101 protein-coding genes and 4 tRNA genes are annotated in these 100,235 nt (G+C 60.2%); 26 read left to right on the top strand and 79 right to left on the bottom strand.

Annotated features, from left to right (window positions below; genetic code table 11):
* The coding region (locus LCU97_RS24975) for a DUF6531 domain-containing protein (RefSeq protein ID WP_232778033.1) at nt 1-1,696 on the bottom strand (1,696 nt) is incomplete at its 3' end.
* 445 nt (nt 1,697-2,141) lie between these two features.
* Here LCU97_RS24975 and LCU97_RS24970 point away from each other — a divergent pair.
* From LCU97_RS24970 to LCU97_RS24945, 6 genes are read left to right on the top strand one after another with little or no spacing between them, the layout of a single operon-like run.
* Complete coding sequence (locus tag LCU97_RS24970) at nt 2,142-2,765, top strand: CDP-alcohol phosphatidyltransferase family protein (protein ID WP_053151855.1); 624 nt, start codon at nt 2,142-2,144, stop codon at nt 2,763-2,765.
* Between the two features lie 11 nt (nt 2,766-2,776).
* The gene (locus LCU97_RS24965) at nt 2,777-4,534 is read left to right on the top strand and encodes a bifunctional alpha/beta hydrolase/class I SAM-dependent methyltransferase (RefSeq protein ID WP_232778032.1); all 1,758 of its coding nucleotides are present in this window, start codon (nt 2,777-2,779) and stop codon (nt 4,532-4,534) included.
* Entirely contained in the window at nt 4,534-5,859 is a 1,326-nt protein-coding gene (locus tag LCU97_RS24960) for a phosphatase PAP2/dual specificity phosphatase family protein (protein WP_232778031.1), read from the top strand. The genes LCU97_RS24965 and LCU97_RS24960 overlap by 1 nt, the downstream gene beginning before the upstream one ends.
* Nucleotides 5,849-6,304, top strand: a complete 456-nt coding sequence (locus LCU97_RS24955; RefSeq protein WP_232778030.1) for a hypothetical protein — start codon at nt 5,849-5,851, stop codon at nt 6,302-6,304. Before LCU97_RS24960 ends, LCU97_RS24955 begins: the two co-directional genes overlap by 11 nt.
* A 9-nt stretch (nt 6,305-6,313) precedes the next feature.
* The gene (locus tag LCU97_RS24950; RefSeq protein WP_053151863.1) at nt 6,314-6,934 is read left to right on the top strand and encodes a lysophospholipid acyltransferase family protein; all 621 of its coding nucleotides are present in this window, start codon (nt 6,314-6,316) and stop codon (nt 6,932-6,934) included.
* Between the two features lies 1 nt (nt 6,935).
* On the top strand, nt 6,936-7,868 hold the full coding sequence (locus LCU97_RS24945; protein ID WP_053151865.1) for a phosphatidate cytidylyltransferase: 933 nt from the start codon (nt 6,936-6,938) through the stop codon (nt 7,866-7,868).
* 61 nt (nt 7,869-7,929) lie between these two features.
* Here the strand turns inward: LCU97_RS24945 and LCU97_RS24940 are convergent, their stop codons facing one another.
* The 7 genes from LCU97_RS24940 to LCU97_RS24910 all read right to left on the bottom strand — a co-directional run bounded on the left by LCU97_RS24940 (nt 7,930) and on the right by LCU97_RS24910 (nt 19,152).
* Nucleotides 7,930-8,820 carry an MBL fold metallo-hydrolase gene (locus tag LCU97_RS24940; RefSeq protein ID WP_053151867.1) on the bottom strand — a complete coding sequence of 297 codons (891 nt, stop codon included), beginning with the start codon at nt 8,818-8,820 and terminating at the stop codon, nt 7,930-7,932.
* A gap of 163 nt (nt 8,821-8,983) precedes the next feature.
* A complete protein-coding gene (locus LCU97_RS24935; RefSeq protein WP_232778029.1) occupies nt 8,984-9,814 on the bottom strand; it encodes a YfaP family protein in 831 nt (276 codons plus the stop codon).
* 3 nt (nt 9,815-9,817) lie between these two features.
* Nucleotides 9,818-11,437, bottom strand: coding sequence for a DUF2300 domain-containing protein (locus tag LCU97_RS24930; protein WP_232778028.1), 1,620 nt, complete (start codon nt 11,435-11,437; stop codon nt 9,818-9,820).
* A gap of 1 nt (nt 11,438) precedes the next feature.
* Nucleotides 11,439-16,007 (bottom strand): alpha-2-macroglobulin family protein, encoded by a 4,569-nt coding sequence (locus LCU97_RS24925; protein WP_232778036.1) that lies wholly within the window; start codon nt 16,005-16,007, stop codon nt 11,439-11,441.
* A complete protein-coding gene (locus tag LCU97_RS24920; protein WP_053151875.1) occupies nt 16,004-16,663 on the bottom strand; it encodes a DUF1175 domain-containing protein in 660 nt (219 codons plus the stop codon). The genes LCU97_RS24925 and LCU97_RS24920 overlap by 4 nt, the downstream gene beginning before the upstream one ends.
* Nucleotides 16,648-18,357, bottom strand: a complete 1,710-nt coding sequence (locus LCU97_RS24915) for a DUF2138 domain-containing protein (RefSeq protein WP_053151877.1) — start codon at nt 18,355-18,357, stop codon at nt 16,648-16,650. Before LCU97_RS24915 ends, LCU97_RS24920 begins: the two co-directional genes overlap by 16 nt.
* A gap of 36 nt (nt 18,358-18,393) precedes the next feature.
* The gene (locus LCU97_RS24910; protein WP_053151972.1) at nt 18,394-19,152 is read right to left on the bottom strand and encodes a YfaP family protein; all 759 of its coding nucleotides are present in this window, start codon (nt 19,150-19,152) and stop codon (nt 18,394-18,396) included.
* Nucleotides 19,153-19,451: 299 nt separating this feature from the next.
* Here LCU97_RS24910 and LCU97_RS24905 point away from each other — a divergent pair, with 299 nt between their 5' ends.
* The 5 genes from LCU97_RS24905 to LCU97_RS24885 all read left to right on the top strand — a co-directional run bounded on the left by LCU97_RS24905 (nt 19,452) and on the right by LCU97_RS24885 (nt 25,871).
* The gene (locus LCU97_RS24905; RefSeq protein WP_232778027.1) at nt 19,452-20,588 is read left to right on the top strand and encodes a Fic family protein; all 1,137 of its coding nucleotides are present in this window, start codon (nt 19,452-19,454) and stop codon (nt 20,586-20,588) included.
* A 113-nt stretch (nt 20,589-20,701) separates the two neighbouring features.
* Nucleotides 20,702-20,944 (top strand): exodeoxyribonuclease VII small subunit, encoded by a 243-nt coding sequence (locus tag LCU97_RS24900; RefSeq protein WP_003185917.1) that lies wholly within the window; start codon nt 20,702-20,704, stop codon nt 20,942-20,944.
* The gene (ispA, locus tag LCU97_RS24895; protein WP_053151879.1) at nt 20,941-21,828 is read left to right on the top strand and encodes a (2E,6E)-farnesyl diphosphate synthase; all 888 of its coding nucleotides are present in this window, start codon (nt 20,941-20,943) and stop codon (nt 21,826-21,828) included. Before LCU97_RS24900 ends, ispA begins: the two co-directional genes overlap by 4 nt.
* Before the next feature lie 114 nt (nt 21,829-21,942).
* Complete coding sequence (gene dxs / locus LCU97_RS24890; RefSeq protein ID WP_232778026.1) at nt 21,943-23,841, top strand: 1-deoxy-D-xylulose-5-phosphate synthase; 1,899 nt, start codon at nt 21,943-21,945, stop codon at nt 23,839-23,841.
* Nucleotides 23,842-23,990: 149 nt separating this feature from the next.
* The gene (locus LCU97_RS24885; protein WP_232778025.1) at nt 23,991-25,871 is read left to right on the top strand and encodes a TonB-dependent receptor domain-containing protein; all 1,881 of its coding nucleotides are present in this window, start codon (nt 23,991-23,993) and stop codon (nt 25,869-25,871) included.
* 124 nt (nt 25,872-25,995) lie between these two features.
* Here LCU97_RS24885 and LCU97_RS24880 read toward each other — a convergent pair whose 3' ends face one another.
* From LCU97_RS24880 to nrdR, 12 genes are all read right to left on the bottom strand, one after another.
* Complete coding sequence (locus LCU97_RS24880; RefSeq protein ID WP_232778024.1) at nt 25,996-26,781, bottom strand: helical backbone metal receptor; 786 nt, start codon at nt 26,779-26,781, stop codon at nt 25,996-25,998.
* Nucleotides 26,781-27,200 (bottom strand): hypothetical protein, encoded by a 420-nt coding sequence (locus tag LCU97_RS24875; protein WP_053151887.1) that lies wholly within the window; start codon nt 27,198-27,200, stop codon nt 26,781-26,783. The genes LCU97_RS24880 and LCU97_RS24875 overlap by 1 nt, the downstream gene beginning before the upstream one ends.
* Nucleotides 27,197-27,814 carry a GTP cyclohydrolase II gene (ribA, locus tag LCU97_RS24870; RefSeq protein WP_053151889.1) on the bottom strand — a complete coding sequence of 206 codons (618 nt, stop codon included), beginning with the start codon at nt 27,812-27,814 and terminating at the stop codon, nt 27,197-27,199. Before ribA ends, LCU97_RS24875 begins: the two co-directional genes overlap by 4 nt.
* Before the next feature lie 109 nt (nt 27,815-27,923).
* A complete protein-coding gene (locus LCU97_RS24865; protein WP_232778023.1) occupies nt 27,924-28,682 on the bottom strand; it encodes a substrate-binding periplasmic protein in 759 nt (252 codons plus the stop codon).
* An 11-nt stretch (nt 28,683-28,693) separates the two neighbouring features.
* On the bottom strand, nt 28,694-29,197 hold the full coding sequence (locus LCU97_RS24860) for a phosphatidylglycerophosphatase A family protein (RefSeq protein ID WP_053151893.1): 504 nt from the start codon (nt 29,195-29,197) through the stop codon (nt 28,694-28,696).
* A complete protein-coding gene (thiL, locus tag LCU97_RS24855; RefSeq protein WP_232778022.1) occupies nt 29,194-30,159 on the bottom strand; it encodes a thiamine-phosphate kinase in 966 nt (321 codons plus the stop codon). Before thiL ends, LCU97_RS24860 begins: the two co-directional genes overlap by 4 nt.
* Entirely contained in the window at nt 30,160-30,660 is a 501-nt protein-coding gene (gene nusB, locus LCU97_RS24850) for a transcription antitermination factor NusB (RefSeq protein WP_053151898.1), read from the bottom strand.
* Complete coding sequence (gene ribH / locus LCU97_RS24845; RefSeq protein ID WP_030140459.1) at nt 30,657-31,133, bottom strand: 6,7-dimethyl-8-ribityllumazine synthase; 477 nt, start codon at nt 31,131-31,133, stop codon at nt 30,657-30,659. The genes nusB and ribH overlap by 4 nt, the downstream gene beginning before the upstream one ends.
* Nucleotides 31,134-31,324: 191 nt before the next feature.
* Nucleotides 31,325-32,416 carry a bifunctional 3,4-dihydroxy-2-butanone-4-phosphate synthase/GTP cyclohydrolase II gene (gene ribBA, locus LCU97_RS24840; protein WP_053151899.1) on the bottom strand — a complete coding sequence of 364 codons (1,092 nt, stop codon included), beginning with the start codon at nt 32,414-32,416 and terminating at the stop codon, nt 31,325-31,327.
* Nucleotides 32,417-32,432: 16 nt separating this feature from the next.
* Entirely contained in the window at nt 32,433-33,098 is a 666-nt protein-coding gene (locus LCU97_RS24835) for a riboflavin synthase (protein ID WP_232778021.1), read from the bottom strand.
* 46 nt (nt 33,099-33,144) lie between these two features.
* Nucleotides 33,145-34,278 (bottom strand): bifunctional diaminohydroxyphosphoribosylaminopyrimidine deaminase/5-amino-6-(5-phosphoribosylamino)uracil reductase RibD, encoded by a 1,134-nt coding sequence (ribD, locus tag LCU97_RS24830; RefSeq protein WP_232778020.1) that lies wholly within the window; start codon nt 34,276-34,278, stop codon nt 33,145-33,147.
* Nucleotides 34,275-34,739, bottom strand: a complete 465-nt coding sequence (nrdR, locus tag LCU97_RS24825) for a transcriptional regulator NrdR (protein WP_024778359.1) — start codon at nt 34,737-34,739, stop codon at nt 34,275-34,277. Before nrdR ends, ribD begins: the two co-directional genes overlap by 4 nt.
* 127 nt (nt 34,740-34,866) lie before the next feature.
* Between nrdR and LCU97_RS24820 the strand changes: the two genes are divergently transcribed.
* From LCU97_RS24820 to trxA, 3 genes are all read left to right on the top strand, one after another.
* Nucleotides 34,867-35,331, top strand: coding sequence for a YbaY family lipoprotein (locus tag LCU97_RS24820; RefSeq protein WP_053151974.1), 465 nt, complete (start codon nt 34,867-34,869; stop codon nt 35,329-35,331).
* Nucleotides 35,328-35,981, top strand: coding sequence for a class I SAM-dependent methyltransferase (locus LCU97_RS24815; protein ID WP_053151904.1), 654 nt, complete (start codon nt 35,328-35,330; stop codon nt 35,979-35,981). The genes LCU97_RS24820 and LCU97_RS24815 overlap by 4 nt, the downstream gene beginning before the upstream one ends.
* Nucleotides 35,982-36,079: 98 nt before the next feature.
* Entirely contained in the window at nt 36,080-36,952 is an 873-nt protein-coding gene (gene trxA / locus LCU97_RS24810) for a thioredoxin (RefSeq protein WP_053151906.1), read from the top strand.
* Here trxA and LCU97_RS24805 read toward each other — a convergent pair.
* Nucleotides 36,949-37,293 carry a hypothetical protein gene (locus tag LCU97_RS24805; protein ID WP_053151908.1) on the bottom strand — a complete coding sequence of 115 codons (345 nt, stop codon included), beginning with the start codon at nt 37,291-37,293 and terminating at the stop codon, nt 36,949-36,951. The genes trxA and LCU97_RS24805 overlap by 4 nt on opposite strands.
* Nucleotides 37,294-37,425: 132 nt before the next feature.
* Here LCU97_RS24805 and LCU97_RS24800 point away from each other — a divergent pair, with 132 nt between their 5' ends.
* The 5 genes from LCU97_RS24800 (at nt 37,426) to LCU97_RS24780 (ending at nt 41,578) form a co-directional block, all read left to right on the top strand.
* On the top strand, nt 37,426-38,004 hold the full coding sequence (locus LCU97_RS24800) for a DUF2796 domain-containing protein (RefSeq protein ID WP_053151910.1): 579 nt from the start codon (nt 37,426-37,428) through the stop codon (nt 38,002-38,004).
* Nucleotides 38,005-38,165: 161 nt separating this feature from the next.
* Nucleotides 38,166-38,876 carry an ABC transporter ATP-binding protein gene (locus LCU97_RS24795; protein WP_053151976.1) on the top strand — a complete coding sequence of 237 codons (711 nt, stop codon included), beginning with the start codon at nt 38,166-38,168 and terminating at the stop codon, nt 38,874-38,876.
* A gap of 1 nt (nt 38,877) precedes the next feature.
* A complete protein-coding gene (locus LCU97_RS24790) occupies nt 38,878-40,143 on the top strand; it encodes an ABC transporter permease (protein ID WP_232778019.1) in 1,266 nt (421 codons plus the stop codon).
* An 11-nt stretch (nt 40,144-40,154) separates the two neighbouring features.
* Entirely contained in the window at nt 40,155-40,673 is a 519-nt protein-coding gene (locus tag LCU97_RS24785) for a DUF3299 domain-containing protein (RefSeq protein WP_232778018.1), read from the top strand.
* 206 nt (nt 40,674-40,879) lie between these two features.
* Entirely contained in the window at nt 40,880-41,578 is a 699-nt protein-coding gene (locus LCU97_RS24780) for an OmpW/AlkL family protein (RefSeq protein WP_232778017.1), read from the top strand.
* Nucleotides 41,579-41,715: 137 nt separating this feature from the next.
* Here LCU97_RS24780 and LCU97_RS24775 read toward each other — a convergent pair whose 3' ends face one another.
* Nucleotides 41,716-42,645: an NAD-dependent epimerase/dehydratase family protein gene (locus LCU97_RS24775; RefSeq protein WP_232778016.1), complete on the bottom strand. Its 930-nt coding sequence runs from the start codon at nt 42,643-42,645 to the stop codon at nt 41,716-41,718.
* On the bottom strand, nt 42,638-43,522 hold the full coding sequence (locus LCU97_RS24770; protein ID WP_053151978.1) for a sugar nucleotide-binding protein: 885 nt from the start codon (nt 43,520-43,522) through the stop codon (nt 42,638-42,640). Before LCU97_RS24770 ends, LCU97_RS24775 begins: the two co-directional genes overlap by 8 nt.
* Before the next feature lie 300 nt (nt 43,523-43,822).
* Between LCU97_RS24770 and LCU97_RS24765 the strand changes: the two genes are divergently transcribed.
* Entirely contained in the window at nt 43,823-48,133 is a 4,311-nt protein-coding gene (locus tag LCU97_RS24765) for a DEAD/DEAH box helicase (protein ID WP_232778015.1), read from the top strand.
* 40 nt (nt 48,134-48,173) lie between these two features.
* On the opposite strand, the gene LCU97_RS24760 is transcribed toward LCU97_RS24765, so the two are convergent.
* Nucleotides 48,174-50,249: a mechanosensitive ion channel family protein gene (locus tag LCU97_RS24760; RefSeq protein ID WP_232778014.1), complete on the bottom strand. Its 2,076-nt coding sequence runs from the start codon at nt 50,247-50,249 to the stop codon at nt 48,174-48,176.
* Between the two features lie 344 nt (nt 50,250-50,593).
* Between LCU97_RS24760 and LCU97_RS24755 the strand changes: the two genes are divergently transcribed.
* The 4 genes from LCU97_RS24755 to LCU97_RS24740 are packed head-to-tail and all read left to right on the top strand — an operon-like array spanning nt 50,594 to nt 54,639.
* Nucleotides 50,594-51,520, top strand: a complete 927-nt coding sequence (locus LCU97_RS24755; RefSeq protein WP_053151923.1) for a DUF72 domain-containing protein — start codon at nt 50,594-50,596, stop codon at nt 51,518-51,520.
* Entirely contained in the window at nt 51,517-52,326 is an 810-nt protein-coding gene (locus LCU97_RS24750) for an endonuclease/exonuclease/phosphatase family protein (RefSeq protein WP_232778013.1), read from the top strand. The genes LCU97_RS24755 and LCU97_RS24750 overlap by 4 nt, the downstream gene beginning before the upstream one ends.
* Nucleotides 52,323-53,621: a cardiolipin synthase ClsB gene (clsB, locus tag LCU97_RS24745; protein ID WP_232778012.1), complete on the top strand. Its 1,299-nt coding sequence runs from the start codon at nt 52,323-52,325 to the stop codon at nt 53,619-53,621. Before LCU97_RS24750 ends, clsB begins: the two co-directional genes overlap by 4 nt.
* On the top strand, nt 53,608-54,639 hold the full coding sequence (locus tag LCU97_RS24740) for a lysylphosphatidylglycerol synthase domain-containing protein (RefSeq protein ID WP_053151927.1): 1,032 nt from the start codon (nt 53,608-53,610) through the stop codon (nt 54,637-54,639). Before clsB ends, LCU97_RS24740 begins: the two co-directional genes overlap by 14 nt.
* A gap of 131 nt (nt 54,640-54,770) precedes the next feature.
* Here the strand turns inward: LCU97_RS24740 and LCU97_RS24735 are convergent, their stop codons facing one another.
* The 3 genes from LCU97_RS24735 to LCU97_RS24725 form a co-directional block, all read right to left on the bottom strand.
* Nucleotides 54,771-55,529 (bottom strand): alpha/beta hydrolase family protein, encoded by a 759-nt coding sequence (locus tag LCU97_RS24735; protein WP_053151929.1) that lies wholly within the window; start codon nt 55,527-55,529, stop codon nt 54,771-54,773.
* Nucleotides 55,519-56,628, bottom strand: coding sequence for a DUF3182 family protein (locus tag LCU97_RS24730; protein WP_232778011.1), 1,110 nt, complete (start codon nt 56,626-56,628; stop codon nt 55,519-55,521). The genes LCU97_RS24735 and LCU97_RS24730 overlap by 11 nt, the downstream gene beginning before the upstream one ends.
* Nucleotides 56,629-56,829: 201 nt before the next feature.
* Nucleotides 56,830-57,825, bottom strand: coding sequence for a GlxA family transcriptional regulator (locus LCU97_RS24725; RefSeq protein ID WP_232778010.1), 996 nt, complete (start codon nt 57,823-57,825; stop codon nt 56,830-56,832).
* A 97-nt stretch (nt 57,826-57,922) separates the two neighbouring features.
* On the opposite strand from LCU97_RS24725, the gene LCU97_RS24720 reads away from it, so the two are divergent.
* Complete coding sequence (locus LCU97_RS24720; protein ID WP_232778009.1) at nt 57,923-58,477, top strand: cysteine hydrolase family protein; 555 nt, start codon at nt 57,923-57,925, stop codon at nt 58,475-58,477.
* A 101-nt stretch (nt 58,478-58,578) separates the two neighbouring features.
* Here LCU97_RS24720 and LCU97_RS24715 read toward each other — a convergent pair whose 3' ends face one another.
* Both LCU97_RS24715 and LCU97_RS24710 read right to left on the bottom strand, forming a co-directional pair.
* Entirely contained in the window at nt 58,579-59,094 is a 516-nt protein-coding gene (locus tag LCU97_RS24715) for a single-stranded DNA-binding protein (RefSeq protein ID WP_053151937.1), read from the bottom strand.
* 9 nt (nt 59,095-59,103) lie between these two features.
* A complete protein-coding gene (locus LCU97_RS24710; protein WP_053151939.1) occupies nt 59,104-60,501 on the bottom strand; it encodes an MFS transporter in 1,398 nt (465 codons plus the stop codon).
* Between the two features lie 179 nt (nt 60,502-60,680).
* Here LCU97_RS24710 and uvrA point away from each other — a divergent pair, with 179 nt between their 5' ends.
* A complete protein-coding gene (gene uvrA / locus LCU97_RS24705) occupies nt 60,681-63,515 on the top strand; it encodes an excinuclease ABC subunit UvrA (RefSeq protein ID WP_232778008.1) in 2,835 nt (944 codons plus the stop codon).
* A 75-nt stretch (nt 63,516-63,590) separates the two neighbouring features.
* On the opposite strand, the gene bfr is transcribed toward uvrA, so the two are convergent.
* The 50 genes from bfr to birA form a co-directional block, all read right to left on the bottom strand.
* Nucleotides 63,591-64,055 carry a bacterioferritin gene (bfr, locus tag LCU97_RS24700; RefSeq protein WP_053151943.1) on the bottom strand — a complete coding sequence of 155 codons (465 nt, stop codon included), beginning with the start codon at nt 64,053-64,055 and terminating at the stop codon, nt 63,591-63,593.
* Nucleotides 64,056-64,213: 158 nt separating this feature from the next.
* The gene (locus LCU97_RS24695) at nt 64,214-65,662 is read right to left on the bottom strand and encodes a catalase (protein ID WP_053151945.1); all 1,449 of its coding nucleotides are present in this window, start codon (nt 65,660-65,662) and stop codon (nt 64,214-64,216) included.
* Between the two features lie 219 nt (nt 65,663-65,881).
* Nucleotides 65,882-66,268: a 50S ribosomal protein L17 gene (gene rplQ / locus LCU97_RS24690; RefSeq protein WP_024778333.1), complete on the bottom strand. Its 387-nt coding sequence runs from the start codon at nt 66,266-66,268 to the stop codon at nt 65,882-65,884.
* 42 nt (nt 66,269-66,310) lie between these two features.
* A complete protein-coding gene (locus LCU97_RS24685) occupies nt 66,311-67,312 on the bottom strand; it encodes a DNA-directed RNA polymerase subunit alpha (protein WP_053151947.1) in 1,002 nt (333 codons plus the stop codon).
* A gap of 22 nt (nt 67,313-67,334) precedes the next feature.
* Entirely contained in the window at nt 67,335-67,955 is a 621-nt protein-coding gene (rpsD, locus tag LCU97_RS24680; protein WP_003176404.1) for a 30S ribosomal protein S4, read from the bottom strand.
* Between the two features lie 18 nt (nt 67,956-67,973).
* Nucleotides 67,974-68,363 (bottom strand): 30S ribosomal protein S11, encoded by a 390-nt coding sequence (rpsK, locus tag LCU97_RS24675; protein ID WP_002555466.1) that lies wholly within the window; start codon nt 68,361-68,363, stop codon nt 67,974-67,976.
* Nucleotides 68,364-68,393: 30 nt separating this feature from the next.
* Nucleotides 68,394-68,750: a 30S ribosomal protein S13 gene (gene rpsM / locus LCU97_RS24670; RefSeq protein WP_053151949.1), complete on the bottom strand. Its 357-nt coding sequence runs from the start codon at nt 68,748-68,750 to the stop codon at nt 68,394-68,396.
* A 130-nt stretch (nt 68,751-68,880) separates the two neighbouring features.
* Nucleotides 68,881-68,997 (bottom strand): 50S ribosomal protein L36, encoded by a 117-nt coding sequence (gene rpmJ / locus LCU97_RS24665; RefSeq protein ID WP_002555468.1) that lies wholly within the window; start codon nt 68,995-68,997, stop codon nt 68,881-68,883.
* Nucleotides 68,998-69,027: 30 nt separating this feature from the next.
* Nucleotides 69,028-70,356, bottom strand: coding sequence for a preprotein translocase subunit SecY (gene secY, locus LCU97_RS24660; protein ID WP_053151951.1), 1,329 nt, complete (start codon nt 70,354-70,356; stop codon nt 69,028-69,030).
* Nucleotides 70,357-70,794, bottom strand: a complete 438-nt coding sequence (rplO, locus tag LCU97_RS24655) for a 50S ribosomal protein L15 (protein WP_003186032.1) — start codon at nt 70,792-70,794, stop codon at nt 70,357-70,359.
* A 3-nt stretch (nt 70,795-70,797) separates the two neighbouring features.
* The gene (gene rpmD, locus LCU97_RS24650) at nt 70,798-70,974 is read right to left on the bottom strand and encodes a 50S ribosomal protein L30 (protein ID WP_003176408.1); all 177 of its coding nucleotides are present in this window, start codon (nt 70,972-70,974) and stop codon (nt 70,798-70,800) included.
* A gap of 2 nt (nt 70,975-70,976) precedes the next feature.
* The gene (rpsE, locus tag LCU97_RS24645; protein ID WP_003186035.1) at nt 70,977-71,477 is read right to left on the bottom strand and encodes a 30S ribosomal protein S5; all 501 of its coding nucleotides are present in this window, start codon (nt 71,475-71,477) and stop codon (nt 70,977-70,979) included.
* Between the two features lie 3 nt (nt 71,478-71,480).
* Nucleotides 71,481-71,831, bottom strand: coding sequence for a 50S ribosomal protein L18 (gene rplR, locus LCU97_RS24640; protein ID WP_003186037.1), 351 nt, complete (start codon nt 71,829-71,831; stop codon nt 71,481-71,483).
* A gap of 10 nt (nt 71,832-71,841) precedes the next feature.
* Complete coding sequence (gene rplF, locus LCU97_RS24635; RefSeq protein WP_024077677.1) at nt 71,842-72,375, bottom strand: 50S ribosomal protein L6; 534 nt, start codon at nt 72,373-72,375, stop codon at nt 71,842-71,844.
* A gap of 12 nt (nt 72,376-72,387) precedes the next feature.
* Entirely contained in the window at nt 72,388-72,780 is a 393-nt protein-coding gene (gene rpsH, locus LCU97_RS24630) for a 30S ribosomal protein S8 (protein WP_011063773.1), read from the bottom strand.
* 209 nt (nt 72,781-72,989) lie between these two features.
* Nucleotides 72,990-73,295: a 30S ribosomal protein S14 gene (gene rpsN, locus LCU97_RS24625; RefSeq protein WP_003186042.1), complete on the bottom strand. Its 306-nt coding sequence runs from the start codon at nt 73,293-73,295 to the stop codon at nt 72,990-72,992.
* Between the two features lie 13 nt (nt 73,296-73,308).
* Nucleotides 73,309-73,848 carry a 50S ribosomal protein L5 gene (gene rplE / locus LCU97_RS24620; RefSeq protein WP_017123249.1) on the bottom strand — a complete coding sequence of 180 codons (540 nt, stop codon included), beginning with the start codon at nt 73,846-73,848 and terminating at the stop codon, nt 73,309-73,311.
* 20 nt (nt 73,849-73,868) lie between these two features.
* Nucleotides 73,869-74,183 carry a 50S ribosomal protein L24 gene (rplX, locus tag LCU97_RS24615; RefSeq protein ID WP_003186046.1) on the bottom strand — a complete coding sequence of 105 codons (315 nt, stop codon included), beginning with the start codon at nt 74,181-74,183 and terminating at the stop codon, nt 73,869-73,871.
* Between the two features lie 11 nt (nt 74,184-74,194).
* Entirely contained in the window at nt 74,195-74,563 is a 369-nt protein-coding gene (rplN, locus tag LCU97_RS24610; protein ID WP_024778329.1) for a 50S ribosomal protein L14, read from the bottom strand.
* 23 nt (nt 74,564-74,586) lie between these two features.
* Nucleotides 74,587-74,853: a 30S ribosomal protein S17 gene (gene rpsQ, locus LCU97_RS24605; protein WP_003194644.1), complete on the bottom strand. Its 267-nt coding sequence runs from the start codon at nt 74,851-74,853 to the stop codon at nt 74,587-74,589.
* A gap of 2 nt (nt 74,854-74,855) precedes the next feature.
* Nucleotides 74,856-75,047 (bottom strand): 50S ribosomal protein L29, encoded by a 192-nt coding sequence (gene rpmC, locus LCU97_RS24600; protein WP_002555481.1) that lies wholly within the window; start codon nt 75,045-75,047, stop codon nt 74,856-74,858.
* Nucleotides 75,047-75,460 (bottom strand): 50S ribosomal protein L16, encoded by a 414-nt coding sequence (gene rplP / locus LCU97_RS24595; RefSeq protein WP_003186052.1) that lies wholly within the window; start codon nt 75,458-75,460, stop codon nt 75,047-75,049. The genes rpmC and rplP overlap by 1 nt, the downstream gene beginning before the upstream one ends.
* A gap of 12 nt (nt 75,461-75,472) precedes the next feature.
* A complete protein-coding gene (rpsC, locus tag LCU97_RS24590) occupies nt 75,473-76,159 on the bottom strand; it encodes a 30S ribosomal protein S3 (protein ID WP_024778328.1) in 687 nt (228 codons plus the stop codon).
* 13 nt (nt 76,160-76,172) lie between these two features.
* Nucleotides 76,173-76,505 (bottom strand): 50S ribosomal protein L22, encoded by a 333-nt coding sequence (gene rplV, locus LCU97_RS24585; RefSeq protein WP_003103908.1) that lies wholly within the window; start codon nt 76,503-76,505, stop codon nt 76,173-76,175.
* An 11-nt stretch (nt 76,506-76,516) separates the two neighbouring features.
* Nucleotides 76,517-76,792 carry a 30S ribosomal protein S19 gene (gene rpsS / locus LCU97_RS24580; RefSeq protein WP_002555486.1) on the bottom strand — a complete coding sequence of 92 codons (276 nt, stop codon included), beginning with the start codon at nt 76,790-76,792 and terminating at the stop codon, nt 76,517-76,519.
* A gap of 16 nt (nt 76,793-76,808) precedes the next feature.
* A complete protein-coding gene (rplB, locus tag LCU97_RS24575) occupies nt 76,809-77,633 on the bottom strand; it encodes a 50S ribosomal protein L2 (RefSeq protein WP_053151953.1) in 825 nt (274 codons plus the stop codon).
* 14 nt (nt 77,634-77,647) lie between these two features.
* Nucleotides 77,648-77,947, bottom strand: a complete 300-nt coding sequence (gene rplW, locus LCU97_RS24570; RefSeq protein ID WP_002555488.1) for a 50S ribosomal protein L23 — start codon at nt 77,945-77,947, stop codon at nt 77,648-77,650.
* The gene (gene rplD / locus LCU97_RS24565) at nt 77,944-78,546 is read right to left on the bottom strand and encodes a 50S ribosomal protein L4 (RefSeq protein WP_007924200.1); all 603 of its coding nucleotides are present in this window, start codon (nt 78,544-78,546) and stop codon (nt 77,944-77,946) included. The genes rplW and rplD overlap by 4 nt, the downstream gene beginning before the upstream one ends.
* Nucleotides 78,547-78,558: 12 nt before the next feature.
* Nucleotides 78,559-79,194: a 50S ribosomal protein L3 gene (gene rplC / locus LCU97_RS24560; protein WP_053151955.1), complete on the bottom strand. Its 636-nt coding sequence runs from the start codon at nt 79,192-79,194 to the stop codon at nt 78,559-78,561.
* Between the two features lie 80 nt (nt 79,195-79,274).
* On the bottom strand, nt 79,275-79,586 hold the full coding sequence (gene rpsJ, locus LCU97_RS24555) for a 30S ribosomal protein S10 (protein ID WP_003186070.1): 312 nt from the start codon (nt 79,584-79,586) through the stop codon (nt 79,275-79,277).
* 156 nt (nt 79,587-79,742) lie between these two features.
* Nucleotides 79,743-80,936, bottom strand: a complete 1,194-nt coding sequence (gene tuf, locus LCU97_RS24550) for an elongation factor Tu (protein WP_053151959.1) — start codon at nt 80,934-80,936, stop codon at nt 79,743-79,745.
* 31 nt (nt 80,937-80,967) lie between these two features.
* Nucleotides 80,968-83,070: an elongation factor G gene (gene fusA / locus LCU97_RS24545; protein ID WP_053149723.1), complete on the bottom strand. Its 2,103-nt coding sequence runs from the start codon at nt 83,068-83,070 to the stop codon at nt 80,968-80,970.
* Between the two features lie 30 nt (nt 83,071-83,100).
* Nucleotides 83,101-83,571, bottom strand: a complete 471-nt coding sequence (gene rpsG / locus LCU97_RS24540; RefSeq protein WP_003186074.1) for a 30S ribosomal protein S7 — start codon at nt 83,569-83,571, stop codon at nt 83,101-83,103.
* A 102-nt stretch (nt 83,572-83,673) separates the two neighbouring features.
* A complete protein-coding gene (gene rpsL, locus LCU97_RS24535; protein ID WP_003186084.1) occupies nt 83,674-84,045 on the bottom strand; it encodes a 30S ribosomal protein S12 in 372 nt (123 codons plus the stop codon).
* Nucleotides 84,046-84,262: 217 nt separating this feature from the next.
* Nucleotides 84,263-88,462 (bottom strand): DNA-directed RNA polymerase subunit beta', encoded by a 4,200-nt coding sequence (gene rpoC, locus LCU97_RS24530; protein WP_053149726.1) that lies wholly within the window; start codon nt 88,460-88,462, stop codon nt 84,263-84,265.
* A 64-nt stretch (nt 88,463-88,526) separates the two neighbouring features.
* The gene (gene rpoB / locus LCU97_RS24525) at nt 88,527-92,600 is read right to left on the bottom strand and encodes a DNA-directed RNA polymerase subunit beta (protein ID WP_053149728.1); all 4,074 of its coding nucleotides are present in this window, start codon (nt 92,598-92,600) and stop codon (nt 88,527-88,529) included.
* Nucleotides 92,601-92,819: 219 nt separating this feature from the next.
* Nucleotides 92,820-93,185, bottom strand: coding sequence for a 50S ribosomal protein L7/L12 (rplL, locus tag LCU97_RS24520; protein WP_232778007.1), 366 nt, complete (start codon nt 93,183-93,185; stop codon nt 92,820-92,822).
* A gap of 79 nt (nt 93,186-93,264) precedes the next feature.
* Nucleotides 93,265-93,765, bottom strand: coding sequence for a 50S ribosomal protein L10 (gene rplJ / locus LCU97_RS24515; protein ID WP_024776458.1), 501 nt, complete (start codon nt 93,763-93,765; stop codon nt 93,265-93,267).
* A gap of 198 nt (nt 93,766-93,963) precedes the next feature.
* Nucleotides 93,964-94,659 (bottom strand): 50S ribosomal protein L1, encoded by a 696-nt coding sequence (rplA, locus tag LCU97_RS24510; protein WP_232778006.1) that lies wholly within the window; start codon nt 94,657-94,659, stop codon nt 93,964-93,966.
* Nucleotides 94,659-95,090, bottom strand: a complete 432-nt coding sequence (rplK, locus tag LCU97_RS24505; RefSeq protein WP_003176435.1) for a 50S ribosomal protein L11 — start codon at nt 95,088-95,090, stop codon at nt 94,659-94,661. Before rplK ends, rplA begins: the two co-directional genes overlap by 1 nt.
* Nucleotides 95,091-95,207: 117 nt before the next feature.
* Nucleotides 95,208-95,741 carry a transcription termination/antitermination protein NusG gene (gene nusG, locus LCU97_RS24500; RefSeq protein ID WP_010443972.1) on the bottom strand — a complete coding sequence of 178 codons (534 nt, stop codon included), beginning with the start codon at nt 95,739-95,741 and terminating at the stop codon, nt 95,208-95,210.
* Between the two features lie 9 nt (nt 95,742-95,750).
* Nucleotides 95,751-96,119 carry a preprotein translocase subunit SecE gene (gene secE, locus LCU97_RS24495; protein ID WP_039594676.1) on the bottom strand — a complete coding sequence of 123 codons (369 nt, stop codon included), beginning with the start codon at nt 96,117-96,119 and terminating at the stop codon, nt 95,751-95,753.
* Between the two features lie 44 nt (nt 96,120-96,163).
* Nucleotides 96,164-96,239 (bottom strand) — tRNA-Trp (locus LCU97_RS24490).
* A gap of 53 nt (nt 96,240-96,292) precedes the next feature.
* Nucleotides 96,293-97,486, bottom strand: a complete 1,194-nt coding sequence (tuf, locus tag LCU97_RS24485; RefSeq protein ID WP_053151959.1) for an elongation factor Tu — start codon at nt 97,484-97,486, stop codon at nt 96,293-96,295.
* 84 nt (nt 97,487-97,570) lie between these two features.
* Nucleotides 97,571-97,646 (bottom strand) — tRNA-Thr (locus tag LCU97_RS24480).
* Nucleotides 97,647-97,672: 26 nt separating this feature from the next.
* Nucleotides 97,673-97,746: transfer RNA gene (locus tag LCU97_RS24475), tRNA-Gly, on the bottom strand.
* A 24-nt stretch (nt 97,747-97,770) separates the two neighbouring features.
* Nucleotides 97,771-97,855: transfer RNA gene (locus LCU97_RS24470), tRNA-Tyr, on the bottom strand.
* A gap of 142 nt (nt 97,856-97,997) precedes the next feature.
* Entirely contained in the window at nt 97,998-98,447 is a 450-nt protein-coding gene (locus LCU97_RS24465) for a hypothetical protein (protein ID WP_232778005.1), read from the bottom strand.
* Nucleotides 98,448-98,454: 7 nt separating this feature from the next.
* The gene (locus LCU97_RS24460) at nt 98,455-99,204 is read right to left on the bottom strand and encodes a pantothenate kinase (RefSeq protein ID WP_053155976.1); all 750 of its coding nucleotides are present in this window, start codon (nt 99,202-99,204) and stop codon (nt 98,455-98,457) included.
* The gene (gene birA, locus LCU97_RS24455; protein WP_232778034.1) at nt 99,194-100,150 is read right to left on the bottom strand and encodes a bifunctional biotin--[acetyl-CoA-carboxylase] ligase/biotin operon repressor BirA; all 957 of its coding nucleotides are present in this window, start codon (nt 100,148-100,150) and stop codon (nt 99,194-99,196) included. Before birA ends, LCU97_RS24460 begins: the two co-directional genes overlap by 11 nt.
* Nucleotides 100,151-100,235 lie beyond the last annotated feature (85 nt).

Raw genomic sequence — 100,235 nt, 5'->3', positions numbered from 1 at the left:
AGCCGTCGCGAAAGTGCAGGAACGGTGCGTTCTCGCCGGGCTGGGCGATGATCAGTTCGTCCGGCTCGCCGCCCAGGTAGATCGCGGCGCGGGCCAGGCTGTTGTGGATTGCCGGGCGTTGGACGCTGGGCAGCGGAAAGGGTGTGCGCCGGTTTTCCTGGTCGATCCAGATGACCTGCCCGTCCTCAAGCTCCAGGCGATGGGCCAGGGCATGGCTCCAACCGCGTCCCAGGCCCACGTCCAGCTCCACTGCGCTGGTGCGGTACAAGCGGGTGAAGACAAACGGCAGCCGACCATCGAGGGTGCCGTCCTCCAGGGTCAGCAGCTCCTCGCCGGTGACCATGGACACCGGGCAGCCGTCGGTGCGGGTCAGAGCCGCGCTGTCAGCACTGTCGCCGTTGGGGTTCTTCGATTGGGCTGGGGCGTCGTCGTGGGGTTCGTGCTTGCTGAGCCGCGTGGAGGTTTGGGACTTTTCCCGCGCCACCGCGGCGGGATTACTGACCGACAGCGGCGGCAAGTGCTCAGGGGTGATTTCCAAAGGTCTGACAGGCGTAGGCCTTAAGGGCGCCCGCTGGGCACTGACCACCACTGGCTTCAACACATCGGCATGTTGTTCGAGCCGGTCGCTGGCGAGCTGGCCTAACCTTTGGCTCGACGCGTGTAACCAGTCCCGCGCACGCCAGGACCGGATCTGATCCAGCACTTTGCCACTCATGCGCACGCCCAGGCCGAGGGCGCCGGTCAAACGAATCAGCAGGAAATTGACCAGCACCGAAGCGCGTATTTCTCCCACGACTTCGGCCAGGTACTGGGGTGGCAACATCCGCAGCCAACTGGTGAAGGCTGCCATGTGGATGAAGAGCAACGGCTCGTCGCTCAATATCATCAGGCCTTTGGCTACTGCCTCGGATGAGGCTTGCAGTAGTTGCTCGAGCTCGGTTTGGGTCAGGTATTCCAGCAGCTTTTCGCTATTGGCCTGGAGGTCCGCCAGCAACTCGAAAACCTGTTTGACGTCATCCCAAAGTGCTTGCAGGGCACTTTCAAAGCCACGCCAGTCGGCTTGTTGCAACAGGTAGTAGCGTTCGCGAAACCCGGCGCCGGAAAATTCCGCCCACAGCGGTTGAAATTCGTTTTCCCACTCCGTTTTCAGCCAGCCTTCCAGCTCGTCGATCACGCTCTGGTAGGACGCGTACAGGGCTTTGACGTGATCTGCCGTCACATGAGGAAAAAAAGTGATGCGATATCGACGGCCCCGCCAGCATTCGGGAATTTCCAGGATGCCGCTGGGACCGATCACGTGATGGACCGGTCCGCCGAAGGTTTCCTGCCCCGGCTCGCCGTCGATGACCGGCTCGAGCATGACCGGCGTATCACCGATCGGCACGAAGCGCGCCGCCTGGAACATGTGCACCAGGGTCAACGGACCGCTCGCCGGACACGCCATCACCGTGGCGCTGACGGGCTCGTCCAGGTTCTTCGGCGCCGCGAGCGCGACCTCGTTGCCCACCTTGAAGACCTGTTCGAGATCCAATGCCCATCCGGTCCAGAACCTTTCAGCCCAACTGTCATAGTCGTTCAGGCATGCCCGGAAATCGGATAGCACCGCCTCGACATCTGGTCGTTCGGGGTCCATGGCGGCAACTACCAACGAGCCGATGGCGTTGTTCAGGGCCAGGAGTTTGTCTGGGGCAAACATTGCAGAAGTCTCGCGATGCGGGAACGGACGCGAGACTTTGCCGGGGATGGCTGGGGAAATAAGCCAGATAAGGAGGCGTTGGGTGTAAGGCGATTCGGTAAATTAAACGGATCAATGGTTCTCGGTATGGACTTACTCAACTCTGAGAGGCTGTGCCTCAGGCTTCCCTCCATCCAGATTGGTCGCTGAAAGAGTTTTCACCACAGATTCCTTGCGGGAGCGAGCCTGCTCGCGACAGCGGTAGCTCAGCGGCACAAGTATCGACTGACACTCCGCCATCGCGAGCAGGCTCGCTCCCACAGGGTCCGTGTCGCCCGGGTAAAACCGCCGCCAGATGCCTACCCGCGCTCATTCTCGAGAAATTCCCTCCAGCAACTCCCCAACCTGTCGTAATCTCGCATCTGCACACCGCTCATCCGAAAAACCGGCCCGAGATTCCGTTCCGATGCCCTCTATCTACCAGCTCAAACCCGCCTTTCAGAACCTGTTGCGGCCAACGGTCCAGCGGCTTTACGACAACGGCACCACCGCCAACCAGATCACCTTGCTGGCCGGTGTGGTTTCAGTATTGGTCGGGGCGGTGGTTGCCGGGTTCGCCAGTCATCCGTGGGTGTTCGTTCTGGTGCCCGTATGGATGTTCCTGCGCATGGCCCTGAACGCCGTGGATGGCATGCTCGCCCGGGAGTTCGGCCAGCAATCTCACCTGGGCGCGTACCTGAATGAGCTGTGCGATATCATCGCCGACGCGGCCCTGATCCTTCCTTTTGCCCTGATTCCCGATGCCAGCCTGTTGCTGGTGTTGTTGGTCACGCTGTTGGCGTTGTTCAGCGAATACGCCGGTGTGCTGGGGGCGATGGTAGGGGCTTCGCGGCGTTATGACGGGCCGATGGGCAAGAGTGACCGGGCCTTTGTGTTTGGCGTGTTGGCGGCCGGTATTGCCCTGGGCTGGCTCGGGGCGCTGTGGGTCGATGGTGTGATGGCGGTGGTGGCCGCCCTGCTGGTTTATACCTTGGTCAACCGGGTGCGTCAGGGCCTGGGCCAGGTGACGGATAACGCTCCCTCAGCATAAAGGAACTTGCAATGCGCGAAGCTCAAAACCGGACGTTCACCACCCATGATGGCGTGGAGTTGTTCTACCGGCACTGGCCTGCCGTGGCCGAAAACCCAGGCGAACCGCGCCAGGCCGTGCTGTTGTTTCACCGGGGTCACGAACACTCCGGGCGCATCGCGCATCTGGTGGATGAGCTGGACATGCCCGGCTTCGAGTTCTTTGCCTGGGACGCCCGCGGCCACGGCCAATCCCCCGGCGAGCGGGGCGACAGCCCGAGTTTCGCCACCAGTGCGCGGGACGTGCAGACCTTCTGCGATCATATCGGTGCGGCGCATCAGATCGACGAACAGAACATCGCCGTGGTGGCGCAAAGCGTTGGCGCGGTGATCGCGTCCACCTGGGTCCACGACTACGCACCGCGCATTCGCGCCCTGGTGCTGGCGTCGCCGGCGTTCAAGGTCAAGCTCTATGTGCCGTTTGCCCGTCCGGGGCTGGCGCTGATGCGCAAGTTTCGCGGTAACTTTTTCGTCAACAGCTACGTCAAGGCGAAATTCCTCAGCCATGATCCAGAGCGGGTGGCGTCCTACGACAGCGATCCGCTGATCACCAAGGCGATTTCGGTGAACGTGCTGCTGGGCCTGTACGAAGCCGCCGACCGGGTGGTGGCCGACGCGCAGGCGATCCAGGTGCCGACGCAGTTGTTGATTTCCGGCTCGGACTTCGTGGTGCATCGCAAACCCCAGGAGCAGTTCTTCGAGCGGCTGGGCAGCCTGCGCAAAGAAAAGCACATCCTGCCGGGGTTCTTCCACGACACCCTGGGCGAGAAGAACCGTGGGCCGGCGATTGCCAGTGCGCGGCGGTTCATCCTGCAGAATTTCGAGCGTCCGCTGGAGCGCCCTTCCTTGCTGGACGCCGATCGTATCGGCGCGACCTGCGCCGAAGCCGAGTCCCTGGCAACCCTGCTGCCGCACAACTCGTTGCGCGACCTGTACTGGCGCATGACCCGCGCCAGCATGCGCTTTGGCAGCACGATGTCGGACGGGGTCAAGCTGGGCTTCGACACCGGGTTCGACTCCGGCAGCACGCTGGATTACGTCTACCGCAACCGCCCCACCGGTACTTCGGCGGTGGGGCGGATGATCGACAAGAACTACCTGAACTCCATCGGCTGGCGCGGCATTCGCCAGCGCAAATTGCACGTCGAAGAACTGCTGCGCCTGGCGATGGGCAAGTTGCGCGAAGAGAACCGCGAGGTGCGCATCGTCGACATCGCCGCCGGTCATGGCCGCTACATTCTCGAAGCGTTGCAAGGCGTCAGCCCGTTGCCGGAATCGATCCTGTTGCGGGACTACAGCGACATCAACGTGCGGGACGGTAGTGCGCTGATCGTGGAAAAAGGCTTGGGCGAGATTGCGCGTTTCGTCAAAGGCGATGCCTTCGACCGTCAGGACCTGGCGGCCCTGGAACCAAAACCGACCCTCGCGGTGGTATCCGGTCTGTACGAGCTGTTTGCCGATAACCAGATGGTCGGCGGCTCGCTCGCCGGGCTGGCGGAAGCGGTGGAGCCCGGCGGTTTCCTGGTCTACACAGGCCAGCCGTGGCACCCGCAGCTGGAGCTGATCGCTCGCGCCCTGACCAGCCACCGCGCCGGTCAGGCCTGGGTGATGCGTCGGCGCAGCCAGGCAGAGATGGATCAGTTGGTCGAGGCGGCCGGTTTCCGCAAGATCACCTTGCGGGTCGATGAATGGGGCATCTTCAGCGTTTCGCTGGCTCAGCGCGTGCAGTGATGAGTGCCGTCATCGCACCGACCCGCGAGCCCGCCCTGCTGAAACCGGCGGTGCTGTGGCTGCTGTTGCTGGCGCCGCTGTTCTTCAGCACTTACGGCTTCGCCACCTGGGTCACCTCCCAGCGTGACGATGTCGGCACGCTGGTGTTCGGTTGGGAAAGTCACATGCCGTTCATGGCCTGGACCATCGTGCCCTATTGGTCGATCGATCTGCTGTACGGCCTGTCCCTGCTGTTGCCCACCAGCCGCGACGAACTCAAGCGCCACGCCTTGCGTTTGCTCACGGCCCAGGCGATTGCCGTCAGTTGCTTTCTGCTCTGGCCGTTGCGCTTTACCTTCCCCCGACCGGAAATGGATGGCGTGTTCGGTTGGTTGTTCGACGTGCTGGCGGGGTTCGACAAGCCGTTCAACCAGGCGCCGTCGCTGCATATTGCGTTGCTGGTGATCCTCTGGGTCTGTTACCAGCGACACCTGCAAGGTGTCTGGCGCTGGGTGATGCACGGCTGGTTCGCACTGATTGGCGTGTCGGTGCTGACGACTTATCAGCATCACTTCATTGACCTGCCCACCGGTGCGCTGGCCGGTTGGTTGTGTGTCTGGCTGTGGCCGCTGGACCGCCCTAGCCCATTGCATAGCGCTCGCCTCACGACCGATCCGAAACGCCTGCAACTGGCCCTGCGTTATGCCTTGAGCGCTGCGGTGTTGTTTATCCCGGCATTTGCCTTTGGCGGCGCGTGGTTGTGGTTGATCTGGCCGGCGGTGGCGGTGCTGTGGGTGGCGCTGAATTACCTGTTGTTCGATGCCAGCGGCTTCCAGAAGCGTGCCGATGGCCGATTGAACCCAGCCGTGCGCTGGATGCTGGCGCCGTATCTGGCGGCGGCATGGGTGAATTCTCGGTGGTGGACGCGCAAGCATCCGCAGCCGGATCACATGGTGGATAACGTCTGGCTGGGGCGGATTCCTACCTCGTCGGAATTAAAGGATGGCACCTTTGCCGGCGTGCTCGATCTGTGCGCCGAGTTATCCATGGACAGCACCGGGATTGCCTATCGCTCGCTGCCGGTGCTCGACCTCACCACGCCTACCGCCGAGCAGTGCCTGGAAGCTGCGCAAGCGATTGAAAGCCTGCGTCAGCATGGGCCGGTGTTGGTCTGCTGTGCGCTGGGCTATTCGCGCAGCGCTACCGCAATGGCCGCGTGGCTGCTGCACAGTGGACGGGCGCCGAGTGTCGATGATGCTATCGCACAGATCCAACGCGTTCGGCCGCGAGTCGTGCTGCATCAGGCGCACCGTCAGGCGCTGGAGCCGTTAGCTCATGAGCAGTGATATGGAGCTGCACAGCGTGGCGAGCCTGCTGCGCCGAGGTCGGTCGCTGGATCAGTTCTCTACCGGACTGACCTTGCTGGCGGCGCTGCTGGGATTGGGCCAGTGGCTGCTGGGCCGCATCGATCCGTGGTTGCTGTTGTTCAGCGCCGTACTGTTCACCTTGGGTGTGCTGCAAAAATACTGGGCGTTGCGCGTGGCCTTCGATGCCGATCTGTTTCAGCGCGTGGCCGACGGCACTCAGCCATTGGTCGAGCGTACCCAGGCATTGGACCAGGCCCTCGTCGCCCTCGGCTTGCAACCGGCAGGGCGTGGCGGTCGGCCTTGGAGCGAACGCCAGAACGGTGCATTGCGGCTGCTGCGTCGACAATCGCTGCTGCTGGCTGCTCAAGTTATCTTGACGCTGGGCTTCATCCTCACCAGCCCCTGGCTGGCATTTTCAGGATAAGGAATCCTCATGTTCGAACCCGTGGTCGCCAACCTCATCACCTCCGCCGCCCGCATGGTCACGGGCGCCCGCAGCCTGTGGCTCGGTTGCGCGCCGCGACCGGTGCAGCGGATCTACTTCGCCAACCACAGCAGCCATGGCGATTTCGTGCTGCTCTGGGCGTCTCTGCCGCCGTCCCTGCGCAAGCTCACCCGGCCGGTGGCCGGGGCTGACTACTGGCAGAAGAGTCCGCTGCGCCGCTACATCATCAACCGGGTATTCAACGGCGTGCTGGTGGACCGCGAGCGCAAGGATCCGGAGTACAACCCGCTGCAACCGATGCTCGAAGCCCTGGAAAACGGCGACTCGCTGATCATCTTCCCCGAGGGCACGCGCAACCCCGACGAAGGTCTGCTGCCCTTCAAGAGCGGGATCTATCACCTGATGAAAAGCCATCCCGAGGTTGAAGTGATTCCGGTGTGGATCGCCAACCTCAACCGTGTCATGCCCAAGGGCCGCGTATTGCCGTTGCCGTTGTTATGCACCACCAGTTTCGGTGCGCCGCTGTGCATCGAAGACGGTGAAAGCAAAGAGCAATTTCTTGAACGCAGCCGCGCCGCGCTGCTGGCATTGGCTCCGGAGCACGTCTGACATGGATCGATATACCGTGATGTTGTTCAGTGGCATCGGCGCCATTCTGGTGTTGGCTTCGCTGATCGGTTTCATTCTCAAGCTGAAAACAAAAGGCGCACCGAACTCGGTCATCGACAACCTCAACGCACGGATCAACGCCTGGTGGGTCATGGTGCTGGTGATCGGCATCGCGTTCTGGCTCGGCAATGCGGCGGTGATCCTGCTGTTCTACGCCGTGTCGTTCTACGCCCTGCGGGAATTCATGACCCTGACGCCGACCCGGCGCAGTGACTATCCAGCTTTGGTGGCGGCGTTCTATCTGGCGCTGCCGCTGCAATACCTGCTGATCTACTACGACTGGTACGGATTGTTCTCCATCTTCATCCCGGTGTATGTGTTCCTGCTGCTGCCGATCCTGGCGTCCCTGGGCGGCGACAGTACGCACTTCCTGGAGCGTGCTTCGAAGGTGCAGTGGGGACTGATGATCGCGGTGTTCTGCATCTCCTTCGTCCCGGCCCTGCTGACCCTGGACATCGCCGGTTTCGAAGGCCGCAACCTGTTGCTGATCGCGTACCTGGTGATCGTGGTGCAGCTGTCGGATGTGTTGCAGTACGTGTGCGGCAAGTTGTTCGGCAAACACAAGATCGCGCCGAACCTGTCGCCGTCGAAAACCGTCGAGGGCTTCGTCGGCGGTATCCTGCTGGCCTCGCTGATCGGCGGTGCGTTGTGGTGGATCACGCCGTTCAACCCGTGGCAGTCGTTCCTCATCGCCTTGCTGATCAACCTGCTGGGGTTTGCCGGCGGCATCGTGATGTCGGCCATCAAGCGCGACCGTGGCGTCAAGGATTGGGGGCACATGATCGAAGGCCATGGCGGCATGCTCGATCGACTGGACTCGGTGTGTTTCGCGGCGCCGATTTTCTTTCACCTGGTCCGGTATTGGTGGACCTGAAAAAAAGCCCACTGCAAGTGGGCGAAGGGAAAAGCAGCTGTTTGGCAACATCAGGCCAGTGTCAGGTTGACTGCTTACCCGTGGCCGACGGCATAGCACTGGAGTCGACCCGGAGCTTGCGCGCTCGGGCCACGGCTCGTTCCCACTCCCGGACGTCGTGGCTGCAAAAGATCTCGACAGGTTGATGATTCCGGGACAATGCCAGCTCCCGCAAACGACTCTGGTTATGCAGGCGTGCCGGACGGTCCGTGTCCATCATGTACTGATAAAACCGCATGCCCGGCGGACAACGGCGTTCGGATTGATGGACTTCATCGTGAAAGAAATACGCATCGCCGGCGTGAAGCATCCAGCCGCCGGGAGTGCGCAGGGCAATCCCGGCGTGACCGGCCGTATGGCCCTGCAACGGCACCAGAAAAATATCCTCTTCTTCCGCCCCGATCAGCGCCCGCACCGAATCGAAGCCAAACCAGGTGTCGCCTTCGGTGGTGTAGAACTCCCAACTGTCCACACCTTGCCACTGCCGGGCTTGAAACCGACGCCGACTGATCCAGGTGTTCGCGGAGCGGGCCACCGCCATCTCGTCGCGCATCACATGCACCCGCGCCTGCGGAAAATCCTGAAGCCCGCCGGCGTGGTCAAAATCCAGGTGAGTCAAAAGAATGTGCCGCACGTCGTGGGCGTCGAAACCCAGGCGTCGGATCTGCTCCAGCGCCGTGAACCGATGCTCGAACCGGATGTTGTTGAACATGCGAAAGAATCGGCTCAGCCGCTCGGGGGTCTGGATGTCCCGCTGGCCGAAGCCGGTGTCCACCAGAATCAGGCCGTTGGTGTCTGTTTCGACCAACAGGCAGTGACACACCAGGCACGCCGTTAGCCCACGACTGTAGCCATCGAACAACGCCCCGCCCAGCGGGCACATGCAGCCGCAGTTCAGGTGATGGATGCGCATGGATGGCCTCCTTTTTGCGGGGTGGGACGTTTGGTTCGGTTTTGTAGGGGCTCTCTGAAATCGACTGGAAGGGGGGCGGAGAATTCAGGAAAGGCGACAGGCGGTGACAGTCTCCTACCTGTCTACCACCCACGATTGTCCAATAGCTGTTGGCCAATTCTCCTCACGGATAACTAAAACTCTTCACCAGGGTCAACTCCCCCGGCGCCCGCATCGGGACCACGAACGTCTCCATTTTTTCACTCGGCGTGCCCTCTTCCGTGATCACGGTGATCTGCGCCGTGGTCAGGGCTTGTTTCGGTTGTTCGACCTGTTCTTCGCCGTCTTCGCCTTCCTCGCTGCGGTAGCCGCCGCCGTAATAGTTGACGTAGACCTGGTACTGCCCCTTGATCGGGCTGGGCATGGCGAAGATTTCCGGGCCGTAGCCGGTGGTCACGTCGACGTCGAGCACGGCGCCGTTGGGGGCGACGCGATCGCCGTACCAGATATGGGCGCCGTCGGGGGTGACGAGGTGCAGGTCCAGGTCGGTGCCGTCGCTGTCCCAGGTCAGCAGGACCCGTAGCTTGGCCGGGGTAGCGCCGCCGCTGGTGTTGAGGAACTGGGTGCGGTGCCGGTGCTGGCCGTCGGGGCTGCGGACTTCGACGCTGTTGGTGCCGTTGGGGAACGAGAACGGTCGGTCAAAGCCGCCCTGCTCGTCCAGCTTCAAAGGCAGGCTCACGCCGTTGACGATGAGCTTGCCCGGCTCCCTCGTGTCCTTGGGCAAGGCTTTGATCTGGCCAGTGATACGGGCGGTATTGGCCTGGCCCTGGGGTGTGTTGACCGACGAGGCCGGGTAGTTGACGGTCTGGATGAAGCTTTCGTCCTCGCCGCCCGGCGCCCCGCTGCGCCAGCCGCCAATCGGAGTGTCGAGTTTGATGCCGTCGGCAGCGACGGCCAGGGGCAACGCGGTCATGGCGCAGAGCAACAGCAAGACCTGTGGAGAGCGGAGTGTCATGGTCTATTCCAGCAAGAGGTGACGGGCGAGCCCTTCGATATAGTCTTCGTCCTGGCCGTTGGGATGAGCTTCGAAGGCCAGGTGCAAATATTCATGAGTCAGGTCGAGGCGGTCCTGGAGCGACAGCACGCCCCGGACGTAGATACGCTGGCGCTCGCGGTCGACATAAGGCCGGCCGAAGGCGACGCGGCACACCGCGAAAGCGCTGATTTCGTTGTAGCCCACTTCGCTTTCCAGGCGGGAGCGCCAGCCTCGGCGCTGTTTGAGCAGCCAGTCCTGGGCGGCCGGCAAGGCTTCGCAGGACGCCACCGGATTGTCCCACCGGCTAAGGCTGGCACGCGGATAGGCGTGCAGCAGGATGGCGTCGTAGCGCTGCCCGGCGTTGGCTTGTTCCACCGCTTGCAGCCAGGACAGTTTGTCCGGGCCGGGCTGGTCGGAATGGTAGGTAACATCGGTGCCGGCCAGGACCAGATCACTGGTCCACGCGGCGATGGCACGGGCTTCGGCCGCTGCCGGGCGCGGGGCGACGCGCTGGCGATGGCTGCTGTCGTCGATGCTCAGGCAATCGCCATTGCGCTGGGCGTTTTGCAGCAGATAGGTGCGGATCGCCACGGCCAGGGCCTTGGCTGCTTCGGCGGGCTCGGCCTTGGCTTCGCGTTGCAGGACACGGGCGACGTATTCTTCCCGGTCCAGACGCGCCACCAACTTGCCGGGCATCAGGAACAGTTCGCCGTCGCTGTGGATATCCAACTGATTGCCGTTGGTGAACTCGACACGGTAGTCGCCGCGCAGTTGACCCGGCGAGGCCGGCCGAGCGCCCGCCATGACCCGCTGCAACGGGTAACGGGCAAACAGGCCGACTTCCACGCAACGTCCCGTTTCCGCCGGCCATTGCACCGGCAGCGCAGCGGCCAACCCATCGCCGAAGACCTTCAGGACTTGCTGGCTGGTTCCGCGGCCACCGGCCCATACAGGTGTGCCATCGGCCAGCCAACCGGCGAATCCGCCCTGACGCGACGAAGGGCCCTGTTCACCCAGCCAGCTCCAGGTCTTGACCCGCAACCGACTGCCCAACTGACCGACGAGACGACCATCGGCGGCATTGAGCGCCACGTCCAGCAGCACCCGACGGGCCTGATCCTGGGCGGGCAGCGAACCCAATGCCTTGAGCAGTTCAGCGACGGAGACCTGCTTTTGCGGATGCAGCGAGGGCAAGTCCAGCAACCAAGTGGGTGCCTGCCGTGCCTGCCAATAGTCACGCCAGCTCGTGGCAGTCAGCCCGAGCCGCTGCGGTTCGAAATACAGGCCGCAGGATTTCACCAGCGCCTGATCGCGACCGATGCTCTTTCCGGCACTGCAGCAATAGACTTCTTCCTTCGACTCGCCGCGGCATTCATAGGCCGGCTCGCGGGCATCGGTGTCCACCAGCCAGGCGTAGACGAACAGTTTCCACAGGCTGCCCAGCGGTGTTTGCAACGTATCGGGCAATGGCTGGCGATCCAGCACCTGGATCGGGCTCACCCGCAGCAACTGGCCATCGAAGGCCAGGCGCAGCGGTTCCTCCTGCGCTGTCGCCAGCGCAGGAATCAGGCACAACAGCCACCCGAGCAGCCGCTTGCGCATGTCAGTTGACCGTAACCTGACCGAGCGCCGGTTTCTTTTCCCAAGCCTGATGCTGGGGTGCATAGACCTGGGTGAAGCGCACCGGCGGCAGGTTGAACTGGCCTTTCTGGGAGAAACGCACCAGATGTCGCAGGCGCAACTCGCCACTGAGGGCATCCACTGGCACTGCGTAAGCCATCTGGCCCGGCTCGAAGCGCGCCTTCTCCAGGGCGGTCAACTCGCCACCGTCCTTGCCCAGCAACTGGATACCCCAGGTGGTGCGCTCCACATCGGCGCCCGGCGGCAATGGCACCTCGAGCATGCCGTAGCGCAGCGGCGTACTGGCCTTGCTGTTGATGATCACCTCATCCAGATAGAGACCATCGCTGGACAACGGCTTGTTGCCCACGGCTTCGAGGGTAAAGGTGTAGGCATCGCCGCCCGGCACCAGCCGCGACAGGCGACGGGTGATGGACACGGCCATCGGGGCCAAGGGCGGTTGCTGGCTCTGGAAGCTCAGGGCCGCCTGCAACGGCCGTTCCTGGGCACCGCTGAGGGTCAGCATTGTCGGCACCTGCGCGCCTTGCCATTGCCAGAAGGTTTCTCCGGAAGCGCCCTGGCGGGCTTTCCAGCCTTCGCCCGGCGTCAGCGCCACCGCCGGCGATGCCTGTTCGATGCTGCGTTGCAGCCAGGTCAGGGCCAACGCCCGTTCCAGAGTGGACTGTTGCGGCAGCAGGCGTTCCAGCAGGGCTGTGGAGCGGGCCTGGTCGAAGGCTTGCAACGACAGCACCAGCGCCTCGGCGAACGGCTGGGCGCTGACGTCCAGTTTCTGCTGAGCAGCGGGCAGTTGACGGTTGAAGGCATCCGGCAACGGCACCTTCACCTGCTTGGCGAGGGAGGCGGCCAATACGCGGGCACTGGCCAACCCGAGGGCTGAATCCGGTGCGTACATGACCAGGCTCTCCTCGCCGTCATCCATCACGCTCTCGGCGCTGCCTTCACCGGCCTTCGCCAGATCTTCCATCAGGCCGCTGACCAGGGTATTCACCGGCAACTGCATCTGCCGGGCGAACGACAGGATCAGCGCACGCTGCAACAGCGGCGTGTCGCCGGCCTGCTTGGCGTAGACCTCCAGCACCCGTTGCCAGTGTTCCGGCGGCAGGTTCAGGTCCAGCACCTTGCTGGCGTGCCAGTCGGCGTAATAGGCGTAAGCGGTGAGGAAGGCATCCGGCTCGCCGTCCTGGCCCCACCAGGTAAAACTGGCCGACGGACCGGCCATCTGCACCAGCCGCAAGCGGCTGTTTTGCATGATCAGGCGCAGGCGGTCGCGGGTATGCGAGTCTGCGGCCAGGGTCGGGTAAGCGATGCTCAGCGGCAGCAGTTGGCTGGCGGTCTGCTCGACGCCACCGTACGGGTAGCTCAACAGGTCATCCAGGGCGGAACGGAACAGCGCTTGCGGACTGTCGTCCAGGCGCAGGCGGATATCACTGGCGTCCGCAGGCAGGGTCAGCGGGGTATCACCGGTCGCCACGTCGAGACGCTGGTTCTGGGTGACTTGCCAGCCATTACCGCTGGCGTTCAGGTGAACGGCCAGAGTGTCCTGGGTTTCACCGTTGAGCTGCAACTGCACGCTCAAATCGCCGCTGCTCAGTTCGAGCGCCGGCAACGCCACGTAGTTGATGCCTTTTTTCAGGTCCGCCACCACCCGTTGCTCGGTGCCGGCGTAACGGATCAACAGCTCGGCCTTCACAGGCTTGTCCGACTGGCTGAACGCGAACATCCCCAATTGCGGCTTGTCGCCGGTGCGGAACCGGGTCGGGCCGCTCCATTTCAGGTACAACGGTTTTTCCGAAGCGATGAATTGCTTTTTCTGGCCGACCTGACCGTCATCGGAAATGGCGCGGGCCGTGATGCGCCAGCGGGTCAGAGAGTCTGGCATTTTGAAGGTAAAGCGGGCCTTGCCGTTGGCATCGGTGACCAGTTCCGGCTGCCAGGCGGCAGTGTCCACGTCTTCGCGACGAGGTCGTTCCAGCACTTTGACGCCACGCTCGCTGCGGTTGGCCTTGCCCGGTGCACCGGGGCTGCCTGGCAGCGCCACGTCGTAGCTGATGAACGACAGGCTGGCACTGGTGCGCACGTTGTTGCGGCGCGGGTGATAGAAGAACTGGTCGATGGTCGGCGCCACTTCCGGTTGCAGGGCGTAGACCATTTCATCGACCACGCTGACGGTCAGGTGCGCTGGAATCGCCTTGCCGGCGAATTGGGTGCCCAGGTCCACGGTCACGGTGTCGCCGGGCCGGTAGGTGGCTTTGTCGGTGGTGATGGCCACGTCGATCTGCGGCGCTACCACCTTGATACCGGCGTTCTGGAAGCTGTACTGCCCCCCCTTGGTGTAGAGCACCGAGAAAGTCATGTTCGGTGCAAAGGCATCCTTCACCGGAATGCGGGCACGGTATTGGGTCGGGCTGAGGCTTTCCATTTTCAGCCAGTCACCGCCCTTGGACAGCAACGCCGTGGCCTCGACCTTGTCGCGCTCCAGGGACAGCAGCGCATCAGTGACCGGTTCCGGGAAGGTGATCAGCGCCAGGGCCTCATCGCCAGCCTTGTATTCAGGCTTGTCGAGAACGATCTCGACGGTGCCCGGCACGGCCTTGATGCCTTCACCGGTCACCGAGTGCCCCGTGGCGCCGATGACGCGGCCGTGGTCGTCCTTGAGGGTGAGGTTGTAGGTACCGGGACGCTCGAAGGCCACACTGAAGCCCTTGTCCTTGGCGGTCAGCTTGCCCTCGCCGGTGCTCTGGTCTTCCAGGCGCACCCAGGCGTAGCTACCCGGCGTCACGGCTTTGCTCTGCTCGTTGCCGCCTTCGTTGACGTAGCTGAACGCGACCTTCTCGCCCGCTGCACTGAAACGCTGGCGAGCGCTCAGGCGGAAATTCGCGGCGCCACGGTCGATGAGGATTTCCTTGGTGGTTTTGACCCGATACGCCGCGCCATCGCTGGCAAACACGGTGAGGGTGTAGCGACTCGGCTTGTCGGCGGCCGGCAGGTCGAGGACCGCGGTGCCTTTGTCGTCGGTGGTCACTTCACTGCTGGTCAGCTCCACCGGGAATTGCCCCAGGTATTGCAGTTCGTTATCCACCATCGACAGTTGCTGGGCCCGCAGGCTCAGGCTCACGGTGGCGTCGGCCACCGGCTTGCCGTCCGGGTAGAGCAGTACCAGCTTGCCCTTGACCGGTTCACCGGTGCGGTAATCCTGCTTGTCCAGGTTCAGGGCGATTTCGAAGTGCGGCTTGATGTACTCGGCCACACGGAAAGCGCTGCTGTAGAGCTGGTCTTTGTAGCTGAAGCGCAGTTCATAGCCACCGGCCACGGCGTTTTCAGGCAACTGGAAGCGGCCTTGGGTACCGGCTTTGGAGTCCAGCTTCAGGGCCAGGGTCTGCAGGGCGGTGCCAGTGGCATCCAGCACACTGACATTCACCTCGGCCGCTGCCGGCTGCACGGAGTCTCGGGCATTCTTGAATTCACGCCCGACGATTTTCAGCGACACCCAGTCGCCCGGGCGATACAGCGGCCGGTCGGTGAAGGCGTAGAGCTTGGTGTCGTAGATTTCGCTGTCGTAGTAGAAGTTCTCGGAGACGAATACACCGCCCTCCTCGTCTTCGCCAATGACGAACGAGCGCTCAGGGCTGACGTGCTTGAGGCGCAGCAGGCCATCTTCATCGGTGGCACCGCTGCTCATCACGCCCAGGCCATCGGTCCACAGCACGTTGACCTTGGGCACCGAGCGACCTTCATGCTTTCGTGCGGCCCAGACCAACAGTTCATCGCCGGCTATCTTGCTGACCGCTACGGTGTTGGAGACGAAGACCATGGTGGTGGCGCGGTATTTACCAATCAACGCTTCCACCAGGTAGAGGCCAGGTTTCAACTGACCCAGCGGGATGTAGACATTGCCCGGCGCAACGCTGACGAACTCACTGGACGAACCGGCCAGGTTGACGCCCGCCGGCGGCTGGATCGGCTTGGCCTGCCACAGCGGATAACGGAACTGGCTGACCACCGGCAAGCCCGGGATCAAAGCGAACTGTGCCGGTGCCTCGTAAGGTGTCGGCGCAACTATCGCGTCGCCCATCTTCAGTTCCGGCACTTGTTCGGTGACCTGTTGGCGGGACTCGTAGGAGAACGCCCGCTGCATGACCCGACGGGACTTGCGGTACCAGTTGTCCCACAGGTACGCGAGGGTGTTCGACAGGCCTTCGCCCTTGAACTGGCCATCGCTGACCACGCGGTGCAGGTTCTTCTGGCGCTTGAGGAAGTCCAGGGGCTTTTCGATGCGATAGACCCGGATGTCAGCGCCGCCGTAAGGCTCCATGCGGAACCGGCGATAGTCGCGACCCGGCGCTTCGAGGCGGACCATGGCCTGCTCATCGCTGGCAAAACTGCTGTCGGCCAGCAGGAAGAAGCTTTCGCCGGCCACCGGCGTGTAGCCGCTGGGCGCCACGGTGTCTTCGGCATTGACGACAGGCGCCAGCAACAGGGCAAAGAGCAGGGGCAGTTTCGAACACAAGCGCAGCATGCGGGCACCGGTCATTGGGAGAGAAAGTTGAGTCGATAGACGCCGATGAAGTTGGGGTTGGCTGCGTCGGGTATCCATCGGGTGTCCTTCCAGTTCATGAGTTGTTGCAGGCTTGCGGAACGCATGCCGTTGTCAGTTGGGGTAGTGGTGCCGGTGTGATAGGCGATATAGCGGCCCATCCAGATCATCAGGTGCTGGTCGTCGCCCTGGTCGAAGAAAATCAGGTCGCCAGGACGGGCCTGGGAGACGTCACGGCCCACCAGGCGACTGTTGAACTGGATCAGCTTGATGGCATTGACGTAAGGTCCGACCTTGCCACCGCCCTGCTGCCACTGCTGGGCCAGGCGCCGCTGGGCGTCGCTCAGCTCAAGTTCCGGCGGCAGGTAGCGATTGGACAGGCCGTTGCTGCGCAACCATTTTTCGTTGTGGACCTTCAGCGCTTCGTTGGCGGCGAAACGCACCAGCCCGGCACAGTCCTGCTGATACCAGCGTGGGCTCGGGCCCCGGCTCAGTTGTTCCTGGGCGATGCGCACGAACCAGGCGCGGAAGACCTGGGATTGCTGCACGTCTAGCGCCGGTGTCTCGACGGCGAGCGCAGGCCCGCCCAGCAACAACGCCAGCATCAGCATCCAGCCGCGATTGCGGATCAGTCCTGTCACAGCGCTTTCCATTCCAGCGGCAGCCATTGCCAGTGGCCATCCGGCTCACTGCCTTCCGGCAGCGTCAGGGCGTATTTGCCATAGCCGCCAAGGGTGCGCAGTTTCGGGATCAGGTAGGTTTGCGCGGCGTTATAGAACACCGGTTCCATGTCCTGGGGCAGGCTGTCCAGGGTTTCGCGCTGCATCAGTTGCGCCATGGCATCCGGGCCGAAGTACACCGGCATCAGCACGTCCTTGGGCAGCACGTCGGCCATGGGCGGGAAGCGCTTGTCGAGGGTGCCGAGGGCCTTCTCCACCAGCTTGTCGTCAAGGGAAAACAGCAGGGTCGAACCATGACGTGCCAGGCTGACCCGCATGAACGCCTTGCCGGTAATGGCGTCCGGTTGCAACGAGTCCTTCGCCAGGTAGGGGCCGAAGTTCGAGCTCACCTGACGTTGCCACTGATGCATCGAGCCTTCCTGCTTTTCCACGACCGGGAAAGCGTGCTCGGGAACATTGTTTTCATAGGCGCCCACCATTGAACCGAACAGGCTGCCCAGGTCAGCGTCGAGCTTGCCGTCGTCTTCGTTCAGGCTCGCCACCAGCAACGGCGTATACAGCCGCGAATCGGCGTACCAGCACAGGCCCGCCGCGCCGGCCATGTGTCCGATCATGGACTGGGCGGCTTTCTCGTCGGCGCCGAGTTTTACCAGCAGCGGTTTCTGCTGCTCGGCGGCCAGGGGTAGCGAGACGCAGGCGCTGGCGCCCATGGGCATGGCTTGCCAGACCGGTTTGAAATCGAAATCCGGTTGGTTTTCCAGTTCGTCCAGAGCCAGGAAGCTGTGCCAGCCCTTGTCGTCCATGTCGAAACGCACCCCGGCGAAATTCGGGATGAAACGCTGGTAACCCATGGCAAGCACGCTCGCGTTGACCGAGATACGTTGCTTGACCTCGGGCGCCTTGGGCTGCAGGCCGAAGGCTTCGGGGAAAAGTTTTTCGCCATTGAGCAAGGCTGCCAGGGCGGTGGTCGACACACTGCCCGGTGCCTCGGACGCACCGTTGGCCGGGTCATAGAGCTTGGTGGGGTTGGACAACACCACCAACTTGTCGCCATGGGAGGCGAACACCAGGGACTTGCTGGCGTTGTAGCTCAGTTGATAGAGCGCAACGTCATCGCCGCCCACCCGCAGGTCGCTGAGTTTGCTCAACTGGGTGTCGTCCAGGGCGACTTTCGCCAGCGGCTCCAGCACCTTGGCCAGCCCACCGCGATCCATCACCAACAGGAAATCCTTGAGACGACCGTCGGCACCGCGCCACAGCGCCACATCGGCCGGCTGGTCGAACAGCTCTTCGATCAGGCTGTCCTGCAGCTTGAGATCATGCTCATAGATGATCCGGCGCAGGCTGCCAATCAGCCCGAGACGGTCGGCATGGGCCTGGTAATAGAAGACGAAATCCTCGGTGAGCGTGGCCTTGAGGAACGGCACGGCCAGCAGATCCTTGGGCAACTGACTCAGGGAATGGGCTTCGAGCAGGCCATCGGGACGGCTCAGGCCAAGCTTTTCCAACGCCAGCGTCATGGGCGGCGCCTTGGGCTTGTTCATGAACCAGCCCAGCCCGGCGGCGACACCGGCGACCAGGCACAGCCCGATCAGCATCGCCGGCCAGCGGCGCGCAGGTTTAGCGACAGGTGTCGGCGTGGTCGGGGAAGCAGTGTTGTCGCTCATATTCACAAGGGCCTATTCATCCGTGGAGCGGAGTACTTAATAGTTGAAAGTCTTGACCAGCAGCAGGTCGCCAATGGCGCGCAGGGGCACGACAAAGGTCTCGCGTTTTTCATCGACGGTGTTTTCGTTGAGCACCAGGTTGATCTGCGAGGTGATCACCTCGTTCTGATTGCTGTTTTCGTCGAAGTTGTAGCCGCCGCTGCCGTAGTTGCCCCAATAGTTGACGTAGACCAGATACGTGCCGTGCATCGGCGCGGTCATGGTGAACATCTCGGGGCCGGGGCCATCGACGCCATCCGGGTCGAGGCCGCCGCCATTGGTCAGTGCCGGGCGGCCGAAGAAGGCATGCTGGCCGTCGGGTGTGACGATATGCAGGTCCAGCTCGGCCTTGGGATCGTCCCAGCCCAGCACTACGCGAATCTGCGCCGGGGTTCGCAGGTTGTTGGCTTCATAGAACTGCACGCGCTTGAGGGACTTGCCTTCCGAGCTACGCACTTCGACGCTGTTGGAGCCAGCACCGAACGCATAGGGTCGGCCGAAACGCCCCTCGTCGTCGGTGTAGAGATTCAGTGGATTACCGTTGACCGCCAGGCTGTGGGGCTGCCGGGCCGTGCCTATGTCCTTGAGTCGGCCTTCGATCATTGTGCGATTACGCTGCACGCCCCGGTCGATGGGCGGCGTGGGATAGGCCACCTGCGGGTTCTCGCTGCGATCGAGCAGGCCGTTGAAGCGCCATCCGCCCACCGGTTCAGACAGTTCGGCCGAAGGCCCGGCCCACACCTGGGGCGCGCTCATCAACACGATCAATAATGAAAGAAACCGCACGAATGCCTCCTGCCATGCACAACGCAACCCGGCGCCCTTCCTCGGCGCTGTTTATCATTGTTCGGGTTCGTCTGAAGGCCCCGTTACAAAGGGGCTATAGATGGCGCGAAGGTTAGCTATTCGGCGGACTATTCACAATCGGGAAACGCACGAATCTGTGTGGGAAATCACGTCCTGAAAAGAGGGTGAGCCGATTAGGAACGCTATTCGGCTCACAAAATGAGCCGAATAGCGTTATTATTCGGCTCATCCCCTTTTCGAACAGACACATGACTCCTCACTGGATCTGGCAACAGCCCGACTGGCCCGACTTTCACTGGCATGCCGAGACCCTGGCACCGCTACTGCGCGAATGCGTTCAGACCCAGGGCCAATTACTGGGAATGACCGGCGCGGTCACGGCTTCGCTCAGTGCACAGAACGAGCTGGATGCGCTGCTGCAGAACATCGTGACATCTTCGGCCATTGAAGGAGAGCGGTTGAATGTCGGCTCGGTGCGTTCGTCACTGGCCCGACGCCTGGGCCTTGAACAGCTGGACGACAGTCCTGTCAGTCCGCGCAGTGAAGGCTTGACCAACCTACTGATGGACGCAACCCGGCATGCGGACCAGCCACTGACCATCGATCGGTTGATGGAGTGGCATGAATGGTTATTTCCTGATCTGGCGAGCGACCTTGCCCAACGACGGATCCGCGTGGGTGCGTTGCGCGGTGAGGAACCGATGCAAGTGGTCTCGGGCAGACTGGATCGCCCGACCGTCCATTTTGAAGCGCCGCCACGCCCGGGCCTGGAACATCAGTTGCAAACGTTCATTGCCTGGTTCGAGGCCAGTCGCCGTCAAGGCGAGCTGGATCCCTTACTGCGGGCCGGAATCGCCCATCTCTGGTTCGTCACTCTGCACCCCTTCGACGATGGCAATGGTCGCCTGACCCGCACCCTCACCGACCTGGCACTGGCCCAAGGTGAAGCCCGGGCAATCCGTTTCTACGCCATGTCCGCGAGCATCCTGGAGGACCGTTCTGGTTATTATCGGATTCTGGAAAGCAGTCAGAAGGCCACCCTGGACGTTACTCCGTGGCTGACCTGGTTTCTGCAAACCCTGCTACGCAGTCTTCAACAGGCCATCGCTCGGATCGAAAGCGTACTGTTCAAGGCGAGATTCTGGCAGACCCATCGCGCCAGCTCGCTTTCACCCCATCAGATCAAAGTTCTCAATCGACTGCTCGATGGCGGTGAAAGAGGCTTCGAGGGAGGCATCAGCGCGGCCCAATACCAAGCAGTTGCCAAGATATCCAAGGCGACGGCGACCCGACACCTTGCGGAACTATTGGAGAAAGGCTGTCTGGAGCGAATGCCTGGTGGAGGGCGCAGTACGCGGTATCGGATCAGCCGCTCGGATACATGAGTCCCTTGGTGTCGCTCCATCCTGACCCGAAAGAGCCCACCCGCCCTGATTTGCCCCAATACCCCATGTCTGCTAGTGTCGCGCCGGTTTAACAGTCAACCGGAATAGCCGCCATGGCCCGTAAAAAAGCTGCATTGGACTTCGAACAATCCCTGGCCGACCTGCAAACGCTGGTTGAACGGCTGGAGAACGGCGAATTGTCGCTGGAAGACTCGCTGACTGCCTTCGAGCAGGGTATCGGCTTGACTCGCGATTGCCAGGCAGCGCTGGCCCAGGCCGAGCAGAAGGTGCAACTGTTGCTCGAACGCGACGGCGAGCTGACTGAGGAACCCTTCGACGCGGAACAGCCTGAATGATCGCCGCGTATCAGGCCAGCAGTCAGGCCCGGGTCAATGCTGCACTGGAAACCCTGTTCAGCGCCCCGAGCCCGGAACTGGCGCGACTCTACGAAGCCATGCGCTACAGCGTCATGAATGGCGGCAAGCGTGTCCGCCCCCTGCTGGCCTATGCCGCGTGCGAAGCCCTGGGCGGCGTGGCCGAACAGGCCAACGGTGCGGCCTGCGCGGTGGAGTTGATCCATGCCTATTCGCTGGTCCACGACGATTTGCCAGCCATGGACGACGACGATCTGCGTCGCGGCCAGCCCACCACCCATAAACAATTCGACGAAGCGTGCGCGATCCTGGCCGGCGACGGCTTGCAGAGCCTGGCCTTCAGCGCCCTGCTGGACCCGGCCCTGAGCGATTGCCCCACGCAGACGCGCCTGGACATGGTCAGCGTCCTGGCGCTGGCGGCAGGTCCCGCCGGGATGGTCGGCGGCCAGGCCATCGATCTCGGTTCGGTCGGCTTGAAGCTGGACCAGGACGCCCTTGAATACATGCATCGGCACAAGACCGGCGCGCTGATCGAAGCCAGCGTCCGCCTCGGCGCCCTGGCCAGTGGCCGGGCCACGCCTGAGCAGTTGCAAGCCCTGCAAACTTACGCCCGGGCGATTGGCCTGGCGTTCCAGGTCCAGGACGACATTCTCGACGTCGAAAGCGATACCCAGACCCTGGGCAAGCGTCAGGGCGCCGACATCGCCCGCGACAAGCCGACCTACCCGGCCCTGCTCGGCCTCGACGCCGCGAAGGCCTACGCCCTGGAACTGCGTGACCAGGCCCTGGCCGCGTTGCGACCGTTTGACGCGGCGGCCGAGCCACTGCGCGAACTGGCGCGCTATATCGTCGAACGACGCAGCTGACAAGGTGTCAACCCCTTAAGACTGCGTATCGGCCAAGTTCCGGCCAACGCGTGGGCAGCTTGCGATGCATAAGGTAAACTGCCGCCTCTTTCTATACCTATAACGATTCGCCTGATGCCCACGACGTTTCAAGAGATTCCCCGCAAACGCCCGACCACGCCCCTGCTGGACCGCGCCAACACGCCGGACGGCCTGCGCCGGTTAGGTGAAGCCGAGCTGGAAACCCTGGCCGATGAGCTGCGCCTGGAACTGCTCTACACGGTCGGCCAGACCGGTGGGCACTTCGGTGCCGGCCTGGGCGTCATCGAACTGACCATCGCGCTGCATTACGTATTCGACACTCCGGACGACCGGCTGGTATGGGACGTCGGCCATCAGGCCTACCCGCACAAGATTCTCACCGGTCGTCGCGAGCGCATGCACACCTTGCGCCAGAAAGGCGGCATCGCGGCATTCCCGCGACGCTCCGAGAGCGAATACGACACCTTCGGCGTTGGCCATTCCAGCACGTCCATCAGTGCCGCTCTGGGCATGGCGATTGCCGCCCGGTTGCAGAACAGCGAGCGCAAGGCGATTGCCGTGATCGGTGACGGCGCGCTGACGGCCGGCATGGCCTTCGAGGCGCTGAACCACGCGCCGGAAGTCGACGCCAACATGCTGGTGATCCTCAACGACAACGACATGTCGATCTCGCGCAACGTTGGTGGTTTGTCCAATTATCTGGCGAAAATACTCTCCAGCCGCACCTATGCGAGCATGCGCGAAGGCAGCAAGAAGGTCCTGTCGCGCCTGCCCGGCGCCTGGGAAATAGCCCGTCGCACCGAGGAGTATGCCAAGGGCATGCTGGTGCCCGGCACACTGTTCGAAGAGCTGGGCTGGAATTACATCGGCCCCATCGACGGCCACGACCTGCCCACGCTGATCGCCACCCTGCGCAACATGCGTGATCTCAAGGGACCGCAGTTCCTGCACGTGGTCACCAAGAAAGGCAAAGGCTTCGCCCCGGCGGAAGTCGACCCCATCGGCTACCACGCCATCACCAAGCTGGAACCGCTGGACGCCCCTGCCGCCGCGCCGAAAAAGGCCGGTGGCCCGAAATATTCCGGTGTGTTCGGCCAGTGGCTGTGCGACATGGCCGCCGCCGACGAGCGCCTGGTGGGCATCACCCCGGCGATGAAGGAAGGTTCGGACCTGGTGGCCTTCAGCGAACGCTACCCACAGCGCTACTTCGACGTGGCGATTGCCGAGCAGCACGCCGTGACCCTCGCCGCCGGCATGGCCTGCGAAGGCGCCAAGCCCGTGGTGGCGATCTATTCCACCTTCCTGCAGCGCGGCTACGATCAGTTGGTCCATGACGTGGCGGTGCAGAACCTCGACGTGCTGTTCGCCATCGACCGCGCCGGCCTGGTGGGCGAAGACGGCCCGACCCATGCCGGCAGCTTCGATCTTTCGTTCCTGCGCTGCATCCCGGGCATGCTGGTGATGACCCCGAGCGACGAAAACGAACTGCGCAAGATGCTCACCACGGGTCACTTGTTCAACGGCCCCGCTGCCGTGCGCTACCCACGCGGCAGCGGCCCGAACGCGACCATCGATCCTGGCCTGGAGCCGATCGAGATCGGCAAGGGTGTAATCCGCCGCCGAGGCAAGCAGACCGCCCTGCTGGTGTTCGGCGTGCAACTGGCCGAAGCCCTGAAAGTCGCCGAAACCCTGGATGCCACCGTGGTGGACATGCGTTTCGTCAAACCTCTGGATGAAGCCATGGTGCGCGAGATGGCCGGCAGCCATGAACTGCTGGTGACCATCGAGGAAAACGCCATCATGGGCGGCGCCGGCGCGGCGGTCAGCGAATACCTGGCCCGGGAGAACATCCTCAAGCCGGTGCTGCACCTGGGCCTGCCGGACATCTACGTCGAGCATGCCAAGCCTGCACAGATGCTGGCTGAATGCGGGCTGGATGAAGCCGGGATCGAAGCGTCGGTGCGCCAGCGGTTGCAGTTGCTGGGCCGGTAATTTTCAAAACGACGCGGGCCTCTTGTGGGAGCGGGCTTGCTCGCGAAAGCGGTGTATCAGTCAAATCCATGTCGACTGATATACCGCTTTCGCGAGCAAGCCCGCTCCCACACTGGTTATGTGTGCAGCCGATTTTTTGCGGAACACCTATGAAACTGCGAGCTATCCTCGCCCTTTCCCTACTGCCGACCACAGCACTGCTGGCCGACACCTTCGAGCGCGATCAGGCATTGAAGCTGCCGGACGTGGTGATCAGCGCCAACCGCCAGGTGGAGGCACGCAACGACAGCAGCGCGGCCAACACTGTGTTCACCCGCGATGACATTGATCGGCTGCAACCCAACAGCGTCACCGATCTGCTCAGCCGCGTACCGGGGGTACAGGTAGCCCCGCTGGGCGGGCGCGGCAGTTTGCCGGGGATTTATATTCGCGGCACCAAATCGGCCCAGAGCCTGGTGCTGGTGGACGGCCAGCGCATCGGCAACGCCACATCCGGCGACAGCAACCTGCAACGCCTGAACATCAACCAGATCGAACGGGTCGAAGTGCTGCGCGGTTCGCGCTCGGTGATCTACGGTGCCGACGCGGTGGGCGGTGTGATTCAGATCTTCACCCGGCGTGGCAATGCGTCCGGCCTGCAACCACGCCTGCACCTGGGGTTCGGCAGTCACCAGACCTGGGAGCGTAGCCTGGGCCTGTCCGGCGGCGACGAGCAAACCCGCTTCAACCTGGGTGCCAGCCTGGACGACAACGCCGGGACCAATCGCACCCACGAGTCCTACGCCAGCGACCGGGACGACGATGCCAATCGCAACCGATCCTTGAGTTTGAGCCTGAGCCACATCGTCAACGATGATCTGGAAATCGGCCTCAACCTGCTGGATAACCGCGGCAAAAGCGAATACGACAATCCGTTCGGCCGCTTCGACCCGAACACCTTCGAATCGCTGCCCCAGCAACCCTACAGTGATTTTGCGGTCAGCAGTTTCAGCACCTATATCGACGGACGGATCAACGACGCCTGGACATCGCGCCTCGAACTGGCCCACAGCGAAAATCGCGAGAAAACCTTCGACAAGCTCAGCGATGTCCGGGAAGTATTCAACACCTACCGCGATTCCGTCACCTGGCAGAACGACGTGACGCTGAATGCTCGCAACAGCCTGATCCTGGGAGGCGATGCATACCAGGACCGGGTCAACAGCAGCACACCGTTCGACGAGGACAGTCGCTGGAATCGCGCAGCGTTCATCCAGCATCGTTTCCAGGGGGACACTTTCTCCACCGAGTTGGGCCTGCGCCGCGACCAGAACCAGCAGTTCGGCGGCCAGAACAGCTGGAGCGGCACGCTTACCCTACCGATGAACCCGGACAACGATCTGTTGCTGACCTACAGCGAGAGCTTCCGCGCACCGACCTTCAACGACCTCTACTACCCGGACTTCAGCAACCCGAACCTGACGCCCGAAACCGCCAGGAGCTACGAGCTGCAATGGCGCAGCCAACTGAACGACAGTGCCCGCCTCGAAGCTTCGCTGTACCGCACCGACCTTGAAGACGCGATTATCTTCGGCAGTAATTCCCGCCCGCAGAACGTTGCGTCGGCGCGGATCAACGGTTTCGAGGCAGCCCTCAGGCAGGAGCTGTTCGGCTGGCAAGGCAACCTGGGCTTGGCCATTATCGACCCGAGGGACCGTGACAGCGGCCACACCCTCGCCCGCCGCGCCCGCCGGACGTTGAGCCTGGACCTGGACCGGCAGTTCGACCGATTGGGCCTGGGTGCCACCTGGCAAGCGGTGAGCGGCAGTTATGACGACGAGAACAACCGCAATGCCCTGGGCGGCTATGCCTTGCTCGGCTTGCGCGGCAGTTGGGCGCTGACATCGGTAGTGAAGCTGGAGATGAAGGTGGATAACCTGTTGGACAAGGGTTACAGCCGAGCGCTGTATAGCCATGACGGAGCGCAATATGGCTATCGTGAGGAGGGGCGAAGCTGGCTGTTCGGGGTGACCTGGACACCGGTTTTCTGATCCCGCTGCGATGGTGTCTGGACTGTCCTCTTCGCGAGCAAGCCCGCTCCCACATTCGCTCGGGTTGTTCGGCTGAACGCGGTCCCTGTGGGAGCGGGCTTGCTCGCGAAACAGGCGACGCGGTTTATCTGTCAGGCGCAATCAACCCGCACAACCGCCCCGTCGCCTCGATCATCTGCCCACTGGGCCGCTCCAGCCCTTTGTCACTCACTAGCAACAATCGCCCCTGCGCCACTGGCCAGGCTTTCCAGGCATCGAGCTGTGCCTGCTCAGTGGCCAGGATAATCCGTGGGTTGCGTTGCAGCACCGATTCCACGCTCACCTGCGGCGCCGGCAGGCTCAGGTCCGCAAAGACATTACGCGCACCGCATGTTGCCAGGGCATCGCTGATGATCTGCCCGCCGCCGACGGTGTACAGCGGCCGGTCCCAGACCTGATAGAACACCGGCAACGGCACGTCGCGGCGATAGCGTTGGCGCAACGCTTCGAGATGCCCGCGCAACTGCGCCGCCCTGCGCACGCCTCGCTCAGGGCGACCAAGCCGAATGGCGATGTCTTCGATTTGGTTGATGAGCTGGTCGAGGCTGTGGGGCTCGGCCACGTAGACCGGGACGCCCAGGCGCTTGAGTTGGTCGCGCTGGGCCTTGCCCACACTACCGGGCCAGAGCAGGAGCAGGTCAGGCTTCAGACTGAGCAAACGCTCCATGTCCAACTGCCCGTAGCGGCCTACGGAGGGCAGCTTCTCGAGCACCGAAGGACGGTCGCCGCCATCCAGCACACCCACCAGCAGGTCGGCGGAGTCCAGTTCAACGACGATTTCGGAAAGCGACGGGGCCAGGCTGACGACCCGCTGGGCCGCGGAGGTCGAGGCGCTGACGGCCAGCAGCAGAAGCACCAGCCATCGTTTCATCAACCGAGCTGGCGCGGCAGGCGATACAGGTAGAACAACACGGCGGAGGACAAGGCCAGCAACATCAGCGGCACGGCTTCCAGGCCCACGAACACCGCCAGGGCACCGATCCAGGCCGGTAACCCGGCAGCCAGAAAAGCGGCCCGACGACGCGCCGCCAGCTCGATCCAGGCCTGAGGTTCTTCGGGAGTGTCGAGGGCCTTCTGAGTGGCAATCAAGGCGAGTTTATAAGCGCCGAAGAATCGCAGGCTGACAAACATCGAGGCCATGCCGGCGATGAACAACGGCATCGCCAGCATTGGCAGAATCGCCTCGCCCTGGCCGAACACCGCGTTGATCACAAACAGCGGCAGCAACGCCAACGCCAGGTATTTCCACCAACTGATAGACAGCCGCCGCCGGACTTGACCCCGCGTCACGCCCGGTCGACCTCGCCCTGGTGCTCGTTGCCCATCATGTGGTCGAGCTTGCTGGCCTTGGTCGCCAGGTAGAGTTTGTTGTGAGGGTTATGGCCCGTGTGCAGCGGCACACGCTCGGCAACGACGATGCCCATGTCGGTCAACGCCTTGACCTTGCGCGGATTGTTGGTCATCAACCGCAAGGATTTGACACCCAGGTGCTGGAGCATGGGCAGGCAGATGCTGTAGTCCCGCAAGTCGGCGGCGAACCCGAGGCGTTCGTTGGCTTCCACGGTATCGGCGCCGCCATCCTGCAATTCGTAAGCGCGGATCTTGTTCAACAGGCCAATGCCGCGCCCTTCCTGGCGCAGATACAGCAGCACGCCACGGCCTTCGCGGGCGATGGCCTGCAGCGCGGCTTCAAGTTGCGAGCCGCAGTCGCAGCGCTGACTGAACAGGGCATCGCCCGTCAGGCATTCGGAGTGAAGGCGACCGAGCACCGGGGCGCCATCGGCAACGTCACCCAGGCTCAGCACGACATGCTCGCGGCCGGTGGCTTCGTCAAGAAAACCATGCATGGTGAATTGCGCAAAGGGCGTTGGCAGCTTGGAAGCGGCAACAAAAACGACAGGCACCGGTGTGCTCCTGATCTAGTACTGGAGTTTCGCAGAGGGGGGCATTGTAACAGCAGCTTCCGATGGACGCTTAGGCTGAATTATCGGCCATTACCATCGAAAAGTTTGATTACGGCTTCGGCGGCTTGCCATGTTCGTCGAAAGGATACGGTTGTTTCCAGCGCCCGAAAATCGGTTTCAGCTCGCCGCTCTTTACCAGGATCTCCATGCGCTTATCGAACAGCTCGAGCAATGCCCTTCCGTTGGCGGTGTTGGCGAAGCCCAGATAGAGCGGCAGATTGATCAGCGGCGTGAGCCTGTACTGTCGCGGATTGTCGGCCTTGGAAAGTACGTCCTGGATTTCCATCAACGCATCGATATAAAAATCGGCGCGATCATGGGCCAGCATTGGCAGAATACCTACAGCGCGATGAATTTCATTGAAGCGCCGGATATTGGGAAGGTAGTTGTTGTATTCGTAGCCGCGCATCCAGATCAGCCGATAATTACCCAGCGTCGCCAGGGTGGGGGCCGGTTTGGAAGCCAGACCCAGGGCATAGATGTGGTCGATGTCGTAGTGCCATTGAGGGTAGAGCACGCCTTCGGTTTCGTCGCGATAGGCACCGACCTGGACGTCGACCTCACCGCGCTGCACCAGCCCGGTCGAGCGGGTGTAGGGCACGCTGCGGATCTCGAGCCTGACGCCGGCAGGTTCGAACACCGCACGCAAGATGTCCCAGCCCATGCCCTGGCCATCGGCCTGGGTGTAATCGGCCCACTCTTCGCTGGCGGCGCGGACTTTGCCGGGAAGGGCTGTCGGCTCCGCCGCCAGAGCACCGAGGCAGGTCCCTAGACACAGCAACAGCAACAGCGCTCGGCTTACGCCCATGCCCGCATCCCTCAGGTAAAACACCACACCAGTCCTTGCATTGCCAGCCAGGCAAAGACCCCGGCCAGTATATCGTCGAGCATGATGCCGACACCCCCGTGCACATGTCGGTCGATCCAGCGGATCGGCCAGGGCTTGAGAATATCGAAGAAGCGGAACACCACAAAACCCGTCAGCAGCCAGTACCAGCCTTCCGGCACCAGCCACAGGGTGATCCACATCCCGACCATTTCGTCCCAGACGATACCTTCATGATCGTGCACCCGCAGGTCATCCGCCACTTTGCCACACAGCCAGAAGCCGAACAGCATGGTGATGCCCAGCGCGAGCCAATAGCCCCAGTCCGGCAACATCTGCCACAACGGTATGAAGGGTAGCGCAACCAGCGAGCCCCAGGTGCCCGGCGCCTTGGGTAAAGTACCCGAACCGAAGCCAAACGCCATGAAATGCCAGGGATTGCGCCAGACCGAGGGGGGTACGAATTCAGCCGGGACCTGGTTGGGATGATCTGTCACGGTGTCTCCCGAAAATGTTGATAACCCCGGATTTGCGGGGTGATGTCGCGCCCGTCGGCGTCGACCAGGCGCACGCCCTGCCCCGCTTCGGCACGGCCGATCACATGGATGGGCCAACCCTGGGCCTGTAATGCCGACAATCGGACAGACGGCACGGTAAAGAGCAATACGTAGTCGTCTCCACCACTCAGCGCAGCCTGCTCGGCGGCCGGCCGGCCAAGAAACGCCAGCAATGCGTTGGACAGCGGCAGCCGGTCCCGTTCAATCCGAAGTGCCACGCCGGACGCCACCGCAATATGCCCACAGTCGGCCAACAGGCCATCGGAAATATCCATGGCGGCACTGGCCATGCCCCTTAGCGCCAGGCCCAGGCCAATCTGCGGTTGCGGCGACCAGTAGTGGGCCAGCAGCGGCTCGGCGATCGAGGGTTCGGCTTCGCGTTGGCCAAGCACCAGCGGCAATGCCCCGGCCGCATTGCCCAGCTCGCCACCGACACACAGCCAGTCGCCGGGTTGCGCGCCACTTCGAGTCAGAGCCTGGCCGGTCGGCACGCGGCCGAACACGGTCATGGTCAGGCTCAGCGGCCCACGGGTGGTGTCACCGCCCACCAGCGCGACGCCGCAAGCCTGGGCCATCTGGTTCAAGCCACGGGCATAGGCTTGCAGCCAGTCGGCGGTCACTGCGGGCAAGGTCAGGGCAAGGGTAAAGGCGACAGGAGTGGCGCCCATGGCAGCCAGGTCGCTGACTGCCACGGCCAGCGAACGCTGGCCTAGCAGGAACGGGTCGCAAGGGTCGGGAAAATGCACACCGGCCACGAGCGTGTCGGTGGACACCGCCAGCTGTTCCACCGGGGGAACGGCCAGCAAGGCACAGTCGTCGCCGATCCCCAGCGCAACGCCCTCGCCACCCTGCGCGCAGGGCGCAGCGGCGAAGTAGCTGCGGATCAGCTCAAACTCACCCATTCAGCGCTTGAACGCCTTCACTTCAGCTTCGCGCAGGCGTGGGGCAAGCTTGTCGAGTACGCCGTTGACGAATTTGTGACCGTCAGTGGAGCCAAAGACTTTCGCCAGCTCGATCCCCTCGTTGATCACCACACGATACGGCACGTCGACCCGCTGCATCAGCTCCCAGGTGGACAAGCGCAACACGGCCAGCTCGACCGGGTCCAGCTCCTCGATGGTCAGGTCCAGGCATGGAGCCAGGGCCTTGTCGATCTCGGTCTTGTGTGCCGGGACCCCGTGGAGGATCTCGCGGAAATACGCACCGTCGACATCACTGAAGTCGTTATCGACCCGAAATTGCGCTTCGATCTCGTTCAGCGACTGCCTGGCCATGTGCCATTGATACAGTGCCTGGGTCGCGAGCTGACGGGCTTCGCGGCGCTTGGCGCTCTTCGAAGGCTTGCCGGCATCGGCCGGCTTGGGATCGCGTGGGTTGAAACGATCGCTTTCGTCGCTAATCACTTGGCCTCCAACTGCGCCAGCAGGCTGACCATTTCCAGGGCGGACAGGGCAGCTTCGGCGCCTTTGTTACCGGCCTTGGTGCCGGAACGTTCGATGGCTTGCTCGATGGAATCAACGGTCAGCACGCCGAAAGCGACCGGTACGCCGAACTCCATGGAGACCTGGGCCAGGCCCTTGGTGCACTCGCCAGCCACGTATTCGAAGTGCGGAGTACCGCCACGAATGACCGCGCCCAGGGCGATGATCGCTGCATATTCGCCCTTCTGAGCGACTTTCTGCGCAACCAGAGGAATTTCGAAGGCGCCAGGCGCACGGATGATAGTGATGTCGCTTTCGCTCACGCCATGGCGAACCAGGGCATCGACCGCACCGTCAACCAGGCTCTCGACCACGAAACTGTTGAAACGGCCCACTACCAGAGCGTAGCGGCCTTTGGGGGCGATGAAGGTACCTTCGATGGTCTTCAGGGTCATTCGTCAGATCTCTTAAAGAGCCGGAGCGCGTTTGGTACGCGTTCCTCAATGTTGTTGGGGCCAGAAGTCCCCTGTGGGAGCGGGCTTGCTCGCGAAAGCGGTGTATCAGTCAACAACGATGCTGGATGTTCCATCGCCTTCGCGAGCAAGCCCGCTCCCACAAGGGGGACCTCCTTAATTGAACAGGGTCATTATTCGGAGGGCACGTATTCTACAACTTCCAGATCGAAACCGGATATCGCATTGAATTTCATCGGTGCACTCATCAGGCGCATTTTACGCACGCCCAGGTCGCGAAGAATCTGCGAACCGGCGCCGACGATGCTGTAGGTGGTCGGTTTTTTCACGGCGGTCTGATCAGCGGTTTCACGGATGTGCGCCAGCAGCACGTCACCGTCGAGGGGGTGTCCGAGCAGCAGCACCACGCCGCTGCCGGCCTCGGCCACGGCGGCCATGGCAGCGCGCAGGCTCCAGCGGCCGGGCTGTTTGACCATCAGCAGGTCGCGCAGCGGGTCCATATTATGTACACGTACCAGGGTCGGCTCTTCGGCGCATACGGTGCCCAGGGTCAACGCCATGTGCACGTCGCCTTCCACCGAATCACGGTAGGTCACCAGGTTGAACTGGCCCAATTCACTGTCCAACGGCTGCTCGGCAATCCGCTGAACGGTACGCTCGTGGATCATCCGGTAGTGGATCAGGTCGGCGATAGTGCCGATCTTGATGTTGTGTTCGGCGGCGAAGGCCTCCAGTTCCGCGCGACGGGACATGGTGCCGTCGTCGTTCATCACTTCGCAGATTACGCCGGCGGGTTCGAAACCGGCCATGCGCGCCAGGTCGCACGCCGCTTCGGTGTGGCCGGCACGGGCCAGGGTGCCGCCGGCCTGGGCCATCAGCGGGAAAATGTGGCCGGGGCTGACGATGTCTTCGGCCTTGGCGTCTCTGGCGGCCGCCGCCTGCACGGTACGCGCCCGGTCAGCGGCGGAGATACCGGTGGTCACGCCCTCGGCGGCCTCGATGGACACGGTGAACTTGGTACCGAAGCCGGAACCGTTGCGCGGCGCCATCAGCGGCAGCTTCAGCAGTTCGCAACGCTCCCGGGTCATGGGCATGCAGATCAAGCCACGGGCGTGTTTGGCCATGAAGTTGATGTGTTCGGCCTTGCAGCACTCGGCGGCCATGATCAGGTCGCCTTCGTTCTCGCGGTCTTCGTCATCCATGAGGATGACCATCTTGCCTTGGCGGATGTCTTCAACCAGTTCTTCGATGCTATTGAGCGCCACGCGGCACCCCCTTGGGTCAGGATTTGAGGTAGCCGTTGGCGGCCAGAAAGCTTTCAGTGATGTTGTTGCCGGATGTCGGCTCCGCGGCCTTTTCACCCAGCAGCAGGCGCTCCAGGTAACGGGCCAGCAGGTCGACTTCCAGGTTGACCCGACGACCCGGCCGGTACGAGGCCATGATGGTTTCGCTCAGAGTGTGAGGAATGATCGTCAGCAGGAACTCGGCGCCATCCACCGCGTTGACCGTCAGGCTGGTGCCGTCGACGGTGATCGAGCCTTTGTGGGCAATGTATTTGGCGAGCGCTTTCGGGGCGCGGATCCGAAACTCCACGGCCCGTGCATTATCGGTACGGGAAACCACTTCGCCGACGCCGTCCACGTGGCCGCTAACCAGATGCCCGCCCAGCCGGGTGGTGGGGGTCAGGGCTTTCTCCAGGTTGACCGGGCTGCCGCTCTTGAGGTCGTTCATGGCGGTGCAGTCGAGGGTTTCGCGGCTGACATCGGCCATGAAACCATTGCCCGGCAGTTCCACGGCGGTCAGACACACGCCGTTCACGGCGATGCTGTCGCCCAGTTTGACGTCGCTCAGGTCGAGCTTGCCGGTTTCGACGTAGACCCGTACATCACCGCCCTTGGGGGTGAGTGCGCGGATGCTGCCGATGGATTCGATGATGCCGGTAAACATGGAGTCCTCCTCGAGAACGGGCCGCCGCAGGAGCGAAGGCCGGGAATTATACGCTGGCCGGCGGGACGGGAACGGCAATGACTCGCCAGTCATCGCCCACGGCGCGGATTTCGGTGACTTTCAGTTCCGGGGCGTCCTTCATGTACGCCAGCGGCCAATCGAGCAATGGCCGCGCCGAAGAGCCCAGGAACATGCCAGCGATGAAAATGTGGAACTCATCCACCAACCCTTGCCGGGCAAAGGCCCCCGCCAGGCGTGGACCGGCTTCCACCAGCACTTCATTGACGCCACGGGCAGCCAACTCCAGCAACAGGCGATGCAGATCGACCTGACCGTCATCCCCCGCCACGATCATGCATTCAGGGCCGTTGGCATATTGTTCTTCCACCGCCATGCAAGTAGCGACCAGCGCCGGGCCGGCCTTGAAGAACGGCGCGTCCAGCGGCACCCGCAGGCGTCCATCCACCAGCACCCGCAGCGGTGGGCGACTCATGGCCAGCGCGGTTTGCTCCGGGTCCAGCCCCAATTCCTCGGCCCGCACGGTCAGCCGGGCGTTGTCCGCCAACACCGTGTCGGCGCCGGTCAGCACCACGCTAGCCTGGGCCCGCAGCCGCTGCACCGCCGAGCGCGCGGCCGGGCCAGTGATCCATTGGCTTTCGCCACTCTCCATGGCGGTGCGGCCATCGAGGCTCATGGCAAGCTTGACCCGCACGAACGGCAGGCCGTGTTCCATGCGCTTGAGGAAACCTTCGTTGAGCTTGCGCGCCTCGCCCTCCAGCACGCCGCTCTGGGTGGCGATGCCGGCCTGGGCCAGCCGCTGCAGGCCGCGACCGGCGACTTCCGGGTTCGGGTCCTGCATCGCCGCCACGACCCTGGCGACACCGGCATTGACCAGCGCATCGGCACAGGGCGGCGTACGCCCATGGTGGCTGCAAGGTTCCAGCGTCACGTAGGCCGTGGCGCCCCGGGCCAGTTCACCGGCGGCGCGCAAGGCATGAACTTCGGCATGGGGTTCGCCGGCACGGATATGCCAGCCTTCGCCGACAATCTGCCCGTCGCGCACGATCACACAGCCCACCCGGGGATTGGGATGGGTGGTGTAATGACCACGTCGCGCCAGTTCCAGGGCACGGGCCATATAGTGGGCGTCGAGGACGGCCTGCTGCGCCGGGGCGGTCATTCTTTCACCGGCTCGCGGGCCAGGCGGTCGATTTCCTCGCGGAATTCGTTCAAGTCCTGGAAGCGACGGTACACCGAGGCAAAACGGATGTAGGCGACTTCATCGAGCTTCTGCAGCTCGGCCATCACCAGCTCGCCGACGACCAGGGATTTGACCTCCCGCTCGCCAGTGGCCCGCAGCTTATGCTTGATGTGCACCAGCGCCGCTTCCAGGCGCTCGACGCTCACCGGGCGTTTTTCCAGGGCGCGCTGCATGCCGGCGCGCAATTTGTCTTCGTCGAACGGCTGGCGGCTGCCGTCGGTTTTGATCAGGCGCGGCAACACCAGCTCAGCGGTCTCGAACGTGGTGAAACGTTCGCCGCAGGCCAGGCATTCGCGGCGACGGCGAACCTGTTCGCCCTCGGCGACCAGTCGCGAGTCGATGACTTTGGTGTCGTTGGCACCGCAGAAGGGACAGTGCATGGTGGCAGGCAACAAAAAATGGGAGGGCCATGGTAGCGCATCCCACTGGCAAGACAAGCCATAGGGTTTACGGTATACAGACGGGCTTACTGCCAGATCCATGGAATTCACCTTGCTGGAGCCACACATGCCGCTACGATCACTCGTTTTGCTCAGTTTTTTCAGCCTGCTGATGGCGTGCAGCAGCGACGCCCCCAAACCTGCAGCCCCCGCACCAGCACCAGCGCCGAAACAGGCTCAGGAAAAAGCCCGCCAAGCCACCGAACTGGGGCCGTTGCCGGCCTATCAACGGGAATTGAGCGGCACGCTGCAAGGCGTGCCGGCCGGGGCCGAAGTCGAACTGGCGCTGCTGGTGATCGACGATAAGGACCGTCCCCAGCAATTGCTCGCCAGTTCCAGCCTGATCGGCACCAACCAGGCCCTGCCCTTCCGCCTGCGCTTCAACCCGGACGCCTTCCCGGTTGGCGCTCGCGTGGAACTGCGCGGTCGTGCCAGCCAATCGGGCCAGTTGATCCTGCACCTGCCGGAGCAACGTATCAGCCAACCGACCACCCAGGCGCTGGGCGTGCTGCAGTTCGTCAAAGCACCATGAATGCACCGCAAGACTTGCAACAAGCACTGGGCGAGTTGCTGGGCGATGCGCGCCTGGTGGCCTGCCCGCTGCCCGACACAGACCTGAAACTGTGGTTGATCGACGGCGACAACATGGATCGCGCCTTCAGTCCGGAAGAAACCCGGCGCATTCTCCACGAGCCGCCCTACTGGAGCTTCTGCTGGGCCAGCGGCCTGGCGATGGCCCGCTATCTGGCCGAGCGACCTCAGTGGGTCGCGGGCAAGCGGGTACTGGATTTCGGTGCCGGCTCCGGCGTGGCGGGCATCGCAGCGATAAAGGCCGGGGCGCTGGAGGTGGTGGCCTGCGACCTCGATCCACTGGCAATCGCCGCATGCCGGGCCAATGCCGTCCTCAACGATGTTGAGTTGGGTTATTCGGTGGACTTCTTCGCCGAGGCCGACCGCTTTGATCTGATCCTGGTGGCCGATGTGCTCTACGACCGGGCCAACCTGCCGTTGCTCGATCAGTTTCTGAGTCGTGGCCGCGAGGCCCTGGTGGCCGACTCTCGGGTACGGGACTTCAAGCATTCGCTGTACCGGCGCATTGAATTGCTCGAAGCCATGACTCTGCCGGACCTGGCCGAGCCCGAGGAGTTTCGGCATGTGAGCCTGTATCACGCGCGGCGTTAGCTTCAAACAGCATCGCGAGCAGGCTCGCGAAGGTGGCCTACCAGACACTACAAGACCCCGCGTATAGTTGCCCCATCCGAGCGTTCTACGAGATTCCCATGACCCAGGACACCCCGTACATCTTCGACGCCACCACCGCCGATTTCGACCAGTCGGTGATCGCGAACTCCTTCCACGCACCGGTATTGGTGGATTTCTGGGCCGAGTGGTGCGCGCCGTGCAAGGCCCTGATGCCGATGCTGCAAGCCATTGCCCAGAGCTACCAGGGCAATTTGCTGCTGGCCAAGGTGAACTGCGACGTCGAGCAGGACATCGTCGCCCGCTTCGGCATCCGCAGCCTGCCCACTGTCGTACTGTTCAAGGACGGCCAGCCTGTCGACGGCTTTGCCGGCGCCCAGCCGGAGTCCGCCGTGCGTGCGATGCTCGAACCCCACGTACAGATGCCACCACCGGCCGCCGCCGATCCATTCGAACAGGCTCAGGCGCTGTTCGACGACGGTCGTTTCGCTGACGCCGAAGCGCTGCTCACGGCCTTGCTCGGCGAAGACAACACCAACGCCAAGGCGCTGATCCTGTATGCCCGCTGCCTGACCGAACGCGGTGAGTTGGCTGAAGCCCAGACCGTGCTCGATGCGGTGAAAAGCGATGAGCACAAGGCAGCACTGGCCGGGGCCAAGGCGCAGATTCAGTTCCTGGGCCTGGCGAAGAACCTGCCCGACGCCGCCGACCTCAAGGCACGCCTGGCAAAAGATCCGCAAGATGACGAAGCGGTGTACCAACTGGCAATCCAGCAACTGGCCCGCCAACAGTACGAACCGGCCCTCGACGCGTTGCTCAAACTGTTCATGCGTAACCGCAGCTACAACGAAGGTCTGCCCCACAAGACGCTGCTGCAAGTGTTCGAACTGTTGGGTAACGATCACCCGCTGGTAACGATTTATCGTCGCAAGCTGTTTGCGGCGTTGTATTAACCGACCCAGCTGTAGAGCGGCGTATCACCGCCACTCAGCACCTTGACCTCGGCGCAATGGCGCAAGCGCACCAGCAGGCGCTTGCCCGCCGAGGCGCTGCCGGTCAGACCTTCGAGCTGCTCCAACAGGTCCGGCCCGCTCAGTTGCCCGGCCTTGCGCAGCAGTTCCTTGGCGATTTGCCACAGGGCATCGTCCTGGTTCACCGGTTTGGCCACCGGCGTTGCGGTGCTGTCAGGCTTGACCGCTTGCAGTTGTGCGCCGAGCTGCACCCAGTCGCCTTCATCCATTTCGATCGACAAGTCCACCGGCCAATCGCCGACGGTTCCGCGTATGCGCAACATCACTGTGCTCCTGAAGATTTAATGTGCCCATGCTCCCATGGGCCTTGCGCGACGCCAAGCAGACGGTCAAACTCCTCACGTTTTCGTTATAAGATTACATAACAGAATATTCATGTTATCCGGAGACTCGTCATGCGCCGTCTGCTTCTCGCCCTGCCGTTCGCCCTGCTGCCCTTGGCTGCCGCTCATGCGGCTGTCGAGCACGATCATGACCATGATCATGAACACGGAAGCCTGGGTGCCCACGAACATGGTGTTGCCCGCCTCAACGCCTCTCTGGACGGTGAGACCCTGGAGCTGGAACTGGACAGCCCGGCCATGAACCTGGTGGGCTTCGAGCACGCCGCCACCAGCAACGCCGACAAGGCCAAGGTCGCTGCTGTCCGGGCGAAGCTGGAAAAGCCGGCGGCGCTGGTCATTCTCGCCGATGGCAAATGTTCCCTGGAGCAGCAAGAGCTGGAGAGTCCGTTGTTCGGCGACGAACCGGACCACGAAGACCACGCCGCAGATGGCGACGAGAATCACGAACACAGTGATATTCACGCCCACTACCAGTTCCGCTGTGTCGCGCCCGGTGCCTTGACGGAGCTGAACCTGGCGCCACTGTTCAAAGCCTTCCCGGCCACCCGGAAAATCCTGGTGCAACTGGTCGGGCCGAACGGCCAGCAAGGCGGGGAAGTGACGGCCGAGGCACCGGCCCTTAAATTTTAAGTACATCCCAATACCCATGTGGGAGCGAACCTGTGGGAGCAAAGCTTGCTCGCGATAGCGGTCCGATTGTCGACATCAAGGCTGAATGGACCGCCTCATCGCGAGCAAGCTTTGCTCCCACAGGCATTCCACAGGTGTTCAATGACTTTGAAACCACAATCATGACCCAAGCACTCATCGAACTGTCCGACCTGGTCTTCAGCTGGCCCGGACATCCGCCGTTGCTGGATATTCCGGCGTTTCGCCTGGAAGCCGGCGAAACCCTGTTTCTCAAGGGCCCGAGCGGCAGTGGCAAGACCACGCTGCTGGGCCTTCTGGGCGGCGTGCAGGTGCCGGATCGCGGCAGTATTCGTTTGCTCGACCACGAACTCGGCACACTGGGCGCGGGTAGCCGCGACCGCTTTCGGGTGGACCACACCGGCTACATCTTCCAGCAGTTCAACCTGCTGCCGTTTCTCTCGGTGCGCGAGAACGTCGAACTGCCCTGTCACTTTTCCAAACTACGGGCGCAACGGGCCACGCAACGCCACGGCAGTGTCGATCAGGCCGCCGCGACCTTGCTGGCCCACCTGGGCCTGACCGATCCGAACCTGCTCGGACGCCGCGCCGACTCGCTGTCCATCGGCCAACAACAACGGGTCGCCGCCGCACGGGCGTTGATCGGCCAGCCTGAACTGGTGATTGCCGACGAACCGACTTCGGCCCTGGACTACGACGCTCGGGAAAATTTCCTGCGGTTGTTGTTCGCCGAATGCCGCGAAGCCGGATCGAGCCTGCTGTTCGTCAGCCACGACCAGAGCCTGGCGCCATTGTTCGACCGCAACCTCTCGCTGGCCGATCTCAATCGCGCCGCCAAGCCACTCGAGGTCTGAGATGTATCTGTTCCGTCTAGCCATGGCCAGCCTGGCGAACCGCCGTTTCACCGCCATCCTCACCGTCTTCGCCATTGCCCTGTCGGTCTGCCTGCTGTTGGCGGTAGAGCGAGTGCGCACCGAGGCACGCGCCAGCTTTGCCAGCACCATCAGCGGCACCGACCTGATCGTCGGTGCCCGCTCGGGTTCGGTGAACCTGCTGTTGTATTCGGTGTTTCGCATCGGCAACGCCACCAACAACATCCGTTGGGACAGTTTCGAGCACTTCGCCAGCAACCCGAAAGTGAAGTGGGCGATTCCCATGTCCCTGGGCGACTCCCATCGCGGCTACCGGGTGATGGGCACCACCGAGGCCTACTTCGAGCATTACCAGTACGGTCGCCAGCAGCACCTGGAACTGGCCGATGGCCGGGCCTTCGCCACCGATCCGTTCGAAGTCGTGCTCGGCGCCGAAGTCGCCGAGGCGCTGCATTACAAACTCGACGACAAACTGGTGTTGGCCCACGGCGTGGCAGCGGTCAGCCTGGTCAAGCATGACGACAAGCCCTTCACCGTGGTCGGCATCCTCAAGCGCACCGGCACGCCGGTGGACCGCACGCTGCACATCAGCCTTGGCGGCATGGAAGCGATCCACATCGACTGGAAGAACGGCGTGCCGGCCCAGGGCAATGGCCGCATCAGCGCCGACCAGGCCCGCAATATGGACCTCACGCCCCAGGCGATCACGGCGTTCATGCTCGGTCTCAACAGCAAGATATCCACCTTTGCCCTGCAACGGGAGATCAATGAGTTCCGTGGCGAACCGCTGCTGGCGATCCTGCCCGGCGTGGCGCTGCAAGAGTTGTGGAGCCTGATGGGTACGGCGGAAAAAGCCTTGTTCGTGATTTCTCTGTTCGTGGTGCTGACCGGGTTGATCGGCATGCTCACGGCGATCCTCACCAGCCTCAACGAACGCCGTCGGGAAATGGCGATCCTGCGCTCGGTAGGCGCGCGGCCTTGGCACATCGCAAGCCTGCTGGTACTCGAAGCCTTTGCCCTGGCGCTGGCCGGTGTCACGTCCGGGCTGGCGCTGCTGTACGTCGGCATCGCCGCCGCCCAGGGTTACGTGCAGTCGGCCTATGGCCTGTATTTGCCCCTGGGCTGGCCGAGCGAGTATGAATGGACACTCATGGCTGGCATTCTGATCGCCGCCCTGCTGATGGGCAGCGTGCCGGCCTGGCGCGCTTATCGCCAATCGCTGGCCGATGGCCTGTCGATCCGTTTATGAGGACGTTGAACATGCCCCGCGCCCTGCTTGCGCTGTTGATGATGGTTGCCCTGCCCCTGTGGGCGGCCGAGCCGAGGGACCTTGCCTGGTCGGAAATGATCCCGGCGGGCGCGCCACCGGAAGTGCCAAACATGACCCCACTGCATGATCTGTCGCAGATGGGCAACGCCCTGGCCGCCGAATCCGCTCCGGCCGCCAAGCAGGACCTGCCCAACGCACCGGTGGTCAAGGAGCTGGACGGCCAACAGATCCGTTTACCGGGTTATATCGTGCCGCTGGAAGTCAGCGAAGAAGGTCGCACCACGGACTTTCTGCTGGTGCCTTACTTCGGCGCCTGCATCCACGTGCCACCACCGCCGTCGAACCAGATCGTGCATGTGAAGAGCGAAGTCGGGGTCAAGCTCGATGAGTTGTACCAGCCGTACTGGGTCGAGGGGCCGATGCAAGTCAAGCCGTCCACCAGTGAACTGGCCGATGCCGGGTACCAGATGGAGGCTGAGAAGATTTATGTGTATGAGCTGCCGGAGTGAGCCTGGTGGTTATTTTGTGGCAGTGAGATAGCTTTCGCGAGCAAGCCCGCTCCCACAGGGTTCACCACCCGTCCCTGTGGGAGCGGGCTTGCTCGCGAAGAGGCCGCCAGGGGCTTCATCACACTTTCATTGAGCTGAGTCAAAAGACCACCCCAGAGCGCTTCGTACCATAGGACATCACTTTTCGAATGCCCTATGGAGCCCCCATGCACAAGTCTCTGCTCAGCGCTTCCCTCGTCGCCCTCGCACTCGTCGCCCCGCTCGCCCAGGCCCATACGGCCGGCGATATCATCGTCCGTGCCGGCGCCATCACCGTCAATCCCGAGGCCGACAGCTCCAGCGTCAAGGTTGACCGCGGCCCGCTGGCCGGTGCCGATCTGGGCGGCAAGGCGACCATGAGCAGCGACACCCAACTGGGCCTGAACTTCGCCTACATGCTCACCGACAACCTGGGTATCGAACTGCTCGCTGCCTCGCCGTTCGAGCATGACGTGAAGCTCAAAGGAACTGCCCTCGGCGCCGCCAATGGCAAGCTCGGCACCCTCAAGCACCTGCCGCCGACCCTGAGCCTGGTCTACTACCCGCTCGACGCGAAATCGGCGTTCCAGCCTTACGTCGGTGCCGGCATCAACTACACTTGGATCTACGACGAACACGTCGGCAGCGGCGCCAGCGCCAACGGTTTCAGCAACTTCCGGGCAAGCAATAGCTGGGGCATGGCGTGGCAAGTGGGCGCTGACTACATGCTGACCGATAACATCATGATCAACGGTCAGATTCGCTACATCGATATCGACACCACTGCCTATGTCGACAATAACGCCGTGGCCGGTGGTACCCGGGCCAAGGTGGATGTCGACGTGGATCCACTGATCTACATGGTGGGGTTGGGTTACAAGTTCTGACCCATACCTTCAAACTTGCTCAAATCCCCTGTGGGAGCGAGCCTGCTCGCGATAGCGGTTTGTCAGTCAAAAAAGATGCTGACTGATCCACCGCCATCGCGAGCAGGCTCGCTCCCACAGCGGTTTCATTTCCTGGATCAGCGGCCCAGCAACCGCGCCAATCCCACGCTCATCGGCGTCTGTTGCGGGAAGCTGAAGCGCTCCAGGAGACGGCGGTTGTTGGCCCGTGAATGGCGGATGTCACCGGAGCGTGCCGGGCCGTAGCTGATCGGCGGCAGGTCGCCGACCACTTGTGCGAGGGCCGCAAGCATCTGCTTGAGGGTCGTGGCCTGGTTCCAGCCGACGTTCACCGCGCCGACTTCCACCTCGGTTTTTTCGATGGCCTGGACCAGCAGGTCCACCAGGTCTTCGACGTAAACGAAATCCCGTGTTTGCTCGCCATCGCCAAACACAGTGATCGGCAGACCTTTCTGCGCCCGTTCGCTGAAGATGCTGATGACCCCGGAATACGGCGACGACGGATCCTGGCGTGGACCATAGATATTGAAGAAGCGGAACACCACCGGCTCCAGGGCATGCTGGCGGCGATAGAAATCCAGGTAAAACTCGCTGGCCAGCTTATCCGAGGCGTACGGGGTCAGCGGGGCCTTGGGCGTGTCTTCGTCGATGGACTGGCCTTCGCCATTGTTGCCATAGACCGCCGCGCTGGAGGCGAACAACACCCGTTTCACACCAGCCTGGCGCATGGCTTCGCAGACGTTCAGGGTTCCGATGAAGTTGCTCTGGTGTGTGCGTACCGGATCGTCCACCGAAGCCTGGACCGAAGCCACCGCGGCCAGATGCGCCACGGCACTGCAACCGACCATCGCGCGGGCCACCAGCGTCGCATCGGCGACATCGCCTTCGATCAGTTCCACGGCCGGGTTATCCAGCGGCAGGTTGCTGCGTTTACCGGTGGACAAGTCATCCAGGATGCGCACCGAGTGGCCCTTGGCGAGCAAGGCGTCGGTCAGGTGCGAACCAATGAAACCCGCACCGCCGGTGATTAAAACAGGGCCTTCAGCCATGACGATAAAACCTATCCAGTAAGCCCGGGAGCGCGGCGCGCCAGGCGCGGGGCTTGATCCCGAAAGTGTGCAGAATTTTCTTGCAGGTCAGCACCGCGTGCTGTGGTTCTTCCGCGGCATCCGGCCGGGCGGCGTGGGCCTGGGGAGTGGGCGATTCGATCGCCAGCGGATGCAGCGCCCGGGCTTCGGTGAGGATCGCCTGGCCCAGCGCCAGGGGCGTGGTCGCCTCGTGCCCGGCGTAATGGTAGGTCCCCCACAACGGCGCCGCGCAATCGAGCTGCTTGAGTACGGAAATGATCACCCGTGCCGCATCGTCTACCGGCGTTGGATTGCCGCGACGGTCATCGGCCAGCAGCAATTCCTCGGGTTGTTCGGCGCGGGCCAGGAAACGTCCGAGGATGCCATCGGGGCTGTCATCGAGCAGCCAGCCGAAGCGCAACAGCACATGTTGCGGACAGGTGGCGCGCACGCTTTGCTCGATACGCCACAACGCCTGGCCACGCAGACCCAGGGGCACGGGTTCGTCCTTTTCGCTGTAGGCCGTGGCGCGAGAACCGTCGAACACGCGATAGCTCGACGGTTGCACCAGGACGATCTCGTGGTGCTGGCACAGTTCGGCCAGGCGCTCGACGGCGCGCTCCTGGCTGGCCAGGCGCTGCTCGCTGACGGCCTCGGCTTGAAACCAGTCGAAGTAGTACGCCAGATTGATCACGGCGTCCGGCCGGGTGTCGTCGAGCAGTTGCGTCAGGCTCGCGGCGTCCCATCCGTCTTCGGGCGGTCGAGGGGCGAGAAAACCGATGTCTTCTTCCGCACCGAGGCGAATCAGCGCCTGCCCAAGGGCATTTCCGCCGCCCAGTAACATAAGGCGCATTCGCATAAAATCAGCAGGCCCAGTCTGTTGGCACAAGAATTTGGTCGACAACGCCCACAGGCGTCGTCGGAATCGTTGCATTTTGCGGGTTTAGTGCGCAACCGTCATCCGTAAAGTGCAGATCCTGGATGTATGCTGCCCTTTGGGGCCTCTTCGCGAGTAAGCCCGCTCCCACAGTGAACCGGGTTTCCTCTGCAAGAATGCGATCGACTGTGGGAGCGGGCTTGCTCGCGAAAGGGCCCTGCCTGTCGACAGAGACCCCAATGGTACTTGCATCTTCCCCGCCCCACCCGCATAACTGCCCTCATGAATCTGCCTCTTGCCGCCGACCATGCCATGGCAGGCTTCCACCCTGCCGTTCGTGCCTGGTTCAGCCAGACATTCCCGGCGGTCACGGCCGCCCAGGCCCAGGCGTGGCCGTTGATCGGCCAGCGCCGTTCGACCCTGGTGGCCGCGCCCACCGGCTCGGGCAAGACCCTGACAGCGTTCCTCGCCGTGCTCGATGACCTGGTGCACCGCGGCCTGGAACAAGGCGGCCTGCCAGATCAGACCCTGGTGGTCTACGTCTCGCCACTCAAGGCCCTGAGCAACGACATCCGGATCAACCTGCAAACGCCACTGGCCGGGATTACCGAACAATTGCGCCAGATGGACCTGCCGCCCCTGCAAATCACCACCGCCGTGCGCACCGGCGACACGCCGCAAAAAGATCGTTCGGCGATGCGCAAGACCGCGCCGCACATTCTGGTGACCACCCCCGAATCGCTCTATGTGCTGCTCGGCTCCGATTCCGGCCGGCTGATGCTCGCCAGCACCCGCACAGTGATTGTCGATGAAATCCACGCCATCGCCGCCAGCAAACGCGGCAGCCACTTGGCCTTGAGCCTGGAACGCCTGCAAGCGCTGTGCGCCGAACCGCTGGTGCGCATCGGCTTGTCTGCCACCCAAAAGCCCATCGAAGCGGTGTCGCGCTTTCTGGTCGGCGAAGGACGCACCTGTGAAATCGTCGACATCGGCCATGCCCGCCCCCGGGACCTGGACATCGAAGTGCCGCCGGTGCCGCTCTCGGCGGTGATGGCCAATGACGTCTGGGAGTTGGTCTACAACCGCCTCGCCGACCTCGCCCGAGCGCACCGCACGACCCTGGTGTTCGTCAACACCCGGCGGCTGGCCGAACGCCTGAGCCGGCACTTGAGCGAACGCCTGGGCAAGGATGCGGTGGCGGCCCACCATGGCAGCCTGGCGAAAGAGTTTCGTCTCGACGCCGAACAACGGCTCAAGCGCGGCGAATTGCAGGTGTTGATCGCCACCGCGTCCCTGGAGTTGGGCATCGACATCGGCGATGTCGACCTGGTGTGCCAGATCGCCTCGCCCCGCTCGATTTCCGCCTTCCTGCAACGGGTCGGGCGTTCCGGCCACCAGGTGGGCGGCACACCCAAGGGCCGACTGTTCGCCACCACCCGCGACGACCTGATCGAATGCGCCGCGCTGCTCGACTGCGTGCGCCGCGGCGAGCTGGATATCCTGCACATTCCCAAGGCACCGCTGGACGTGCTGGCCCAGCAGATCGTCGCCGAAGTCAGTTGCCAGGAATGGCAGGAGCAGGCGCTGCTGGAGATGTTCCGCCGCGCCTCGCCCTACGCTGGACTGGATGAAGGTCATTACCAGGCCTTGCTGCAGATGCTCGCCGAAGGCCTCAACGGCCGCCAGGGCGTGCGCAGCGCTTATCTGCATCGCGATGCCGTCACCCGTACGCTGCGCGGTCGCCGCGGCAGCAAGCTGACGGCCGTGACCAGCGGCGGCACCATCCCGGACAATGCCGACTACAGTGTGCTGCTCGAACCCCAGGGCCTGAACATCGGCAGTGTCAACGAAGACTTCGCCGTGGAGAGCATCGCCGGCGACGTGTTCCAGCTGGGCAATACCTCCTACCGCATCATCCGCGTCGAGACCGGCCGCGTGCGGGTCGAGGACGCCCAGGGCCAGCCACCGACCATTCCGTTCTGGCTTGGCGAAGCCCCGGGGCGCAGCGCCGAGCTGTCCCTGGCCGTGGCCCGCCTGCAAGCGCAACTGGACCGACTGCTGGGCGCGACGCCAGGCAACCTGCAACCGGCCCTCGACTGGCTGACCGGCACCTTGCAGTTGAACCAGGCCAGCGCCGAACAACTGGTGGATTACCTGGCGCCGGCACGCCTGGCCTTCGGTGCCCTGCCCTCCCAGGACACGCTGGTGATGGAGCGGTTCTTCGACGAGTCCGGCGGCACGCAACTGATCATTCATACGCCCTTTGGCAGTCGCATCAACCGCGCCTGGGGCCTGGCGCTGCGCAAGCGGTTCTGCCGGACCTTCAATTTCGAATTGCAGGCTGCGGCCAGTGAAGACGCCATCGTGTTGTCATTGTCCACCAGCCACAGCTTCGAGCTCGACGAAGTCTGGCGTTATCTCAACAGCCAGAGCGCCGAACGGATCCTGGTCCAGGCGGTGCTGGACGCGCCGCTGTTCGGCGTGCGCTGGCGCTGGAACGCGGGGGTGGCCCTGGCCTTGCCGCGCTATACCGGCGGGCGCAAGGTCGCACCGCAAATTCAGCGGATGAAAAGCGAAGACCTGATCGCCAGCGTGTTCCCGGATCAGATTGCCTGCCTGGAGAACCTCGCCGGCGAACGGGAAATTCCCAATCATCCATTGGTGGAGCAAACCCTGGACGACTGCCTGCACGAAGCCATGGACAGCGAAGGCTGGCTGGCCTTGTTGCGGCGCATGGAAGCGGGCGAGATTCGCCTGATCAGCCGTGACCTGCCGGCGCCGTCGCCCCTGGCGGCAGAAATTCTCAGCGCCCGGCCCTACACCTTCCTCGACGACGCGCCGCTGGAAGAACGTCGCACCCAAGCGGTGATCAATCGCCGCTGGAGCGATCCACAGTCCACCGACGACCTCGGCGCGCTGGACGTCGAGGCCATCCAGTCGGTACGCGAAGAAGCCTGGCCGACGCCGAGCAATCTCGACGAAATGCACGAAGCGCTGATGAGCCTGGCCTGCATCGCCGACAGCGAAGCCAGTGCCCACGCTTCATGGTTGGAGTGGCTGACCGTCCTGGCCGGACGCGGACGCGCCAGTCACCTGCAAGTCAGCGCCGAACGCGGCCTGTGGGTGCCGCTGGAACGGCTGACTTGCTTGCAGGCAATTTATCCACAGGCTTCATGGCAACCGCCCCTGGCGCCCCTGGTCGGTTTCGATGAAACCTGGGACCGTGACGAAGCCGTAGTGGAAGTGCTCCGCGCCCGACTCAGTGCCTTCGACCCGCTACCGCTGAAAGCCATCGCCTACCCGCTGGGGTTGTCGACACCGCAGGCCACCCAGGCCCTGGCACAACTCGAACAGCAAGGTTACGTGTTGCGCGGCCGGTTCACGCCCGGCACGGGGCAGGAAGAATGGTGCGAGCGGCATCTGCTGGCGCGCATCCATCGCTATACCGTCAAGCGCCTGCGCCGGGAAATCGAGCCGGTGACGTTGCAGGACTTCGTGCGGTTCCTGTTCGACTGGCAGCACCTGTCGGCATCGACCCAAGGTCGGGGCAGCGCCGTCCTGCCGTCGATCATCAGCCAGTTCGAAGGCTACCCGGCTGCGGCCTCGGCCTGGGACAGCGACCTGCTGCCGGCACGGATCAAGGACTATTCGCCCACTTGGCTCGATGAGTTGTGCCGCAGCGGCAAGCTGGTCTGGACGCGTTTGAGCGCTCGCCAGAAGCTTTCGGCCAACGCCCTGCGCAGCACACCGGTGGTACTGTTGCCCCGCAGCCAGGTCGCGCGGTGGAGCAGCCTGGCAGAGCAGACACCTTTGGACGAACTGTCACTCAAGACACAGAAAGTCCATCAGGCCCTCAGCGAACACGGTGCGTTGTTTTTTGACGAACTGCTGCACGAAGCCCACCTGCTGCGCGCCGAACTGGAAATCGCCTTGCAGGAACTGGTGGGCGCCGGTTTGGTGAACGCCGACAGCTTCGCCGGCCTGCGGGCGCTGATCACCCCGGCCAGCAAACGCCAGGCCCGTAGCAGCCGACGCGGACGCGGGGCGTTTGTCGGCGGCATGGACGACGCCGGGCGCTGGGCCTTGCTGCGCCGTAGCCCCGCGTCCATGGAAGGCATACGGCCCGCTTCCACACCGCCCGAAACCCTGGAACACATCGCAATGACCTTGCTGCGTCGCTACGGCGTGGTGTTCTGGCGCATGCTGGACCGCGAGGCCGAATGGCTGCCCAGCTGGCGCGAGTTGCTGCGCACGTTTCATCGCCTGGAGGCACGGGGTGAAATCCGCGGTGGACGGTTTGTCAGCGGGCTGGCGGGCGAGCAATTTGCCCTGCCCGAGGCCATCCCGCTGCTGCGCGAAGTCCGCCGCCGCCCTACCGATGGCAGTCTGGTCGGTGTGTGTGGCGTCGATCCGCTGAACCTGGCCGGTACGCTGTTGCCGGGAGCGAAGGTGCCGGCTCTGGCGAGCAATCGGTTGGTGTATCGCGATGGGGGGCCGGCGGCGGCGCTGATTGCCGGCAAGCCGGTTTTCTGGTTGGAGTTGGATGCTCAGGGGATGGCTGAGGTGCGCAGTAAGCTGATTCAGAAAGGTTAGGGTGTCTGCTCGCGATGAGGCCAGCCGGCCCGCCACAACCTCATTGCGATTCAGCCACTCCATCGCCCTCTTTCGGCTCTTCCACCAACCGCTTCGGCATCACCACCTGCTGTGGATAAGTCTGCGCGAAATGCACCGCTGGATGGTTATCCACAAGCTTCTTCAAGCGCTGGTTGAACGCCCGGCTCACCGCATACTGCCCGCCTGACACGGTGCGGAACTGGGCAGTGAGGACCACGCCGTTGAGGTCCATCCGGTCCACGCCGAACACATCCAGCGGTCCTTGCAGATTGAACTTGAGGAACGGGTCTTCGGAAATCGAATTCCCGGCCTCGCGGATCAGTTCGATGGCCTGGTCTACGTCAGTGTCGTAGGTGAACTGCACCGAGAAGAACGCGAAAGCGAATTGCCGCGATTGGTTGGTCACCGCCTTGATCTGGCCGAACGGCACTGAGTGCACGAACCCTTTGCCGTCGCGCAGGCGCAGGGTGCGGATGGTCAGGCCCTCGACGGTGCCGGCGTGGCCGGAACTGAGCACCACCCAGTCACCAATGGACAGGGTGTCTTCGATGATGATGAACAGCCCCGTAATCACGTCCTGCACCAACTGCTGGGAACCGAAGCCGATCGCCAGGCCCACCACCCCGGCGCCGGCCAGCAATGGCGCGACGTTGATGCCCAGGTTGGCCATGGTGGTGATCGCGCAGATCACCACCAGGATGATTTTGATCGCGTTGCGCAGCAGCGGCAGGATGGTCTTGATCCGAGTGCTGGGCTGACGTGCCCCTCGCTTGTTGAGCGGCGGTTTCAGGGCCTCCTGGATCGCCGTGTCGAGCACCACCCACGTGAGCCAGGTCACCAGGAAAATCAGGCCGATGCGGCTCAGGGAATCACTGATCGCCCGGCCCACGGCGTTGCGCGAAGCGAACTCGAACAGCGAGACACCCCAGATCCGGCCAAGCACTTCAATGAACGCCACCGCCATGACAATACGCAACAGCGCATGCAACAGGCTCAACAAGCGGCTCTTGTAGGCGCTGTTGCGCTGGATGGCCTCGACCTTGGGAGACTTGAATACCTGCTGGAACACAGTGCTGAGGAACACCGTCGCGATCAGCAGGATGGTGGTGAACAACGCACAACGCAGGGCTTTCTGGTTGTCCTCGCCTACACCAATCAGGCTCACCGCCGAGACCAGCACCATCAACAGAATCGGCCAGTTCCAGAGTCCGGAAAAAATCCGCAGCGACTCCTGCAAGGCCGGCTGCTTCAAGCGTTGGGCCAGCGGTCGGTTGCGAATCAGGTGCGCCACCGGCCGGCGCATGCGGATCACCAGCCAGCCAAAGATCAACGAGGCCAGCAATCCGGTGAACACCGCGACGCTGCTGGTGATGTTGCCGCCCAGTTGCCGGGCGATCTGCGGGCTGGTCAGCGCGTCGCTGAGGGCGGCGAGAAAGCCGATCAGGAACAACGGCCGGGGGCTGAAACGGCGAATGATCGCCACCGCCCGGCGTTTGTGGCCGGCGTTGAACATCACGATCACGCACAACAACACCGACGTTGAGAATATCCCGCTGCTGGTGGCGTAGGCGAAGCACAGCGCCAACGCGCGACCGACCGACACCTGCAAGAAGTGGCTGACGTACAGGGTCAGCGGCAGGCAGACCAGCGCCGGTACAGTGTAGGGCAGCAGGTAGCCGAACAAGTCCCGCACCCGCTGGCGGCGTTGCAACCATCGACGCTGGCGCAGGTGGCGCACCAGCAACCGGGCACCGGCCCAGATCAGCGCAAAGGCGCCCAGCCAGACGCCGGAGAGCAGCAGGAAATCCCCGGTCACGCGCCAGGACGAGCGGGCGGTCTGGTCGACCAGGCGGTCCACCTCATCCGCCGCCCGGTCCGCCCGCAAGCGCCAGGCATCGATCAGGCTCTGGTTGAGATCGAGCTTGTCCTGGACATCGTCGATGCTCGAACTGATGGCCCCCAACAACCCGCCCTGCACCAGCGGCTCGGCTTCGGCGGGGGCCTCGCTGGGCGCGGGAACGGCCGCCGCCCCGAAGGCGACATTGCCGGCCAGCGCCAGCACGATCAGCAGCAATGCAGTGGTCAATCGAGACAAAACGCGAGGCTCCTGTGCGGGGATCGATAAGGAACTGATCCAAATCGTGCGGGCAAGTTCGCTCTCGGGATTGATACTTCCCTGTGACATGGGGATTTATTGTGGGAGCAAGGCTTGCCCGCGATAAAGGCGCCCTCGATATTGGCTAAGACCGCGGTGCTTTCATCGCGGGCAAGCCTTGCTCCCACAGCCCTACTCCCACAGGTCTTGCGCCACAGCCTCCCACAGGCCTTGCTCCCACATTGCCTTACCCGCCGCCTGTAACCCCGTCGAAACTTTCCGGCCCGCCCGACAGTCATCAAAAGACACAGGCAGTACGAGGTCATCTGGCACGGGAGGAGCACATGACGGCGATCCACATCGGCATTTCCGGTTGGCGATACACGCCTTGGCGGGGGGATTTCTACCCCAAGGGCCTGACCCAGAAGCGTGAATTGCAGTTCGCCTCGCGAGCAGTCAACAGCATCGAAATCAATGGATCGTTCTACGCCCTGCAACGTCCCGAACGGTATGCGCAGTGGTACGCCGAGACACCGCCGGACTTCGTGTTCAGCGTCAAGGCACCGCGCTTCATCACCCACATCAAGCGTCTGCGCGACATTCGCAAGCCCCTGGCCAACTTCTTCGCCTCCGGCGTGCTGGAGCTCAAGGAAAAGCTCGGCGCTATCCTCTGGCAGTTTCCCCCCAGCTTCAAATTCGACCCCGAGCTGTTCGAAGACTTCCTCAAGCAATTGCCCCACGACACTGAAGGCGCTGCGGCCCTGGCCCGGGAGCACGAGCCGCGCCTGGATGGCCACGCCAGCACCGAAACCGACAAGAAACGCCCGCTGCGCCACGCCGTCGAGATTCGTCATGAAAGCTTCATCGATCCGCATTTCGTTGCGCTACTCAAGCGCTACGACGTGGCGCTGGTCATCGCCGACACCGCCGGCAAATGGCCTTATCGCGAAGACGTCACCAGCGATTTCGTTTACCTGCGCCTGCACGGTGCCGAAGAGCTGTATGCCAGCGGCTATACCGACGAAGCCTTGAAACGCTGGGGCGACCGCATCGAGGCCTGGAGCCACGGCACTCAGCCGGACGATGCCCAACTGATCGATCCGAAAAAGAAACCCAGGGCGCGCAAGAGCCGGGAAGTGTTCTGCTATTTCGACAACGACATCAAGGTGCGTGCGCCCTACGACGCACGCCACCTGCTGGAGCGATTCGACCTGGACAAGGACCTTGCCACCGTACCCGGCCAGCGCCCCGCCGAGGGAGTGTTGCCATGAGCACAGAACCCATTGAAGCGCGCCTGGACCCCACCCGGAGTCTTGCGCACGACCTGGACAGGGTCAGCCGCTTCACCGTCCTGACGGTCAACACACATAAAGGCTTCACCGCGCTGAACCGACGTTTCATCCTGCCTGAATTGCGCGAAGCGGTGCGCAGCGTATCCGCCGACGTGGTGTTCCTGCAGGAAGTCCATGGCGCCCATGAACATCATCCCCGGCGCTACAGCAACTGGCCGAGCATGCCGCAATACGAGTTCCTGGCCGACAGCCTCTGGCCGCAATTCGCCTATGGGCGCAACGCGGTCTACCCGGCGGGGGATCACGGCAATGCGTTGCTGTCGAAGTTCCAGATCATTCGCCACGACAACCTGGACGTGTCCATCAGCGGCCATGAAAGCCGCGGCATGCTCCACAGCGTGCTGCGCCTGCCGGGCGGCGACGGCCCGCAGATCCATGCCATCTGCGTTCACCTGGGATTGCGCGAAGGCCATCGTGTCGAGCAACTGAAACTGCTGTGCAAACGCTTGAGCGAACTGCCGCCCGAGGCGCCGGTGATTGTCGCCGGCGACTTCAACGACTGGCGCGGCAAGGCCAACGACCTGCTCGAACCCTGCGGTCTGCGGGAAGTGTTCGCCGAGCAATGGGGCAAACCGGCCCGCAGCTTTCCGGCCCGCCTGCCCATCCTGCGCCTGGACCGCATCTATGTGCGCAACCTCAAGGCCCATCACCCCAAAGTGCTAAGCGTACGGCCCTGGTCGCACCTTTCCGACCATGCCCCCCTGTCGGTGGAGATCGAGTTATGAGCGCGACGATGAACAAGGCCACAGTGGAACAGGTCGAGGTCCCACCGACCGAACGCGATCCGGCGCTGGTGGACATCGAATATGGCTGGCACGGCAATAACCGGGTCACGCTGCTGGAGAATGGCGAGGAATATTTCCCCCGGGTGTTCGAGGCGATCCGCCGGGCGGAGACGGAAATCCTCATCGAGACCTTCATTCTTTTCGAGGACAAGGTCGGCAACGAGTTGCGCGACCTGCTGGTCGATGCCGCCCACCGAGGCGTGCGAGTGACCCTGAGCCTGGATGGCTTCGGTTGCGGGGAACTCACGCCAGAGTTCCTCGCGTCGTTGAGCAATGCCGGCGTGCGCCTGCAGATGTTCGACCCCGCCCCACTTCACCTGGGGATTCGCACCAACTGGTTCCGCCGTCTGCACCGCAAGGTGGTGGTGGTAGATGGTGTGATTGCCTTCATCGGTGGGATCAATTTCTCCGCCGACCATCTGGGTGATTTCGGCCCCGAGGCCAAACAGGACTATTCGGTGGAGGTCAAAGGACCGGCGGTGGTCGATATCCATCACTTCGCCTTGATGCAAAGCGGTCGGCCGAGCCGGGCCAAATACTGGTGGCAGCGCCGCCGCAGCCGTCGCAGCGAGTTGGCTTTCAGCGACCACGACGGCCAGGTACGGCTGGTCTACCGGGATAACCATGAACACCAGACCGACATCGAAGAGGTCTACCTGCAAGTGCTGCGCAGCGCCCAGCGGCGGGTGGTGATCGCCAATGCCTATTTCTTCCCCGGCTATCGGTTGCTGCGCGAGATCCGCAACGCGGCGCGACGCGGGGTGGAGGTACGGCTGATCCTGCAGGGTCAGCCGGACATGATGATCGCCAAGCTGGCGGCACGAATGCTCTATGACTATCTGCTCAAGGCCGGGGTGGTGATCTATGAATATTGCGAGCGCCCCCTGCATGGCAAGGTGGCCCTGGTGGATGAGGACTGGAGCACCGTGGGGTCGAGCAATCTCGACCCCTTGAGCCTATCCCTGAACCTGGAAGCCAACGTGCTGATCCGTGATCGGGCGTTCAATCGCGAACTGTTCGAGCGTCTCGATCACCTGAGCCGCGAGCATTGCACCGTCATGGCGGCCAATCACGCCCAGAGGGGGCTGCTGTGGCGCATGACCATCGGTTTTATGGTTTTCCACTTCCTGCGGCATTTCCCGGCCTGGGCCGGATGGCTGCCGGCCCATAAGCCGCGTCTGAAACCTTTCTCGCCGCCGACGGCGGTTCGGAGCGAACCCCATGAACCACTCTGAAGCGCACTCCGCGCCGAGAGACGCCCACGGGTCGGAGCACACCCATGCCGAGGCGAAACCGGCCTCACGCTGGAGCCGCTGGAAACGCCCGCTGACGCTGGCGTTCTTCCTGCTGCTGATCGTGCTGTTCACGGCCCTGGCGCGGCGCATCGACTGGGCGGAAGTGTTGAATACCCTGGCCGACTTCAAGATCCGCACCTTGATCATCGCGGCGGGGCTGACTATCACCAGTTTCATTACCTACGCGTGCTTCGACTTGATCGGTCGTACCTACATCCGGCAAAAACTCGGCTGGCGCCAGATACTGCCCGTGGGCGTGATCAGCTATGCCTTCAACCTCAACCTCAGTGCCTGGGTCGGCGGCATTGCCATGCGTTACCGCTTGTATTCGCGGCTGGGGGTCAGCACCGGCAATATCGCCAAGATCCTTGGCCTGAGCCTGGCCACGAATTGGTTTGGCTACATGACCCTGGCCGGCGTGGTCTTCAGCAGCGGCCTGGTTACGATGCCGCCAGGCTGGAAACTCAGCAGCAACGCCTTGCAGGGCGTGGGTGTATTGCTGCTGTTGGCGAGCGCCGGCTACCTGCTGGCCTGCCGGTTTTCCAAGCGCCGGGCCTGGACGATCCGTGGCATGGAAATCAACCTGCCGTCGCTGCGCATGGCCGTGTTGCAACTGGCGCTCGGGGCGCTGAACTGGTCGCTGATGGCGGCGGTGATTTTCACGTTGCTGCCGAGCAAGCTGGAATACCCTGTGGTACTCGGGGTGCTGTTGATCAGCAGCATCGCCGGCGTCATCACCCACATCCCGGCCGGGCTCGGCGTGCTGGAGGCAGTATTCATTGCACTGCTGCAACACGAAGTGTCGCGGGGCAGCCTGTTGGGAGGATTGATCGCTTATCGGGCGATCTACTTCATCCTGCCGTTGCTGATCACCGTGGTGATGTACTTGGCGATCGAGGCGAAGGCCAAGGCGTTGCGGGTCAAACCGGGGCTCAAGCGAAGCCGTGGCCGTGACTGAGAGGGCTGGCCTCTTCGCGAGCAAGCCCGCTCCCACAGGTTTGGGTGTCGGACAACAGCTCTGTGTTCACCGCCGATACAAATTGTGGGAGCGGGCTTGCCCGCGAAGAGGCCGGAACAAACGCCACACAATTACCGCTCCTGAATGATGCTCAACCGCTCTCCCACCACCATTTCCGTGATCCATCCCACCAGGATCGAGGTGTAGGCCTGCTGTGAAACGGGGTCGCTCAAGGCATGGTCCGCGCCGTCGATGATCCGGTGGGTCAACGAATGGGTCTGCTGGCACGCGGCGCGGTAACTCATGATGGTGGCATGGGGCACATGATCGTCGGTTTCCGACTCCACCAGCAACACATCGCCAGTGAACTGCGAGCAGGCGTGCAAGGCGCGGTTGGTGCTGGCGTGCACCAGGGTGCTGCGGTAATCCAGCAGGTCAGCCTTGTCCAGGTCGCGCTTGGGCGTGTGCCATTGCTCGTCGCGATACAGCGCCGGCACCCGCAGTGCCAGCCAGCGCACCGGGCGCAGCAAGGTCAGGATCGAGGCCAGATAACCGCCATAACTGGTGCCCACCACGGCAATCGCCGACGTGTCCAGGGCCGGATGGGCCAGCAACCGGTCATAGGCCGCCAGCAAATCCCGCAGGTTGTCTTCCCGCGTCACCCGGGACAGCGGAATGCCCGCGCCGCCGGTATGCCCGCGCAAGTCGAAAGTCAGACACACGCAACCCAGGCCGGCGATGCCCTTGGCCCGTTCCAGGTCACGCTCCTGGCTGCCGCCCCAACCGTGGACGAACAGGACGCCAGGCACCTTCGACTTGGGACTCAGGAAGGTCCCGTTCATGCGTTCATCATCGATCTCGATCTGAATGGTTTCGCTTCTAGCCGTCATGGGAATGAACCGTTGCGTATTTGAGTAAGAAGTCGCCGTTATGCGCCGGACCGCGATAGACCTCCACGGCACCTGCCGGCAACGGCTGTTCGACGTAGATTTCCACCGAGGACACGCGGACCACGCTGGTCGTGGGCTCCTCGACGAACACTTGCAGTGCCGCCAGCTCCGCGCTGCTGGCTCCGCCCATGCGCCACGACTGCTCCAGCACGCCACCGCGGGGCTGGCCGCCGACATCGAGGCCCTGGGCGATATCGTAATTTCGCCGGGAAGCAAAGAAGCCGGGATAGGCCTGGTTGGCGGCATCGTCGAACACCTGGGCCAACCGCACCGCTTCGCGCACATCATCGGGCAAGTCGAGCCTGAGCAGCTCAATGTAGCCGCCCTGCACCACCAGCAGGTCCGAGCCGCCATACACTTCCAGCCCTTCACTGTCGCGGGTCAGGTGCTGCACGCCGCAATAGCTGATGAGCTTGCCGTCGATGCGGCTCTGGCCGACGCTCTGGGTCTTGACGTCCCGAAGGTTCTGCTCCAACACCACTCCGTCGCTGAACAGCGCCTGGGCGTCCGGAGCGGCGACGATTTCATCGAACTGGGCGAGGGTCTCGATCACCCGCTGATCGCGCCCCGCACAGGCGTGAATAGGCTTGAAGCGGATGGGCCCGGCGTAGAGCATATGCTCGGCGGCGGGGCGCGCATCCTTGAGCGAAAAAACACTTATCCCATCGAGCACCACGCCACGGCTCAGTTTGGCGAACAGCGGCGACCAGCCCGTTGGCGCGACGGCATACTTGTTCAACAGACCGTGGGTAATGGCCTTGGTGCAAATGAAATCATGTTCGACATATCCCCCCCACAGGTCGTCCGCCCCCGTGACACCCAAGCGCCGCAGGGTTTCGCCGCCTACCAGCGTCTGCGTGGGCAGCAGGTACAGATCGCGTCCGGTATGTTGATCGGGGTCGTAGCTGCCACCGTATTCACACCCCATTATCCGCGCCAGCCAGCGGGCCAGGGCCCGATTGGTTTCCACCTCATGGAGCGGTGCCTGAGGATTGATCGAATAGGCGACTACCGTTTTGTTGCGATTGGCTGAGGTCATTCGTGGCCCTTTTACCTGCGTTCTATGGTTTCAGGTAAAGGAGTGCAGAGATCAGGCCAACGGTCTATGGGGGACGAACGGTCAGGGAAACGGGTACATCGCGAGGTGATAGATGGCGCCTGGCCTGTTTCATTCTGCACGACCGGCACAGCTCATCCCGCAAATTGCACGATGTTGAATCAACATCCCGGGGCGAGAAAGCTACTGTTTTGAGGCGTTTGGTGGACTTACCCCAAACCGCGCCCGGTAATCGCTCGGCGTCAGCCCGGTAATTTTCTTGAACGTTGTCCGAAAGGCGCCCGGGTCCTGGTAGCCGACCGTCCAGGCGATGTGGTCGATGGTGCCATTGGTGAACTCCAGCATTTCCCGGGCCTTGCCGACACGCAGATGCTGGCAGTACTCGGTGGGTTTGAGTCCGGTGGCCGCACGAAACCGGCGCAGGAACGTGCGTTCTTCCAGCCCCGCCCGCTCGGCCATCGCGCCAAGGGACACATCTACCGCGCCGCTGCCTTGTAACCAGTGCTGGACCTTGAGAATTGCCGCATCCCCATGTCCGAGGATCGGTGCGAAATTGCTGCCGCACTGGCTCGCGCTGTCGCTGTGCTCAACGACCAGAAACTGTGCAGTGCGCGTGGCAATACTCGGGCCAAGCAGGCGATCCACCAGCCGCAGCCCCAGTTCCGACCAGGCCATCAGTCCGGCGGTGGTGATCAAATCGCCGTCGTCGACGATGGGTTTGTCCGCGTGAAGCCTGACATTCGGGTAACGGTCGGCGAAGGACTTGGCCGACGTCCAATGGGTGGTGGCGCTACGCCCATCGAGCAAGCCGCTTTCGGCCAGCAGGATCGAACCGACGCAAACCCCACCCAAAACCGTGCCGCTGGCGTGCTGGGCCCGCAGCCATTCCATCAGCGCCCGTGGGGCCTGGCCCTCGCTGAAGCCGGCCAGGGAGGGTGGAATCAGCAACGCAGTGAGTTTTTCTGCTGCTCCCGGGCCGCTGTCGAACACCCGCCCCGGCGTCTCGCCGTTCTCGGCCCGCCAGTGGCTCACCCGCAGTCGCGGCAGTTGCGCAGAGGCCTGCTCGCCTGCGATCCGTTCCGCCACGGCAAACAGATCGGTCAACCCGTGCACCGCCGCCAGTTGCGCGCCGGGGTAGATCAGCACCCCGAGCTCGGCGACTGCCCTTTGCTGCGTCATTGTCAGTTTTCCCCCGCTAATTGTCGTTGCGGCCAATCCTCGATCCCACCGCAAACGCCGATGATGACCTCACTCCCAACCTGATAGAGGAAGCCTCATGTCCAAGCAAGCGCTCATCGTAGTCGATATCCAGAACGACTACTTCCCCCAGGGAAAATGGCCACTGGTCGGCGCCGAAGCCGCCGCCGACAACGCCGCCCGGATCATTGAAGCCTTTCGCCAGGCCGGCAACCAAGTGGTGCATATTCGCCACGAATTCACATCCGAAGATGCTCCGTTCTTCACGCCGGGCTCCGAAGGCGCGAAGTTGCATCCCAAGGTGCTCAACCGCGCCGATGAGCCGGTGGTGCTCAAGCATTATGTCAATTCGTTCCGTGAAACCGAGCTGCAGGCCCTCCTCGACCAGCACGGTATCGAACAATTGGTCATCGTCGGCAGCATGAGTCATATGTGCGTCGACGGTATCACCCGCGCGGCGGCGGACCTGGGCTATGACGTCACGGTGATCCACGATGCTTGCGCCACCCTGGACCTGGAATTCAATGGTGTGGTCGTTCCGGCCGCCCAGGTGCATGCGGCCTTCATGGCGGCGCTGGGGTTTGCGTATGCGAGCGTGGTGAGTACCGAGGAATTTCTCGGCGGCCGGCTATAGGCAGCCTAGCTGCAAGCTGCAAGCGAAAAAAAACCGCGCTGGAACGATGCGCGGTTTTTTTCTTGAGCTTGAAGCTTGCAGCTTGGAGCTTTCAGCTGCTCTTAGAACGGAATATCGTCATCGAAGCTGTCGAAATCCGGAGCCGGTTGCGGCGCGGCCTGTTGCGGAGCCGGGCGTTCGCGTTGCGGCTGAGGCGCCGACTGCGGACGTGGAGCCTGCTGACGAGGCGCGGATTGCTGGTAGTTGTTACCGCCTTGCTGCTGATCGCCCTGCGGACGGCCGCCCAGCAACTGCATGGTGCCTTGCATGTCGACGATGATTTCGGTGGTGTAACGCTTGATACCGTCCTTTTCCCACTCGCGGGTCTGCAGCTTGCCCTCGATGTACACCTGCGAACCCTTGCGCAGGTATTCGCCGGCAATCTCGGCCACCTTGCCGAACATCGACACGCGGTGCCATTCGGTCTTCTCGACCTTCTGGCCGGTCTGCTTGTCGGTCCACTGTTCGCTGGTCGCCAGACTCAGGTTGGTCACGGCGTTGCCGTTAGGCAGGTAGCGAACCTCGGGATCCTGGCCGCAAGTACCGACCAATATGACTTTGTTAACCCCACGGGCCATAACGTTCTCCTAGGCTTCGCACGCGGTCGGGGCCGGGTTGTTCACCAGGCGCTCGAGCGTCGCACGATCCAATAATTCGGTGTCCAGTTTGATATATACGGCCGCTTCGTCGGCGACCACCACTGCATCGGTTACTCCCACGACGGCCCTGAGGCGCTCGGCCAGGCCTGCTTCGCGGATGGCTTCGGACGACAACGGCAAGCGCAGGCTCGTCACATACGGAGGTTCGCGCATGGTAACAGCAAAGACCAGCCAAAGTGCAGCCAACGCGGCGCATCCCAGGAATACAACCGACAAACCGCCATGCTGGAACAGCCAGCCGCCGAGAATTCCGCCCAACGCCGAACCCAGGAACTGGCTGGTGGAATAGACCCCCATGGCCGTGCCCTTGCCGCCCGCCGGTGAAACCTTGCTGATCAGCGACGGCAGCGATGCCTCCAGCAGATTGAACGCGGTGAAGAACACCACAGTCCCGATCACCAAGGCCCGCAGGCTGTCACCGAACTGCCAGAAGAATAGCTCAGTGAGCATCAGCGTCACGACGGCGCCGAGCAAAACTCGTTTCATTTTGCGTCGTTTCTCGCCATAGATGATGAAGGGAATCATGGCGAAGAACGAAATCAGCAAGGCGGTCAGGTACACCCACCAGTGCTGCTCCTTGGGCAAGCCGGCCTTCTCGACCAGGGCCAGCGGCAGGGCAACGAAACTGGACATCAGCATGGCGTGAAGTACGAAGATGCCCAGGTCCAGGCGCAGCAGGTCGGGGTGCTTGAGGGTCGGGATCAACGCCTGGCGAGCCACACCGGATTCGCGATGTTGCAACGGCCCGGTGGAGCGCGGCACCACGAACGCCACGATCAGGATCCCCAGCAGCGCCATGGCGCCGGTCGCCAGGAACAGGCCCGACAAGCCGAAGGCACGGGTCAGCAAGGGGCCGACCACCATGGCGACGGCGAACGACAGGCCGATGGTCATGCCGATCATGGCCATGGCCTTGGTGCGATGCTGTTCACGGGTCAGGTCAGACAACAGCGCCATCACGGCAGCGGAAATCGCCCCGGCGCCCTGAAGGATCCGGCCGGCGATCACCCCCCAAATGGAATCGGCACCGGCCGCCAGGACGCTACCGAGGGCGAAGACGATCAGCCCGAGGTAGATGACCGGGCGCCGGCCGATACGGTCGGAGATGATCCCGAACGGGATCTGGAAAATGGCCTGGGTCAGGCCATAAGCGCCAATCGCCAACCCGATGAGGGCCGGCGTCGCGCCCGCCAGGTCCATGCCGTAGGTGGCCAGTACCGGCAACACCATGAACATGCCCAGCATACGAAAGGCGAACACCAGGGCCAGACCGCTTGCTGCTCGCGTCTCGCCGCTACTCATGCGTTCGCTGTGGGGATCGTGCATGGAAAAACCTCGTGTGAACCGGCGGCGATTCTACCAGTCCCATCGATTGAGGGGGTATATGGCGACCGTTTGCCGCGCAGTCTTCATGTATGACTGAAAACTCACTTTCAATAGTGTGTATCCATCCAGTATTTACCCGTATACTCCTACGTTTTCGACGCCCGCCGAGCGAGGCCACTTTGGACAAGATCCTGATTCGTGGGGCCCGTACCCACAACCTGAAGAACATCGACCTGACCCTGCCGCGGGACAAGCTGATCGTCATCACCGGCCTGTCCGGATCCGGCAAATCATCCCTGGCTTTCGATACCCTGTACGCCGAAGGCCAGCGACGCTATGTCGAATCGTTGTCGGCCTACGCCCGGCAGTTCCTGTCGATGATGGAAAAACCCGACGTCGATACCATCGAGGGCCTGTCGCCGGCGATTTCCATCGAACAGAAATCGACCTCCCATAACCCGCGGTCGACGGTCGGCACCATCACCGAGATCTACGACTACCTGCGCCTGTTGTATGCGCGGGTCGGGACCCCCCGCTGCCCTGACCACGACATTCCCCTGGAAGCCCAGACCGTCAGCCAGATGGTCGACCTGGTGCTGGCCCAGCCTGAAGGCAGCAAGTTGATGCTGCTGGCACCCGTCATCCGTGAGCGCAAAGGCGAGCACCTGCTGGTCTTCGAAGAATTGCGCGCTCAGGGCTTCGTGCGTGCAAGGGTCAACGGCAAGCTGTGCGAGCTGGACGAACTGCCGAAGCTCGATAAACAGAAGAAACACTCCATTGATGTCGTGGTGGACCGCTTCAAGGTGCGCCCAGACCTGCAGCAACGCCTGGCCGAATCCTTCGAGACAGCACTGAAGCTGGCCGACGGCATCGCTCTGGTAGCGCCAATGGACGACGAACCCGGCGAAGAAATCATTTTTTCGGCACGCTTCGCCTGCCCGGTCTGCGGCCATGCCATCAGCGAACTGGAACCCAAGCTCTTCTCCTTCAACAACCCGGCCGGCGCCTGCCCGACCTGCGACGGCCTGGGGGTCAAGCAGTTCTTCGACACCAAACGCCTGGTCAATGGCGAACTGACCCTGGCCGAAGGCGCGATTCGCGGCTGGGACAGGCGTAACGTCTACTATTTCCAGATGCTCGGGTCGCTGGCGGCCCACTACAGGTTCAGCCTGGACAAACCTTTCAATGAACTGCCCACCGAACAACAGAAGTACATCCTGCACGGCAGTGGTTCGCAGAATGTCGATTTCAAGTACCTGAACGATCGCGGTGACATCGTCAAACGCTCCCACCCGTTCGAAGGCATCGTACCGAACCTTGAGCGGCGCTACCGCGAGACCGAATCGGCGAGCGTACGGGAAGAACTGGCCAAGTTCCTCAGTACACAGCCCTGCCCCGATTGTCGTGGCACCCGCTTGCGTCGCGAAGCACGACATGTCTGGGTTGGCGAAAAGACCCTGCCGGCGGTGACCAGTCTACCGATCGGCGACGCCACCCATTATTTCGACGGCCTTAAACTGACCGGTCGCCGGGGTGAAATTGCCGACAAGATCCTCAAGGAGATCTGCGAACGCCTGCAGTTTCTGGTGAACGTGGGTCTGGATTACCTGACCCTGGACCGTAGCGCGGACACGCTGTCGGGCGGCGAAGCCCAGCGTATTCGCCTGGCCAGCCAGATCGGTGCTGGCCTGGTGGGGGTGATGTACATCCTGGACGAACCGTCCATCGGTCTGCATCAACGGGATAACGATCGGCTGCTCGGGACCCTCAAGCACTTGCGGGACATCGGCAACACCGTGATCGTGGTCGAGCACGACGAAGATGCGATCCGCCTGGCGGATTACGTGGTGGATATCGGTCCGGGTGCCGGCGTGCATGGCGGAAACATCGTCGCCCAAGGCACCGCAGCCGAAGTCATGGCGCATCCGGACTCCCTCACCGGCAAATACTTGTCGGGCCGTGTGAAGATCAAGGTCCCGGCCAAACGCACGCCCCGCAACAAGAAACTGTCGCTGACGCTCAAGGGCGCGCGAGGCAATAACCTGCGCAACGTCGACCTGGAGATTCCGATCGGCCTGCTGACCTGCGTCACAGGTGTGTCCGGCTCCGGCAAATCGACCCTGATCAACAACACCCTGTTTCCCCTCAGCGCCACGGCCCTGAACGGCGCCACCACCCTGGAAGCCGCCCCCCACGACAGCATCAAGGGGCTGGAGCATCTGGACAAGGTGGTCGACATCGACCAGAGCCCGATCGGCCGTACGCCGCGCTCCAACCCGGCGACTTATACCGGATTGTTCACGCCGATCCGCGAACTGTTCGCCGGCGTACCGGAATCCCGCTCCCGTGGCTACGGCCCGGGTCGGTTCTCGTTCAACGTCAAGGGCGGGCGCTGCGAGGCCTGCCAGGGCGACGGCCTGATCAAGGTGGAAATGCACTTCCTGCCGGATATCTATGTGCCGTGTGACGTGTGCAAGAGCAAGCGCTACAACCGCGAAACCCTGGAGATCAAGTACAAGGGCAAGAACATCCACGAAACCCTCGAGATGACCATCGAAGAGGCCCGGGAGTTCTTCGACGCGGTGCCTGCCCTGGCGCGCAAGCTCCAGACGCTGATGGATGTTGGGCTTTCCTATATCAAGCTCGGGCAGTCGGCGACGACTCTCTCCGGTGGCGAGGCCCAACGGGTCAAGCTGTCCCGCGAGCTCTCCAAGCGTGACACCGGCAAGACCCTGTATATCCTCGACGAGCCGACCACAGGCCTGCATTTTGCCGATATCCAGCAACTGCTCGACGTGCTACATCGCCTTCGCGACCATGGCAACACCGTGGTGGTGATAGAACACAACCTGGACGTGATCAAGACCGCCGACTGGCTGGTCGACCTGGGTCCGGAAGGTGGTTCCAAGGGTGGGCAGATCATCGCCGTCGGTACACCTGAACAGGTAGCCGAGATGAAGCAGTCCCATACCGGCCATTACCTCAAGCCGTTGCTGGAACGTGACCGGGACTGATTCGTTCCGGGCATGGAAAAGCCCCTGCCATCTCATCGATGACAGGGGCTTTTGTTTTTGTGTGGAGAATCCCGATCAGCACTGCGATTGCAGGTAATTCTCCAACCCGACCAATTTGATCAGACCCAACTGCTTTTCAAGCCAGTAGGTATGGTCTTCCTCAGTGTCGTTGAGCTGGACGCGCAGGATCTCGCGGGTCACGTAGTCGTTGTGCTGCTCGCACAGCTCGATACCTTTGCACAGTGCCGCGCGGACCTTGTATTCCAGGCGCAAGTCGGCCGCCAGCATATCGGGTACAGTCGTGCCGATGTCCAGATCATCCGGGCGCATCCGCGGAGTGCCTTCGAGCATCAGAATCCGACGCATCAGCGCATCGGCGTGCTGAGTCTCTTCTTCCATCTCATGGTTGATACGTTCGTAGAGTTCGGTAAACCCCCAATCTTCGTACATCCGTGAGTGGATGAAATATTGGTCACGGGCTGCCAGCTCACCGGTCAGCAACGTGTTGAGGTAATCGATTACGTCTGGGTGACCTTGCATCGCCCTACATCTCCACAAGCTTTGAAAGGCTGTAGTTTGAACCATGCTGACTGTAAGGTCACTCGTTCATCGCAAGAAAAGCGAAGAAAATCCGAGAAAAGCAGGACAAATAACGCAAAAACCGCCCAAATGAGGGCGGTTCTGCTTCTCGTTTAGACTTAGTTAAGCTGTACACCCAAAGCTTTTGCGATACCTTCCCCGTATGCGGCGTCAGCCTTGAAGAAGTGCTGCAACTGACGATCCACGACATCTGCCGATACACCGGCCATCGCCCCGGCGATATTGCTGATCAGCAGGGCCTTCTGCTCATCGTTCATCAGCCGGAACAGCGCACCTGCGTGGCTGTAGTAATCGGTATCTTCACGATGATCGTAACGATCAGCCGCTCCATTCAGCGCCAGTGCCGGCTCGGCATAACGTGGGGCCTGCTTCGGCGCTTCCACATAGCTGTTCGGCTCGTAGTTGGGCGCCGCGCCGCCATTGCTACCGAATGCCATCGCACCGTCGCGTTGATAGGTGTTGACGGGGCTGCGAGGGGCATTCACCGGCAATTGCTGGTGATTGGTGCCAACGCGGTAGCGGTGTGCATCGGCGTAGGCGAATACGCGGCCTTGCAGCATACGATCCGGCGAAAGCCCCACGCCTGGAACCATGTTGCTCGGCCCGAATGCCGCCTGCTCCACCTCAGCAAAGTAATTCAGTGGGTTGCGATTGAGTTCAAGCTCACCGACTTCAATCAGTGGAAACTCTTTCTGTGACCAGGTCTTGGTCACATCGAACGGATTTTCGTAATGCGCGGCGGCCTGGGCTTCGGTCATGATCTGGATGCAAACGCTCCATTTCGGGAAATCACCGCGCTCAATGGCGTTGAACAGGTCACGCTGGGCGTAGTCCGGATCGGTACCCGCCAGGCGTGCAGCCTCGGCCGGCGACAAGTTCTTGATGCCCTGCTTGGTCTTGTAGTGCCATTTCACCCAATGACGCTCACCTTGAGCGTTGATCAGGCTGTAAGTGTGGCTGCCAAAGCCGTGCATGTGGCGATAGCCATCGGGAATGCCACGATCGGAAAACAGAATGGTGATCTGGTGCAGCGCCTCAGGCGAATGCGACCAGAAATCCCACATCATCTGAGCACTCTTGAGGTTGCTTTGCGGCAGACGCTTCTGGGTGTGGATAAAGTCGGGAAACTTCAATGGATCGCGAATGAAGAAGACCGGGGTGTTATTACCTACGATGTCCCAATTACCTTCCTCGGTATAGAACTTAAGGGCAAAACCACGGGGATCACGCTCAGTATCGGCAGAGCCACGCTCGCCCCCTACTGTGGAAAACCGCAGGAAAGTGGGCGTCTGCTTGCCAACCGACTCGAACAGCTTGGCGCTGGTGTATTGAGTGATATCCCGGGTTACGGTGAAAGTACCATAAGCCCCCGACCCTTTGGCATGCACACGGCGCTCAGGGATGTTCTCTCGGTTGAAATGAGCAAGCTTCTCAATGAGATGAAAGTCATCGAGCAGCAGCGGGCCACGGGGGCCGGCGGAGCGAGAATTCTGGTTATCGGCGACAGGAGCGCCGCTTGCGGTGGTAAGCGTTTTGGTCTGGCTCATGCTCAATCTTCCTCGGTCGGTCTTTGAACTGCCGGCTAATCGGCTGGAAAGGAGTATTGATCATGTTAGTTACAGTATCCAAATTCATTAAATCATAGATATCGATAGTCATTATCTAACGTTGCAGCCTTGCTATAACGAAGCCGGGCGAAACGGGTTTGACTTTTCCGCGGGCATAAAAAAACCGGGCACCAGGCCCGGTTTTTTTATGATGCCGTCTTACTCAGCGGATACAGCTTCACCGCCGGTAGCACGATCAACCAACTCGACATACGCCATAGGCGCGTTGTCGCCAGCGCGGAAACCGCACTTCAGGATGCGCAGGTAGCCACCCTCACGGGTAGCGTAACGCTTGCCCAGGTCGTTGAAGAGCTTACCAACGATGGCTTTCGAACGAGTACGGTCGAAAGCCAGGCGGCGGTTAGCCAGGCTGTCTGTCTTGGCCAGAGTGATCAGCGGCTCGGCAACGCGGCGCAGTTCTTTGGCTTTCGGCAGTGTAGTTTTGATCAACTCGTGCTCGAACAGCGACACCGCCATGTTTTGGAACATGGCCTTGCGGTGCGAGCTGGTGCGGCTCAGGTGACGACCACTTTTACGATGACGCATGGTTCATTCCTTACCAAACACTACGTTCGGTGATTACGACGATCAGGCAGTCGCCTTGTCGTCCTTCTTAAGACTTGCAGGCGGCCAGTTGTCGAGGCGCATGCCGAGGGACAGACCGCGGGAGGCCAGAACGTCCTTGATTTCAGTCAAGGATTTCTTGCCCAGGTTCGGAGTCTTCAACAGCTCTACTTCGGTACGCTGAATCAGGTCGCCGATGTAGTAGATGTTTTCCGCCTTAAGGCAGTTAGCCGAACGTACAGTCAGTTCCAGATCGTCAACCGGGCGAAGCAGGATCGGATCGATCTCGTCTTCCTGCTCGACAACCACTGGCTCACTGTCACCCTTGAGGTCGACGAACGCAGCCAACTGCTGTTGCAGGATGGTTGCAGCACGGCGGATAGCCTCTTCAGGATCCAGGGTACCGTTGGTTTCCAGATCAATAACCAGCTTGTCCAGGTTGGTACGCTGCTCGACACGGGCGTTTTCCACCACGTATGCGATACGGCGAACCGGGCTGAACGAAGAATCGAGCTGCAAGCGACCGATGCTGCGGCTTTCATCTTCATCGCTCTGACGCGAGTCTGCCGGCTCATAACCACGACCACGAGCTACGGTGAGCTTCATGTTCAGGGCGCCGTTAGACGCCAGGTTAGCGATTACGTGATCGGGGTTAACGATCTCGACATCATGATCCAGCTGAATATCGGCAGCGGTAACCACCCCCGAACCCTTCTTCGACAAGGTCAGCGTAACTTCGTCACGACCGTGCAGCTTGATAGCCAGACCTTTAAGGTTCAACAGGATTTCAATGACATCTTCCTGTACGCCTTCGATGGCGCTGTACTCGTGGAGTACACCGTCAATCTCGGCCTCGACTACTGCACAGCCGGGCATTGAGGACAACAGGATGCGGCGCAGCGCGTTGCCCAGGGTGTGGCCAAAACCGCGCTCGAGAGGCTCGAGAGTGATTTTGGCTCGGGTTGGACTGACAACCTGCACATCAATATGGCGGGGTGTCAGGAAATCATTTACCGAACTCTGCATGGATGCACCTATTTTCTAGCCCTTACTTGGAGTAGAGCTCGACAATCAGGCTTTCGTTGATGTCGGCGGACAGATCACTGCGAGCTGGAACGTTCTTGAAAACGCCCGACTTCTTCTCAGTGTCTACTTCTACCCATTCTACGCGGCCACGTTGGGCACACAGATCGAGAGCTTGGACAATGCGAAGTTGATTTTTTGCTTTCTCGCGAACAGCAACCACGTCACCAGCACGAACCTGGTAGGACGGAACGTTCACGGTTTGACCGTTAACGCTGATCGACTTGTGCGATACCAGCTGACGGGATTCGGCACGAGTCGAACCAAAGCCCATACGGTATACAACGTTGTCCAGACGGCATTCGAGCAGTTGCAACAGGTTTTCACCGGTTGCGCCTTTCTTGCCAGCAGCTTCTTTGTAGTAGCCGCTGAATTGACGCTCGAGAACGCCGTAGATACGACGGACCTTCTGCTTTTCACGCAGCTGGGTGCCGTAATCGGACTGGCGACCGCGGCGCTGGCCGTGGATACCAGGTGCTGCTTCGATGTTGCACTTCGATTCGATCGCGCGCACGCCGCTCTTCAGGAAGAGATCAGTGCCCTCGCGACGAGCGAGTTTGCATTTTGGACCAATGTAACGAGCCATTCTTTACAATCTCCTGGATTACACGCGGCGCTTCTTCGGCGGACGGCACCCGTTGTGCGGGATTGGCGTCACGTCGGTGATGCTGGCGATCTTGTAGCCGCAGCCGTTCAAAGCACGGACTGCAGATTCACGACCTGGACCTGGACCCTTGACGTTTACGTCGAGGTTTTTCAGGCCGTATTCCAGCGCAGCTTGACCAGCACGCTCAGCAGCTACTTGAGCAGCGAACGGGGTGGACTTGCGGGAACCGCGGAAACCCGAACCACCGGAGGTAGCCCAGGAAAGAGCGTTACCTTGACGGTCGGTAATGGTCACGATGGTGTTGTTAAAAGAAGCATGGATGTGGGCGATGCCATCAACCACTGTCTTTTTAACTTTTTTACGAGGACGAGCAGCAGGTTTTGCCATGATTAAATTCCTGTCGATTCGCTGGGGCGATTACTTGCGGATCGGCTTACGCGGGCCTTTACGGGTACGCGCGTTGGTCTTGGTACGCTGACCGCGTACTGGCAGACCACGACGATGACGCAGACCGCGATAGCAACCGAGGTCCATCAAGCGCTTGATTTTCATGTTGGTTTCGCGACGCAGGTCACCTTCAGTGGTGAACTTCGCCACTTCGCCACGCAGCTGTTCAATTTGCTCGTCGCTCAGATCTTTGATCTTTGCAGCTGGGTTGACCCCAGCGTCTGCACAGATTTTCTGTGCAGTAGTGCGACCAACACCATAGATGTAGGTCAGCGAGATAACAGTATGCTTGTTATCTGGAATGTTGACGCCTGCAATACGGGCCATTCAGTGGGACTCCAATTGACAGCTACCTACGCCCCGGAAGCCAAGAAATAGGGCGCGAGATAATATCGCTGTAATAACAAATAATCAACCCGGCAGCGCACTAGCTGCCGGGCTTAAAGCACAATCACACTCAGCCTTGGCGCTGTTTGTGACGCGGTTCCGCGCTGCAAATTACTCGAACAACACCTTCGCGGCGAATAATCTTGCAGTTACGGCACAGCTTTTTCACCGATGCACGAACTTTCATCACCAACTCCTCGAACCTTATGGACGCTACTCAGCGCAACATGCCGCTGCCGTAGCCCTTCAGGTTGGCTTTCTTCATCAGGGATTCGTACTGGTGCGAAACGAGGTGCGATTGTACTTGGGACATGAAGTCCATCACAACCACGACCACGATCAGCAACGAGGTCCCGCCAAGGTAGAACGGTACGTTTGCCGCAACCACCAGGAACTGGGGCAACAGGCAGACGGCCGTCATGTAAAGAGCACCGAACATGGTCAAACGGGTCAGAACGCCATCAATGTAGCGTGCCGACTGTTCACCAGGACGGATACCCGGAATAAAGGCACCGGACTTCTTCAGGTTTTCCGCTACGTCTTTCGGATTGAACATCAACGCCGTATAGAAGAAGCAGAAGAAAATAATCCCTGCACTAAACAGCAGAATATTCAACGGCTGACCAGGAGCGATCGACTGCGAGAGGTCCTGCAACCAGCCCATACCTTCAGACTGGCCGAACCAGGCACCCAACGAAGCCGGGAACAGCAAGATGCTGCTCGCGAAAATAGCCGGAATAACACCAGCCATGTTCACCTTCAACGGCAAGTGGCTCGTCTGCGCAGCAAATACCTTGCGGCCCTGCTGACGCTTGGCGTAGTGAACAGCAATACGACGCTGACCACGCTCGATGAACACCACAAAACCGATAATCGCTACTGCCAGCAAACCGATGGCAACCAGAGCGAAAATATTGATATCACCCTGACGCGCAGACTCGAAAGACTGCCCGATCGCTCTCGGAAGACCGGCAACGATACCTGCGAAGATCAACATCGAGATACCGTTGCCAACACCACGCTCAGTAATCTGCTCACCCAGCCACATCATGAACATCGCGCCCGCCACGAAAGTGGTTACCGCGACGAAATAGAAGCTGAAGTCAGCAGTGAACGAAACGCCCTGTCCTGCCAGACCGATGGACATGCCAATGGCCTGGACAAGAGCGAGAACGACAGTGCCGTAGCGGGTGTACTGGCTGATCTTGCGACGGCCAGCTTCACCTTCCTTCTTCAACTGCTCCAGCTGCGGGCTGACAGCGGTCATCAGTTGCATGATGATCGATGCCGAAATGTACGGCATGATCCCCAGCGCAAAGATACTCATCCGCTCCAGCGCGCCGCCGGAAAACATGTTGAACAAGCTAAGAATGGTCCCCTCATTCTGTCGAAACAGGTCTGCGAGTCGGTCCGGGTTGATACCTGGAACCGGGATGTGTGCGCCTATTCGGTAGACGATAATCGCCAGGAACAGAAAACGCAGACGAGCCCAGAGTTCAGACATACCGCCTTTGCCGAGCGCAGAGAGAGCACCTTGCTTAGCCATTTATTCCTCGAACTTGCCGCCAGCTGCTTCGATAGCCGCACGCGCACCTTTGGTGGCGCCGATTCCCTTTCCGATGGTGACAGCACGAGCAACTTCGCCCGACAGCATGATTTTCACACGCTGAACGTTCTGGTTGATCACGTTGGCGTCCTTCAGGGACTGCACGGTGACGATGTCGCCGTCCACTTTAGCCAGCTCGGACAGACGCACTTCTGCACGGTCCATGGCCTTCAGGGAAACGAAACCGAACTTCGGCAGGCGACGATGCAGCGGCTGTTGACCGCCTTCAAAGCCTGGAGCAATAGTGCCACCGGAGCGGGAGGTCTGACCTTTGTGACCACGGCCACCAGTCTTGCCCAAACCACTACCGATACCACGGCCCGGACGATGCTTTTCGCGACGGGAACCCGGCGCTGGACTCAGATCATTGAGTTTCATCGATTAACCCTCGACACGCAGCATGTAGTAAGCCTTGTTGATCATCCCGCGGTTCTCGGGAGTATCCTGGACTTCTACAGTGTGACCGATGCGACGCAGACCCAGACCCTTAACGCACAGTTTGTGGTTAGGGATACGGCCGGTCATGCTTTTGATCAGCGTAACTTTTACGGTAGCCATGATCAGAAGATCTCCTTGACGCTTTTGCCACGCTTGGCGGCAATGGATTCAGGAGACTGCATTGCTTTCAAACCCTTGAAGGTGGCGTGAACCACGTTCACTGGGTTAGTCGAGCCGTAGCACTTGGCCAGAACGTTCTGAACGCCAGCAACTTCGAGGACAGCACGCATGGCGCCGCCGGCGATGATACCGGTACCTTCAGAAGCAGGCTGCATGTACACCTTCGAAGCGCCATGGGCAGACTTCATTGCGTACTGCAGAGTGGTGCCGTTCAGATCAACCTGGATCATGTTGCGGCGAGCAGCTTCCATTGCCTTCTGGATCGCAGCAGGCACTTCACGCGACTTGCCACGGCCGAAGCCAACACGGCCCTTGCCGTCACCTACCACGGTCAACGCGGTGAAAGTGAAGATACGGCCGCCTTTTACGGTTTTGGCTACGCGGTTAACTTGAACCAGCTTCTCGATGTAGCCTTCGTCGCGCTTTTGGTCGTTATTGGACATAACTTAGAACTCCAGCCCAGCTTCACGAGCAGCATCAGCCAGCGCCTTGACGCGGCCGTGGTACTTGAAGCCAGAGCGGTCGAAAGCCACCTGCGAGACGCCAGCGGCTTTAGCACGCGTAGCGACCAGCTGGCCAACCTTAGTGGCCGCGTCGATGTTGCCGGTAGCACCATCACGCAGTTCTTTATCCAAAGTCGAGGCGCTTGCCAGGACCTTGTTGCCGTCGGCCGAAATGACCTGGGCGTAGATGTGCTGCGAAGAGCGGAACACGCAGAGACGCACGACTTCGAGTTCGTGCATTTTCAGGCGTGCTTTGCGAGCGCGACGCAGTCGAGTAACTTTTTTGTCGGTCATTTGCTATGCCCTACTTCTTCTTGGCTTCTTTACGACGGACGACTTCGTCCGCGTAGCGCACACCTTTGCCTTTGTACGGCTCTGGTGGACGGAAGTCGCGGATCTCGGCGGCCACTTGACCTACCAGCTGCTTGTCGATGCCCTTGATCAGGATATCGGTCTGGCTAGGGGTCTCAGCGGTGATGCCTTCCGGCAGTTCGTAATCCACAGGGTGCGAGAAGCCAAGAGCCAGGTTCAGAACCGAGCCTTTTGCTTGCGCTTTGTAACCAACACCGACCAGCTGGAGCTTGCGCTCGAAGCCCTGGCTTACGCCTTGGACCATGTTGTTTACCAACGCACGAGTGGTACCAGCCATTGCGCGAGTCTGTTGATCGCCATTGCGAGCAGCGAAACGCAGCTCACCGGCTTCCTCAACGATCTCAACGGACGAATGGATGTTCAGTTCAAGAGTGCCCTTGGCACCCTTCACCGAAAGCTGTTGGCCTGCGAATTTGACTTCGACACCGGCTGGCAGCTTAACGGGGTTCTTAGCGACGCGAGACATGCTTATCCCCCCTTAGAACACAGTGCAAAGAACTTCGCCGCCGACACCGGCAGCGCGCGCAGCACGATCAGTCATCACACCCTTGTTGGTGGAGACGATAGACACGCCCAGACCGCCGCGAACTTTCGGCAACTCCTCGACGGACTTGTACTGACGCAGGCCTGGACGGCTAACGCGCTTCACTTCCTCGATGACCGGACGGCCTTCGAAGTATTTCAGCTCGATGGACAGCAGAGGCTTGATTTCGCTGCTGATCTGATAACCCGCGATGTAACCTTCGTCCTTCAGGACTTTTGCTACAGCCACCTTCAACGTGGAAGACGGCATGCTTACGACGGACTTTTCAGCCATCTGGGCATTACGGATTCGAGTTAGCATGTCCGCTAACGGGTCCTGCATACTCATGGGCTAGACGCTCCTAATGCAAAAAAATTAGCCTTGCGGCTACTACGTGTCGCCGAGAAACTCCGGGCATGAAAAACACGGGCTCAGGCGAGCCGGTCATTCTAGACACACCCCAGAAATGAATCAAGCCCCAAAAGGGGCTTGATTCGGCTTCAAGGCCACCGGCGGTCAGGATCCTGAGACCCTGAGCACCGGGACTTTGACAGTGCTTACCAGCTGGCTTTGACCAGACCTGGAACGTCACCACGCATTGCAGCTTGACGCAGCATGTTACGGCCCAGGCCGAACTTGCGGTACACGCCGTGCGGACGACCAGTCAGGCGGCAGCGGTTACGCATGCGCGAGGCGCTTGCGTCACGTGGCTGCTTCTGCAGCGCAACGGTAGCTTCCCAACGCGCTTCTGGACTTGCGTTCAGATCAACGATGATAGCTTTCAGCGCTGCACGCTTGGTGGCGTACTTGGCAACGGTGAGCTGACGCTTCAGCTCACGGTTTTTCATGCTCTTCTTGGCCATTTTCCTACTCCAATCAGTTGCGGAACGGGAATTTGAAAGCACGCAGCAGAGCGCGACCTTCTTCATCCGATTTGGCAGTGGTGGTCAGGGTAATGTCCAGACCGCGCAGAGCATCGATCTTGTCGTAATCGATTTCCGGGAAAATGATCTGCTCTTTCACGCCCATGCTGTAGTTGCCACGACCATCGAAGGACTTGGCATTCAGGCCGCGGAAGTCGCGAACCCGAGGCAGGGAGATCGACAGCAGACGATCCAGGAACTCATACATACGATCGCGACGCAGGGTCACTTTGACACCGATCGGCCAACCTTCGCGGACTTTGAAGCCAGCGATGGATTTACGAGCGTGAGTCACAACGACTTTCTGGCCGGTGATCTTCTCCAGGTCAGCTACCGCGTGCTCGATGACTTTCTTGTCGCCGATCGCTTCGCCCAGACCCATGTTCAGGGTGATCTTGGTAATGCGCGGAACTTCCATCACGTTCGCCAGCTTAAGTTCTTCCTTAAGCTTCGGTGCGATTTCCTTCCGGTAAATCTCTTTCAGTCGTGCCATGGTCTTCTACCTAGCAGTGTTCAAGCATCAACCGCTTTTTGGGTCGACTTGAAGACACGAATTTTTTTGCCGTCTTCTACTTTGAAACCAACGCGGTCAGCCTTGTTGGTTTCGCCGTTGAAAATGGCGACGTTGGAAGCGTGCAGTGGCGCTTCTTTCTCGACGATACCGCCCTGTACGCCCGACATCGGGTTAGGCTTGGTATGACGCTTGACCAGGTTCAGACCACCAACAACCAGACGGTTGTCAGCAAGAACCTTAAGCACCTTACCGCGCTTGCCCTTGTCTTTGCCGGCGATCACGATGATCTCGTCGTCACGACGAATCTTTTGCATGTCGGATCTCCTTACAGCACTTCTGGGGCGAGCGAGACGATCTTCATGAACTTCTCAGTACGAAGTTCACGGGTCACTGGCCCAAAGATACGGGTGCCGATTGGCTCTTGCTTGTTGTTCAGCAGAACAGCAGCGTTGCCATCAAAGCGGATGATGGAGCCGTCTGCACGACGAACACCGTGGCGAGTGCGGACTACAACAGCAGTCATCACTTGACCTTTCTTCACCTTACCGCGAGGAATTGCTTCCTTGACGGTAACTTTGATGATGTCGCCAATAGCAGCGTAACGACGATGGGAGCCACCCAGCACCTTGATGCACATAACGCGGCGAGCGCCGCTGTTATCGGCCACATCAAGCATGGATTGAGTCTGAATCATATAATTTCTCCGACCCCTAGCCCTTAGACTTCCACAGCGCGTTCGAGAACATCAACCAGCGCCCAAGATTTGGTCTTGGCCATCGGACGGGTTTCACGAATAGTGACCTTGTCGCCGATGTGGCACTGATTGGTTTCGTCGTGCGCGTGCAGCTTAGTCGAACGCTTAACGTATTTACCGTAGATCGGGTGCTTTACGCGACGCTCGATCAGAACGGTGATGGTTTTGTCCATCTTGTCGCTGACAACACGGCCAGTCAGCGTACGGACAGTTTTTTCGGCTTCTGCCATGATTACTTACCTGCCTGCTGGTTGAGCACAGTTTTCACGCGAGCGATGTCACGCTTAACTTGCGAGAGCAGATGAGACTGCCCCAACTGGCCAGTTGCCTTCTGCATACGCAGATTGAACTGGTCGCGCAGCAGGCCGAGCAGTTGCTCGTTCAGCTGCTGTGCGGATTTTTCACGAAGTTCATTCGCTTTCATCACATCACCGTCCGTTTAACAAAGGAGGTGGCGAGCGGCAGCTTTGCAGCAGCCAGGGCGAAAGCCTCACGCGCCAGCTCTTCAGAAACACCCTCGATTTCATACAGGACTTTGCCTGGCTGAATCTGGGCAACCCAGTACTCCACGTTACCCTTACCTTTACCCATCCGCACTTCGAGAGGCTTCTTGGTGACAGGCTTGTCCGGGAATACACGGATCCAGATCTTGCCGCCACGTTTTACGTGACGGGTCAGAGCACGACGCGCTGACTCGATCTGACGAGCGGTGAGACGACCACGAGCAACAGACTTCAGCGCGAACTCGCCGAAGCTGACTTTGCTACCGCGCAGTGCCAGGCCACGGTTGTGACCGGTCATCTGCTTGCGGAACTTCGTACGCTTTGGTTGCAACATTTGGCGTACCCCTTACTTAGCAGCTTTTTTACGAGGCGCTGGTGCTTGTGGCTTCAGCTCTTCTTGGCGACCACCAATTACTTCGCCTTTGAAGATCCAAACCTTTACACCGATCACACCGTAGGTGGTGTGAGCTTCGTAGTTGGCATAGTCGATGTCGGCACGCAGGGTGTGCAGTGGCACACGACCTTCGCGATACCATTCAGTACGTGCAATTTCAGCACCGCCGAGACGACCGCTCACTTGGATTTTGATGCCCTTGGCACCAATGCGGATGGCGTTCTGTACAGCGCGCTTCATAGCGCGACGGAACATTACGCGACGCTCCAGCTGCTGAGCTACGCTCTGCGCAACCAGCATACCGTCGAGCTCCGGCTTGCGGATCTCTTCGATATTGATGTGCACAGGCACACCCATTTGCTTGGTCAGGTCCTGACGCAGCTTCTCAACATCTTCACCTTTCTTCCCGATAACGATACCTGGGCGAGCGGTGTGGATGGTGATACGTGCTGTCTGAGCCGGACGATGAATATCGATACGGCTTACGGACGCGCTTTTTAGTTTGTCTTGGAGATACTCACGCACCTTCAGATCAGCGAACAAGTAGTCCGCATAAGTCCGACCGTCTGCGTACCAGACGGAGGTGTGCTCCTTGACGATTCCCAGGCGAATGCCAATGGGATGTACTTTCTGACCCATCTCTTCGACTCCGTTACTTGTCAGCAACCTTGACAGTGATATGGCAAGACCGCTTGACGATGCGATCAGCACGGCCTTTGGCACGTGGCATGATGCGCTTCAGCGAACGCCCTTCGTTAACGAAAACGGTGCTGACCTTCAGGTCATCAACGTCTGCGCCTTCGTTATGCTCGGCGTTGGCTACGGCCGACTCCAGCACTTTTTTCATGATCTCGGCGGCTTTCTTACTGCTGAAAGCCAACAGGTTGAGCGCTTCGCCCACCTTCTTCCCGCGGATCTGGTCGGCGACCAAGCGGGCTTTCTGGGCGGAGATTCGAGCGCCCGACAACTTAGCGGCTACTTCCATTTCCTTACCCCTTAACGCTTGGCTTTCTTGTCAGCCACGTGCCCACGGTATGTGCGGGTACCGGCGAACTCGCCCAGTTTGTGGCCGACCATGTCTTCGTTCACGAGAACCGGGACGTGCTGGCGACCGTTGTGTACAGCGATGGTCAGACCGACCATCTGTGGCAGGATCATCGAACGACGCGACCAGGTCTTGACTGGTTTGCGATCGTTCTTTTCCGCCGCCACTTCGATCTTCTTCAGTAGGTGAAGATCAATAAAAGGACCTTTTTTCAGAGAACGTGGCACTGTCGTATCCCTCTATTTACTTGCGACGACGGACGATCATTTTGTCGGTACGCTTATTACCACGAGTCTTCGCGCCCTTAGTCGGGAAGCCCCATGGCGATACCGGATGACGACCACCAGAGGTACGACCTTCACCACCACCATGTGGGTGGTCAACCGGGTTCATGGCAACACCACGAACGGTTGGGCGAACGCCACGCCAGCGCTTGGCACCAGCTTTACCCAACGAACGCAGGCTGTGCTCGGAGTTCGAGACTTCACCCAAGGTCGCACGGCATTCAGCCAGTACTTTACGCATCTCACCGGAACGCAGACGCAGGGTAACGTAGACACCTTCACGGGCGATCAGCTGAGCCGAAGCACCAGCGGAACGAGCGATCTGCGCGCCTTTACCTGGCTTCAATTCGATGCCGTGTACGGTGCTACCAACTGGAATGTTGCGCAGTTGCAGAGCGTTGCCCGGCTTGATCGGCGCCAGAGCACCAGAGATCAGCTGGTCGCCAGCGCTCACGCCTTTAGGGGCAATGATGTAGCGACGCTCGCCATCTGCGTACAGCAGCAAAGCGATGTGAGCAGTACGGTTTGGATCGTATTCGATACGCTCGACGGTGGCAGCGATGCCATCCTTGTCGTTGCGACGGAAGTCGACCAGACGATAATGCTGCTTATGACCACCACCCACGTGACGTGTGGTGATGCGGCCATTGTTGTTACGACCACCAGACTTCGACTTCTTCTCGAGCAGCGGTGCGTGAGGAGCGCCTTTATGCAGCTCCTGATTGACCACCTTGACCACAAAACGGCGGCCAGGGGAAGTCGGTTTGCATTTAACGATTGCCATGATGCACCCCTTCCTTACTCAGCACTGCTGCTGAAATCGAGATCTTGGCCTGGCTGAAGGGAGATAACTGCCTTCTTCCAGTCATTACGCTTGCCCAGACCGCGAGCGGTGCGCTTGCTCTTACCCAGAACATTCAGGGTAGTCACGCGCTCAACTTTCACGCTGAACAGGCTTTCGACGGCCTTCTTGATTTCCAGCTTGGTTGCGTCGGTAGCAACCTTGAAAACGAACTGGCCTTTCTTGTCTGCCAGAACCGTAGCCTTCTCGGAAACGTGCGGGCCAAGCAGAACTTTAAATACGCGTTCCTGGTTCATCCCAGCAGCTCCTCGAATTTCTTCACGGCCGACACGGTGATCAACACCTTGTCGTATGCGATCAGACTAACTGGATCGGAACCTTGCACATCACGCACATCGACGTGCGGCAGGTTACGAGCAGCCAGGTACAGGTTCTGATCAACAGCGTCCGACACGATCAGAACGTCGGTCAGGCTCATGTTGTTCAGTTTGCCCAGCAGGTCTTTGGTTTTCGGTGTTTCAACAGCGAAATCCTGAACCACGACCAGACGATCAGTACGCACCAGCTCAGCAAGGATGGAACGCATTGCTGCGCGGTACATCTTCTTGTTCAGCTTTTGGGAGTGGTCCTGAGGACGAGCTGCAAAAGTGGTACCGCCGCCACGCCAGATTGGGCTACGGATAGTACCGGCACGAGCACGGCCAGTACCTTTCTGACGCCATGGGCGCTTGCCGCCACCGGAAACGTCGGAACGGGTCTTTTGCTGCTTGCTACCTTGACGGCCGCCAGCCATATAGGCCACGACTGCTTGGTGAACCAGCGTCTCGTTGAATTCGCCGCCAAATGTCAGTTCGGAAACTTCGATCGCTTGAGCGTCATTTACATTTAATTGCATGTCAGCTTCCCCTTAACCGCGAGCCTTGGCTGCTGGACGTACAACCACGTTGCCGCCAGTAGCGCCAGGAACAGCGCCCTTGACCAACAACAGATTGCGTTCAGCGTCCACGCGCACTACTTCCAGGGACTGTACGGTCACGCGCTCGGCGCCCATATGACCGGACATTTTCTTGCCCTTGAATACACGACCAGGAGTCTGGCACTGGCCGATAGAGCCTGGAACGCGGTGGGATACGGAGTTACCGTGGGTGTTATCTTGCCCGCGGAAGTTCCAACGCTTGATCGTACCCTGGAAGCCTTTACCCTTGGACTGACCGGTTACATCAACCAGTTGACCTGCGGCGAAGATTTCGGCCTTGATCAGATCGCCGGCTTGGTACTCGCCTTCTTCAAGGCGGAATTCCATTACGGTACGACCAGCGGCAACGTTCGCCTTGGCGAAGTGGCCAGCCTGAGCTGCTGTTACACGCGAAGCACGACGCTCGCCGACAGTGACTTGCACTGCACGATAGCCATCGGTCTCTTCAGTTTTGAACTGGGTGACGCGATTCGGCTCGATCTCAATGACCGTGACCGGAATGGAGACACCTTCTTCGGTGAAAATACGGGTCATACCGCATTTACGACCGACTACACCAATAGTCATGTTGTAAACCTCATGAGTGTACGGGGCTTTCACCCGCTATGGCCGCCCATTTCAGAGCGTTACACGACCAAGACCGAGTCTTAGCCGAGGCTGATCTGCACTTCCACACCGGCCGCAAGATCGAGCTTCATAAGTGCATCAACGGTTTTATCCGTTGGCTGGACGATGTCCAGAACGCGCTTATGAGTACGAATCTCGTACTGGTCACGCGCGTCTTTGTTGACGTGCGGGGAGACCAGAACGGTAAACCGCTCTTTACGGGTAGGCAGTGGAATAGGACCACGCACTTGAGCACCAGTACGTTTCGCGGTTTCCACGATTTCCTGGGTGGATTGGTCGATCAGGCGATGGTCAAAGGCCTTCAACCTGATACGGATTTGCTGATTTTGCATTGGATTTCAGACTCCGGCTGCTATTCCCACCGGGCGCAATACGCCCGTTAAAAGGAGGCGCAATTCTATAGACGCCCCCGGTAGGTGTCAACTCAATAAAAAAGCCCCCGCTAAGCGGGGGCTTTTTCAAATCATCAAGCTGACTCTACAAAAGTCTTACTCGATGACTTTGGCTACGACGCCAGCGCCGACGGTACGACCGCCTTCACGGATAGCGAAACGCAGACCATCTTCCATCGCGATCGGCTTGATCAGGGTGACAGTCATCTGAATGTTGTCACCTGGCATTACCATTTCAACGCCTTCTGGCAGCTCGCAGTTACCAGTCACGTCAGTTGTACGGAAGTAGAACTGTGGACGGTAGCCTTTGAAGAACGGAGTATGACGACCGCCTTCTTCCTTGCTCAGAACATAAACTTCTGCGGTGAACTTGGTGTGAGCCTTGACGGTGCCTGGCTTGACCAGAACCTGACCACGCTCTACGTCGTCACGCTTGGTGCCGCGCAGCAGCACGCCGCAGTTCTCGCCAGCACGACCTTCGTCCAGCAGCTTACGGAACATCTCAACGCCGGTGCAGGTAGTTTTCTGAGTGTCGCGCAGACCGACGATCTCAACTTCTTCCTGGATGCGAACGATGCCACGCTCAACACGACCAGTCACAACAGTACCGCGACCCGAGATCGAGAACACGTCTTCGATTGGCATCAGGAACGGCTTGTCGATGGCGCGCTCTGGCTCTGGAATGTAGCTGTCCAGGGTCTCAACCAGCTTCTTGACAGCAGAAGTACCCATTTCGTTGTCGTCTTGGCCGTTCAGAGCCATCAGAGCCGAACCGATAACGATTGGAGTGTCATCACCTGGGAAGTCGTAAGTGCTCAGCAGGTCGCGCACTTCCATCTCAACCAGTTCCAGCAGCTCAGCGTCGTCAACCATGTCAGCCTTGTTCAGGAAGACAACGATGTACGGAACGCCAACCTGACGGGACAGCAGGATGTGCTCACGGGTTTGTGGCATCGGACCATCAGCGGCCGAGCAAACCAGGATCGCGCCATCCATCTGGGCAGCACCGGTGATCATGTTTTTTACGTAGTCAGCGTGACCTGGGCAGTCAACGTGCGCGTAGTGACGCACGGCCGAATCGTATTCAACGTGAGCGGTGTTGATGGTGATACCACGAGCCTTCTCTTCCGGGGCGCTGTCGATCTTGTCGAACTCAACCTTGGCCGAGCCGAAAACTTCGGAGCAGACACGAGTCAGAGCAGCGGTCAGAGTGGTTTTACCGTGGTCGACGTGACCGATGGTGCCGACGTTGACGTGCGGTTTGTTACGTTCAAATTTTTCTTTAGCCACGACAATTAACTCCTAGCCTAAAGGGGCTGAATCAGCCTTGTTTTTTAACGAGAGCTTCGACGATGTTCGACGGAGCTTCGGAGTATTTGGAGAATTCCATAGAGTAGCTCGCGCGACCCTGGGACATGGAACGAACGTCGGTTGCATAACCGAACATCTCACCCAACGGAACCTCGGCACGGATAACCTTGCCGGAAACCGTATCTTCCATACCCTGGATCAGACCGCGACGACGGTTCAGGTCACCCATCACGTCGCCCATGTAATCCTCAGGTGTTACGACTTCAACCTTCATGATCGGCTCAAGCACAACACCGCCACCCTTGGTAGCCAGTTGCTTGGTCGCCATGGAGGCCGCCACCTTGAACGCCATCTCGTTGGAGTCGACGTCGTGGTAAGAACCATCGAACACGGTAGCCTTCAGGCCGATCAGCGGATAGCCGGCGACAACGCCGTTCTTCATCTGCTCTTCGATACCCTTCTGGATAGCCGGGATGTATTCCTTCGGAACCACACCACCCACTACTTCGTTCAGGAACTGCAGACCTTCCTGACCTTCGTCAGCAGGTGCAAAACGGATCCAGCAGTGACCGAACTGGCCACGACCGCCGGACTGACGAACGAACTTGCCTTCGATCTCGCAGGACTTCGTGATCTTCTCACGATAGGAAACCTGCGGTTTACCGATGTTGGCTTCGACGTTGAACTCACGACGCATCCGGTCAACCAGGATGTCCAGGTGCAATTCGCCCATGCCGGAGATGATCGTCTGACCAGTCTCTTCATCGGTTTTGACGCGGAAAGACGGGTCTTCCTGAGCCAGCTTGCCCAGAGCGATGCCCATTTTTTCCTGGTCATCCTTGGTTTTTGGTTCAACGGCAACCGAGATAACCGGCTCCGGGAAGTCCATGCGAACCAGGATGATTGGCTTGTCAGCGGAGCACAGGGTGTCACCAGTGGTGACGTCCTTCATGCCGATCAGAGCCGCGATGTCACCAGCGCGTACTTCCTTGATCTCTTCGCGGGTGTTGGCGTGCATCTGCACCATACGACCCACACGCTCTTTTTTACCCTTGACCGAGTTGATAACGCCGTCACCGGAGTTCAACACGCCCGAGTAGACACGAGCAAAGGTAAGGGTACCCACGAACGGGTCGGTAGCGATCTTGAACGCCAGAGCCGAGAACGGCTCAGCGTCGTCTGCGTGACGCTCCATTTCGACAGTTTCGTCATCAGGGTCGGTACCCTTGATGGCCGGAATGTCGACCGGTGCAGGCAGATAGTCGATAACGGCGTCGAGAACCAGGGGAACACCCTTGTTCTTGAAGGAAGAACCGCAAACAGCCAGAACGATTTCACCAGCGATAGTACGCTGACGCAGAGCACCCTTGATCTCTTCGATCGTGAGTTCTTCGCCTTCCAGGTACTTGTTCATCAGCTCTTCGTTGGCCTCGGCAGCTGCCTCGACCATATTGCTGCGCCACTCTTCAGCCAGCTCTTGCAGCTCAGCCGGGATCGGACCACGAACAGCAGCCATACCCTTGTCGTTATCGTTCCAGCGAACAGCTTCCATGGTCATCAGATCGATCTGACCTTCGAAGTTGTCTTCGGCACCGATAGCCAACTGGATAGGCACCGGAGTGTGACCCAGACGCTGTTTGATCTGACCAACGACGCGCAGGAAGTTGGCACCGGCACGGTCCATCTTGTTCACGTAGACAAGACGAGGAACGCCGTACTTGTTGGCCTGACGCCATACGGTTTCCGACTGAGGCTCAACACCCGAAGTACCACAGAACACAACGACAGCACCGTCGAGCACACGCAGCGAACGCTCTACTTCAATGGTGAAGTCCACGTGGCCGGGGGTGTCGATGATGTTGAAGCGATGCTTAGGGAATTGCTTGTTGGAGCCTTCCCAGAAAGCAGTGGTAGCCGCGGAAGTAATGGTAATACCCCGCTCCTGCTCTTGTACCATCCAGTCCATGGTCGCGGCGCCATCATGCACCTCGCCCATTTTGTGGTTTACGCCCGTGTAGAACAGGACGCGCTCAGTGGTAGTGGTTTTACCCGCATCCACGTGAGCAACGATACCAATGTTACGGTAGCGTTTGATATCAGTTGTACGAGCCATAAAGCCCTCGCGAAATTAGTGACGCCAGAATTAGAAGCGGTAGTGCGAGAAAGCCTTGTTGGCTTCAGCCATACGGTGCACGTCTTCACGCTTCTTAACTGCAGCACCTTTACCTTCAGCAGCGTCCAACAGTTCGCCAGCCAAACGCAGAGCCATGGACTTCTCGCCGCGCTTGCGGGCGAAGTCTACCAACCAGCGCATTGCCAGGGCGTTACGACGGGACGGACGAACTTCGACCGGAACCTGGTAAGTAGCACCGCCTACACGGCGCGACTTCACTTCGACCAGCGGAGCGATGGCGTCGAGAGCTTTTTCGAAGATTTCCAGGGGATCGCTGTTCTTGCGTTCCTTAACTTTGTCCAGTGCGCCATAAACAATACGCTCGGCAACGGCTTTCTTGCCGCTTTCCATTACGTGGTTCATGAACTTGGCGAGAATCTGGCTTCCGTATTTCGGATCGTCCAGAATCTCACGTTTGGCTGCTACGCGACGTCTTGGCATTGATAAGCCCTCAAACGGTCTTCAGGTTAGCCCGGGACAGCAGGTGCGTGCCCGACCTTACTCTTATCGACTCAATAAAAAAGAAAACTGCAAAACGACCGATTACTTCGGACGCTTGGTACCGTACTTCGAACGACCCTGGTTACGACCTTTAACGCCGGAGGTATCCAAGGAGCCGCGAACGGTGTGATAACGAACACCTGGCAAGTCTTTTACACGACCGCCACGGATCAGGACCACGCTGTGCTCCTGCAGGTTGTGGCCTTCACCGCCGATGTACGAGGAAACCTCGAAACCGTTGGTCAGACGCACACGGCATACTTTACGCAGTGCCGAGTTAGGTTTTTTCGGCGTAGTGGTATACACACGAGTGCATACGCCACGACGTTGCGGGCAGTTCTGCAGCGCAGGCACGTCGGATTTCTCGACGATACGCTTGCGCGGCTGACGTACCAGCTGGTTGATAGTTGCCATCTACTAGCTCCACTGTTGTCTTGCGACGCTATTGTCTTACAAGAAAAGCAAAAATGGCAGGAACGAATTCCCGCCAAATTTAGGGGATCAAGAGTCTAAAGAGGATCTTGGCCCCAGTCAAGGCGAGGCCCCGACCTCCCCGCCCGACGAATCTCGACAATTTGTCTCGATCCGCCGAACGGAGTGATCAGGGCCAGGCGCTCAATTACCGCAGAACTCAGTTACCACTCGAGTTCAGCGCTTCGGTCAGTGCAGCTTCCACTTCACTGGCGCTTACGCGCAGAGGCTTGTCTGCATCGCGGCGACGCTTACGCTCGCTGTGATAGGCCAAACCTGTACCTGCCGGGATCAGACGACCCACGACCACGTTTTCTTTCAGGCCACGCAGATAATCGCGCTTGCCGGTTACCGCTGCTTCGGTCAGTACACGGGTGGTTTCCTGGAAGGAAGCCGCCGAGATGAACGATTCGGTGGACAGCGACGCCTTGGTAATACCCAGCAATACGCGAGTGAACTTGGCAACGAACTTGTCTTCGGCTGCCAGACGCTCGTTCTCCACCAGCACGTGAGTCAGTTCCATCTGGTCGCCCTTGATGAAGCTGGAATCGCCGGACTCGGTGATCTCAACTTTACGCAGCATCTGACGCAGGATGGTCTCGATGTGCTTGTCGTTGATCTTCACGCCTTGCAGACGGTAAACGTCCTGGATTTCGTTCACGATGTACTTGGCCAGCGCACTCACACCCAGCAGACGCAGGATGTCGTGAGGATCGCTCGGGCCGTCGGAGATAACTTCGCCGCGGTTGACCTGTTCGCCTTCGAAGACGTTCAGGTGGCGCCACTTCGGAATCAGCTCTTCGTACGGATCGCTACCATCATTCGGCGTAATGACCAGACGGCGCTTGCCCTTGGTCTCTTTACCGAACGCGATGGTGCCGCTGACTTCAGCCAGGATCGAGGCTTCTTTCGGACGACGGGCTTCGAACAAGTCGGCAACACGTGGCAGACCACCGGTGATGTCACGGGTTTTCGAAGTTTCCTGCGGGATACGGGCGATAACATCACCGATTGCGATCTGCGCACCGTCCGCAACACCGACCAGGGCGTTGGCTGGCAGGAAGTACTGAGCGATTACGTCAGTGCCTGGCAGCAACAGGTCCTTGCCATTGTCGTCGACCATCTTCACTGCAGGACGGATGTCCTTGCCTGCAGCCGGACGGTCTTTGACGTCGAGCACTTCGATGTTGGTCATACCGGTCAATTCGTCGGTCTGACGCTTGATCGTGATGCCCTCTTCCATGCCCACGTAGGTCACGGTACCTTTCATCTCGGTGACGATCGGGTGAGTGTGCGGGTCCCACTTGGCAACGATGGCGCCAGCGTCGACCTTGTCGCCTTCCTTGACCGAAATCACGGCACCGTATGGCAGCTTGTAGCGCTCACGCTCACGACCGAAGTCGTCTGCAATCGCCAGCTCACCGGAACGGGATACCGCAACCAGGTGACCGTCCACTCGCTCTACGTGCTTCAGGTTATGTAGACGGACGGTACCGCCATTTTTCACCTGAACGCTGTCAGCTGCGGAGGTCCGGCTTGCAGCACCACCGATGTGGAACGTACGCATCGTCAACTGGGTACCCGGTTCACCGATGGACTGGGCAGCGATAACGCCGACCGCTTCACCGATGTTCACCTGGTGACCACGAGCCAGATCGCGACCGTAGCACTTGGCGCAGATGCCGTAGCGAGTTTCGCAGCTGATCGGCGAACGTACGATCACTTCGTCGATGCTGTTGAGCTCGATGAACTCGACCCACTTCTCATCGACCAGGGTGCCAGCAGGAACGATTACATCCTCGGTGCCCGGCTTGAAGACGTCACGGGCGATGACACGACCCAATACGCGCTCACCCAACGGCTCTACAACGTCACCGCCTTCGATGTGCGGCGTCATGACCAGGCCATGCTCGGTGCCGCAATCGATCTCGGTCACCACCAGGTCCTGCGCCACGTCCACCAGACGACGGGTCAGGTAACCGGAGTTCGCCGTTTTCAACGCGGTATCCGCAAGACCTTTACGAGCACCGTGAGTGGAAATGAAGTACTGGAGTACGCTCAGGCCTTCACGGAAGTTCGCGGTAATCGGAGTCTCGATGATGGAGCCGTCCGGCTTGGCCATCAGGCCACGCATACCGGCGAGCTGACGGATCTGCGCAGCAGAACCCCGCGCACCCGAGTCAGCCATCATGTACATCGAGTTGAAGGATTCTTGCTCGACTTCGTCGCCATGACGGTCGATGACCTTCTCTTTCGAGAGGTTGGCCATCATCGCCTTGGAGACTTCATCGTTCGCCTTCGACCAGAGGTCGATCACTTTGTTGTACTTCTCGCCCTGGGTTACCAGGCCGGAGGCGTACTGGCTCTCGATCTCTTTAACTTCTTCGGTAGCGGTACCGATGATGCGGGCTTTTTCATCCGGGATAACGAAGTCGTTAACACCGATGGAAACGCCGGAGATGGTCGAATAAGCAAAACCGGTGTACATCAGCTGGTCAGCGAAGATCACGGTTTCTTTCAGACCCACCACGCGGTAGCACTGGTTGATCAGCTTGGAGATCGCCTTCTTCTTCATCGGCAGGTTGACGACGTCGAACGACAGGCCCTTCGGCACAACCTGGAACAACAGCGCACGACCGACAGTGGTGTCGACGATACGAGTGTTGGTCACGCTGTTGCCATCGCGATCGTTAACGGTTTCGTTGATCCGTACCTTGACCTTGGCGTGCAGTGCGGCTTCGCCGGCACGGAACACACGGTCAACTTCCTGCAGGTCCGCGAATACACGACCTTCGCCTTTGGCGTTGATCGCTTCACGAGTCATGTAGTACAGACCCAATACAACGTCCTGCGACGGAACGATGATTGGTTCACCGTTCGCTGGCGACAGAATGTTGTTGGTGGACATCATCAACGCACGCGCTTCCAGCTGGGCTTCCAGCGTCAGCGGTACGTGCACGGCCATTTGGTCGCCGTCGAAGTCGGCGTTGTACGCAGCACAGACCAGCGGGTGCAGCTGGATAGCCTTACCTTCGATCAGTACCGGTTCAAACGCCTGGATACCCAGACGGTGAAGGGTCGGTGCACGGTTGAGCAGTACGGGGTGTTCGCGGATCACTTCAGCGAGAACGTCCCAGACCTCTGGCAGCTCGCGCTCGACCATTTTCTTGGCTGCTTTAATGGTGGTAGCAAGACCACGCATTTCCAGCTTGCCGAAAATGAACGGCTTGAACAGTTCCAGAGCCATTTTTTTAGGCAGACCGCACTGGTGCAGACGCAGGGTCGGGCCTACGGTAATTACCGAACGACCGGAATAGTCAACACGCTTACCGAGCAGGTTCTGACGGAAACGACCCTGTTTACCCTTGATCATGTCGGCCAGGGATTTCAGAGGACGCTTGTTGGAACCGGTGATGGCGCGGCCACGGCGACCGTTGTCGAGCAACGCGTCAACGGCCTCCTGCAACATACGCTTTTCGTTGCGCACGATGATGTCCGGAGCGGACAGATCGAGCAGGCGCTTCAAGCGGTTGTTACGGTTGATCACTCGACGATACAGATCGTTGAGGTCGGACGTCGCGAAGCGACCGCCATCGAGCGGAACCAGTGGACGCAGGTCTGGCGGCAGAACCGGCAGAACGGTCAACACCATCCACTCAGGCAGGTTGCCGGAGCCTTGGAAGGCTTCCATCAACTTCAGACGCTTGGACAGCTTCTTGATCTTGGTTTCGGAGTTGGTCTGCGGGATTTCTTCGCGCAGACGGCCGATCTCGTGCTCCAGGTCGATCGCGTGCAGCAGTTCGCGGACGGCTTCGGCACCCATGCGGGCATCGAAATCGTCGCCAAACTCTTCCAGCGCTTCGAAGTACTGCTCGTCGTTGAGCAGTTGACCTTTTTCAAGGGTAGTCATGCCCGGGTCGATAACGACATAGCTCTCGAAGTAGAGAACACGTTCGATATCACGCAGGGTCATGTCCATCAGCAAGCCGATACGGGACGGCAGCGATTTCAGGAACCAGATGTGAGCAACCGGCGAGGCCAGTTCGATGTGCGCCATGCGCTCACGACGGACTTTTGCCAGCGCGACTTCAACGCCGCACTTCTCGCAGATCACACCACGATGCTTCAAGCGCTTGTACTTACCGCACAGGCACTCGTAATCCTTTACCGGGCCAAAGATCTTGGCGCAGAACAGACCGTCACGCTCGGGTTTGAACGTACGGTAGTTGATGGTTTCCGGCTTTTTAACTTCACCGAACGACCACGAACGGATCATCTCAGGCGAGGCCAGTCCAATACGGATGGCGTCGAACTCTTCGACTTGACCCTGGTTTTTCAGCAAATTCAGTAGGTCTTTCAAGGCCTTTCCTCCTGGCGGAGCAGAGAGCGGGCACTACAGCCCCGCTCTCGATTCGCGTCACGTGTTATTCGGTTTCCAGATCGATATCGATGCCGAGGGAACGAATTTCCTTGATCAACACGTTGAAGGACTCGGGCATGCCCGGCTCCATACGGTGATCGCCGTCCACGATGTTTTTGTACATCTTGGTCCGGCCGTTCACATCGTCCGACTTCACTGTGAGCATTTCTTGCAGAGTGTATGCAGCACCGTAAGCTTCCAGTGCCCAGACCTCCATCTCCCCGAAACGCTGACCACCGAACTGCGCCTTACCACCCAGCGGCTGCTGGGTAACCAGGCTGTAAGAACCGGTAGAACGAGCGTGCATTTTGTCGTCTACCAAGTGGTTCAGCTTCAGCATGTACATGTAGCCAACGGTAACCGGGCGCTCGAACTTGTTGCCGGTACGGCCATCGAACAGTTGCATCTGGCCGCTTTCCGGCAGGTCTGCCAGTTTCAGCATGGCCTTGATTTCAACTTCCTTGGCACCGTCGAACACCGGAGTGGCCATTGGAACGCCGCCCTTGAGGTTCTTCGCCAGATCCAGGATCTCCTGGTCGGAGAAGCTGTCGAGGTCTTCGTTACGACCACCGATTTCGTTGTAGATCTCATGCAGGAACTTGCGCAGGTCGGCGACCTTGCGCTGCTCTTCGAGCATGCGGTTGATCTTCTCGCCCAAGCCCTTGGCCGCGAGGCCCAGGTGGGTTTCAAGGATCTGACCGACGTTCATACGCGAAGGTACGCCGAGCGGGTTGAGGACGACATCGACCGGGGTGCCGTTGGCATCGTGCGGCATGTCTTCAACCGGCATGATCACGGAGACCACACCCTTGTTACCGTGACGACCGGCCATCTTGTCGCCCGGCTGGATGCGACGACGGATTGCCAGGTAGACCTTGACGATCTTCAGCACGCCCGGAGCCAGGTCATCGCCTTGCTGCAGCTTGCGCTTCTTATCTTCGAACTTGTCATCCAGCAGACGGCGACGGTCAACGATATAGGCCTGAGCCTTCTCGAGCTGCTCGTTCAGAGCGTCTTCAGCCATACGCAGTTTGAACCACTGGCCGTGCTCAAGACCGTCGAGCACTTCGTCGGTGATTTCCTGACCTTTCTTCAGGCCCGCGCCGCCTTCGACCTTATGGCCAACCAACGCAGCGCGCAGACGCTCGAAAGTGGCACCTTCAACGATACGGAACTCTTCGTTCAGGTCTTTGCGAATCTCGTCCAGCTGGCTTTTCTCGATGGACAGAGCACGAGCATCACGCTCAACGCCGTCGCGAGTGAAGACCTGTACGTCAATGACGGTACCCTTGGTGCCGGTAGGCACGCGCAGAGAGGTGTCCTTAACGTCGCTGGCTTTTTCACCGAAGATGGCACGCAGCAGTTTTTCTTCCGGAGTCAGCTGGGTTTCGCCTTTCGGAGTGACCTTACCGACCAGGATGTCGCCAGCGCCTACTTCAGCACCTACATAAACAATACCGGCTTCGTCCAGCTTGTTCAGAGCGGCTTCACCCACGTTCGGGATGTCCGCGGTGATTTCCTCTGGACCCAGCTTGGTGTCACGCGCCACACAGGTCAGTTCCTGAATGTGGATCGTGGTAAAGCGATCTTCCTGCACTACACGCTCGGACAGGCAGATGGAGTCTTCGAAGTTGAAGCCGTTCCATGCCATGAACGCGATGCGCATGTTCTGACCCAGTGCCAGCTCACCCATGTCGGTGGACGGGCCGTCGGCCATGATGTCGCTGCGCTGTACCCGATCACCCTTGCTCACCAGCGGACGCTGGTTGATGCAGGTGTTCTGGTTGGAGCGGGTGTACTTGGTCAGGTTGTAGATGTCGACACCGGCTTCGCCTGGCTCAACTTCGTCATCGGCCACGCGAACCACGATACGGCTGGCATCGACGGAGTCGATCACGCCACCACGACGAGCCACGACGCAAACGCCGGAGTCGCGAGCAACGTTACGCTCCATGCCAGTACCTACCAGCGGCTTGTCGGCACGCAAGGTCGGTACAGCCTGACGCTGCATGTTCGAACCCATCAACGCACGGTTGGCGTCGTCGTGCTCGAGGAACGGGATCAGCGAGGCCGCGACCGATACTACCTGCTTGGGCGAAACGTCCATCAGGGTGACGTCTTCCGGCGCCTTTACCGTGAACTCGTTCAGGTGACGAACAGCTACCAGCTCGTCGATCAACTGACCTTTTTCGTTCATGGTCGCCGAAGCCTGGGCGATCACGTGATCGGCCTCTTCAATGGCGGACAGGAACACGATCTCGTCGGTGACCAGCCCTTCCTTCACTACGCGATACGGGCTTTCCAGGAAGCCGTACTGGTTGGTGCGGGCATAGGCAGCCAGGGAGTTGATCAGGCCGATGTTCGGACCTTCCGGCGTTTCGATAGGGCATACGCGACCGTAGTGGGTCGGGTGTACGTCACGAACTTCGAAGCCTGCGCGCTCACGCGTCAGACCACCTGGGCCGAGTGCAGAGACACGACGCTTGTGGGTGATCTCGGACAGCGGGTTGTTCTGGTCCATGAACTGGGAGAGCTGGCTCGAACCGAAGAACTCTTTCACCGCAGCCGCTACCGGCTTGGCGTTGATCAGATCCTGCGGCATCAGGCCTTCGCTTTCAGCCATCGACAGACGTTCCTTGACCGCGCGCTCTACACGCACCAGGCCAACGCGGAACTGGTTCTCGGCCATTTCGCCTACGCAGCGAACACGACGGTTACCCAAGTGGTCGATGTCATCGACGATGCCCTTGCCGTTACGGATGTCGACCAGGGTCTTGAGCACCGCAACGATGTCGTCCTTGTTCAGTACGCCCGAACCTTCGATTTCGGTGCGACCGATACGACGGTTGAACTTCATCCGGCCGACCGCAGACAGGTCATAGCGCTCAGGACTGAAGAACAGGTTGTTGAACAGGGTTTCGGCGGCATCCTTGGTTGGCGGCTCGCCAGGACGCATCATGCGATAGATTTCGACCAGCGCTTCCAGCTGGTTGCCGGTGGAGTCGATCTTCAACGTATCGGAAATGAACGGACCACAGTCGATATCGTTGGTATACAGCGTTTCGATACGAACGACCTGAGCCTTGACGATCTTCGCCAGGATTTCAGTGTTCAGCTCGGTGTTGCACTCTGCCAGGATCTCGCCAGTGGCCGGGTGAACGATGGCCTTGGCCGTAGTGCGACCGAGGACGTAGTCCATGGGCACTTGCAGCTCTTTGATTCCGGCCTTTTCCAGCTGGTTGATATGACGAGCGGTGATACGACGACCCTGCTCGACAATGACCTTGCCTTTGTCATCCTGGATATCGAGAACGGCGATTTCACCGCGCAGGCGCTGAGGCACCAGTTCCAGGCTGAGGTTTTCACCTTGCACATGGAAGACGTTGGTGGTGTAGAACGCGTCGAGCACTTCCTCGGTGGTATAGCCGAGCGCGCGCAGCAATACCGATGCAGGCAGCTTGCGACGACGGTCGATACGCACGAACACGCAATCTTTCGGGTCGAACTCGAAGTCCAGCCAGGAGCCGCGGTAAGGAATGATGCGTGCGGAGTAAAGCAGCTTGCCGGAGCTGTGCGTCTTGCCGCGGTCGTGGTCGAAGAACACGCCTGGAGAACGGTGCAGCTGGGAAACGATTACACGCTCGGTACCGTTGATTACGAAGGTACCGTTTTCAGTCATCAGGGGAATTTCACCCATGTAGACTTCTTGCTCTTTGATGTCCTTGATCGCTTTGTTCGACGATTCTTTGTCGAAAATGATCAGGCGCACTTTTACCCGCAAAGGTACGGCGTAAGTCACACCGCGCAATACGCATTCTTTGACATCAAATGCCGGTTCGCCCAGACGATAACCGACGTACTCCAGCGCAGCATTGCCGGAGTAGCTGATGATCGGGAAAACGGATTTGAAGGCCGCATGCAGGCCCACGTCGCGGAACTGATCTTTAGTCGCTCCCGCTTGCAAGAATTCACGATACGAATCCAGCTGGATGGCCAGGAGGTACGGCACATCCATGACGTCCGGCAACTTGCTAAAGTCCTTGCGGATACGTTTTTTCTCAGTATATGAGTAAGCCATCAGCGTTCCCCAGCTTGGTCACCTGCTTGTTTGGCCCTTCCCGACGGGAGCGGCCAGAAAATCGTGCAAACCCCATGGTTTGCGCCACCACCTCGGGTGGTTACAGCTCGCTACCAGCACCGACCCAGTCGGCTGCCAATAACGGAAAAAGGCCGGTGGCAAAAGCCACCAGCCATCAGCCTTTCGCTCGACGCTCGGGCTGGAGACGCAAGGTCGAAATTACTTGATTTCGACGGTAGCGCCTGCTTCTTCCAGCTTCTTCTTCGCGTCTTCAGCAGCTTCTTTCGAAACGCCTTCAGCGATAACCTGAGGAGCGGAATCAACCTTCTCCTTGGCTTCTTTCAGACCCAGACCGGTCAGTTCACGAACAGCCTTGATCACGTTGACTTTCTTGTCGCCAGCGGCAGCCAGAACAACGTTGAACTCGGTTTGCTCTTCAACGACAGCAGCTGGACCAGCAGCAGCAACGGTAGCAGCGGCGGCGGTAACGCCGAACTTCTCTTCCATTGCCTTGATCAGCTCAACGATTTCCATTACGGATTTTTCGCCGATTGCTTCGATGATTTGTTCGTTAGTCAGAGACATGACTCAATTCCTGAATTGGGGGATAGCCGGCACGGCCATCGAAATAAACAAAAATACGCGGGAAAGGAAACGCTCAGCCTCAGGCTGCAGCAGCTTCTTTCTGGTCGCGAATTGCCGCCAGAGTACGAGCCAATTTGCTGGTAGCGCCTTGAATCACGCTCATCAGCTGAGAAATTGCTTCGTCACGGGTCGGCAGAGTTGCCAGTACGTCGATTTGGTTAGCTGCGAGGAACTTGCCCTCGAACGCAGCTGCCTTGATCTCGAACTTGTCCTGACCCTTTGCGAACTCTTTGAAGATACGGGCAGCAGCGCCCGGATGTTCTTTCGAGAATGCAATCAGGGTCGGGCCGACGAACGCGTCGTTGAGCACGTCATATTGAGTGCCTTCAACAGCGCGCTTGAGCAGGGTGTTACGTACGACACGTACATAAACGCCAGCTTCGCGGGCCTCTTTACGGAGTCCGGTCATAGCGCCTACTGTCACGCCACGGGCATCAGCCACGACAGCGGACAGAGCGACTTTGGCAGCCTCGTTGACTTCAGCGACGATGGCCTTCTTGTCTTCGAGTTTAATTGCCACGGGTTTAACTCCTGCTTGTTACCGTTTCATTCGGTCGGAACCGAATGTCGTTTTGGTGTCTGATTCGGTAAGGAACCGGGAGCACCATCTGCGTAGGCTTGTGGTTTAAGACTTGCGTCGCCTACGGTCTTGGATAGCCCCCGCCAGGCAGGGACCCCAATTTTTCAATTGGCGCAATCGCTTGCGCCAATTTGAGTCTTACGCGTCGAGCGAGCTTTGGTCGATAACCAGACCTGGGCCCATGGTGGTGCTCAGGGTAACGCGCTTGACATAGATACCTTTCGAAGAAGCTGGCTTGATGCGCTTCAGATCAGCGATCAGGGCTTCAACGTTCTCCTTCAGCTTGACGGCATCGAAGCCGATCTTGCCAACGGAGGTGTGGATGATGCCGTTTTTGTCGGTGCGATAACGAACCTGACCAGCCTTGGCGTTCTTGACCGCGGTAGCTACGTCTGGCGTTACGGTGCCGACTTTAGGGTTAGGCATCAGGCCACGTGGACCGAGGATCTGACCCAACTGACCTACAACACGCATGGCATCCGGGGATGCGATAACGACGTCATAGTTCAGCTCGCCGCCTTTCATTTCGGCAGCCAGATCGTCCATGCCTACGCGATCAGCACCAGCAGCCAGAGCAGCTTCAGCTGCTGGGCCCTGGGTGAAGACTGCAACGCGAACGGTCTTGCCAGTGCCGTGTGGCAGCACGGTAGCGCTACGAACGACCTGGTCGGATTTACGTGGATCAACACCCAGGTTTACAGCAACGTCGAACGACTCGCTGAACTTGACAGTCGACAGCTCGGCCAGCAGGGCAGCGGCATCTACAAAGTTGTAGGCCTTGCCTGCTTCGATTTTGCTGGCGATAGCCTTTTGACGCTTGGTCAGCTTAGCCATTACACACCCTCCACGTTAAGGCCCATGCTACGAGCAGAACCGGCGATAGTACGCACGGCTGCATCCATATCAGCTGCAGTCAGATCCGCGTTTTTGGTTTTCGCGATTTCTTCCAGCTGAGCACGGGTAACGGTGCCAACCTTAACAGTGTTTGGACGAGCGGAACCGCTGGTCAAACCTGCAGCCTTCTTCAGCAGAACCGAAGCAGGGGTGCTTTTTGTTTCGAAAGTGAAGCTACGGTCGCTATAGACAGTGATGATCACTGGAGTCGGCAGACCTGGCTCAAGACCCTGGGTACGGGCGTTGAAAGCCTTGCAGAATTCCATGATGTTCACGCCGTGCTGACCCAGAGCAGGACCAACGGGTGGGCTTGGGTTAGCCTGAGCGGCCTTCACTTGCAGCTTGATGTAAGCGGTAATCTTCTTGGCCATGAGGCACTCCAATTACGGGTTCGAACGCCTCGAAAGGCTCCCCGGTTACTTGCGCGTTTATCCCAGTGACGACAAAACCCCACAGCCTTGGGCTGCGGGGTTGGGATGCCTGCTCAATCAGACCTTTTCGACCTGACTGAACTCCAACTCTACCGGAGTAGAGCGACCGAAAATGAGCACTGCCACCTGGATCCGGCTCTTTTCGTAGTTAACTTCTTCAACCGTGCCATTGAAGTCAGCGAATGGACCATCAGTGACACGTACAACTTCACCTGGCTCAAACAGCGTTTTCGGCTTCGGCTTGTCGCTACCATCAGCGACGCGACGCAGAATCGCTTCTGCCTCTTTGTCTGTAATCGGCGCGGGCTTATCGGCAGTACCACCAATGAAGCCCATGACCCGAGGGGTATCCTTGACCAAGTGCCAAGTCCCTTCGTTCATATCCATCTGCACCAGCACGTAACCTGGGAAGAACTTACGTTCACTTTTGCGTTTCTGGCCGTTACGCATCTCAACCACTTCTTCAGTGGGGACCAGAATCTCGCCAAAGCCATCTTCCATGCCAGCCAGCTTTACGCGCTCTATCAGCGAGCGCATGACATGCTTCTCGTAACCCGAGTAAGCATGCACAACGTACCAACGCTTAGCCACGGGACACCCTTAGCCAACAATCAAGGAAACAAGCCAGCCGAGCAGGGAGTCGAGCCCCCACAACAGCAACGCCATTACCAGAACAACAGCCACGACGATCAACGTGGTTTGCGTGGTTTCTTGGCGAGTTGGCCATACGACTTTACGAATCTCGGTGCGAGCTTCCTTAGCGAGTACAAAGAAAGACTTGCCCTTAGCCGTTTGCAGACCTACAAAGGCAGCAACAGCAGCGATAGCAAGCAATGCAAGTACACGGTACAGGATCGGCGAAGCAGAAAAATACTGATTGCCAACAACGCCAACAGCCACCAAAGCGACTACCACTAGCCACTTGAGCAGATCGAAGCGAGAGCCTTGAGCTTCAGCTTTAGGAGTCATCTATGAAGATCCTGTGAAAAGAAAGCCAGACACACGAGTGAATCTGGCAGGTCAGGAGGGAATCGAACCCCCAACCTACGGTTTTGGAGACCGTCGCTCTGCCAATTGAGCTACTGACCTAAAACAAAATCAGGCCGACCATTATGCCGGCCCGAAAAAGACATTACAACTGTTTACTCGATGACTTTGGCTACGACGCCGGCGCCGACGGTACGACCGCCTTCACGGATAGCGAAACGCAGACCATCTTCCATCGCGATCGGCTTGATCAGGGTGACAGTCATCTGAATGTTGTCACCTGGCATTACCATTTCAACGCCTTCTGGCAGCTCGCAGTTACCAGTCACGTCAGTTGTACGGAAGTAGAACTGTGGACGGTAGCCTTTGAAGAACGGAGTATGACGACCGCCTTCTTCCTTGCTCAGAACATAAACTTCTGCGGTGAACTTGGTGTGAGCCTTGACGGTGCCTGGCTTGACCAGAACCTGACCACGCTCTACGTCGTCACGCTTGGTGCCGCGCAGCAGCACGCCGCAGTTCTCGCCAGCACGACCTTCGTCCAGCAGCTTACGGAACATCTCAACGCCGGTGCAGGTAGTTTTCTGAGTGTCGCGCAGACCGACGATCTCAACTTCTTCCTGGATGCGAACGATGCCACGCTCAACACGACCAGTCACAACAGTACCGCGACCCGAGATCGAGAACACGTCTTCGATTGGCATCAGGAACGGCTTGTCGATGGCGCGCTCTGGTTCTGGAATGTAGCTGTCCAGGGTCTCAACCAGCTTCTTGACAGCAGAAGTACCCATTTCGTTGTCGTCTTGGCCGTTCAGAGCCATCAGAGCCGAACCGATGACGATTGGAGTGTCATCACCTGGGAAGTCGTAAGTGCTCAGCAGGTCGCGCACTTCCATCTCAACCAGTTCCAGCAGCTCAGCGTCGTCAACCATGTCAGCCTTGTTCAGGAAGACAACGATGTACGGAACGCCAACCTGACGGGACAGCAGGATGTGCTCACGGGTTTGTGGCATCGGACCATCAGCGGCCGAGCAAACCAGGATCGCGCCGTCCATCTGGGCAGCACCGGTGATCATGTTTTTTACGTAGTCAGCGTGACCTGGGCAGTCAACGTGCGCGTAGTGACGCACGGCCGAATCGTATTCAACGTGAGCGGTGTTGATGGTGATACCACGAGCCTTCTCTTCCGGGGCGCTGTCGATCTTGTCGAACTCAACCTTGGCCGAGCCGAAAACTTCGGAGCAGACACGAGTCAGAGCAGCGGTCAGAGTGGTTTTACCGTGGTCGACGTGACCGATGGTACCAACGTTGACGTGCGGCTTATTACGTTCGAACTTTTCCTTAGCCATCGAAATCACCCCTAGGAGAAGAAATTAGCAAGTCACACTAACCATTAAAACAAAGGCAGATATTTTCATATCTGCCTTGTTAGATGGAGCTCTTGAGCGGATTTGAACCGCTGACCTCACCCTTACCAAGGGTGTGCTCTACCAACTGAGCTACAAGAGCAAAACACTTTGCACAACCTGCAAACTTGGAGCGGGTAGCGGGAATCGAACCCGCATCATCAGCTTGGAAGGCTGAGGTTCTACCACTAAACTATACCCGCGGAGCTTGCAGCTCACGCTAAAACTGGTGGAGGGGGAAGGATTCGAACCTTCGAAGTCGTAGACGTCAGATTTACAGTCTGATCCCTTTGGCCGCTCGGGAACCCCTCCTAAGCGAGCCGGCATTCTACATCATGCCAGCCTTCTGTCAACCATTTTCTCATTAAAAACCTGAGGTTAGCTGCGTTGACCTTGATTCACACCGCTAACCTTTAAAGGTCTTCGCTGCGAAGCGGGCGCCATTCTATGCAAACTACCCTGAGGGCGCAACCCCCTCACAGGGCATTATTTTGTGTTTTAACTCATTGAATTCTCTGGAAAGGTTTTGAAGCAATGCCTCATTCAATTTCGCGGCATGCTCCGAGGGAACTTGAACCCAGAACCCTCCTCCGGCCTCAGGCGAACTCAAAGGCGCAGCACGCGCAATGATTCCTGACGCCGCGAGCCGTTGCTCCAGCTGCCTGGCTATCTCCAGGCGACTGAAACCACCCAGATAAGCACAGGTCTTTGGTAATTCCCCGGGCTTGCTCGCATCACGCCTGACCAGCGCATCAGCCGTTTCACTCAAAAGATGAATGTCTTGCTGCGAGCCACGATACAGATTCAACGGAGTCACATCCTTTGCTCGAAGCGGAGCCTCCTGCTGGTGCCAAACGTAGTAGAAGACATTCAAAACCAATAGGAGCAAGAACAGCCAACGCATAAAAACCTCAGGACAAAGGACAGGCCATCGCCAGACCGACAAAAACCAGATCAGGCACAACCCTGGCAGCCGGGACAACGCCCGAAACCAGATTAGCGTCCCCACCCGTCAGAAACACAACGAAATCCTTTCCCCAATACTGTCGGGCCAATTCAAGTTGAGTCAGCACAAACCCTCTGAGCATCAACATGCAACCGCGCTCAACCGCTTCTACAGTGGTGCGACCTGGTTCAAGGCTTTCGTGGGCGCGCTCGGCGGCCGTATCGTCATAACGAATTCGCCGGGTATGTGTACGCAACTGATTACGCATCAAAGGCAAGCCCGGACAAATAAATCCCCCTAGATGCTCGCCATCTGCCCCTACGAAATCGGCCGTAATGGCCGTACCGAAATCGAGCACCAGACAGGCTCCCGAGGCGAGGTGAAACCCTCCGAGCAAAGCCAGCCATCTATCAAGCCCCAACCGCTCAAAATCCTCGTAGCCATTCCTGACACCCGACATTTCCCGAGTGGGCACGGCGCGCGCTACAGATACTCCAAACGCATTAACCAACGAGGCGATCAATGACTCTGTTTCTTCTTGGGTCCGCACACTGACAAGACGGCACTTCTTGAGCTGGAATTTTTCAGCGTCACTCAAACAGGCGATCAGATCCGCATCAGAGCCAGCTACCCCCCCTTCTACAGGCGTCGCGCTATCAGCACCCAGAACGCGCCATTTGATAAAACTGTTGCCACAATCGAGCTCAAGAATCATCACGCAACCTCAGGCTGAGCTCGCCACCACTAAAGATTTTTTCCACGCCATCTACCTTCAAACGCAGCGCACCCTGACGATCAATCCCCAACACAACGCCGTCAATACGATTTGCACCAGCAACCAGCGACACGGAACGCCCCTGCCACAAATGATATCGCTCCCACTCCTCCTGGATTGCCGAAAACCCGGACATCTGATGCAACCTCAAGTATCGCTGAAGGCTGACCCCCAAACGCATAACCAGCTCATTCCGATCGAAAGTTCTGCCCGCCTCAAGACTCATGGAAGTCCACTGTTGATCAACCTCAGCAGCAGACTGCATGTTCACATTGATTCCAACCCCAAGGACAACATGACAAACGTCTGCTGGATCACCAACCAGCTCAAGGAGGATGCCTGCGATTTTTTTTGAGCCGACCAGGATATCGTTAGGCCATTTCAGGCCCGCCTCCAAAACACCCATATCGTGCAGGGCACGCAAGACAGCCAGCCCTACGACGAGACTCAACCCTTCAACCTGGCGCATCCCACCATCGATACGTAACACCAGGCTGTAATAGAGATTATCCGCAAACGGACTGACCCACTTCCGACCACGGCGACCACGCCCAGCAGTCTGCCGCTCAGCCAAAATAAGGAACGGCGCCTGTACTCCGCGCTCTATGAAACGCAACGCTTCTGCGTTGGTCGAGTCAATAGAATCAAATATATGGACGGGCCACAGACAAGACTCTTCTGCACCAATCTCAGCCACATTCAAAAGCAGCAACGGCTTAGCCAATTGATAGCCCTTGCCTCGAACCTTATGGACAGACAAGCCCAGCTCAGCCTCCAAGTGCTGCAATTGCTTCCACACAGCACTTCGGCTGATTCCGAGCGCCACGCCTAATGCCTGCCCCGAATGGAAACGGCCATCCTTTAGAAGTTCTAGCAACGTGAGCATGCGAACTACGCCCTGATAATGAGGCCCGCATGATAGCCATGCACAAGACAGTTGCATAGAAACACAAAGGAGCTTTCCTGCGGGC

It is taken from the genome of Pseudomonas uvaldensis, assembly GCF_021271205.1.
Lineage (GTDB): Bacteria > Pseudomonadota > Gammaproteobacteria > Pseudomonadales > Pseudomonadaceae > Aquipseudomonas > Aquipseudomonas uvaldensis.
This window is presented reverse-complemented; position numbering and strand designations above follow the sequence as displayed.

Bases quoted from the DNA above. Each gene is read 5' to 3' on its own strand.
- LCU97_RS24970 (WP_053151855.1), top strand. From the start codon at position 2,142: ATGCCCTCTATCTACCAGCTCAAACCCGCCTTTCAGAACCTGTTGCGG.
- LCU97_RS24965 (WP_232778032.1), top strand. From the start codon at position 2,777: ATGCGCGAAGCTCAAAACCGGACGTTCACCACCCATGATGGCGTGGAG.
- LCU97_RS24960 (WP_232778031.1), top strand. From the start codon at position 4,534: ATGAGTGCCGTCATCGCACCGACCCGCGAGCCCGCCCTGCTGAAACCG.
- LCU97_RS24955 (WP_232778030.1), top strand. From the start codon at position 5,849: ATGAGCAGTGATATGGAGCTGCACAGCGTGGCGAGCCTGCTGCGCCGA.
- LCU97_RS24950 (WP_053151863.1), top strand. From the start codon at position 6,314: ATGTTCGAACCCGTGGTCGCCAACCTCATCACCTCCGCCGCCCGCATG.
- LCU97_RS24945 (WP_053151865.1), top strand. From the start codon at position 6,936: ATGGATCGATATACCGTGATGTTGTTCAGTGGCATCGGCGCCATTCTG.
- LCU97_RS24940 (WP_053151867.1), bottom strand. From the start codon at position 8,820: ATGCGCATCCATCACCTGAACTGCGGCTGCATGTGCCCGCTGGGCGGG.
- LCU97_RS24935 (WP_232778029.1), bottom strand. From the start codon at position 9,814: ATGACACTCCGCTCTCCACAGGTCTTGCTGTTGCTCTGCGCCATGACC.
- LCU97_RS24930 (WP_232778028.1), bottom strand. From the start codon at position 11,437: ATGCGCAAGCGGCTGCTCGGGTGGCTGTTGTGCCTGATTCCTGCGCTG.
- LCU97_RS24925 (WP_232778036.1), bottom strand. From the start codon at position 16,007: ATGACCGGTGCCCGCATGCTGCGCTTGTGTTCGAAACTGCCCCTGCTC.
- LCU97_RS24920 (WP_053151875.1), bottom strand. From the start codon at position 16,663: ATGGAAAGCGCTGTGACAGGACTGATCCGCAATCGCGGCTGGATGCTG.
- LCU97_RS24915 (WP_053151877.1), bottom strand. From the start codon at position 18,357: ATGAGCGACAACACTGCTTCCCCGACCACGCCGACACCTGTCGCTAAA.
- LCU97_RS24910 (WP_053151972.1), bottom strand. From the start codon at position 19,152: ATGAGCGCGCCCCAGGTGTGGGCCGGGCCTTCGGCCGAACTGTCTGAA.
- LCU97_RS24905 (WP_232778027.1), top strand. From the start codon at position 19,452: ATGACTCCTCACTGGATCTGGCAACAGCCCGACTGGCCCGACTTTCAC.
- LCU97_RS24900 (WP_003185917.1), top strand. From the start codon at position 20,702: ATGGCCCGTAAAAAAGCTGCATTGGACTTCGAACAATCCCTGGCCGAC.
- ispA (WP_053151879.1), top strand. From the start codon at position 20,941: ATGATCGCCGCGTATCAGGCCAGCAGTCAGGCCCGGGTCAATGCTGCA.
- dxs (WP_232778026.1), top strand. From the start codon at position 21,943: ATGCCCACGACGTTTCAAGAGATTCCCCGCAAACGCCCGACCACGCCC.
- LCU97_RS24885 (WP_232778025.1), top strand. From the start codon at position 23,991: ATGAAACTGCGAGCTATCCTCGCCCTTTCCCTACTGCCGACCACAGCA.
- LCU97_RS24880 (WP_232778024.1), bottom strand. From the start codon at position 26,781: ATGAAACGATGGCTGGTGCTTCTGCTGCTGGCCGTCAGCGCCTCGACC.
- LCU97_RS24865 (WP_232778023.1), bottom strand. From the start codon at position 28,682: ATGGGCGTAAGCCGAGCGCTGTTGCTGTTGCTGTGTCTAGGGACCTGC.
- thiL (WP_232778022.1), bottom strand. From the start codon at position 30,159: ATGGGTGAGTTTGAGCTGATCCGCAGCTACTTCGCCGCTGCGCCCTGC.
- ribH (WP_030140459.1), bottom strand. From the start codon at position 31,133: ATGACCCTGAAGACCATCGAAGGTACCTTCATCGCCCCCAAAGGCCGC.
- LCU97_RS24835 (WP_232778021.1), bottom strand. From the start codon at position 33,098: ATGTTTACCGGCATCATCGAATCCATCGGCAGCATCCGCGCACTCACC.
- ribD (WP_232778020.1), bottom strand. From the start codon at position 34,278: ATGACCGCCCCGGCGCAGCAGGCCGTCCTCGACGCCCACTATATGGCC.
- nrdR (WP_024778359.1), bottom strand. From the start codon at position 34,739: ATGCACTGTCCCTTCTGCGGTGCCAACGACACCAAAGTCATCGACTCG.
- LCU97_RS24820 (WP_053151974.1), top strand. From the start codon at position 34,867: ATGCCGCTACGATCACTCGTTTTGCTCAGTTTTTTCAGCCTGCTGATG.
- LCU97_RS24815 (WP_053151904.1), top strand. From the start codon at position 35,328: ATGAATGCACCGCAAGACTTGCAACAAGCACTGGGCGAGTTGCTGGGC.
- trxA (WP_053151906.1), top strand. From the start codon at position 36,080: ATGACCCAGGACACCCCGTACATCTTCGACGCCACCACCGCCGATTTC.
- LCU97_RS24805 (WP_053151908.1), bottom strand. From the start codon at position 37,293: ATGTTGCGCATACGCGGAACCGTCGGCGATTGGCCGGTGGACTTGTCG.
- LCU97_RS24800 (WP_053151910.1), top strand. From the start codon at position 37,426: ATGCGCCGTCTGCTTCTCGCCCTGCCGTTCGCCCTGCTGCCCTTGGCT.
- LCU97_RS24795 (WP_053151976.1), top strand. From the start codon at position 38,166: ATGACCCAAGCACTCATCGAACTGTCCGACCTGGTCTTCAGCTGGCCC.
- LCU97_RS24790 (WP_232778019.1), top strand. From the start codon at position 38,878: ATGTATCTGTTCCGTCTAGCCATGGCCAGCCTGGCGAACCGCCGTTTC.
- LCU97_RS24785 (WP_232778018.1), top strand. From the start codon at position 40,155: ATGCCCCGCGCCCTGCTTGCGCTGTTGATGATGGTTGCCCTGCCCCTG.
- LCU97_RS24780 (WP_232778017.1), top strand. From the start codon at position 40,880: ATGCACAAGTCTCTGCTCAGCGCTTCCCTCGTCGCCCTCGCACTCGTC.
- LCU97_RS24775 (WP_232778016.1), bottom strand. From the start codon at position 42,645: ATGGCTGAAGGCCCTGTTTTAATCACCGGCGGTGCGGGTTTCATTGGT.
- LCU97_RS24770 (WP_053151978.1), bottom strand. From the start codon at position 43,522: ATGCGAATGCGCCTTATGTTACTGGGCGGCGGAAATGCCCTTGGGCAG.
- LCU97_RS24765 (WP_232778015.1), top strand. From the start codon at position 43,823: ATGAATCTGCCTCTTGCCGCCGACCATGCCATGGCAGGCTTCCACCCT.
- LCU97_RS24755 (WP_053151923.1), top strand. From the start codon at position 50,594: ATGACGGCGATCCACATCGGCATTTCCGGTTGGCGATACACGCCTTGG.
- LCU97_RS24750 (WP_232778013.1), top strand. From the start codon at position 51,517: ATGAGCACAGAACCCATTGAAGCGCGCCTGGACCCCACCCGGAGTCTT.
- clsB (WP_232778012.1), top strand. From the start codon at position 52,323: ATGAGCGCGACGATGAACAAGGCCACAGTGGAACAGGTCGAGGTCCCA.
- LCU97_RS24740 (WP_053151927.1), top strand. From the start codon at position 53,608: ATGAACCACTCTGAAGCGCACTCCGCGCCGAGAGACGCCCACGGGTCG.
- LCU97_RS24735 (WP_053151929.1), bottom strand. From the start codon at position 55,529: ATGACGGCTAGAAGCGAAACCATTCAGATCGAGATCGATGATGAACGC.
- LCU97_RS24730 (WP_232778011.1), bottom strand. From the start codon at position 56,628: ATGACCTCAGCCAATCGCAACAAAACGGTAGTCGCCTATTCGATCAAT.
- LCU97_RS24725 (WP_232778010.1), bottom strand. From the start codon at position 57,825: ATGACGCAGCAAAGGGCAGTCGCCGAGCTCGGGGTGCTGATCTACCCC.
- LCU97_RS24720 (WP_232778009.1), top strand. From the start codon at position 57,923: ATGTCCAAGCAAGCGCTCATCGTAGTCGATATCCAGAACGACTACTTC.
- LCU97_RS24715 (WP_053151937.1), bottom strand. From the start codon at position 59,094: ATGGCCCGTGGGGTTAACAAAGTCATATTGGTCGGTACTTGCGGCCAG.
- LCU97_RS24710 (WP_053151939.1), bottom strand. From the start codon at position 60,501: ATGCACGATCCCCACAGCGAACGCATGAGTAGCGGCGAGACGCGAGCA.
- bfr (WP_053151943.1), bottom strand. From the start codon at position 64,055: ATGCAAGGTCACCCAGACGTAATCGATTACCTCAACACGTTGCTGACC.
- LCU97_RS24695 (WP_053151945.1), bottom strand. From the start codon at position 65,662: ATGAGCCAGACCAAAACGCTTACCACCGCAAGCGGCGCTCCTGTCGCC.
- rplQ (WP_024778333.1), bottom strand. From the start codon at position 66,268: ATGCGTCATCGTAAAAGTGGTCGTCACCTGAGCCGCACCAGCTCGCAC.
- LCU97_RS24685 (WP_053151947.1), bottom strand. From the start codon at position 67,312: ATGCAGAGTTCGGTAAATGATTTCCTGACACCCCGCCATATTGATGTG.
- rpsD (WP_003176404.1), bottom strand. From the start codon at position 67,955: ATGGCTCGTTACATTGGTCCAAAATGCAAACTCGCTCGTCGCGAGGGC.
- rpsK (WP_002555466.1), bottom strand. From the start codon at position 68,363: ATGGCAAAACCTGCTGCTCGTCCTCGTAAAAAAGTTAAAAAGACAGTG.
- rpsM (WP_053151949.1), bottom strand. From the start codon at position 68,750: ATGGCCCGTATTGCAGGCGTCAACATTCCAGATAACAAGCATACTGTT.
- rpmJ (WP_002555468.1), bottom strand. From the start codon at position 68,997: ATGAAAGTTCGTGCATCGGTGAAAAAGCTGTGCCGTAACTGCAAGATT.
- secY (WP_053151951.1), bottom strand. From the start codon at position 70,356: ATGGCTAAGCAAGGTGCTCTCTCTGCGCTCGGCAAAGGCGGTATGTCT.
- rplO (WP_003186032.1), bottom strand. From the start codon at position 70,794: ATGAAACTCAATGATCTGAGTCCAGCGCCGGGTTCCCGTCGCGAAAAG.
- rpmD (WP_003176408.1), bottom strand. From the start codon at position 70,974: ATGGCTACCGTAAAAGTTACGCTGATCAAAAGCATGACCGGCCGTATC.
- rpsE (WP_003186035.1), bottom strand. From the start codon at position 71,477: ATGTCCAATAACGACCAAAAGCGCGACGAAGGCTACATCGAGAAGCTG.
- rplR (WP_003186037.1), bottom strand. From the start codon at position 71,831: ATGACCGACAAAAAAGTTACTCGACTGCGTCGCGCTCGCAAAGCACGC.
- rplF (WP_024077677.1), bottom strand. From the start codon at position 72,375: ATGTCTCGCGTCGCTAAGAACCCCGTTAAGCTGCCAGCCGGTGTCGAA.
- rpsH (WP_011063773.1), bottom strand. From the start codon at position 72,780: ATGAGTATGCAGGACCCGTTAGCGGACATGCTAACTCGAATCCGTAAT.
- rpsN (WP_003186042.1), bottom strand. From the start codon at position 73,295: ATGGCCAAGAAGAGCATGAAAAACCGTGAGCTGAAGCGTCAGCTCACC.
- rplE (WP_017123249.1), bottom strand. From the start codon at position 73,848: ATGGCACGACTGAAAGAGATTTACCGGAAGGAAATCGCACCGAAGCTT.
- rplX (WP_003186046.1), bottom strand. From the start codon at position 74,183: ATGCAAAAGATTCGTCGTGACGACGAGATCATCGTGATCGCCGGCAAA.
- rplN (WP_024778329.1), bottom strand. From the start codon at position 74,563: ATGATTCAGACTCAATCCATGCTTGATGTGGCCGATAACAGCGGCGCT.
- rpsQ (WP_003194644.1), bottom strand. From the start codon at position 74,853: ATGGCAGAAGCCGAAAAAACTGTCCGTACGCTGACTGGCCGTGTTGTC.
- rpmC (WP_002555481.1), bottom strand. From the start codon at position 75,047: ATGAAAGCGAATGAACTTCGTGAAAAATCCGCACAGCAGCTGAACGAG.
- rplP (WP_003186052.1), bottom strand. From the start codon at position 75,460: ATGTTGCAACCAAAGCGTACGAAGTTCCGCAAGCAGATGACCGGTCAC.
- rpsC (WP_024778328.1), bottom strand. From the start codon at position 76,159: ATGGGTCAGAAAGTACATCCCATTGGCATTCGCCTGGGAATCGTCAAG.
- rplV (WP_003103908.1), bottom strand. From the start codon at position 76,505: ATGGAAGTAGCCGCTAAGTTGTCGGGCGCTCGAATCTCCGCCCAGAAA.
- rplB (WP_053151953.1), bottom strand. From the start codon at position 77,633: ATGGCAATCGTTAAATGCAAACCGACTTCCCCTGGCCGCCGTTTTGTG.
- rplW (WP_002555488.1), bottom strand. From the start codon at position 77,947: ATGAACCAGGAACGCGTATTTAAAGTTCTGCTTGGCCCGCACGTTTCC.
- rplD (WP_007924200.1), bottom strand. From the start codon at position 78,546: ATGCAATTAAATGTAAATGACGCTCAAGCGATCGAAGTTTCCGAACTG.
- rplC (WP_053151955.1), bottom strand. From the start codon at position 79,194: ATGACTATTGGTGTAGTCGGTCGTAAATGCGGTATGACCCGTATTTTC.
- rpsJ (WP_003186070.1), bottom strand. From the start codon at position 79,586: ATGCAAAATCAGCAAATCCGTATCAGGTTGAAGGCCTTTGACCATCGC.
- fusA (WP_053149723.1), bottom strand. From the start codon at position 83,070: ATGGCTCGTACAACTGATATCAAACGCTACCGTAACATTGGTATCGTT.
- rpsG (WP_003186074.1), bottom strand. From the start codon at position 83,571: ATGCCAAGACGTCGCGTAGCAGCCAAACGTGAGATTCTGGACGATCCG.
- rpsL (WP_003186084.1), bottom strand. From the start codon at position 84,045: ATGGCAACTATCAACCAGCTGGTACGTCAGCCGCGCAAGCGTATCGTC.
- rpoB (WP_053149728.1), bottom strand. From the start codon at position 92,600: ATGGCTTACTCATATACTGAGAAAAAACGTATCCGCAAGGACTTTAGC.
- rplL (WP_232778007.1), bottom strand. From the start codon at position 93,185: ATGTCTCTGACTAACGAACAAATCATCGAAGCAATCGGCGAAAAATCC.
- rplA (WP_232778006.1), bottom strand. From the start codon at position 94,659: ATGGCTAAGCTGACCAAGCGTCAAAAGGCTATCGCCAGCAAAATCGAA.
- rplK (WP_003176435.1), bottom strand. From the start codon at position 95,090: ATGGCCAAGAAGATTACCGCTTACATCAAGCTGCAAGTGAAGGCCGCT.
- secE (WP_039594676.1), bottom strand. From the start codon at position 96,119: ATGACTCCTAAAGCTGAAGCTCAAGGCTCTCGCTTCGATCTGCTCAAG.
- tuf (WP_053151959.1), bottom strand. From the start codon at position 97,486: ATGGCTAAGGAAAAGTTCGAACGTAATAAGCCGCACGTCAACGTTGGT.
- LCU97_RS24465 (WP_232778005.1), bottom strand. From the start codon at position 98,447: ATGCGTTGGCTGTTCTTGCTCCTATTGGTTTTGAATGTCTTCTACTAC.
- LCU97_RS24460 (WP_053155976.1), bottom strand. From the start codon at position 99,204: ATGATTCTTGAGCTCGATTGTGGCAACAGTTTTATCAAATGGCGCGTT.
- birA (WP_232778034.1), bottom strand. From the start codon at position 100,150: ATGCTCACGTTGCTAGAACTTCTAAAGGATGGCCGTTTCCATTCGGGG.